The organism is Glutamicibacter sp. AOP12-B1-11 (assembly GCF_052379245.1).
In the GTDB taxonomy this organism is placed as follows: Bacteria; Actinomycetota; Actinomycetes; order Actinomycetales; family Micrococcaceae; genus Glutamicibacter.
On the sequence record NZ_JBQSYL010000021.1, the window covers coordinates 1 to 92,289 of the forward strand.

A 92,289-nucleotide genomic window follows, 5' to 3' on the forward strand; every position below is an offset into this window, starting at 1 on the left:
GTTTTCCAGGCTGCGCTCTTGCAACATTGCTCGCTTACATGCTCGATAATTATCATAATTGTTCCTCGGTCTTTCATCAGCGTAGATTTTTGGAGGCCGCCCATATGCACCATGCGCTTATCATAAAATCACCGCGGGTGCTGAAACGTGTGGCTTTTGCTCGGACGATCGCCTGGGATCAGGCGTCCATGGGTATGCAGGAAAAGCCCGGAGGTTAGAGAGTTTTTGCTGTATCCAGGTGAGCAGAAGGCTTATTCCTGTGTGGTGCAGAGTGCTCTCATGAAGGTAACGCACCCGGCACCGTGCTACTTCCTAGATCACTTTTCCAAATGATAGACATCAAATGCTCAGTTCAGGAGATTTCCTAACCAATAAAAATAAACTGGCGCAGCTGAAATTGTCGCATTGGGATGGAAAGTTACGCATAGAAGAACTCATGGTGGTCTGGACCAGTGAATAACGGCGGTCACCATACAGATGCTGATGCGAACGTTTTTATCCTTAGCCCCTCAGCGATTGTTCCAGGAAACTATGAGACTCAGTCGGATACACCGCTCCATAGCTAGTTGAATCTAAATGCGATCCGTTCTAGAAACGCAATGGGCGTCCCTTTGGTATCTCTGCTTCTTCCCACACATAGACTTGCCCACCATTGTGTTCATCCTCAAGACGGGTCACTTCTTGCAGCACGCAAGCCCTCAAGAAATCATTCAGGCTGGCGTAGCGGTGGATATGCCGAGTTGCCATGAACGTCTGGCGAATGCGATCGTGTTCATCGTCCGTGGGAGCCAAGGACATTTTGCGGCGCGACTTTGACTTAGGAGTGGGATCCTCGGACGATTTGGCCATGGTGAGTTGTGGTTCAGATTGGGAAAAGTGCTCCGGTTCTGGAGCAACTTGTTGCACAGGTGCCTGTTGCACTGGGGCAACTGGCTGTTGGATCTGTACCTCCGGTGCCTGCTGGACAGAATCCGGAGTCGCTGCCGATGCTTGCTGCTCATCTTCTGACGCAGACATTTCGGACACAACACTACGACCTGCAGCCTTGCTCAAACCACGGTTTTTTTTGAGTCGTCCAAGCGCTGAGCCGGCGTCTCCCCCGCGTCCAGGTGTTGGAGTGGAAGTCATGACGCCGTTCCTTCCCATACTGCAGTCGCTACTCGTCTCAGCGATTTCAGCAGCAATGATGCTGAGTTTCCGTAGGATGCAAGCGGCTTCGCGGCCGCTTGTGCCTTGGCAAAAATTTCACGGTCAGGTAATCCTGGATCAAGCACTAATTCGCCGTAGTCCTCTCGCATTTTACGCACCCAATGCTCTTGATCCACTCGGCCCTTGCGTAATTTGTTGACCACAATTCCGGCAACGTCTAGTTCGTCGTTTAGGTTTTCCTGCACCTCAGCGACAGTAGTGACAATTTCGGTAAGCCCCTCCACGGAGGAAACTCGGGCTTCACTGATGAATAGCGCATGGGTTGCTGCAGTCAAGGCATTTACAGTCAGCAAACCAAGAGAAGGAGGACAATCAATTAGTACGATGTCGAAATCGTCGACCGCTCCCTTAAGGGCATTACGTAGACGCCGCTCACGAGCCATCATGGAGTCACGTTCACGGGAAGCAAGGTTGCGCTCGGAAGCAATAAGGGAAAGGGTCGGGAATTTACCCTGCCAGGCCTCCCCTGCTGGAATGATCGCGTCAGCTGCAATGCCTGGAGTGATCTTATGGTTCTGCTCTTCGTCACCGTATAGAACATCGTTTAGGGTGAATTCCGGGTTGTACACGCCTAATGCTGAGGTCGTGTTCTTTTGAGGGTCCGCATCGATCACCAGGACCCGTTTGCCATGGTCGCGTGAAAACACCTCAGCAAGACCTGTGACGAGGGTGGTCTTGCCGACCCCGCCCTTTTGGTTGCAAACTGCGATGATTCGCGCTGGCATATTGCCTACTTTCGAGCCGTCGATGACGGGATGCCGGCTTAATGCGCTGCAAAAAGTATGCGAAGTAGGCCGGCAAACCATATTTCTTAAACACACGCTAGACGGGATGCGGGGCTGTTTGCCACGCGCCACGCCTAAGCGTTTCAGAAAAAGTTACAGATTCATGAAAGGTACCTTTTGTACCTAAAGCACTGATGGATACTTTGAGGTAAAGGTACCTTTAGAGCATATAGAACTTATAGAGCTAACTACTCTCTAAAAACAAGCGCCTTGTTCTGAACCTTTGACACTAAAGGTACCTTTTGTACCTCGGGAACCTTTGGAATTTTGCAGGTGCTGCAAATCAGAGGACTCGTCAAATAGTCCTCCGTTTCAAACAGTCTCAATTGTTTGTGTTACGTAGCAACATTTATCGAGCTTACGCATGGGTGTAAAGTCTTCTCTGTCTGGCTATCTTTGAACCTTTGGAACTAAAGGTACCTTTTGCAGCATTATTTCCGAGTATTCAGCAAACTTTTCAATAATGGTACCTTTAGATATTTAAGAACCTTTTACGTATAAGGTGCAGAAGGAGTCAACAGAACAGATGGTTCACGTTACGACTAACCAATAGAGTCTTTGGCCTCAACGGCGCGAAGGCTTTTTTCATTTCAAGGGCTTTGAAGAGCTTTCAATGAAAAGAGGCTGCGGTTTAGGTTGCGAGGTCTAACTGAATTTTCATCAAGCACGCGTTAAACGTTCATCCTGCCTAAATTGATCCGATGAGTGCCATCAGGGGCTCAGTGGGTATGAGTTCGCTATTGAGAAGCTCTACCAACTCCCTCCGCGAAGAGCATATGCTCTGTGGCGGCATCGCAGTCCTAGTGAAGAAGGTACCTTTCTGGTGGGGTCGCGTGAGATGGTCGATGGTTCTCCATCGACTGTTTGCAGCGTAGATGCAGACTGGTGGGACTAACTGCTTGAATGGCGGCCTTGGTGCGATACGTTCGAAATGATCATTAGGTACTAAAGGTACCTTTTGTACTATTACTGGTCATTGTGCTGATGTTCGTGGATAAGAATAGTCGCGAAACTGACATCTCGGAAGCGCGTCCTGCGGGTCTAGGAGGCGAAAGGGAACAAAAAGTACTTTTAGAGCTACCTTTCATTTAGTAGCAATCGCTTACGCCCGCAACGGATGTGAGCGATAAGAATACGGATTTTGGCAACCGTGAAGGGCCTTGGTAAGTGAAAATCAGGGAAGTGGCGCGAGTGATCGCATGGCATGGCAGCCTAGTGATAAAAGTGGAAAGTGAACTAAAGGTACCGTTTTGATTCCTTGTCGACAAACTCAAGAGGACGACATCCATTGGCAATTTTAGACAGTAGATTTGAGCATTAATGGAGCAAAAGGTAACAAAGGTACCATTACTGAAAATGTGAGGGGGAGAGCGGAGCGTTAATTAGCTGGCAGTTCGGAACGCCATATCACTCAGTGACCAATCATCAGGCGGACCGTTGAAGAGTTCGAAGGGGTAGTCCTCATCTGGTTCAAGAAGCTGGGGGAGTCGATTCATTCGCTCGGACAACCAGGCTCGCCATTGAGCGCGTTGTTCGCGGTACAACGTCACTTGATTGAGCACCAAGTCAAGAACACCCAAGGATTCAGCCAACGAGCTCAAATTGGTTGAGGTGACCAAGACCCAACCTTGTTTGGTGCGTTGGGCCAAGTTCCATGCAGCTAATACTTCAAGGGCTTCATGGACCGTGCTACGGCTCAACCCAGTCTTGCTCTTGATCTCGCTGACGCCAAGAGTGCCACCTAAATCTTCCAAAGCTTCATAGACAAATGCTGCGGTGACACCGAGCTCCCTGAACGCTGGACGCAACGAATGCAATTTACCCTTCTGCCACGTTTCGTTGCTCGCAGCTTCCATAAGCAGGGGAGGAATGACTAGTTCATACTGATCACCGGTCGTCCCTGTTGCCTCGCCGACCTGCCGGATGAGCGGTTCTTTTTCGTTGCGCAAAACTCGTAGATGAAACGCTACGGTTGTCGGTTCAACTCCTGAAGCGATCGACAACGAGCGGACACCGAATTCGACTACACGACTTCCAGTCATATGCGCTCCAGCTCCCAAGGCTCGAAGAACCAATCGGCGAGATAGACCAGAACGACTAGATTGATATCGCGATTCCACGAGACTCAGGGCAGAACGCCAAGTACGAATAAAGTGATGTTCAGAATTCGAGCCAGAAGAAACAGCCTGATCCTTAGCCCCCTGTGTTAAAAACTCGCTTGTGTTGGTTTTACGGACACGTTGCCCCTCAGACTTTTCTGCAGCGAATTTGGTGGCTTTGAGCCAATCTCGCCGCATTGAATTGGATCGTTGTGTGGGGGAGTAGCGGGCGTAGAACTGAGCGAGTCCTGGCCATGCGCCCTGCTTGATGCGTCGTTCAACATCAGTGAGTTTCAGACCTCTAGCTGCGCAGGCGACGAGGACAGCCATGCGTGCTTCCGAGGGGCTGTTGTACCTCGCAGTGTCGTAGATCCCTTGTGTGGCGATCAAAGCGATACGACGGGACAAGGCACCTAATTCGCTGCTGGGAGTATCGGCCGGCACAGCAACGGCTTCACGTCGTTCGTGGGCAGCTTGGATTTCAATACGTAACGAATCGCATAATGAGTTGACGGTGGAGAACTCGTTGCGCTCAGTAGCAACGTTATGAGCCATCTTCAGGCTCATTTCCAACTTCTGTGCGCCACCAGTTTTGTGCGTGGAGCCAGGCGTGCGAATACATCCGTGGCGTAGGTTCTGATGCGGTGTCGGGTCCAGCGAGGGGTATCGGTTGGCCAACGCTTCAACGAGGCCGCGTGCCTGATGAAATGGCATGCGCTCTGCAAGCGGAATGTAAACGTGCCGGCCGCCGTTGGGGGATTGGTCCTCTATCCATCGTGCCCCGTGGGCAAACAACCAGGACTGCACAGCAAGCACATCCGCTGCGACGCGGGCTTCTCCACCAGGTGCTGAGGAGTCGAAGTCCAGGCAGATCGTCGCACAAAGTCCGTCACGGCCATAAATGAGGACGGCAGCCGGTTGGGTAGGACGCGCCGATGTTAGATCTCGTTCAAATTTTTGTGGGTAATTTTTGCCAGCGTCTTTTGAAATGCGAACTCGAGGCTGGCCTGCAATAAGTGGCGTCAGTGAAGCCCAGGCAGCTTCATCTTCGGACGTTATTGTGCCGGCTCGACGAGCCAGGCTTGGGGTCAACGGTGGAACTGCACCATAGAGCTGCGGTACGATAGCGGTATCCTCTCAAAAGGATGGCAGGCAAAAGCCCTGTGTGTGAATGATGAATCATTTGCTCGTAAGGTCGGAGTCTGAGCGCTCTTCGAGTGTTCTGGTTCCTTGGGTTTTCTACCTCCTTTCCTCTTTTTGTGGATCTAACTAAATAAGTTCTTCGTCTTTTGCCGGCAAGCTTCCCGACGAGGAACACATACTTCAGGGGCCCGCTACATGCGGGCTCCTTATTTTAAGCCGTGAGGCTTAGACGGTCAGGACCTTTGCGTCCAGAACCATGCTTGGGATCATTTACAGCTGAGACAATCAAGTTCTCCACGAATTCACTAACGGATAGGTTGTCGCGTGCGGCAGCCTCCTTCAGCTGTTCTTGGTGAGCCACAGGTACACGAGTGCCTACAAAGAAGCGCTCGCCTTTGCTCCGTCGCCCGCCTCCGCGGTTTCCTGTTGCAGCCATGTTTACTTCCCTCGCTCTACTGTTCCGAACCCTTTGGGTCTGTAACTGTTTCCGACTACACACGAAACTACCACCATGTAAGTAAGGATTCTGTGAGGCTGTTTTCCTCGCGAGTCTGGATGTTTTGGGGCAAAGTGCGGTTTAGGTACCGTGAGCCTCAAAAGGTACCTTTTGTCTATTTGCCATTTAACCCAAAGCCTTCACCAAAAAACCCAATATTCATCCATATCCTGTCAAAATTCGGTCAGAACACCGGCTCTCTAAAGATGGTTAAGCCTCGAAAGGTACCTTTATGCCCCTTGGCACCGTTTGAATATCAGAAAACAGGAGCCCAAAAATAACTTGAATACTCTCAGTGTGTCGTGTCGTTTCGCCAATGAGTAGATGGTTTGGGGTGTTTTCGGCCCCCGGAAAAGAATCCAGACGATGAAGTAAGGGGAGCGTGCAATCTTTATTGGAGAATGCGCTAAGAATATCAAGCCCGTTTGGATTTAGCCGCAACAGCGCCCTATTTTCGTTTTGAAAACGAGCTAGATGGCTAGATCGGCGAAATGAGGCTATTGGTGGATGTCACTTTTTCACAAGCCACCCCTCGTATACATTGGCTTTTGTACGGGGCACGTCGGTGGGGTGCAGCTTGCAGGTAAACTGACGGCGGCTTGGATTGGCAGCGCCGAGGAGGCTCATCCTGAGAGCAAAATTCAACGCGGCAGGGACCATAAAATTAATGATTTTCATGTGGTGGTCTTTCACGAGTTCGAGCTCAGAGTAAAACTGGCTAAATGATATTCGAGTTCGCCTGGTGGTTCGCCTTAGGCACGAATGACTCTCCTAGTCGGGATCTGAGGAAGATCGGTACGGAAATTCACGCTAACGACATCCCAGTGTCATTCCTGGAGGGGATAGGGCTTGCGAAAAAGCGGAATGCCTGGCGCAAAGCTGTCGCAGTGTCGGGCAACGATAAGAGCCGCACATCATCTTTCGTCGGTGGCAGGAAGAGGTCACGGAGTTATTGTGCCGGTTTTCTTGCGTTGGCCGCGTTCAACGCCCCGGTAGATGGTTGATCGGCTGATGGAGAAGAGTTCTGCCATTTCGGTCATGGTGTATTCGCCGGCGTCGTGCAGTTCCAGGAGGTGAGCTTCCTGCTTCGCGGTGAGCTTGGGTTGCTTCCCTCGTAGCCGGCCGTTGGCCTGGGCGACTTTCATTCCTTCGCGGGTAAGCATGCTGATGAGGTCGGCTTCGAACTCGGCGGTCATCGCCAGTACGTTGAACAGTAGTTTGCCTATGGGGTCGGTGGGGTCGTGGACGGAGCCGCCAATGCTGAGTTTAATTTCGCGATTGGCGAGGTCGTCGGCAATTTCGTGCGCGTCCCGGACGGACCGGGCTAGGCGGTTAAGCTTGATGACGAAGGTGTCCCCAGCTCGGCATGCGGCGAGGGCTTCACACAGTCCAGCGCGATTCTTGTTCCTGCCGGTAAAACCATGATCAACATAGACGCGTTCCGGCTCAACGTCGAGGGATGTCAGAGCATCACGTTGGGCGGTGAGGTCTTGCTCATCCGTGGACGCGCGGGCGTAGCCGACCATGATCCTAGACATGAAGATCTGTGTGTCACATAAGGCCCGGGCGTCACCGGACAGTTCACCGTACTCCCTATACGGACACTTCATGGTCCACCATTTGCAAAGCAGCAGTTCAGCGGCCGGCGTGTCCGTCGGAGGACCGGCTTACGGGACACGGCGGCTGCGTCTATACGGGACATCCCTTTCGGACACCGAATCAGCAAGACGGACAAAAGAATAGCTGCTGGTGTTCCCATTGTGGCCGCTGTTCCGTTGCGAAGCCGTCGCGGCTGTTATTGACTAAGTATCTGAATGCTTCGTCAAAAAGCTGTCGTGATGAGATTGGACGATCCTGACCATGAATGAGCCAGTAATACTGTCAGGCGACTTTGCCCGGCGGATACAGCCAGTCCTAGAAGTCGAGAACCTAGTGCTCCGGCCATGGGGCCTCGCTGACGTTCCCGTAGTGTTACAGGCCTACCAAGACCCGGCCATAATTCACTGGCATGGAAAGACCATGACAGTCAACGACGCCAAAGAATGGGTGCTCCACTGGACCGACCGCTGGCAAAAAGAGTCTGGTGCGGGTTGGGCAATAGCTCACTAAGGGGAAGCAATAGGACAGATCAGTCTGCGACGCATCGATCTTGAGAGCGGTTCCGGCGAACTTTCATACTGGATCCTCCCTCAGGGACGCGGCACCAATGTGGCACCTAAGGCCCTATGCGAGTTGTCTGCATGGGCCTTCGGCAGTGCAGGCTTTCACAGACTTGAGCTCGCTCACTCCGTTAACAATCCTGCATCCTGCAAAGTCGCCCAAAAGAGCGGATACCCCGCGGAAGGGGTCAAACGCCAACAGGTACGCCATGCAGATGGATGGCACGACATGCACACACGCGCGCCTGGCATCAGATCCGGACCGACAGCCCGACTGCCCCAGGATGCTGACGCCGCCCGGTAGAGGTTCCTCTTACGGCGCTTCGGGTTAGGCTCGTGTACGAACACGAACCGAATACACGAGACACGGAGAAACATCATGTCTACCCATGAGGAAGCACTTCATTCAGATGTGTAGAGCCTCAACAAACTGTCAGTTGCGTCCTTCGTGTTGGCTGTGGCGGCTCTCGTAGGGCTTTGGTTCTTTGGACTTTCAGGGTTAGCAATCTTTGCCATGGGTGCTGGGCATGTTGCGTTGAACCAGATTAAGCACTCTGGTGAGAAGGGACGATGGCTGGTTATCGGCGCGTTTATATTGGGGTACGGGATTGGGTTATTTGCATTGGTCTCTGCGGTGACCGCAATTCCAGCGATGATCCAGTCATATGTAGCTTAACGGCACTGCCCATCCAAAGGTCAAGGGGCAGGATCGAAAAGACGACTCAATCGACCGGTTCGCATCGGGACCACTGAATTAAGTCTCGTATGTCCCATAGAAGGTCCCCCAGCGGAACATAACTACCTCGGACACTTCAACGCCGCTGCACTGGTTCGGTGAACCGCTCGCCGACCGGCTTGCGGGACACATTCACCGAGGTTGAATTAAACCGGGCTAGGTGCCTATCAAAGATAGGCTTGCCACATGGTCTACAACACTCATCAGCGCGAAGTTGCAGCCCCCGCTAGCGAAGTAGGGCCGCTCATCGACTCGCTTGCGAGTAAGAACGATCGACTGTGGCCCCGAAGCGGGTGGCCAGCAATGCGCCTGAACGGACCACTTGGCGTGGGCGCAGCGGGAGGACATGGGCCGGTGCGCTATTTCGTGACTGCATATGAGCCCGGCAGGCGGATCGAATTTCAGTTCATTAGTCCATCGGGCTTTAACGGGCACCACTCTTTCACTGCCACCAGCCTTACAGGCAATTCAACGCTGCTCCGGCACGAGCCTTCCATGTTGCCAAGTGGTACGGCAAAAAAGACAAGTCAGGAGCGGGCGGCTTTCCGATGAATCTGAAAGTTCTTTGAACTCTAGAGAGGGTAAATGCGGATTTGACGAGCGGATGACGAAACTCTCGTAATGCACGCGAGCGTCGGGACAACTTTTAGCTTGCCTCATGCGGAATTTTCTGCTTACATATCAACTATGGATATATCATTCTATGATACTTCGTATGCGAGATATGATCATGGCGCGTAGCTCGGGCTTTGAAAGCGGAGACCTCGCCGACGCCGCTCTGTACATTCTGCTCGCCCTGGTTCACCCACGTCATGGCTATGCAGTGATGCAGTTTCTCGAGCAGGAAAGCCGGGGAACGGTCGCGATCGGTCCCGCCTCGCTATATACGACACTCAAAAAGCTCGTCATGGCCGGGTTCATTGAGGAGCTCGACGGTGATGATTCACGGCGCGTCTATCACCTCAACACCAAGGGACGCGATGTCCTCGTACGTAATATCGAACGCCGTCGCCAGTTGCTGGCCATGGCAGAGCACATTATGGAGGAAGCATGAGCACCACGACCAGAATGGGCAACGGCCTGGCTTTCAGCCCCGACAAGGACCTTGCGATGTTTGCGGAAATGGCAGGTCAGGGAAAACACCTGAACGGTGTAGCAAAGCTGGGTCACGGATGGAGCTTCGTTGACGGAACCCCTGAAGAAGCCGTTTTTGACCTAGCCTACGAAGCCGACGCCACGCCGGACTACTTTGACATCTTCAAAGCAGCGGGATGGGCACCGGTCCTCTCGCTGGGAAACACGCACATTTTCAAGGCGGCACCGGGAACGGCACCGGTCCACACAAGCGCAGAGTCACGACGAGAGGAACTTACCCGAAACCGGAACCTCTACCTTCGTTACAGCGCAATTACCCTAGCGGCCTTTCTGATCCTAGGTCTGGTGATCCGCGCATCGTCGTGGAATGAATGGGCAGAATTCGTCTTACTAGTGGTATTCGTATTGCCTCTTGCCTATACCATCGTTCCCCTGATCGGCTACTGGCGTCATTTGAAAAAGTTGAATCACTTAAGCTGACTACCTGAGGCGGATTGATCATCTTCACCTGCTGGTGACTCTTTGACACTGCACAAAACGTCATTTAGATCCCCGATCAAAACCCAATAGCTGGATAACGGTCCCAGGTCTAACCGGTGTTGGGATTGCTCCCGAGTAATCGTATGAGCGAGGTTTTTCGCGGAGTCCCGAACGGTTTGTCCGGCTCGGGGTCCATTTCTGCGAATAGTTCGAAGAGCCGCCCACGCGCGTTCTCCTTCACCCACCGCAGCGCCTCAGCGACGTCGTGCACCTCAACTAGTACAAAAGCGTCTAAATTCTATCCGTATCCAGGACGGAGTTGTTCCCAGAAATTGACTCGATAGCAGGGTGAATCCTCTGACTCGTGTGGTTCGGCGTGGACTGTTTCTATGGTGTGCATGGCCCCAATATACAAGCCTGCGTTGGGGCATTCCGGTGAAGCTTTGACGTCTGCGCGGCATTCAACCGTCGGAGATGATAGGCAGAAACCAGTGTCCCTTGACAGTATTTTCCTAGACATTCCTTGGTCTTTGGCAACTTGGGATTGCTGGAGAAGCTTGTAATCCGGGGAGAACCGATGCCATCGCCTGCAGCGTAGTAAAGAACATGAGAAGGACCGCACCTATCAGGTGCGGTCCTTCTTTGGCGTAGATATCAGAACCAAGTCGCTACTTCGATGATATATTCATCTCCAATAGCCTCCCTAAGCCTATTTTGGAGAACGAGCGCTGCCGCTTGCTGTCGCTCGGCTTGATTTTCCGAGGGCCATCCTGATACCGGATCAAAATTTTCAAGAAACACCTGATTCCAATTGCGAAGTTCTTCCACCAGATGCTTGGGAATCATCGGGAGTTCGCCGCCTTCAACAAAGGTGCTAGAGCCTGGGAGTGAGATCGGAGTGATCTCAGAAAATTGAGGCGTTATAACTAGTCTTTGCTTCATTTCATCGATCGGCCGGGAAACCAACCGGCCAGTAACATAGCCGGCGACTGCCGGTAAGCCGAACAAGACGGCAGACCGCACCCACAGCGGATGGATGAATACTGGTTTGATCAGCACCAGTAAACAACCGCCGGTCATGAGCAGCACAACGAGCACAGCCCCACCACGTGACAAGGCAAACTCCTTGCGATTCCCCGAACCAGCTGCGTGAAATCCCGCGGAGCTGAATCCGAGAATGAAAGTTGTAAGCACTGCCCCAACCGCGGCCATAAAAACGAGGGGATTCATGAGCTGTTAGTTTCCTACCCGGAGACTATCTCGTCCGTGACCTGCGCGCGAGCCGCAAAGAAAATGCTCCCAGAAGTATGACCAAGACGCTACCTCCCGCAAGGATCAGACTATTGAACCCGGTCTTGGCCAGTTCATCCTGGACGTGTTGTTCTGCCGGCTGTTTCTTCGCCACTGGTTCTGGTTCGTGCTTTGTGCGCTGGGCAACGGCCTTGACCACTGTTGCCGCTGGATTGCTGTCCGACTTGGTCGGTACTTCCTGCCCCGGTGTGGTGTTCAAAGATTCTGCATCGGTAGTCGGCGTGGCTTTTGGTTCTTCGCTCGGTGTGCCTAGATAACGGTTCATGAAGTCTTCAAACCATTCGGAAGCATCGGCATAGTATTCACGAAATGACTCAATGATTAGTTTCAACTCTTCAGGCGATTCAGCTGTGTCGAATGCAAAGGAAAGCGAGAGCTCAAGCAAGTGGCGGCCCTCGTCAGTGACAAAGTAAGCGTTCCACTGCTCCTCGTCCCACTCTTCGCTGCCTTCGGGTGAAAGGCGTTCAATCTCCTCGTAGAACTTCCGCTCCTCATCGGAGAGTTCAAAACCTTCATCCTCATCGATGTAATCCCAGTAATCCTGCTGGTACTCGTTGTACAGACGGTCAAACTCCTTGCCTTCCTCAGTTTTGTAAAAGGCTTCCCACTGGGATTCATCCCAATACTCACTGCCTTCGGGAATGAGGCTTTCGATTTTTTCCCACAGTTCGCGCTCCTTATCAGACACGTCGTCTTCCCACTGAGGGTAAGTAGCTTCTAACTCTTCGAGCAAGCGATTGTATTCAATACCTTCATCTGACTGCCAGAATTCTTCCCATTGCGCATCGCTCCAGTCGTCAGCGTCTTCAGGAGCGTTGTTCTCAAGCTTCTCGATAATAACTTGCTGCTCTTTGGTCAGCCCCCCGTCGATGTATCCGAAGGATTTGAGCTTGTTTTGTCGCGGAGTTTCCAGAAGTTGGGGAGCTTCGGGTACTGAAGTTTCAACCGGCGCTTGGGCAGGGGGTTCTGTCTGTGTGCTGCCGGTAGCATCTTGAGAAGAGTCTGAGGTTGGGTCCGGCGAGGTTTGCTCTGGTGCAGGCTCTGCTGAAGGAGCTGTGGTTGGCTCAACCGTCTCTAGTGTCTCGCCCGGTAGAACGGTTTCAGTCTGGGACTGCGATTCACTGGGATTTTCAGCCGGTCGCTGCTGATTGCTATTCGCCTCTTCGATGCGTGGAGCAGGCTGGTTGCTCTCTGCCGTTTCATCTAGCAGTGGGGTGTGAGAGGGGTCCGCGGATTGCGTGGGCGCGCTTGTCTGGAACGTGTGTTGCGGCTCGTGTGTATCTGGCTGAGGTGCTGCGCTTTGCACGGCGATGAGAGTCGGCGCTGTGTTCTTGGTTTCTACGGCTTGTGCCGGGGCGGCAGCAATGAGCAGTCCGGAAGCAAGGGTTGCGGAGATGAGTACTCCAGTGACGCGAGGAGGCATGTGGTTCCTGGTTCTATGCAGAAAATATCGGTGCGTCGGATGGAATTCGTAACCGTCACGACGGGTCAGAGGAGGTCTCCAAGGCCTGCCACGCATTCGGTGAATGCATGTAAAACATCAATTTAGCGTACTTATTGAGGACTGCAAAGCCCCTCATCGCCGGGCACGATGAGCGGCTGATGACCGGTGACCGACCGTTGCCGGCCATTGGCGGATAGCGGACCAGATGTCTACCGAATGTCTCGCTCTGAAAATGCCCTGTACGTCAGGATCGAGTGAGACTAGATAGTTCGAAACTCCTGAAGCTGAAATAGAACGACGCTCGTTGCCTACAAAATCCTCCAGCAAACTGGCTGCATAATATCCGGGATGGTCCCATGCTCTTGGGTCGGTTAACGCCCGGATTCGTAAGGCGGTGCAGGCTGAACTGCTCCCCAGATGTTGGTTGCTGGTTTCTCAGTCCAACTTCTGGGGAGTAGTTCATTTTTGAGTGGGGGCCTTTCAGGACAGGTGGCGGTTCAACCATCCCCATAGCGGAACACTTATATGATGACCATCCCCATGATCAGCATCGGCCAACTATTGAGCCCTGCCTATAGCGTATGTCGATAGTGAGTCGAAGAGAATAAATTTCGAAAATTAATCTTATATGACGGAGGCAAGTATTTTCCTTACATGGCCCTCGGCGTAGGAGCCTGTCAGTTTGTTTGTGTAAGTCCCTAGTCACATACGTTATTTAGGGCTTCTTAGCATTTACGTCAAATAAGGCTCAATACGCTCCGGGTAAGCCATCGTCAACTGCTGCAATGCTTGCTTCCAGCCACCGGTCCCAGCGCCTTCAAGCAGATGCGACCCGGTGCCCGACCTTGGGGGCACGGCCATTCTTCGCTCCACACCCTCTGCCACATACGGATCACCGCCGGATACCGTTCTTCCCACTCCTTCTTGAGGTCCGCAAAGCGGTCCTCCGCTTCAGGGAGCGTCGCAGCGTGGTAGACCAGCTTCAGTCCGGTAGAGATTGCTGGCCAGTCAGCTTTGGACGCGTACTTGAACGAATGACGCATCAGATGCACCACGCAGGTCTGCACTACCGTTTCAGGCCACACAGCCGCCACGGAATCAGGCAGACCCTGCAGTCCGTCGCAGACCACCATGAGCACGTCTTCGGTGCCACGATTCTTGATTTCGGCAAGCACTTGCAGCCAGTACTTCGCTCCTTCCCCGCCGTCTGTAGCCCACAACCCCAAGATGTCTCGGTTGCCTTCGGTGGCCACTGCCAGCGCGACGTAGATCGGACGGTTGGCAACCTGGCTGTCACGGATTTGGACGTGGATCGCATCAATGAACACCACCGGGTAGATGAACTGCTCCCCAAATGTTGGACTGAGAAATCAGTAACCACATCTGGGGAGCTTTTCAATGCGCGCAAGAAGCACATTATCCGAGCAACAACGAGAACGACTAGTCGACCTCTTCGAGCAAGGCTTAGGTTATAAAGCAGCCTCAACTGAACTACGAGTGAAGCCAGAACCTGTTCGCCGTCTTTATCGAAGCTGGCAGCTTCATGGCAGGCTATGTCTTATGGAAAAACGCACGAAAGCCGTCTATTCATTTGAGATCAAGAAGGAAATCGTTGACCGGCATGCGACCGGCGAAACGAGGATGGATCTTGCGAAAGAGTTTAATCTCAGCTCACAAAAGTTGGTTGGGAAATGGGCTAAGCAACATCGTGAGGGTGGCGATGAAGCGCTGATGCTCAAAACTCAGGGCAGGCCCAAAGGCTCCGAAAAACCAGTGGTCTTGAGTGAAGAAGACAAATTACGTCGCGAACTCAAGCGTGTTCAAGCGGAAAACGCATACCTAAAAAAATTGCGGGACTTGAGGAACCAGGGGCACGCCTGAAAACGCTGGCGATCGCAACCCTCAAGTCGGACCACGATCTAGCTGACCTGCTCCAAGTAGCAGGGCTGGCCAGATCAACGTATTTCTACCATGCGCAACGACTTACCGAACCTGACAGGCACCAGAAGCTCAAAGAAGAAATCCAAGCAATCTTCACCGAAAGCAAACATCGGTTCGGTTACCGCCGCGTGCGAGTCGAGCTGGTGAAGATGGGTTGGAAGGTGTCGAAGAAACTGGTCTGGAAGCTGATGGATCAGCTGAACCTGAAATCCAAGGTGCGGATACGACGCAAGTACTCCTCCTACAAAGGGAAAACCAGTCATATCGCGGAGAATCTACTCAAACGTCAGTTCCAAACCAGGGTGGCGAACACCAAGTGGGTCAGTGACGTGACTGAGTTCCGGGTAGCTGGCAGAAAACTGTATCTGTCACCGATCATGGATTTGTTTGATCACTGCATCATCAGCCATACGATCTCGACTTCGCCGACAACAGCATTTACCAGTGCCAGCCTGGCCGAGGCCTTCGAATCGCAGAGACCGGCATCTGGATTGCTGGTGCACACGGACCAAGGATTTCAATATCAGCATTCGTCGTGGCGTCAATTGCTCACGAAGCACGGTGCGGTGCAATCCATGTCTCGCAAGGGTAATGTTTCGATAACTCGGTGATGGAAAATTTCTTTGGTCACCTGAAATCGGAGATGTATCACGGTGAGCACTTTGCCACCGTTGCCGATCTGACCAGGGAAATCAATGAGTATATTGACTGGTATAACCACGTCCGGTGCCAAGAACGACTGCAGGGCATGGCACCGATTGAATATCGGTGCCATGCCCTGGCAGCTTGACCCGTCTAGACTTTAATTACCTTGTCCAACTTTCGGGGACCAGTTCAAGACAGGGTCCAGAGGGCGGCTTTGCCATTCGCTCGTTGCCTTCAAAACCTTGTCGGCAATGGTAGAAATGGTTCTCTTGGGCGGTCCAGCCCGGATCCTCTTTTAGGTCCCAAACTTTGCGCCATAGCTCTACAGTTTCTTGGCCCAGGAATTCAAACGCTCGTGGACCGGTGGTATGAGCGTCACCCAGATGTGGATCTAGTTCATTGATCGCCAGGGTAGGATGCGTTGCTTCATGTGGCTGTAAAGGGGCGGCCAAGCATCATCGAGACGGTGCCCTCCCTGAGAGGGCGGCGACCACCGATCATTTCGACGGTCTAAATATCGCGGGCCTTCTCCTCGTCAATCTCATTCAGACTGGCCACCAGTGGCCCGAAGTCGAAGTGATTCGAAGGCACCGTCGCAGGAGAGAGCGTCGTGGCCTGCCCACCTAGCGCACGGATATGAAGTTCGTCGTCGGGCCTCGCGTCGGCCAGGATCATTGGCACCACACCACGCGCGGATAGCACCGCCAGCAGCCGGTATCGCACGGTGGCGCCCCCGGTAGGCTTCCGGGCAGAAAAGTGCTGCTAATCTAGGCCGCGCATTGCCTGATGCGCGACTTGTGCTCGGGCTGGAACCTGTCATTTGCGGGTGGCTGACGTATCTGCTGCGAGTCGCCGAGAGGCCGGAAAATTCTAGAAGTCACGACCTGCGTGCGGTAATTAGGAGATATTAATCTAGTGATATTCAAGTTCACCGTAAGCTATTGCTTTCAACGCCACATCCATGATTGTCAGTAACTTCTTATAAACATGTATGGATGCACTTAATAAGTGCTGAATATCGGGTTGTTCTGAATGGAATCCTCTGTGCCTTCTGGTGGGTGAGAGTTTTTGATCGACGCGTTTTTAGGTTACGTCTCCATTGCTTAATTAGGTTAGCCTCATATAAGGTTATGAATCGTGGTCGCTCAGACCACAACGTAATACTTACGCGAAAGGTGACGCAGTGGGACTTCCCTCGATTCCGGGATATCGACTACCGGACGGACAGTTGCCGGAACCACGAGTGACTTGGAAGGCGGACGCACAACGTGCGGTCTTGCTAATTCATGACATGCAACGCTACTTTGTCGAGGCTTTCGACCATGAGGATCCACAGTCGCAAATCCGAGTGGCAATGAAGAATATTCTTGCTCTTCGTGATGCTGCTGATGACGCTGGGGTGCCAGTGGTATATACGGCTCAGCCGCCGAACCAAACGCCAGCAGATCGCGCACTCCTCACCGACTTTTGGGGTACAGGACTAACCGACGACGGTCGCGAAGAGATTGTCCAGGAGCTAGCACCACGAGCTGGCGATTTGGTTCTCAGCAAATGGCGTTACAGTGCATTCGCCAGGACCGACCTCCAGGAATGGATGCGACAAGCCGGGCGAGATCAATTGCTCATCACCGGTGTCTACGCGCATATCGGTTGCCTGACAACCGCCCTAGACGCATTCATGCGTGATATTCAGCCGTTTTTTGTTGCTGATGCACAAGCGGATTTTTCCTTGGAAGAACACCAAATGGCTATCAACTATGGCTACGGACGTTGCGCCTCTGTGGTCAACTCAGTATCAGTTCTCAAGCAGATTCAAGCCACATTGGTTGCGGCTCGATGAGCGACTTGGTCGCTAGACCGCTGATTGTAGTCACTGGAGCGGCCGGCGGTATAGGAAGTGCGGTGGCCACAAAGCTGAGGGATTCAGGCTACTCTGTGCTTGCCACTGACCGCACCGGTGACGATGTATTGAGCGCCGATATTAGTTCAACCGGAGGGATTAGAGAACTCGAAGCCGCCATCGAGAACCGGATTGAACGTGGACAGATTCTGGAAGGCCTGGTCAATGTGGCCGGCGTACTTCACTCGGGGAAACTTTTCGACCTTCAGTTGGAGCAGTGGGAGCACATGCAGTCGGTAAACACGACATCTGTGCTCCGAATTACACAGCTAGTAGCACGCCTCATGATCAACCAGCGAGACAGGGACCCCGGAAACAGCCGCAGTATCGTGACCGTCAGCTCCAACGCAGGACGTACTCCGCGCTACGCAATGGCTGGATATTGCGCCTCCAAGGCGGCCGCAACGATGCTGACTCGTTGTTTTTCGTTGGAACTTGCTGCCCACGGTATCCGCGCCAACGTTGTAAGCCCAGGCTCCACACGGACCGCCATGCTGATAGGAATGAACGGTGAAGCCGAAATGGACCGGGCATCGGTAGCAGGAAATCCGGCTCAATTCAGGAACGGCATCCCGCTCGGCCGGATTGCCGTTCCAGAAGATATCGCCGATACGGTGGCCTTCCTCTTATCGGGGAATGCCAAGCACTTGACCGGAATTGAACTGACAGTCGATGGTGGAGCAACTCTTTCCTAGACCCGCTGCAGTTTCACGAATCAATTTCTCTACCCTCCAAGGACTCAAGAGCATGAACGCCCAGCTTCTGGAAAACCATCATGAAGAAACCGCGGTTGAAGATCCGTCAGCCCCTACGCCCCGAACCGACGAAGCAACATTTAGGTTCGCCTCCTACGGACGAGCCTTGATTGGTCATGGCATCAAGGCGACCCTGGATGCCGAGAGGGCAAGACGTCTGGGCCTCGGTCCGGCCGCGCGCCAATTGCTTGCCGAGCAACCTCCGGGAAGTATCCTGGCTGGCGTTGTGCCGTTCGACCGCGCCGCCGACCCTTTTCTGTTTGTCCCGCAGCAGGTGGAAGACTTGCCGATGCGTGGATTAACGCATGGTGGGCAGGAAACGTCGACGGTCGCCGAAGTCGTTGGTGAGTACAACCCGCAATTCATTTGTGCAGCCGGTGCTGCCATTGACCGGATTAAAACAGGCACCTTGGAGAAAGTCGTCCTTGCTCGGTCGTTGGAAGTTTTCGCCGACAAAGAGTGGAACCCCGAATCGGTCTGGCAACGGCTGTACCAGCAGAATCCCGCCGGGCACAGTTTCACGATCGGCTTGCCTCAGGAAGAGGCAAGCATCGTCGGCAACAGCCCGGAGCTCATCGCGGGCGTGCTCCGCGGCCAGTTGACCAGCCATCCGCTGGCTGGATCAGCTCCGCGGCTCACAGACCGAACCGAGGACCAGAAGGCGGCGGCAGTTCTTGCTGGATCTGCGAAAAATCTAGCGGAACATGAGTTTGTTGTTCGGCATATTTCCACGGCGTTGCGCAGCGTCGCCAAGGACTTGATCGTGCCTTCCGGCCCAGATCTGCTGCCCACCGGTCAAATGTGGCATCTTGGAACCCTGATTCGGGCCTCTCTGTACAAAGGGCTCGGTTCCCTGGACGCCGCACTGGCCATCCACCCGACTCCTGCCATCTGCGGATCCCCTACCGCGGCCGCCCAGGCACTGATTTCAGAGTTGGAACCAGACGCCCGGGGATTCTATGGCGGACTGGTGGGATGGATGAACCGAGACGGTGAAGGCGAATGGGCGCTGCTGCTGCGCAGCGCTGTGCTCAACGGCAATCGGGCGACGTTGCATGCGGGAGCGGGAATCGTCGCAGATTCGGACCCATTCGATGAACACAGCGAGACAGCCGCGAAATTTCGAACCATGCTTTGCGCCTTGGGCGTTGACCGGGCAGGAAGCAGCTTATGAAACAACCATTGGTCGCCGATGATCCGATGCTGCACGGTGTCATTCCCTACCCTGCCGAGTTCGCCGAGCGGTATCTTGCCGATGGTTTCTGGGGCAGGCGGACGCTGGATCGAGTCCTGCGCGAAACTGCCATGCGCCGGGGAGCCCACCCTGCGGTGATCGACGAGGAACGAGTGATCAGCTACGCCGAACTGATCAGCCGCATTGATGTTTCGCAAGCCACGCTCTCTGCCCGCGGAATCAACGCTGGCGATCGAGTCATCATTCACGTGCCTAACGTGCTTGAATTCTTTGACGCCGTGTATGCGGTCATCTCGCTGGGGGCCATCCCGGTCTTCGCCGTGCATTCGCACCGCGCGAGCGAGTTGGAGCATCTGGCCCGATCTTCGGAAGCGGAGATGCTGATCACCAGCAGTCGAATCCCTGGCGTGGATCCGCAGGAATTCTGCGCAGAGCTTGCCAACCGACTGCCCTTGCTGTCTGTCGTATATGCCGAGGACTTGTACGAGCAAGGCCTGGATCTGCTGGCAGCGGGCCGGGAAGTCTCACGCGCCGGTTGTCCCCGCCCCGCTCATGCCGCGGCTTTTCTGCAACTGTCAGGTGGCACCACGGGCCGACCGAAACTGATTCCGAAAACACACCGTGATTACGCCTATTCCTTCGAGCGATCAGCGCAGATCTGCAACCTGGATGATGGCACTGTCTATCTATCCGGGATTCCGCTGGCGCATAATTTCGCGGCTAGTTCGCCAGGGTACATGGGGGTTTTCGCCACCGGTGGGACAGTGGTCTGCGCCTTGGACGGCAGCGCCGAGAGGATTTTCAGCCTCATCGCCGAGCATCGGGTCACCGTAGTGGCCGCAGTGCCACCGCTGGCCTTGGCCTGGCTCAACTCCTCCCAGAAGCATCGCTATGACCTGTCTAGCTGGCAGCTGCTGCAGGTGGGCGGCGCCAAGCTGTCCCGCGGTGTGGCCGAACGAATAACCCCGGAACTAGGCTGCGCACTGCAGCAGGTCTTCGGGATGGCGGAGGGTCTGGTCTGCTATACCCGGTTGGACGACGATCCGGAGACCGTCGTTTCCACCCAGGGCAAGCCGATGTGCGTGGCCGACGAAGTGCTGGTGCTTGACTCAGCGGGAACACCGGTACCGGACGGCACCCCCGGCAACCTCTGGGTCCGCGGTCCGTACACCTTCCGCGGCTATTACAACAACCCGCAGGCCAACGCGGAGTGCTTCACCCCGGATGGCTTCTACGGCTCCGGGGACATCGTCGTGAGAGATGCCCGTGGATATTTGACTGTGGTGGGACGGACTAAGGACGTTATCAACCGCGGAGGCGAGAAGATCAGCCCAGAGCAGATCGAGGCCGTGCTGCTGCGGAACCCCGCAGTTCACGATGTGTCAGTCGTCGGAGTGCCGGACGAGGCACTGGGCGAACGAACGCATGCCTACGTGGTACCGCGTGACCGTACGACCCCCACTCGTGCCAAGATATTGCGGGCATGGATGCGCACTGAACATCTCGCAGAACACCACATACCAGACGTCATCACCATAGTCGGCGAACTACCCAAGACCCACATTGGCAAGATCAGCCGCAATACCCTGCGCCCCGGCGCCACCTCACCGCAAGGAGAAGCATGAGCCGCCCCGAAATAACCACCGACCAGACATACGACGTTGTAGGCCTGGGATTCGGGCCGAGCAACATGGCCCTGGCCACCGCCATCCACGAGCACAATCGCGCTGCCGGGCGCGGGCTGCGTTTAAAGGCCCTGTTCCTCGACCGCGCCAGCGAGCCCGGCTGGCACAAGAACCTGCTGTTCGAGGATGCCAGCATGCAGGTGGCATTCGCCAAGGACTTGTCCAGCTTCCGCAATCCCACCAGCGAGTTGACCTTCATGAATTTCCTGCACACCCAGGGCCGGATGGAAGATTTTTTCAACCGCGGTTCCATGGCGCCGCTGCGCATCGAGTTCGTGGCGTATCTGCGATGGGCTGCCGAACAGTTGTCGGAATACGTGCGCTACTCGTCCGAAGTGGTCCGTGTGGTGCCGCGCACCAGCGGAGGGCGTATCACCGGCTATGAAGTGGATGTCGCCGACGAGTCAGGGGTGCGCACGGTGGCCGCCCGGCACGTAGTGCTCGCCGGAGGACTGCAGCCAGTCTTTCCCGCTGGCGTGCGCTCCGGGGCGCGCGTCTGGCACAGTGCCGAATTCCTGGAACGCGTCGCCGTGCTGGACACCGCGGCCGTTCGTTGCGTAGCGGTGATCGGTGGCGGGCAGAGTGCAGCCGAGGTCATCGAGCAGATGTACCACCGCTGTCCGCAAGCACAGATCCATTCGGTGATCTCCCGCTTCGGGCTGATCCCCTCCGATGCGTCGGCCTACGCCAACCGGATTTTCGACCCGATGACCGTGGACGAGCTGTACGCCGCGGATCCCCAGGTCCGCCAGGAGCTCACCGAAGCGCACCGGAACACCAACAATTCCGTGGTCAACCCCAACACTATTGCCGCACTCTACGACTTGGAGTACCGCGACAAGTGGCTGGGTGCCGAACGGCTGAATTGGCACCGAGCAGCAAGAGTGAACTCGGTACGCGAAGATTACGGAACCCCGGCAGTGCAGCTGGGCTTGGCCGAGGGGCTGGGCGACGGCAGCGGAACGCTCGAGGTTGATGTGGCGATCTTCGCCACCGGATACCGTGCCTTGGACCCGACCACGCTGCTGGGCAGCCATGCAGGAATGCTGGTGCGGGACGAACTCGGGCGACCCACGACCCGCCGCGACTACAGCGCACATACCGTTCTGCCTGATGACTCAAAGCTCTTCCTGGTGGGGCAGACCGAGCACCAGCACGGAATCTCTGCGACGCTGCTGTCCAATGTGGCAGTGCGTGCAGGGGAAATCCTCGAGTCCATCCTTGCCGCAGGCCCTGCGGCTACCCAACCGACCGCACACCGAAAGGCCCACGCATGAGCACCGCCGAACTCACCGAAGCGCGAATCCGGGCTGACCTTGGAGCCTGCGCGGGGCTGTCCGCGGACGAGGTCGAACCCGGCGATGCCCTAGCAGACCTGGGCATCGACTCGATCCGCCTAATGAACCTGGTGGAGCTCTGGCGTGCCGCCGGCGCAAATGTCGACTTCCCGCGACTGGCCGCCAGCGAACACGTCGAAGCCTTGGTCGCGGCCGTGCTGGACGCAGCCCCGGTTCGTTGACGCCCACCTCCCAGCCGAAGCTCCTCGAAGGACCGATTATGACTCTCGCCCCCGACACCGTGCGCACCGTGCCGTTGACCGACGCCCAAGCCGGTATGGTTCACGCAGAACTCGCAGCCCCCGGCTCCGCGGACTTTTCCGTCGGCGACGCCCTGGTCTTCCGTGGCCGTATCTCCGCCGCCGCCCTGGCCGATGCGGTGCAACGCACCCTGGCGGAGGTGCCGTGGCTCGGATCCCGCTTCGCCCCGGAGCACATGGCGCTAGTGCCCGGTGACGGCCCAGCCGTCCCCTCCGGGCCCCGGCTGCTGCCTCCGGGTGTGCTGCGCGGGGAGCTCACCGGCGACTCTGACCGGCAGCTGGCCGAACAGCTGCGCGCCGATTATCTACCGCACATCACCCTGGAGTCGCGGCTACTGCACGAACAACTGCTGCTGACTAGCCTGGATACGGACTTGCAGCCGGTAGCGGTGTGGGTGCTGGTCGCCCACCACGTGCTCTTCGACGGCTACGGCATCACGCTGCTCGCCCGCCGCGTGACCGAACATTACACGGCATTGGCCGCCGGGAGCCCAGTCCCGGAAACACCCTTCACGCAACCGGGCCAGGTGCTTGCCGCGGAAGTCCGTTACCACGGATCTGCCGCGGAGGAAAGTGACCGCGGCTACTGGCACGCCCGACTGGAAGGGGACGGGCAGGACTATCGCCCCACGCGGCTGGCCGGCTTGCTCGGCGCCGCCGGGCAGCGCCCCGACGCGTCCGCCGCCGCACGGCTGCGCCTGACTGGACGCCCGCTTTCCCTGGGCCGTTTCTCCGGTACGGTCCCGACTGCCTCCGAAACTACCCGGGCGACCTGGGCGGATGCCGCGATCGCCGCGCACGCCCTGTTGGCGGCCCGTCTGACCGGCGCCAGCCGCACGATCATCGGGCTACCGGCCATGAACCGCACCGGGGCTGCGGCCCTATGCGCCATTCCGACCATCAACGTGCTGCCGTTGGTGCTGGACCTGCATCCCTCTGGGACTGTGGGAGAGCTGCTAGAGTCCGTGGCCGCCGCCCGGGCCGAGCTGTCCCGGCACGGCCGGTACCGCTCAGAGCAGCTCATGCGCGATCTGCGCCTGGTCGGTTCCGGCACCACGCTGACCGGCACCGAGATCAACATCAAGGCCTTCGACGTGCCGCTGAGCGTGCCCGGCGGCTCCGTGTCGCTGTACGCCCTGTGCGAGGGGCCGGTGGACGACATCTGCCTGAATCTGCTGCCGGACCGCGAAACCGGCAAAATCGTGGCGGTGTTGACCGCGCCGGCAGGGACCTTGGCCACGGCGGACGCTGCGGTGCTGCTGGAAACCTACGGGCTGCTGCTGGAGCAGCTCGCCGCGGCGGACCCGGCAACCCGGCACGCCACGTTGGCCCTGGCGCCGGACGCCGCGTTGGCCACGCTTGCCGGACCGGCCGCGGCCGAAACCGCCCCGGCGGTGCTCGAGGAACTGTTCGCGGCGAGTGCAGCCGCCGCTCCGGAAGCCGCCGCGATCACCTGCGAGGGTGTCACGCTCAGCTACCGGGCACTGGCCGCCCGGGCCGACGCGATCGCCGCCGCCGTGCTGGCGCACGTGAACGGCGGCGCAACCGGGCGCTACGTGCTGATCGGCCTGGAGCGCGGACTGGACTACGTGGCCGCGATTCTCGGTATCGCCAAGGCCGGCGCGACCAGTGTCCCGCTGGATCCGCACGCTCCAGCGCAGCGCAACCAGCGCATCGCCGCACGGCTGGCCGGCCAAGATCCGCGCACCCCGCTCGTGCTGGCCACCGATGCGCAGGGGTGGGCCGGCTATCCGGTGCTGGATCCGTCCGTCTTGCCCGTGGCGACCGGAACGCTACCGGTAGCTGCCGTTCCCCGCTCTACGCCCAGCTACCTGCTGCATACTTCAGGCTCCACCGGGGAGCCCAAAGCCGTGGTGATTTCCCGCGAAGCCTTCTCGCACTGGGCCGGATACCACCGGCATGCCGGTTTCGTGGATGCGGCCGGGGAGAAGATCGCGCAGTCGCTGCCACTGCACTTCGACGGGGCCTGGTGCACCCTGCTCGGGGTGGCGCTGGGCCATCATGTACACCTGATCAGCCACGAAGTGGCCCGCGACCCCGAAGCGCTCGCCGTTCAGGTGCGCGAGCACGCCATGACCTGGATGGATATGACCCCGTCGTTGGCCGCACCGCTGCTTGACACGGGACTGTTCGACCCCGGAACCCCGGTACGCCGGCTCTCCATCGGCGGCGAAGGATGCAGCCAGGTGCTCTGGGAGAAGCTGCGGAACCTGAATGATCTCATCGTGGAAAATCTGTATGGCCCCACCGAATTCACCGTGGACGCGCTGGTCGCCAACGTGGCGCAGAGCCCCGATGTGGTGGTCGGCCGCCCTCTGGCAGGGCTGAAGGCAGCGGTGCTGGACTCCGCGCTGCGGCCGCTACCGGCCGGCCTGCCCGGGGAACTGTATTTGTCGGGGCCACAGGAAGCCCACGGATACCTAGGGCAGGGGGCACTGACCGCTTCCCGTTTCGTGGCAGATCCTGCCGGTGACGGCACTCGCATGTACCGCACCGGGGACCGTGCGGTTCTCGGCCACGACGGGTTGCTGCGTTTTCTGGGCCGCGATGACGGCCAGGTCAAGATCCGCGGCTACCGGATAGATGTGGGCGAGGTGGAAACGGCGCTGGCCGCGCTGCCCGGAATCGCCCACGCCGTGGTCCGGGCACGGGGAGCGCAGCTGCTGGCGTGGGTGGTTCCCTCGAATTCCGAGGCAACCATGCTGGCTGGTGACACCGAAAGGTGGCGTGCCGCGCTCTGTCTGGTCTTGCCGCCGCAGATGATTCCGCATGCGCTGACCCCCATCGATCGGCTGCCGCTGGGCAGCACGGGCAAGCTCGACGAGAGTCAGTTGCCAGATCCCCGACCGGCCAACGCCCCAGTCAGTGCCCCGGCGACCGGTCCGGAACAACGGGCCGTGGCCGCCTGCATGGCCGCGGAGCTGGGCATCCAGGTTCATGCGCTGGGTGTCGAATCGGATTTTTTCGCCGAAGGCGGGGACTCGATCACCGCGATCGCGGTGGTCTCCGCGTTGCGCCAGGCCGGCTACTCCTCCTCGGTGGGGGCAGTCTTCACTGAGCGCACCGTCGGCGGGATTGCGGCCAAAATCTCTGGGCTGGCCCCGGAGCCGGTCGCCGTGAACGAGCCGGCCGGCACGGCGGATCTGGTGCAGCTCGATGCCGCGGCCCGCAGCCGGCTTTCGGCCATGCTGAGCCAGCGCCGCCCGCGCCGCTAGGCGCGCAAGCTTCCCTACACATCTTCTGACCTCGTTGCCTTATAAACCGCAGCCCAAAGGACCCCATGATCGAACTGACCCGACAAGACGTCGAAAATTCCCACGGCCTGCCCGACACCGGGCCGGCGCCCGCCCCACGAGATGCCCAGCTGGTTTGGTGGCCTACCACCGCATTGCAGCGCGGCCTGGTGGCCCACACGCTGATGCTCCAGGACCATCCGCAGGCAACCGACCCCTACGTCGGTCAGAGCCGGGTCCAGCTGACAGGACCGTTGGACCCGGACGAGGCCCGCGCCGCCACGATGAGTCTGCTACGCCGGGTGGAAAACCTGCGTGCAGGCTTCCTGCTGGACGAGATTGGGGACCCGGTCTCCTTCGTAGAGCCGTGGGACGAGGAGCTGGCCGCCCGGGCATTCACCACCGGGCTGGAGGTCGAGGCCCTGGCAAGCGCGCAGATCGCGGCCGGGTTCGACCTGCAGGAGCCTCCGCTGCTGCGTTTCGCCCTGGTCTCGGAATCGTCCAAGTCCCATGAGTTGGTCATCACTGCGCATCATCTTGTCCTTGATGGCTGGTCCATGCCGCTGCTGCTGGGCCAGTGGCTGCGAGAGCTGGCCGCCGTACGCGGCGCCTCGGCCCCGGCCGACCTGCCCGCCGCCACTGGCAGTTACGCCGACCACCTGGGCTGGATCGCCTCCGCGGATCGAGAGGCCGCTGCCACATTTTTTGCCGAGAGCCTGGCCCATGCCGAAACCGGGCAGCGCCCGCATTTCCTGGGCGCGCAAGCGCTGGCCGGCACCAGCCAGGCGAGCGAAACCCGTGAGCTTCCCAGCTCCACCGTCGCCGCACTGAACGCCGCCGCCCGGACCCATGGATTCACGCCCGCTACCGCGCTGCGGACCGCCTGGGCCCTGGCCGCGGACTTCGCGGCCGGTACCACCGGCAACATCTTCGCCCTGCCCGTGGCCCTGCGCGATCCCTCCCGCCCGGACGCAGACACCGTCTGCGGCATGCTCACCGAGACCGTGCTCGCCGCCGGCGACTACCAGCCTGGGCAGACCCTGCTGGGCGCCGCGGTGCGCCAGCAGCAGTGGTGGAACCGCAGCCTGGAGCACCAGCACCTTGGCGTGCCGGGCATTGAGCGCGCCCTGTCCGGAACCGGCGAGTTGGCGTGGTCGCTGCTCAGTTTCGAAGCCATTGGCGCTCGGGGTCACTTCGCGCTGAATGAGCTGGAGGCCACGCTGAAGGCCACCGGCGATTCCAGCCACTATCCGGTCAACGTGCACGTGCGTGCAGGGGACAGCTGGCACCTCGAACTGGAATACGATGGGCGAGTCCCCGCGCACGTGGCAGCCACTTTGGCAGAGGCCCTGGTCCGCGGGCTCACCGCACTGGCCTTGGACGCCGAGTCCCGCATCGCCGACGTCGAGCTCATGGACCCGGCCGAGGTCACCGGCTTTGAGACCTCCGCCCGCGACTACGCCGGGCCTCAGCCACTGTTGCCCGAGCTCTTTGCCCGCCAGGTCGCCGCCGCACCGCAAGGCACCGCCTTGGTCGTCGGCGGCATGAGCTACACCTACGCGGAGCTCGATGCGTTGGCAAGGGACACCGCGGATCGTCTGGCCGGACTGCTGGCAGTCGCCACCGGCCACCGGACCTTGGCCGTGCGGTTGCCGCGCGGGATCGATATCGTGGTGGCTCACCTGGCGGCGCTGCGCAGCGCCGTGACCCTGATGGTGCTGGACAACGGATGGCCCGCCGCCCGCGTCGAGCGCGCGCTAGACCTCGCCATCCCGGCGTTGATCTGGGATGGCGAGGGTCTGCGCGCCACCGGGATGGGATCGTGCTCGGCCCCGGCGCCGTTCGCCGCGCAGGCAGCGGCTACCGCCGCCATCGTGTTCACCTCCGGATCCACCGGCGAGCCCAAGGGCGTGGCCGTGCCTCACCGCGCATTGGCCCACCTAGCCGCCCGCCAGCAGCGCGAGCTCTACCCGACGGATCGCACCCTGCAGGTGGCGCACACCTCCGCCTTCCACTTTGACGCACACTGGGATGCCTTCCTGGCGTTGTTCACCGGGCATACCCTGCATCTGCTGACCGAGGACGAGTACCTGGACCCGTTCGCGTTGGCCGACTACGTCGACGCGCACCGCATCGCCTACCTGGACTTCACCCCGACCCTGTGGAATGCGGTAATCTCCAGCGCAGCGATGACCAGACTGCCGGAAATCTGCGTGGCCGGCGGCGAGAGCTTCCCCGCCGCGCTGTGGCGGCGCATGGGACAGCTGGCCCGCGAGTCCGGTTCCGCCGTCTACAACCTGTACGGCCCCACCGAAGCCACCGTGGATGCACTTGCCGCCGCCGTGACTGACGCGCAGCAACCGGTGGTCGGCCGACCTGTAGGCGCCACCGGGGCGCTGGTCCTGGATTCCCTGCTGCGCCGGGTCGCCCCGGGCACCGTGGGCGAACTCTATCTGGCCGGTCCGCAGCTGGCCGACGGCTACCTTTCGCGCAGTGCGCTGACCGCCGCTCGTTTCACCGCCCACCCTTTCGCCCCGGGGGAGCGCCTGTACCGCACCGGCGATGCCGCGGTCCGGCGTCCGGACGGGCAGCTGGCGCTGCTCGGCCGCACCGACGCACAGATCTCCTTGCACGGCGTGCGCATCGAGCCCGGAGAAATCGAGTCCTTCCTGACCGGCCAGCACTCCGTACGCCGTGCCGTGGTGCTGAAGGTCGAGGACCCGCGGCTGGGAGAACGTCTCGCGGCCTGGGTGGTCCCGGCTGACCCGGCCGCCGTGGGCGATCCGCGGCTGGCCGCCGACTTGCGCACCGCCTGCGCCCTCAAGCTGCCGCGTGTGATGGTGCCCGCCGCGGTGGTGCTGCTGAAGTCGCTGCCGGTGACCGGTAGCGGCAAACTGGATACCCGTGCCCTGCCTGCCCCGGACTTCGGCGGTGCCTCCGCGGCTGCGCCGGCGGAATCCGGCGTAGCCGCGGAGGCGCCGGGCGCCGAACTGGCCGCGGTGACCGCGGTGGTCACTCGCGTGCTGGGCCTGTCCTGCGCACCGGATCCGGGGGAGCGATTCATGGCACTGGGAGGGGACTCGATCGCCGCGATCCAAGTCATTGCCGGGCTGCACCGTGAGGGCTACGGCTACTCCGTGGCGAAGTTGCTGGCCGCCGGGACGCTGGCGGGCATCGCCCGCGAACTTGAAGCGCGGCAGCCTGAGGCCGCGCCCGATAGCACCGACGCCACCGGCCGGCTGGCCGCCCTGGGCGCCGAACGCGCCGCAGTGCTGGCCGCCCGGGCGGCCAGCTTGGGCGCCAACGTGGTAGACGTGTGGGAACTGACCCCCACCCAGCTGGGCATGGTATTGCACCACGAGCGCGAAACCGACGGAACGTATCAGACCACCACGCGCTGGCGCATAGCCGCCGCGGACGAAGCCTCGTTGCCCGGTGCCGCGCAGATCGCCCACGCACTGGATGCGCTGGCCGCACGTCACCCCCAGCTGCGCGGCGTGATCTTCCAGCACGACCTGCCCGCCCCGCGCCTGGCTATCCTGGACCGGATGCGCTGGAAGCTGCAGGCCGCAGATTTGCGGTCCGAGCCCGATGTGTCCGCCGCGGTGGGCCGGGTCGAGGCAGCCCTGCGCGCAGAGCCGATGGACCTGGCTACCGGACCACTGGCCAGCGGAAAGCTGCTGCGCACCGCGGACAGCGCCTGGGAACTTGTCCTCTGCCTGCACCATCTGCTGGTGGATGGATGGTCCACCGCGCTGCTCACCGGCGAACTGAACACCCTGCTGGCTGGCGGCGGGTTGTCCGAACCGCGCCCGATGACCGGGTACCTTCAGTGGCTGGCCCAGTTGGAAACCAGCTCCCGGGAGCTGGAGGATGCCTGGCGTAGCGAGTTCGCCGGCTTCGGCGCACCCACTGCGCTGGCCGCGCTGACCCGCGCTGGCGAAGGCACCGTGAGCGCCACCGCCTACCTTCAGGCGCAGCCCACCGCGGAGCTTTCTGCCGCGCTTCGTGCTTCGGGGCATACCCTGGCCGACGCCGCCCAGGCCGCCTGGGCCACCGTTTTGGCCACGGTAATCGGCACAGCTGACGTAGCGCTGGGAGCCACCCGTTCCGGCCGCGATGCGGAAGTTCCGGGCATCGATGAGATGATCGGCATGTTCATCACCACCGCCCCGGTGCGTCTGCAGCCACGTCCAGGAGCCCCCTGCACGGAGCTGCTGGATGAGGCCCGCCGACAAAACACCGCGTTGGCTCGTGCAGCCCACCTGGGTATGGGCCGGATCAAGTCGGTGCTCGGAGCCGAACCCTTCGACACCTTGCTGGTTGTGGAAAACTACCCGCAACGCGGGGAAACGGGCGTTTCCGGTCTTGAGGTCACTGCGCTCGGAGGCGAGGACGGCACCAACTACCCGGTGTGCCTGACGCTGACCCCGGGGGAAGAGGTAGCTCTGGAAGTCGAGCTGGCCGGCGGAGATCTGCTAGCCGCGGCAGCGCTGGCCCAGGCCGTGCGCACCGCGCTGGCCGCACTGTCCGACGGCATCCAGCTACAACCCGAGCAGCTGGGTCTGGAGATGCTCTCCGCGCGGCTGGTTGAAGCTGCAAGAACCGAATCCGATTTTGCCGGGCCTGCCTCGGTTGACGCCGAAAATTCTTCGGTTGTCGTGTCCACCGTTGCGCAGGCTACGCGCATCGCGCTGGCTGCCCAGGCCGTTGCAGAGGTACTCCGGCTGGACTCGGTGGACCCGTCTCGGGACATCTTCGCGCTGGGGGCGGACTCCATGGCCGTCATCGCGCTGGTCGGCGCGCTGCGCGCCCGCGGACTGGTCCTTTCGCTGGGAGAGATCTATCGCAATCCGACTGCTGCCGCGCTGGCCGCGGCCGCCGCCGAGGCTTCTCCGACCCGGGTGGCCGAGCTGGCCGCCGACGGGGCATTGGAGGACACCCCGGCCTTGGCGTGGTACCGCGAACTGCTGGCAGGCACCGGGGCGGACGGCAGTGGCTTCCAGCAGCTGCGTGTGCTCAACGTGCCCGCTGGCGTCCAGGCGACCAGTCTGCAACGGGCGCTGACCATCTTGGCCGAACGCCACCCGGCCCTGCGCCTGCGGGTAGACGGTTCCGGAGCCGCGGTGCTGCCCGACGCGGCACTGCCACTGACCACGCTGGCCGCCGACTCCGGTGAGCGGCAGTTCTCCGAGGTTTTGCGCACCGCCTGCCGGGAACTGGATGAGCGGTCGGGCCGCGTGGCGGCAGCCGTGTATCGCCCGGCTGAGTCCGGCTACGGCGTGCTTGCGCTGGCCGTGCATCACGTTGCCGTGGACATCTACTCCTGGCGCCTGCTGACCGAGGATCTGCGCCGACTGGTCCAGGGCTCCCGGAACCTACCGGCCGCCTCCGCCAACCTCCGCGCCTGGGCTGCCGCCTCGCATGAGGCAGCACAGACCCTGGCCGCTGACCAAACGCTGACCAAGCGCTGGCTGTCCGTGCTGGATGCAGGGGAACTGGCACAGATGCGGTACTCGGATTCCCTGCAGCTGGGAACAGTGGCCGACACGCAGGAGGTTGTGCACACCTTGGATGCAGAGACCACGCGCAGACTGCTTGCGCTGGGCGAGGGCTGCGGCATGGACACCGTGCTACACGCCGCGGTAGTAGGCACGCTGGAAGCCGGTACCAGCGTGCTGTTGGAGGCCGAAGGCCATGGACGCCCGGCGGGCGTCCAATTCAGCGACGCCCGCGACACGGTGGAAGTCGGCAGCACCGTGGGGTGGTTCACCGCCACCTGGCCGCTGCGCCTGTCCGCCGCGGCAACCGGCGGCACCCAGAGGTTGGCACCCGAAGCCTGGGTGCGTGCGGCACGCGCCGCATCTGCCACACTGCCAACAGATACAGCCAGCTACGGGATGCTGCGCCACCTTGCCGGTCCTGCCGGCGACCAACTGGCCGCCGCGGCGGACGCTGCCAGCGCCCAGCTTCTGGTCAATTACCTGGGGCGTGAGGCCGTGTCCGAAGGCCCGTGGCAGCCGGCGGCGGACGCCGCCGCACTGGAAAGCGAGCTGGGACTGCATCGGGCGCTGCCCGCCACCCACCCGGTGGAACTGAACGGCTACGTCACCGAGGCCGTGGACGGCCCGCACCTGGTGCTGCGCTGGCAGCTGGCCGCAGCCAACGCCGCCGGTCGCGGTCTTCCGGATGCCGCACGATCCGCGCTGGTCGCCTTGTCCGGGATAGACCCGCTGGCCATTGGCACCACCGGCGCCCTGCACGACATCGTGGGGATGGCAGCCGCGGAAACCTCGCGGCTGCTAGTTGAACGCCCCGCAGCCCAGGGCGTCTGGCCGCTGACCGGGGTGCAGCAGGCCATGGCCGTGCACGCAGCCTCCGCCCCGAACGACACCTACCTGTCGCTGACCGCTCTGGAGCTGTTCGGTCCGGTGGACCCGACGACGCTGCGGAGCGCAGCGGCCGCGCTGGCCGCGGTACACCCGCAGTTGCGATCCACCGTGTACTGGCCGGAAGACGGCGCACCGGTGTTCGTCCCGCTGGCCGGGCTCACCCCGCAGGTGGCCGTGCGCCGCAGCCACGGGCTGGACCTGAAGTCCCGGCAACAGGTCGCACAGGCGGTCCGCGCCGAGCACCTGGTCCGCGGCTTCGACGTGGAAACCGGTCCGCTGCTGCGGCTGGAACTGGTCGATTTTGGAGAGCACCCGGAAACCGGTGAGCCGCACAGCCAGCTGATCCTGGCCAACCACCATTTGCTGCTCGATGGCTGGTCCATCCCGCCGCTGGTGGATGAGTTGTTCGAAAACTACGCGCGAGCCGCTGGGGGCGCCCCGGCCCCGAAGCCGGTAGCCCCTGCCGGTAGTGGCTATGACGCTTTCGCCCGTTCACTGGTCTCGCGCGACGACCAGGCCCGGGTCGCGCAATGGGGCCGGGTGTTGACGGGGGACCGTCCGGGCCACGTATTACGCCACCGCGATCCGGAGAATACCGCGCTGCCTACGATGATCGGTGTTGAGCTCGGCGCCCACGTGCACAAGGCTCTGGCCAATCGCGCCCGCAAGGCCTCGGCCACGGTGGCTGACGCGGCGAATGCCGCTTGGGCGCTGGTGCTCGGCGCACTGTTGGACACGGACGTTCCGGTTTATGGCACGGTCAGCTCCGGCCGCGCCATCGACGTGCCGGGCATGTCCGAGCTGCCGGGCATGTTCATCGACACCCTGCCGGTGGCCATGAACTTGGAACAAAAGGATTCCAAGGCGTTGTTGAGAGCCGCCCACGCAGCTGGCCAGCGGATCGTTGAATCGGCCGGAGTGCCGCTGTCGAAGATCACCGGCGCCCTGGGCCTCGGCACCCTGTTCGACACCTTGCTGGTCGTGGAGAACTATCCGCAAGCCGAGGGCAACACCCCGGACGGTGCCCCGCGCCTGGGCGAGATCCACTCTGAGGACGCCACCGAATACCCGCTATCGGTCAGTGTCTCGGTGGGCGACCTCATGGAAGTCGAAATGGAATTCGGCACTGAAATACCCGAATCCGTCGCCCGTCAGGTGCTCTCCGCCTTGGTCGTGGCCTTGGAGTGCCTGGCCCTGGGCACCGCGTTGCCGGTGCTGCGCCGCCTGCTGTCCACTCGGCTGGCTGCGGCGCGCGAGGCCCTGACCTCGGCGGGTGCCCGGCATGCCGCAGCGCACGGCGCGGACGCAGCAGCCATGAACGCGGTGACCGCCGCCTACGGGCAGGTGCTGCGCCTGCCCGTAGGCGGCACTGACAGCGACTTCTTTGCCGCCGGAGGCGACTCCATGGCCGCCATGTCCCTGCTGACCGCCCTGCGCAAGGCTGGCTACAAGGCAACGATCTCCCAGGTCTTCGCCAACCCGATCGCCGCCAATCTGGCCGCCGTGGTGCAACGTATCGCACCTGCCGCCACGGCCGTCGCTAATACTGCCGGGGATCCAGGGAAAGCTCCCGCGGCTTCTGCGCCGGCGGCGGACGCCGTCAAACCCATGATCACGCTTGACGGGGCCTCGATGGCCTCGCTGACCAATTTGTTGAAGGGAAACTAGTGACCACGCCAACTACCGAGGCCCGGAACACCAATATCCAGGACGCCGAACAGGCCGAACCGGAGATCATCGATGTGCTGCCGCTGGCCCCGTTGCAGAACGGGCTGCTCTTCCACGCGCTGGCCGACCCGGAGGCCCTGGACGTATACACCATGCAGTCCACCTACCGCTTCGCCGGGCCGGTGGACGTGCCCGCACTGCGCCAAGCCTGCGCCACCTTGCTCGAGCGTCATCCGATTCTGCGCGCCGGCTTCGCTCATGAACAGTTCGACACTCCCGTGCAGTTCATCCCCGCTTTCCTTCCACTGCCCTGGCGCCAGTTGGACCTATCGGCAGACCCGCAAGCCGTTCGCGGGCTCGAACGACTGCAGGTCGATGAGCGCCAAACGAAGTTTGAGATGAGCCGTCCACCGCTGATCCGCTTCGCCTATGCCGATCTGGGAGTCGAGGGGGGCGCCTTGGTGGTCACCAACCATCACATCTTGATCGACGGCTGGTCCGACGCACTGCTGGTCACCGAGCTGCTGCGGCACTACCGTGCCGGAGGCCGGGACGATACCCTGGGCGAGCCGACCCCGTTCCGCAGCTACCTCCAGTGGCTGGCCGAACAGGATGCCGAGGCCGCCCGGGGCGTGTGGCGCAACCTGCTGGCTGGTCTTAACGACGGCACCCTGGTCGCTCCGGAAGCGTCAGCACGTTCCGCAGTGCTGCCCGAGGTCGTTGAGATGGACCTGCCCGACGGGCTGACCGAGGCGCTGATCGCGCTGGCCCGCACCGCTAAGGTGTCGATCAACACCGTTTATTCCCTGGGCTGGTCGCTGGCGCTGCGCCGGCTCACCGGCCAGGACACCGTAGTCTTCGGCTCCACGGTCTCCGGCCGGCCTCCGGAGCTGGCAGGGGTGGATGAGATGATTGGTTTGTTCCTGAATACCGTCCCGGTGGTCACTGAGCTGGATCCGCACACCCGGGTGGATGCGCTGCTGCGCCAGGTGCAGACCCGCCAGGGTGAGAGCCTGCAGGCCCAATTCGTCGGACTGTCCACGATCCAGCAGGATGCCGGCATCGGCACCCTATTCGATACCCTCTACGTCATGCGCAATACCCCGGAGGACGACGCGGCGCTGGACAGGCTCAGCACAGACACCGGGCTGGTGGAGATCGAGGGCGGGGACGCCACTCACTACCCGCTGACCTTCATCGTGCATCCTGCCGACATCTATCGGTTGATTCTGGCTTATCAGGGAGAGCAGTTCTCGGCCGCGGCCGCGGGCTGCCTGATGGAATCGGTCATCGCCACCCTGGCCGCGCTGGCTGACCATGCGCAGTCCCCGTTGGGTACCGTGCTGGCCGCGGTCGAGGGCGAGCCGCAGTCCTCTGGGCTGGCCGGTACCGCACGGCAGCTGGGCGAGGATTCACTGGTCGCATTGCTGGAACGCACCGCTGCTGCCCACCCGCAGCGTCCTGCGCTGATCGATGGGGCGCACACCCTCACGTACGCCGAGCTGTGGGCCGAGGTCTGCTCGATCGCCGGCTGGCTGCGTGCCCAGGGCCTGGGCCCGGGCTCCACGGTGGGATTAGGCCTGCCGCGCGGGAACCGGTTCGTGGCCGCCATCTTCGCAGTGATGGCTGTCGGAGCGGCCTACATTCCCCTGGATGAGGCCTACCCGGATGCCCGTGCCGCGAAGATGTTCGCCACCGCACGTGCCGATGCGGTACTGCTGGAGCCGGGCTCATGGAGGGACACGGAGAAGCTCGCCGCCTGCGGAACCCGGGTCATGGTGCTAGATGATGCCGTGGTCGCCGGCCATGCAGGAGCTGCTCAGCTTTATCCGGACTACTCGCACGCGGACAGCGCCTACCTGATGTTCACGTCAGGCTCCACCGGCGAGCCCAAGGGTGTGTCCGTACCGCACCGGGGCTTGGTCAACATGCTGGCCAACCACCGACGCGAGATCTTCGACCCGGCTATCGCTCGGGTGCCGGACCGCCCGCTGGTTGTCGCGCATACCGTGTCCTTTGCCTTCGACATGTCTTGGGAAGAGCTGTTCTGGCTCATCGAAGGGCACACCGTGCACGTGCTGAATGAGGCGCTGCGCCGCGATGCAGCGCAGATGGTTAGCTACCTACGTGAGCATTGCGTGGACGTCATTAATGTGACTCCTTCAGTTGCCTCGGCGCTGCTGGCCGAGGGGCTGCTCCAAGCCGGGAAGCACCATCCGGCATTGGTGTTATTGGGCGGAGAAGCGGTGGGAGCCGAGGTCTGGGATGCACTGCGCGCGGACCCCGTGTCCGAGGGCTACAATCTCTATGGCCCCACCGAATACACCATCAACGCCCTGGGCGCCGGCACCGATAGCAGTGCTGTGCCGGTGGTCGGCGGGCCCATCGAAAACACCGAAGCTTACGTGCTGGACAGCGCGCTGTGTCCGGTCGCTGAGGGCGCGCCCGGCGAACTGTACTTGGCTGGAGACGGGCTGGCATATGGCTACGTGGGACGCGCTGCACTGACCGCCTCCCGCTTCGTAGCCAACCCCTATGGCACCCCGGGCACGCTGATGTACCGCACCGGGGATGTTGTCTCGCGCGATTCTTCCAGGGCGCTGCACTTCCACGGCCGCTCCGATGCCCAGATCAAGATCCGCGGCTACCGCATCGAGCCGGGGGAAGTACAGGCGGTGATCGCCGCGGATCCGCGCGTCGGCTCCTGCGCAGTGCTGGCTCGACAGATGACGCAGGGCCACATGGCGTTGATCGGATATCTGGTACCCGCCGCCGGTGCGGACACCGAGGAGGACCGCGCCGGGCTGGTGGACGCAGTGCGGGCCAGGGCCCGCCGCGAGCTGCCGGACTACATGGTCCCGAGCCACCTGGTGCTGCTCGGCAAGCTGCCGCTAACCCCGAACACGAAGCTGGATGTGGCCGCGCTGCCGCTTCCTGCCCCGATCGCGGGCAGGGCGCCGTCTGGCGGCGCGCAGACCGCGGTAGCCGAGGTGTTCTGCGCCGTACTCGGCGTGGACTCGGTGCACGGGGAGGATGACTTCTACTTGCTGGGCGGGGATTCGCTCAAGGCCATGCGTGCCGTTTCGCTACTGCGCTCGCGCTTCGAGACGACGCTGACGGTGGGCACTCTGGCAGCGGCGCCCACCGTGGAACTGCTGGCCTCCAAACTGTCCGCCGGCACCGATTCCTCCTTCGACCTGGTACTGCCGCTTGCTGGCGGCAGCGGGGCCGGCGCCCCGCTGTACTGCTTCCACCCGGCCGGTGGCCTGGGCTGGAGCTACGCCGGGTTGGCCGGGCATCTGGGCCGTGGACGCGAAATCATTGCGTTGCAGTCTCCGAGGTTCACTGGGCCGGCCCCGCAGGACATGGCTGCGTTGCGCGATTCCATGGTGCAGGCGATCCGCAATCGCCATCCGCACGGCCCGTACCACCTGCTGGGCTGGTCTTTCGGAGCACACCTGGCGCATATGGTGGCCGGTGCGCTGGAGAAGGACGGGGAACAGGTGCTCACGCTCTCGCTGCTTGATGCGGACCCGGTCACCGTGAACCCCGTCCAAGGACCGGCCCCGGAGGACGCCGCCGAGCTGGAGCAGGAAGCACTGAACTTTCTGCTGGCCGGGGCGCTGCGCGAGCTACCCCAGTGGCTCAGGAGCCCGTACCAGCGCGCGGATGTGCTGGAGTTTCTGGCAGAGGCCGAGGGAGTCTGGAGCCACTTCGCCAGCGACAAGCTGGAGGCAATCATGGACTCCTATGGCTATAGCGTCGGAGTGCTGCCCGGTGCCCGTTACGACCGGGTCCGAGCGGACACCCGACTGTATACCGCGACGATGAGCCGCCATGGGGTGGTCGCCAGCGATCCGGCACGTACCGCAGCCGGCTGGTCCGAGTACAGTGCCGGGCCCTTCGCCCAGCAGCTGATCGAGGCTGGGCACCATGAGATGACCAGCCCGGCAGCACTGAGCATCGTCGGGCCGCAGCTACGCGAAGACCTGGCCCGCACCGAAGCCGGGCACACCGGCAGCTGACCCGTCAACAGACCTACCTGACTTTCCATATAGCACAAGGAGCAAAACCATGAATCCCTTCGACCGAACCGACGGCAGTTTCCTCGTCCTGGTCAACCAGTTGAATCAGCACAGCCTCTGGCCCGACTTCGCGCAGGTCCCGGCCGGCTGGACACAGGTATTCGGCCCGTCCGAGCTGGACGCGGCCAATAACTACGTCCAGGAACACTGGACTGATATCACACCGCGGGAATCCGCCCAGTGATCCGGTGGCTGCGCCGCCATTCAATCGACCTGGGTCCGCTGCGCAGCAGCAGAGCGTTCACCCTGATTTTTTGGGGGCGTCTGGTATCCATCGCGGGGATCGGCGTGCTGAGCACTGCGATTCCGTTACAGGTTTATGCCCTGACCGGTTCGTCCGTCCACGTCGCCCTGGTCGCAACCGTCATGGGCCTGGCCGGCTTCGCGGGGGCACTGTCCGGCGGCCTGATGGCGGACCGGTTGGACCGTCGCAAGATCATCCTGGCGGCCCGCGGTTCAGCCATAGCCGGCTTCGCGCTCCTGGCAGTTAATGCCTTTGCCGCTGAGCCGATGCTGGCCGCATTCCACGTGGCCGCGGCCGTGGATGGGCTGGCTGGAGGCATCAGCGCCACCGCACTGTCCGCCACGGTGCCACGCACGGTGGAACCGATCCAGCTCCCGGCCGCGAGTGCGCTCATGGCGATCAGCATGGATTTGGGCATGGTGCTCACCCCCGCCCTGGGCGGCCTGCTATACGCAGTGATCGGCCCGGGCTGGCTGTATCTCTGGGTCATCGCCGCGAGTCTGGCCAGCATGGCCCTGCTCTGGGGACTGCCTGAACTGCAGCCGGGCATCGACGAACAGGCAGCGGCTGATCCGCAGATCCGGCAGGCCGGAACACTCGGTGCCATTCGTCGCACCTGCGCGCAGGCATGGGCCGATACCCGTGAGGGCATGGCATATGTAGCGCGCGACCGGGTGGTTGGCCCGATCATGCTGCTGGGGTTCATCCAGCTGCTGTGCGCCTCGCCGTACGTGCTGATTCCGGAGTTCGCCGAGCGCCAGCTGGGGCTGGGACCTGAAGCCGCCGGCTTGCTGTATTCAGCACCGGCAGCCGGAGCCTTGCTCGCCTCGCTGAGCAGCGGCTGGACCGGACGGGTGCGGCCCGCAGGCCGAGTGCTGCTGGTGGTACTGTGCGCTTCCAGCCTGGGCGTGCTGGCCCTGGGCCTGACCAGTTCGCTGCCATTGGCCCTGGCAGCCATGGCCTTGACTGGCGTGGGGGATGTGCTGGCCGAGATATTCCGTTATGCGATTATCGTCGGGCGCACCCCGGACCGGTTGCTCGGCCGGGTCAGCGCCGTATGGAGCGCCCAAGGTACCGTGGGTGATACCTTGGGCGGGCCCTTACTCTCGTTGCTGGCCAAGGTGTTAGGACCAGGCGGAGCGATCGCTGCAGGCGGCGCGCTAGCCGCCGGCCTCAGCGCCGTGGTGGTATTGAGTGCTCGCGAATTGCGCGCACTCCGGATCGAGTCCGAAACGCCGGAAGAGATCATTGTCCCGGAAGCTGATCCCAGCTTCCGGGGCGCTGACGGCCCATAGGCCTGCTCCGGCGTCGTCCCTGACGTTCATGAACCGAGCAGTTGCCAGGTTTCTAACCGCTCGACCGGCAGGGGCGCGGTGCAGGCCAGTGAAGCCACATGCCCGTGGCCGACGTCCACTGGCTGCAGGTACACCGGGCCGGATTCCACGCCGGGCGTGTGTACCTGGGACCACCGAGCGGGCGGGCCCAGCGGGCCGGTGGAAACCTGGAAACTGGCCGGGTCAACAGCCAGCCCCACCCCCGCCGCCTTGAGCAGGGCCTCCTTAGCTGAGAACAAGGTCAAGCGCAGAGCGTCGGGGCGCACCGCGGCACCCGCTGCGGTGCGCTCGCCGGGAGAAAGTACCGCATCATCGAACCCGGGGAATACTCCCGGAGGGTGCAGCCCCGGCCCACGTTCCACATCGACGCCCAGCAGGACATCGGCAGGCGCCACGGCCGCCATAGCCAGCTCCCTGGTACGGGACAGCGATACGGCGCGCTGCGGGTGGCGCGGTTGGCCGTGGTCTGCGACGCCGCACTTCGGGCAGTGGCGGGTAAGTTGCAGTAAACGTGAAGCGCGGGGATCGACGTGCAGTTTCCGGGCCAGCAGCAGACGCAGCAACGCCCTGGACGCGAGCAGCGCCGCGGCATCGGCAGGGTCTTTGAAGGTGCCGGCCTTGGTCGCTTCGGGGCCTAGCAATTGCGCATAGCCCCCCAGCTCGGCGACCTTGACCCGGACCTCGTCGACCGTGGCGGTGAGATAGCTCAGATGTGCAGCGGGCTGCGGGGCGGGGCGGAGATGTTCTGCGGGTTCCACACCTCCAGCCTACGGCGGATTCTGCCGCATCGGGTACGGCTCACGCGACTGATTCTCTTTCCATGCCACTTCCAGCGCGCCGAATCCAACGCGCCAAATCGCGACCGCTTGGGCCGTGGGGCTTCGGTCGACAGGACCGGGTCAATAAAGATGAATAATTACGAACACACAGTAGAACGTTTTTGAGTAAGGTGAGCCTATGATAACGTTGGCCGAGGTGATCTGCTCAGTCACCGAAGTTTTCGCTAGACTCGACGACTCCGAAGGTACTCGCACATGAAATTCACTCCACGCGCCCGCTGGGCCGCTATGGCCTTGTCTCTGTCCTTGCTCGCCACTGGCTGTGCCGCCAGTTCCAATGCCAACGGCGAGAGCGGTACTTCCGCCACCGCGGCAGCGCAGAATGTTGACGGCACTGTCATCGTTGATACCGCGTTCGGAAAGGTCAGTATCCCGTCAGACCCGCAACAAGTGGTGGCGTTGGAAGGCGGTTCCGTGCCTGCCGTTGAGGCCGGCCTGACGCCGCTGGCCACCGCCGGCGACACCTTCGACGATTCCTTCGGCAACGCGGCAGATTTCGACGCCGTGGAAAAGCTTCCGTCTATTCTTACCCCGGATGGATGGGACTACGAGCATCTCGTTGAGTTGAAGCCCGACATGATGATCGGCTTCATCCGCGGCGGTGACGATGCTTCGGAGGAACTGAGCTCCGAGAAGAAAGCCGAATTCGAAAAGCTCAACGCCATCGCACCCACCGTGCTGATCCGCACCAACGGTTCTGCCGGTACCCGCGACGCCTCGGTGGCTATGGCCGAAATTCTGGGCAACGGCGAGCAGGCCCAAGTGCAAAAGAAGGCTTACGAGGACAAGATCGCCCAGATGAAGTCCGATTACGCCAAGCAGCTGTCGGAGAATGCTTTCGCGGCCGTGGACGCCTACGAGGAGGTCACTGTTTACTCCAAGATTTCCTGGATTGGCAAGGTCCTGGATGATCTGGGGGCGCCGGCCGTCGAGGCGGTCAAGAACGAAGAAGCCGAAAATGGCGTGTTTCTTTCCTTTGAGCAACTCTCCAAGATCGACGACGCCACGGTGATCTACTACCCGCAGTACACCGACGGTGCTTCCGACGCGCTTGACACCCTCGAAGGACAAGCTACCTGGACCTCGCTGTCAGCGCTCAAGGACAAGCACGCCTTCGGTCTGACCCATTTCTTCCCAGACAACTATGGCGCCGCCCTGCGTGTGGCCGAGCAGATCGAAGAATCACTCAAGAGCCTCTAGTCCCCAAGTCCAAAGGACCTATCCATGATTATCACGACCCATGATCCGGCTTCCGGCGAACTCATCGCACCGGACGAAGAAAATCCCAAGAACGCCACGTATACGCATCCGCTCGTGCCCCGGCTAGTGACCGTCGAATCGGTGGAGCCGCTGGGAGCACGCATGGTGCGCATCCGCGTAGTCGGCGAGGACCTGAAGTCGCTTCGCAGTGTCGCAGCCGAAGACCACGTCAAGGTATTCTTTGACCGCGATGAGCAAGGCCGTGCCGTGCTGCCCACGGTGGTGGGCGACCGGTGGATTGATGGACGCTCAATGACCAGCCGAGACTACACCATCCGGGATGCCGACCCGGCGGCTGGATGGATGGACCTGGATTTCGTACTGCATGAGCACGGAGTCGCCGGACGCTGGGCGGGCACCGCGCAACCCGGCGAGCAACTGGCCCTGCTCGGCCCGCGTGGCTCCTTCCGGGTGAAGGACGTCTTCGACTGGTATGTGCTGGCCGCGGACGAAACCGCCCTGCCGGCGTTGGCCCGATGGGTTTCAGGCCTGCGCGCCGAGGCGAAGGTTTTCGCCTTCATCGAGGTCAACGACGCGGCCGATGAGATCGTACTGGACAGCCGAGCACAATTGCAGGTCAGCTGGCTGCATCGCGGCTCGTCCCCGGCAGGAAGAACCGATTTGCTGGTGCAGGCCGTGAAAGCCCAGCAACTGCCCCAGGGGGAGGGCTTCATTTGGGTGGCCGGCGAGTCGATGTCCATTAAGCCGTTGCGTCGCTACCTGAAGAACGATCTGGGGCTGGACCGCGAGAACTGGGATGTCGACGGCTACTGGCGCCGGGGCCAGACAGACCACGACCACCATCACGACGAGGACTAGCATGAGCGCCGGTCTGCGCGACCTGGCGGTGGACCGGCCGGCCCGCAAAGGCTTGCCGGTCTTCGTCGCCTGCGCCGTGGCTTTGCTGCTTGCCGTCGCCGCTAGCCTGCTCTACGGTTCCCAGCCGGTACCGGCAGTCGATGTCCTGGCCTACCTGCGCGGTCAGCAGGGAAACCTCGTTGAAGCCAACGCCTCGGTTATGGCTCTGCGAGTGCCGCGCACCGTGCTCGGCCTGGTCTGCGGCATCTCACTGGGCGTGGCCGGAGCCTTGTGCCAGGCGCACACGCGTAACCCGCTGGCCGATCCGGGCCTGCTCGGCGTAAGCTCAGGAGCGGCCGCAGGGGTGGTTCTGGCCATCAGCGTGTTCCACCTTGTTTCGCCCGCGCAATACACCGTCTTCGGCCTGCTCGGGGGGCTAGTTGCCGGCTCGATGGTGCTCGGCCTGGCCGCGCGCATTCGGCTCGCCAACGCCGCCACCAGCCTGATTCTGGCCGGCAGCATCATCACCGGAGTGTTGAATGCCGTCTCCAGCGCCGTCGTGCTGTTGGATAAGGTCACCATGGACCGCTTCCGCTACTGGACCGTCGGTTCGTTGTCCGGACGCGACGCCTCCGTGCTCTGGGACGTGGGCCCGTGGCTGGCCCTTGGGCTGCTGCTCACCGTCCTGAATACTTCCTCGCTTGACGCGCTGGCGCTGGGCGACGATGTGGCTTCCAGCTTGGGGCGCAACGTCATCCGGGACCGGCTCGTAGGCCTGCTCGCCGTGGTAGTGCTTGCCTCAGCGGCGACCGCCTCGATGGGAGCCATTGCCTTTCTCGGTCTCGCGGCCCCGCACCTGGCCAAGCGGATTGCACCTGGCGGGCTACCTGGCGCGGTGTGGCTCTCCGGAGCCCTGGGCGGAGCTATCATGCTGCTGGCCGATACCGCAGGCCGGCTGGTGCTGCCCACCGGCGAGCTGAGCGTGGGCATCATGCTGGCTATTCTCGGCGCACCCCTGTTTATTCTGATCGCGCGCAGCCCGCGCATGAGGAGAGCCGTTGACAGTCTCTGAGTTCATCCGTCCGGCGGCTCCGGCGGTGCGCGCCACCGGTCTGCATTGGCGCTCCTTGCTGTGCTGGGGCGTGTTATCCGCCGCCGGGCTGCTGCTGCTGGTCAACGCACTGGGGCTGGGGTTAGACCTGCGCCTGTGGTGGCTCGTGATCAGTGGCCAAGCCGATTCGGGAACCATGTTCTTGGTGCGCGACCTGCGGGGTCCGCGTGCCCTAGCCGCGATCGTGGTGGGCGTTGGCTTCGGTATCTCCGGTGCGGTCACCCAGGCGGTACTGCGCAATGTGCTGGCCAGTCCCGATATTATTGGGGTGACCTCGGGCGCCAGCCTTGGTGCCGTCGCCTCCATCGTCGGCTCCAACGCCGTGCCCGCCATCCTCCTGCTGGGCCCATGGCGGCTGCCGCTGTCGGCGACACTGGGCGCCCTGCTGGCCGGGGCGGTCGTCCTGGCCGTTTCCTACCGCGGTGGCATCAGCTCCTTCCGGTTGGTGCTGGTGGGGCTGGGAGTGAACGCTGGACTGGGTGCCGGGGTCAGCTGGCTACTACTGCGTGCGGAGCTGCCGGACCTAAATAGCGCCATGGTCTGGCTTACCGGAAGCCTGTCGCTGGCCACCTGGGGCCTGCTCTCCCCGGTGGCGCTGGTGGTCCTCGTGGCAGGCGCCGCGCTAATCGGGCTGTGCGCTCGGTGGCTGGATGTTCTGGCACTGGGCGACGACGCGGCCGCGGCCCTGGGTTTGCCGGTGCGTGCCGCGAGCCTGCTGATGCTGGCCCTGTCGGTGCTACTTGCCGGCGCCACGGTGTCGGTCGCTGGTCCAGTGGGTTTCATCGCCTTCGTCGCCCCACAGCTGGCCCAGCGAATGTTCGGGACGACCCATCCCACGCCCGGAAGGGCGGCGCTGACCGGTGTGGTGCTGATGCTGCTGGCGGATTTGATCGGACAGAACCTGTTTCCGGTGCTGCTGCCGGTCGGTCTGGTCACCTCCATTGCCGGCGCGCCGTTCTTGGTGTGGATCCTGCTGGTGCTTTCGCGTAAGGGGGCGCGTTGACCCCTCATCAAAGCGCCACACGAAGCCCATGCCTCATTTACTTCTGCTCGCGAAAACTCTGGCGTTCCAACGAGCAAAGGGTTCTGCTGAAGTGATGAAATAAGGACTCTGAATGAACACTCGACATCAAATCATCAAATGCTTCGCCAAAGCCACGAAACGCGAAAAGGGAATTCTTCTGGACTATCTCCGCGCGCCCACCGGCTGATCCAGAGCCAACACCAGACACCGTCTGAGCGCAGAACACCAACGGATCACCGGCTAGATACCTACACCGTCCCGCGGCGCAGGGCCAGCGAGTATCAACTGGCGTCCTTCAGGATCCTGGAACGCATCTGGCCGCTCTGCGGGGATCCTTGCGGCAAATACCTCGCCGCAACAATCTCCGAGGACATCAAATGCCGTGAACGCTTCGATGAATTCGGAAAACTCTCCGTGCTACTCACCGACGAGGTGAAAGCGGAACTGCAGTGCATGTCAGCTGCCACGATGAATCGCCATCCGAAGCAGTTTCTCGATGCTAGATAGCCATTGTCTCTTTCCGCGACTAAGGCCGGCTCAATGCTCCGCTCGGAAATTAAAGTCCGCTGCTCAGGTACTCCAATGGAGCAAGAACCCGGATTCTTTGAAGTCGATACTGTCGCACTGCGAGCATAACCTCTAAGGCGAATATCTGTACTCCGTCACGCTCACCGACGTATTCGCTGGCTGGACGGTGATTATTGCGGTGAAGAACCGCGCCTACTGCAATGTGATGGCCGGCATCCAGAGCCTTGTAGCTGGTTTGCCGTGTCCGGTGACAGGGTTCGACTTCGATAACAGCGGCGGATTTATCAATGTGCCATTCATTGAATGAGCCGAAACGAACCACCTCGCGCTGACGCGGGCCAGACCGTATAAGCACAACGATAATGTGCATGTGGAGCAATGAAATAGTGGTTGGGTGCGCAAGCACGCTTTCAGGTTCCGGTATGAAACGCGGGAAGAAATGGCGTTACTCAATGAGCCTTGGGTGTTGGTTGACCAGCGGAAGAACCATTTGTTGCCCATGGTGAACGCCAGCGGGTATGGCACCGCGAGGTCAGGGCGCAGAAAGCGGACGCATAATGCTCCGCGTACCGCTTATCAACGGATTATCGAGCTGAAGGCTATGGATGAAAGGCATACGGCAGAGCTCGCAGCGCGCGAGTATTCTTTAAATCCGGCGCTCACCAGGCGGATCGCGGAGATTCAGGGGCAGCTAATTGCCCGCTCTAAGTTCCGTAGCAATGGAACTAGTAGTGAGTTTGGCGAGCAATTTAGTTGAGGCACGGGGTTAATTTTCGTAAGCATATTGACATGAGGCAAGGCGGGTCCCCATCATGAGCTGATTGGCGGCAAGGCCCCGTTGCGATGGAACCAATTGTGATGAATTCACTAGTCAGCGGAAAACTAGCGGCTTGCCTCAAGGTCAGGCGGCCTTATATTTCCAATCGCTCAGGCCATCTACACGGGCCAGCAGCGTAATATGGTCGACTGCTCATGCTGCTACTGGCATCTTCCAAGGCTTCAAATGCTTGATAGCTCGTAATCCTCAATCGGGCGCTTCATAAATGTTTGGCAGCGCTTCTGCACTCTTAGAGGTGCGAGCAGAGATAGACGCATTCTCTTGCGCCCCATAAAGGGGAACGCTGATCGAGTCGATCAGCGTTTGGATGTCCTGCACCTTTCCCTTCCAGTACCTTTCGACCTTTGGACGTGCAGCACTGGTTTCTGTTCCTGGGCCGTTGATCAACTCCACGTAATGGTCTCGACGACTGCACAAAGCGTTTTGCAGTTCCGTGGCCTGTTCGTCAGACAGGTGAATACTGAGTAGTGATCCGTTCACTTTTTCACGCTCCTAAGCTCTCGGGCCGGTGCTCAGCCCTAAAGCTGGGCACCGGCCCGTTCGACCCACTGCCGCTACCGAGTATGGTGGCCCTATGGGTGGGGATCTGTTCTTTTCTGGGAATCTGAAGGTCAGCACCTGAGTGCGATAGCCGAACTGCCGGTGGTACCAGCTAGGTATCATGTTCCTGCTACTCGACCGGTCTGAAGCCGAACCTAGTCCGCAACGCTTCGCCGTACTATGAACTGGTCGAGCCGATCACTGAGCTGTGCTAAGAAGTCCCTATCGTCCTCAGCGAGCAGTTCTTCCAGGTAAACGAGCAACGTTTCCATGGCACTGTTCCATCAGCTCTACCTGGTAATGGACTTCGTGGACTTTCCGCGCAGAATCTTGATCTTCCGCGGCTTGGCTGACTCGGCCAGACCAATGTCCAAACTCAGTACCCCGTCGGCGTAGTTCGCGCTGATGTTCTCCGTGTCCAGGTGCTCTCCAAGGATGAATTCCCGGCTGAAATGACCCCACACTCGTTCATTGCCCAAGACGTTGCGACGTCCTTCAGGCTTAGGACGTTGAGCTCTGATGGTCATGACGTTGCGTTCAATGGCCACGTCGATGGATTCCGGGTCAATTCCTGGGAGATCGATTTCCGCGTGGAATCCTTGTTCGTCGCGCCACGCATCCATGGGCATGGCATTGACGCGTTCGGGGCTGAGCTGGGTGTTGAAAGTCCGCTGGACCAGTCGGTCGAAATCGCGCAGGACATCATTTTGCATCATCATTGTTCTTCCTTTCCTCGGCAATGTTGCTGATGGTGCACTTGGAGCCAGATCCAAAATCTATCTCCAATGATGTAGATTTTATATCACATGAATATCAGATGGCGCAAGAAGAAAGATCAATTTTTTGGAAATTTCTAAAGCTCATGCCCTACCAGGTGAAGATAACTATTCGATCTCCTATGCGGCGGGTACGGTCGGGTTGAGTGTGCAGTCGTTGAGGCTCTATGAGTCACGGGGGTTGGTGGTTCCTCGGCGCACCAACGGAGGTACTCGAAAGTACTCGCGGGTGGATTTGGCGCGTATTGGAAGGATAGTTGAGCTGCTTGGTGAGGGGTTGAATTTGGCTGGAATAGAGAGAGTGCTGATCTTGGAAGAGGAGAACCGCCTTTTGCGCGCAAGGCTCTCGAAACGGTAGGGGCGTACCTGTCAGACGGGTTTGTCCCAGCGCAGGTATTCACGGCAATATTGCCTGTGCGCAAGTTGTATTTCGTGCTGACGCAATTGCGCACAGTTTATTCACGCTGCGTGCATACTATAGTCGCCTGGCGGCTCGTTCGCGCTTCGCGTGATCCACGCTTGGCGTGTTTTACCTTGCAGGAGAGCGTGGTTTGCGCCAGTATCGGGTCCAACAGCGAGCTCTCTACAGTCCCCGGGCTACCGCTACGCCAACCGCAATCCACGAGCGTTATGTGGCAGGACGCAGTGCGTCATAGCGAAGCGCGCCGCCCGCGAAGGCTGGACAAAACGGAATGCTTGCCACATCACGTGCGCACACCACAAGCTCTTCAATCAGGGCTAACTCGTACCCCTTCAGAAGAGCCGCACGTTCAAACGCAGGATGCTGCACTTCTGGACTGATGACTTGTTTATCCATTGAAACCCGGAGGGCTTAGCCCCTGATCTTGACCGAGCCACCAAACATATCTTTCACGGGCCAACCGTGCACCAAGGAAAAACCCGCCTAGCCGATGTCTCCATCTCTAAATATGAGTAGAGGGTACCCCCAGTGAATGGGGCACCCTCTGGATATAGCTTTTGAGAATCTAAGGCTGAGTTGCTCGAATCGCGTCAGTAATGGACGCACCAGGATGCTGACGGCGATATTCCTTCAGTTCCCGAGGATCAACCTTCTTCGTGATCTCCACGGAGGCATCATACTTCTCTCCGAAAAAGGCCCAGAGCATCACGCCACACGCCGCGAAAATCAAAGCAACAAAGATGTTGCTGAAGGCAAAATACGCCACCGCAGCAAGTGCAACGCACAGCAGGGTCAGAACAGGCCTAATATAATTCTTCATGGAACTCACTCTGAGTACACGCAGTTTTAATGGCAGCAATACCCAACAGCTCAGCTCCTAGAGCGGCTGCAGCTCCACCTAAAGCTTGAAGTTTCTCATAGGAGAAGCTAGCTCCCCTCTCGGTCAGGCTGTATGTGAGTCATCCAAGACCCACCACTGACAGAAGGAAACACCATGAGCACCATCGGCGTCACTCGCGAAGAAATCAGGGAATACGTCCACCAGTACAACCTCCAGCCCCACGGCACTCGCACCGTCTGGCTCACACAACAGCCCTTCTCCAAAGCCACGTTCTACCGATGGAACCGCCTTGTGTTCGAAGGCGACCTCGACCGCAACCTAGTTCCACGAGATCATGGAAGGATGAACACCACCCCGAGCCAACGTTCAGCCCTAGAATCAGCACGAGCCAAAGAACAAGCAGAACAGCAAGCTGAACTCGCTGCACTGCGTGAACGTGTCCGCCAGCTCGAAGGAACCAATGAGGCCCTGGGAAAAGCTATCGGGCTCTTGCACACGCTGAACGAGCAAGGGCCCGCCGCATCGAAGACGAACGAACAGAAGAATTCCTCGCCGCGGAAAACGAACTCGTCCGAACCTTAAAGAACCTGACGGGTTCGCAACGCCAGGCCTTGAAAATTTCCGGGATCTCCCGTTCAACCTGGCACTACCGAATCAGCCCACGACCGAAAACACCGAATCCTGTTCATCAAGCCGACCGCGCTTATTCAACTAGGATCAGCCCGGCTGATCGTGAACGCATCAAAGAGCGAATCCTTGCCGGCTGGGCTCGAGACAACTCTGTGGACCATTCCTTCGCCACGGCCTGGGATGAAGGCCTCATGCTCGGTTCCCGACGCGCGTGGTGGCGTATTGCCGCGCAGCTAGAAGAGCAGATGTTGCGGCCACAGGTACCAACCCGGAAACAAAACCGCAGGACGAGAGGGGAAAAACCTGTTTTGAAGGCCACCGGACCGGGACAGATCTGGAGCTGGGACATTACTGATCTGTATTCGCCATATAAGAACTGCGTGTTCAAGGCCTATTCGATCATGGATATTTTCTCCCGGCAGATCGTAGGTTACCGGGTGGAGGAGCGCGAAGCGGACCATATGGCCGTGGAGATGTTCGAGCAGGCCTTCAAGGACTATGATGTGCCGCAAGTGGTACACGCTGACTCGGGGCCTGCAATGAAGTCCAACGCGCTGAAAAACGCGTTAGAGGCCCGACATGTGCGGCTGAGCCATAACAGGCCCAATGTGTCTAATGACAATCCGTTCAGCGAATCGGGATTCCGTACGATGAAGTATCGCCCGGGATATCCAAAAGTCTTCGTCTCGGTTGAGGACGCTCGGGCTTACCTGAATGGGTATGTCCCTTGGTACAACTGTGAGACTTGTTCTAGCTGGTCTGGGACTGGCTGGCAGGATGGGTACCAGCCACTCCGTCTGATAGATGTGACTCATGGTACAACTGACCCGAAGGTGTCATCTTATGGACTTGTCCGTTTATCGAGTGTGGAGCGGCCGGTACCTGTCCGGCCCACCTCGGTAGCCTGATTAGAAGATTGTCCGCCCTTGCGGGGGCGTGACTCGTCACAGTTCTGTTCCGTAGTGATCCTACCCGGACTGGTACCGGCCGTTCACGGCTACCAACCAAGTCCAGCTCAGGAAAGTACAGTAACCGCATTGTCTATCGTCGCTTATAGCCACCCATTTGTCGTGGGTGTCGACACTCACGTACGCAACCACGTCTATGCCATTGTGAACGCCTCAAATGGAGCATTACTCGAAACCCGACAATTTCCCACCACAGGGTCAGGCATCAACAGGGCCATCAAATGGGTGGCTCGCCGCACCGAAGGCAATGCTGATAGGGGTGGCTTGTGAAAAAGTGGAATATCCGACGCTAAGGTCTTCTCGAGCGCCGTAGCGGCCTGTATTTGCCGGGTTTGATCTTGTTGGTGCGTGGCCAGGTGTAATCGCCGGTGAGGTTGATATGTTCCCACCCCAGGGGCGAGAGGAACCGCAGCAGCTCAGGGTCCGTGGCGTTACCCTCCTGATCCAAGGTGGTGATCGTTCGGTCGAGATAGACCGTGTTCCAGAGAACGATGGCCGCGGTGAGAAGATTCAGCCCCGAGGCCCGGTAGCGCTGCTGCTCAAAGGATCGATCGCGGATCTCTCCCAGACGGTTGAAGAACACCGCCCGGGCCAGGGTGTTCCTGGCCTCTCCCTTGTTCAACCCGGCCGTCACCTTGCGGCGCAGGTCGGGATCTTGGAGCCAGTCCAGCAGGAAGAGCGTTCGTTCCAATTTGCCCAGTTCCCGTAGCGCGGTGGCGAGCCCATTTTGGCGTGGATAGGCGCCGAGTTTGCGCATCATCAAGGATGCGGTCACGGTGCCGGTCTTGATGGATGTGGCCAGCCGGAGGATTTCATCCCAGTGCGCGGTGATGGTTTGCGTGTTGATGGTGCCGCCAATCAGCGGTGACAACGTCGACAACGTAGGATCGTTGGTGGGCGTGTAGAGACGGGTGTCGCCGATGTTTCGGATCCGGGGTGCGAACCGGTATCCAAGCAAGTGCATGAGGGCGAAAAGGTGGTCGGTGAACCCTGCGGTGTCGGTGTAGTGCTCCTGGATCGCCAGATCGGACTCGTGATACAGCAACCCATCCAAGACGTAGGTTGCGTCGCGGTCCCCGACATTGATGAGTTTGCTGTGGAAGGGCGAATATTTATCCGAGACGTGCGTGTAGATCATCCGCCCGGGCTCGGCCCCATATTTCGGGTTCACGTGCCCGGTGGATTCGGCATGGCTGCCGGCGCGGAAGCGTTGCCCGTCCGAGGACGAAGTGGTGCCATCGCCCCAGTGCGTACCGAAGGGGTGTGCGTGCTGGGCATTGACCAGCTCGGCCAGGGCAGCGCTGTAGGTTTCATCCCGGATATGGGAAGCCTGCTGGCGGTCCAATTGGGCGTAGGTGACGCCGGTGCATGACTCGGACATCTTGGTCAATCCCAGGTTGATTCCGTCGGCCAAGATTGCGGTGAGCAGCAGCTGCTTGTCCTTGGAGGGTTGGCCGGACTTGAGATTGGTGAAGTGGCGCGTGAACCCGGTCCAGCCGTCGACTTCCATCAACAGGTCGGTGATCCGGATTCGCGGGAACATGGCGCTGGCCTGATCGATCAAGGGCTGCGCGTGTTGTGGCACGATTGTCTCGAGCGGGGTGATCTTCACGCCGCTGGCGGTGATCAGCACCCCGGGCAGTTCATCCCGGGAGGCCAGGGTGTTGACTTGGTGTAGCCGTTCACTAAGCAGGGCGAGGCGATCCTGTAGGTAGTGTTCGCCACCGGTGGCCGTGGCCAGGGGCAGTTCCCCGGCACTCTTCATCAGCGTGTAGTCGGAGCCAGCCAGCAGGTAGTCATCGAAGTCGCGGAACTGCCGGGAACCGGTGACCCACATGTCTCCGGACCGCAGCGCATTCTTGAGCTCCGCAAGGGCGCAAAACTCGTAGAATCCACGGTCGGTGCCGTTCTCGGCGAAAACCAGAGGCTTCCACCGAGCCCGGATGAATGACGTGGGTGCATCTTCGGGGACCTTTCGGGCACCGGAGGTGTTCATGGTGCGGATGACTTTGATGGCAGCCAACAGGTCTTGCGCTGCGGGGGCTGCTTGGAGGTCAAGGACGGCAAGAAATGCCGGGGTGTAGCGGCGCAGAGTGGTGAAGTGGGCGCTGACGAGGGCGAGGTGGTCTTCGAGTGCGGGCCGGGTCAGTTCCTTGGCTTGGGCAATGCTATCGATCAAGGGTTCCCAGCCGATGGCTGTGTCGATCGCAGCGAAGGGGTCCTCGCCGTTATCCTTGGCTGCGATCAGGGTATCGCCGAGCTTGGAGTGCAGGCGCATCATGGCTGCGACGGTGGCACGGGAGGCCAGAGTGTTCTGGTTTTGTTTGTTCCGGGCGGTGCGAATGATCCGGCCAATAATTCGGTCGTGCAGATCGATGATTTCGTCGGTGACCGTTGCCATGCTTTCCACAGACATCGCGAACAGGGTCGCGTACCGGCGCCCAGGTTCGAACTTGGCCAGATCCGCCGCCGTCATCGAGGCACCCTCCCGGGCCAGCTTCAACAACCTGTTCCGATGCACCAGTTTGCCGGCGTCCCAGGGAAGGCAAAGCGCACGCCAGGCCGTGAGCCGGTCGATATGCTCATTCATCGCCCGTGCGTTGGGCCGCAGTGGTGCCTGGCGCAGCCAGCCGATTTCGGTCAGGGAACTATCGGTGCGGCGACGCAACAAACCATCCAGACGGCGCCGATGCTCGACGGAGAGGTGGCCGCCCAAGATGGCGTGGATTCGCCGATTCGCTTTGGTCAGGGCCTGCGCGCAGGCCCTTTCAAGGATCCCGACCCCGGGAGAGGCGATCTTCCTTGAGCGCAGGAAGTCCCGCGCGCCTTCGACCAAGACAATGCCCTTGTCTGTTTGCGCGGCAACCTCGCCCACGTGTTCCACGAGCTGGCGAAAATCCGCGATTCCGAACGCGGACATGCCCAGATACGCACGGATCTCTCTACCGTGTTCCTGCCGCGTTTCCCCACGTGTCCCATATTCGTCCCAGGCCTCGGCCGGGATAGCCAGGCGGGCCGCAAGCCAGTCGATCATTTCAGTGGGTACTTCGGTTTCGTCGGTCAGTGCGATACCCGGGTGCCGAAGCAGACAGAGCTGGATGGCAAAGCCCAACCGGTTGGCATCTGCGCGGCGTTGGCGAATCAACGACGTGTCCGCTTCGCTGAGTGTGTAGTGGGCAGCCAGGTCCTCGGTGCCGGTGGGGATTTCAAGGACTTGGCCGCGTTCGGCAGTCGTGAGCAGGGAACGCAGGGCCATGTCAGAAATCCTTGTTAGCTGGAAGGCCGCAATCTACGGACTTGTCCTGGTGCTGCTGCGGAGCACCATGCCCGCGAATCATGGTTTGGCCAGATGCCGGTAGATGGTGGGACGGCTGACGCCGAATTCCTGGGCGATGTGCTCGACGGTATGGGCACGTTTCCCGTCGGCATCCTTTTCCTCATACATTTCCCTTGCCAGCTTGACCTGGCGGGGACCGAGCTTTGGTTTCTGCCCACCGGTCCGTCCGCGTGCCCGGGCGGCGGCCAGCCCGTCGCGGGTTCGTTCGGACATCAGCGCGTGTTCGAACTCGGCGATCGAGCCGATGATCTGGAAAAACATCCGTCCGGCGGGTGAGGAGGTGTCGATTCCCTGATCCAGGACCACCAGGTCGACGCCGCGCTCCTGCAGCGTCTTGGACAGGTCTATGAGGTTTTCCAGCGACCGCCCGAGCCGGTCCAGCTTCGTGACAACGAGCTGATCGCCGGACCTGTTGGCCGAGAGTAGCGCTTTGTCGAGTTCGGGTCTGCGGGCGAGTTTCCCCGAGGCGGTGTCGAGGAACACCTGCTCGCAGCCGGCCGCGCGCAGGGCGTCGTGTTGGGCTTCGGGGTGCTGGTCGCGGGTTGAGACTCGTCCGTATCCGATTCGCATGCCCAAAATGTATCACCAACCCGGTTGAGCGTTACATTGGCGCGTACACGGCAAGCGTTACAAAATCGGCCCCGAGATTCCGCGGGCCACGAACTCGGAGGAGGAGTGTCTCGCTAACGATCGTTTCCAGACGCGTGGAAAATTAGTGCTGGATCGTCTGCCAATTCTTGAGCCATTCCCAGAGATTGAAAGTGGCAGTCGCACTCCCCTTGGGTTCAGGGATGGCAGCCCACTACCACTAATGATAATGAGTATCATTAGTGGTAGTCTGTGAAGCGTGAACACTTCTCCTCGAACTGCGCTGGACTCGCCGCGCCCCGCAGCTCCTTCCCCGCAACTCCCGTCGCACAGGCCCGCCGTCTGGCGGCGGCACGGCACCACGGCAATGCTGTCCGTCGGCATCGTGCTGGTTATCCTGTTCTCCGCGAGCACCGGGCCGCTGGCCACTAGCCTGCTGGAATCGGCGAAGATCATCGCCGGGCACCTGGTTCCGGGCATGGCATGGATGAGAGACGGCTCCATCACCGTCTCTCAGGACCAAGCCGTCTGGAACTTCCGCCTGCCGCGCACGCTGCTGGCAGGCGTTGCCGGGGCCTCCCTGGCCCTGGCAGGTGCGTTGTTACAGACCAACGTCCGCAACCCGCTGGCCGAGCCCTACATCCTGGGCGTCTCAGCAGGCGCCGGGGTCGGCGCGGTGCTGGCCATCGTGGCGGGATCCACCGCCGTGGCCGGGCTCAGCCTGAACGCCGCGGCCTTCCTGGGTGCCGCCGGCGCCACGGTGCTGGTGTACCTGCTGGCGAAGCAGGGCGGGGTGATCGCACCCTCCCGGTTGATCCTGGCCGGCGTGGCTCTCGGCTCACTGCTGGCTGCAATCACCAACTTCCTGACCATCACCACCGAGGCGCAGAACGTCTACAGCGTGCTGTTCTTCCTGCTCGGCAGCGTTTCCGCTGCCAGCTACGCCCAGCTGGTGTTGCCCGGAATCGCACTGGCATTGGTAGCGACCTACGCGATGACCCGCTCCCGGGCACTGAACGCCATGCTGGCCGGGGACGAGACGGCGATCGCGCTGGGCGTGAACATTACCTCCATGCGCCGGACGCTGCTGCTGTCCACAGCCCTGCTGACCGCCACCACTGTGGCGGTGTGCGGCGGGATCGGCTTCGTGGGGCTGGTGGTCCCGCATGCGGTGCGCATGATCGTAGGCTCGGACCACCGCCGGATGCTGCCGCTGGTGATCCTCGGCGGCGCATTCTTCCTGATGCTCACCGACCTGCTGGCCCGCACCGTGGCCCAACCTGCTGAGATCCCGCTGGGCATCCTCACAGCTGCAGTCGGAGCCCCTTTCTTCCTCTGGCTCATGCGCACCTCCGGCGCCGGCGCGGCGGGGGTGAACCAGTGAACGTCTCCTTTGAAAACGTCAGCGTCGAGATCGGCGGCCGGAGGATCGTGGACAACGTGTCTCTGGCGGTTCCATCCGGCACGGTGCTGGGCATCCTTGGCCCCAACGGCTGCGGCAAGTCGACGCTGCTGCGCACCCTGTACCGCGCCCAAAAGCCCTCCTCGGGTGTCGTACGCGTGGGCGGGGACGATGTCAGGAACCTGGACGGACGCGAGGTGGCTCGGCGGATCGCCGTCATGGCTCAGGAGTCCACCCAGGAATTCCCGATCACGGTCCGGGAGATGGCGATGCTGGGCCGGGTGCCGCACCAGCGCGGCTTCGGCGCCGACTCGGCCGCGGACGTCGAGCTCGTCGACACAGCCCTTCGCGAGGTAGGTGCCGCACACCTGGCCACCCGCTACTTCACCGGGCTCTCGGGAGGGGAAAAGCAGCGTGTGCTGCTGGCCCGGACCCTGGTGCAGCAGACCCCGCTGCTGGTGCTTGACGAACCCACCAACCACCTAGACATCGCCTTCCAGCTCGAACTCATGTCCTTGGCCACTTCCCGCGGACTCACGGTGCTCACCGCCCTGCATGACATGAACCTGGTTACCGAATTCTGCGACCACGTGGCCCTGCTGCGGGGAGGGGAATTGCAGGCCATTGGCCGCCCGGACGAGGTGCTGGATGAAAACGCCATCCGCACCGGATTCGGCGTGGACTCGGCCCGGATCGAGCACCCGATCACCGGCAGGCCGCTGATCGCCGTCGCCCGACTCACCCCGGGGGCACTAGAACAAGCCATCCACCACACCGAACCACTCAAGGAACACGCATGAACAACAAATCCCTGTTTCTCATTTCCGGCCTGATACTGGGCGGCACGCTGCTGGCCGGCTGCGGCCAGTCCGTCTCCGCCTCCGCTCCGGCACCAGCCGCGGACTCCGCGAAGACCATTGAAAACTGCGGCCGTACGCTGGACTTTGCCGGAGTGCCGCAGCGCGCGGTGGCGATGACCCCTGGCCAGTCCGAGATGCTGGTGCGCCTGGGGCAGGCGGAGAAGGTCGTGGCCGAGGCCCAGACCAAAGGCGGGGCACTGATGCCGGAACTCGCGAACCTCGGCATCGCCACGCAGCTGACCGAACAGGGGCCGCCCTCGAGGGAGGTGCTGCTGGGCGTTGCCCCGGACCTGGTCTATGCGCCCACCAGCTACGAGTTCACCGCCGAGCAGGGTTTCGCAAGCATCGACCAGCTCGAGGCGGCAGGCGCGCAGTCCTACATTGCCACGGCCGGCTGCGCGGAGCGCCGCGGCACCGCCGAGGTGGCAGACCTGCTCACCGACATCGAAAACCTGGGCAAGGTCTTCGAAGCACCGGATCAGGCAGCGGCCCTGGCTGCCGAGGCAAGGGACGTGCTGGATGACGTCGCGCAGCGGGTCGCCACAGTCGAGAAGCCGTCCGTGGCCGAGCTCTTCGTTGAGGGCAACACCGTTTCGGCCATCGGTGCGGGCATCGAGTACAACATGATTGAGATCGCCGGGGGCGAGAACGTATTCAGCCCCGATGACAAGGCATTCGCCCAGTTCTTCTCCTCGGTCATTTCCCCCGAGACACTGGTGGCCAAGAATCCGGAGGTCATCGTGTTCACCACTCTTGATCAGGCCCACGAGAAGGCAACCCGCGATTTCCTGCACACTAGGTTCCCGCAGCTGGACGCCGTAAAGAACGACCGCCTGGTGGCCATCGACTCCAGCGACGTCATGCCGGGCTCCTGGGGCAACATCCATGCGGTGCAGCAGATCGCCCAGGGACTGCACCCCGAGGCGTTCTAGATTCCGCAGCACCACCCAAAATGCCTTCGGGGCCAACCAAGTGGCTGGCCCCGAAGGCATTCGCGTCTCCCAATGCTCCGATGCTCCCGATGCCGGTGCTAGGTGGGCTGGGCCTGGGGCGCGCGGTGCAGGTCCGCCAGCTCGACACGGCGGTCGCAACGGGCCAGCGTCGATTCCCGGTGCGAAATCGTCACGACGGTCATGTCCCCGGCCAGCTGCTCCACAGCATCAAGCAAAAGTGCTTCGGTGGCGGCGTCCAGGGATGCGGTGGTCTCATCCAACACCAGCACGCTGGGGTCCAATAGCAACGCCCTGGCCAGCGCCATGCGGGCACGCTCTCCTCCCGAAACACCGGCCCCGGCCTCGCCGATGACCGTGTGGACGCCCTCTGGCCAGCGCCCGGCCTCCAGCCGGAGCCCGGCACGTCCCAGGGCATCCAGGGCCAATCCCTCGGTGGCCCCGGGGACTGCCAGCTGCATGTTTTCCAACAAGGTCCCGTGGAAGATCGTGGCGTCCTGCTCCACCAGGGTTACCAGCGAGCGGAAGTCGTGGAGGTCAATGGAAGCCACGTCCACGGCCGCACCGATGCGCGGAACCAGCCCGATGCTGCCGGCATCCGGGGACCACAAGCGCACCAGAAGACGCGCCAGGGTGGTCTTTCCGGATCCCGAGCGGCCCGAGATGCCCAAGTGCTCCCCGGGGGCCACCGAAAGCCAGGTGGGTTCCAGCACCGGGGTGCCGTCGCCGTAGGAGAAACACGCGCCGCGCACCTCGATGCCCAGCGGTCCCGACGGGGCGAAGGCAAGCGTCGGGGCTGCGTTCGGGCCCTCGGCAGGCATGGCGATTCCCTCCAGCACCCGCGCCGCGCTGGCACGGTGGGGCTGTAATTGGGTGAGCACCGCAACGGCCTCCATCAGCGGGGAGAGCAGCGTGAGCGTTCCAGCGACCAGGGCCGGGATCCACAACCTATCCAGTCCGGGCTGGTTCCAGGCCGCGAGGAAGACGGCGACCACGATGCCCAGCGAGCAGAGTTCGCGCACGCTGGCGGCGGCGGCTTCACGTGACTTGAGCCGCCGTTCGGCCCGGGCCACGGTCCGCGTTGCCGCCGCGAGCTGCCACTGGACCTGTGCCTGTAGCCCGAACCCGAGGATTTCCCGGGAACCGGCGAGCAGGTCAACTGCCAAGGCAGACTGATCGGATTTGGCCCGCTGCACTTCCTCGCCCAGCCGGACGTTGGCGCGCTGCCAGGGAAGGGTGAGCAGCACCAAGGCTGCAAGTCCCACCACCAGCCCGGCGGCCAGCGCCACGTCGATCCGCAGCAGCACCGCGGTTCCACCCAGCAACAGCACCACGGCCGAGGCCAACTGGGTCAGTGTGTGTGCGTAGAAGAACTCGAGCTTTTCCGTGTCCCCCATGGCGGTGGCTGCGAGCCGCCCGGTGTGCTGTCCGGCTTTGCGCGAAGGCACCCCGCGGGAAAACCCGTCAAAGAGCGCCATGCGCAACGCCGCGAGCACCCGGTATGCAATCGAGTGCGACAAATCCATCTCATGCCAGGTGAGCACCGCGCGCAGCAGCACCGCCACTGCGGCGGCGATCCACCATCGTGTGGACGCCAGCTGCCCCTCGACAAGGGCCAGTGTGACCGCATAGGACCCGGCCACCGCCAGGAAGACCAGGGCCAGGTTGTTCGCCAGGCCCACCACCCCTGTCCAGGCCAAGGCCAGGCGATGGGCGGACAGGTGCGGAAGGAGACCCCACAGGGGATCGTCCCGACGCCACGTCGTGTCGGTGTTCTGCGGGTTCATGGTCCCTCCGGGGATATGGTCGTGACGGTTTCGCTCAGGGTGCCCTCGCGCAGATGCAGTACGGTATCGGCGGCATCCAGGGCCTCGGTGCGGTGGGCGATCATCACCACGATGCGGTGTCGGGCCTCGGCGCGCAGTGAATCCATGAGCTTGCCGGCCAGCCCCGGGTTCAGCGCCGAGGTGGGTTCATCGAGCAGCAGTACCGGGCGGTCGGCCAGGATGGCGCGGGCGACGGCGAGGCGCTGGAGCTGGCCGCCGGAGAGCGAGTGTCCGGCCTCGGCCAAGACGGTGTCCAACCCAAGAGGCCAGGACTCGAGCTCGGTGCCCAGCCCTGCCGAGGCCAGTGCGTTGCGCATCGTCTCGTCGTACACCCCGGGCCGCACCGCGGCAAGGTTTGCCCGGATGGTGCCGGGGAACAGGTAGCTGTGCTGGGAAACCACGCTCACGTCATCCGGTTGCAGGGGCCGCCCGTCCAGCAGGCATTGGCCCTCGGCGGGCAGAAACCCGAGCATGATGTCGAAGAGCGTGCTTTTCCCTGCGCCCGAGGGACCGGCCAGGGCAGTGATCCCGCCGCGGCGAATGCTGGCGGTGGCCCCGTGCATCACCCAGGGAGATTCGGGTCCGTAGCGGAAGGACACGTTCTCTAGCGTCAGGGTGTGGCCGTGGCGCCGCCGATCACCGGCCGCGGCGCCGTTCGCCGCTGCGGCATCGGCCCGGGGCTCGGAGGGTGTTGCACCCTCGGCGCCGATCGCCGCATCGATGCTACCCAGGGCGGAGATGCCCAGGTATCCGGAGTGCCACTGGCGGGCCAGGTCGCGGACGGGCCTAAAGACCTCCGAGGCGAGCATGAGCGTGAAAAAGGTGAGGGCCGGGGAGGTGCCGAGCCCCGCGGGCAGCACCCCGAGGACATCCAGGGCGGTCAGTGCCGCGGCGGCCAGCAAGCCGGCCTGGATCCCGAGGTCGGCCAGTGCGGTGTCGGCCAGCGACACCCGCATGGTGGCTACGGTGGCGCGGTGCAGCGCCTCGGAACGTTCGTCCAGCCGGGCCCGGAAGCGCGGGAGTGCATCGAGGATCTTCAGCGTGCGCATGCCCTGCAGCGCCTCAAGGAAGTCGGCACTCAACGCCTCGTAGGAATCCCAGTGCATGGCGCCGCGCCGGGCCAGGAGCCGGCCCCACAGCCGCGGGGCACCCACTGCAACCACGACGGCGGCCAGCAGCGCCGCAGCGAGCATCGGGTTAAGTATTGCCACTGCGGCCAGCAGGATCGGGCACAGGATCTGCAGCTGCAGTGCATGCGGGATGTAGGCGGTGACGTATGGTTCCACGCCGTCGGCCCCCTCGCTCAGGGCCAGGCGGCGCGCCCCGCTGCGCTCGGTGTTGTCACGCAAGCGCTCCGGACGCAGTAGCGCCGCGGCCAGGGTGGCGCGCAATTCCAGGCGCACCGCGGTGCCCAGTCCGCTAGCCAGCCGGGTCTGGACTTGCTGCAGTGCAGCCCGCAGCAGCCCGCAGCCGAACACGGCCAGCAGGTCCCGAACCACCTGCGCCGCTGAGTGCCCCTGGCCGGGCAGCAGCCCGGCCAGCGCGCCGGCCAGGAACCATGCCTGCACCCAATAGCTGGCGGAGCCCAGGCACACGATGGCGGTGAGCGCGTTCAGTCTCCGGTTGTGGCCGCGGGTCAGGGCCTTCAGGCGCTTATTGACCAACATGGGTGTTTCCTTCCGATCTCTGTGCCCGGAAACCGAGCGCGTGCAGCGTGATGAACCCGTCCCGGGTCCCAGTCCAGCCGGCTACTGGCCGGAAAGTGTGTTCCCGGCCGGTAGCCAGGGAAGAATAGAGCAGGTGCGCGGCGGCACCGGCGGCCCACCACATGGCCGCTTCGTCGGGTGCCGCGCGGGTGCGAAGGAGCAGTATCCCGTCCAACGAGTGGACCCATTCCTGTCCCGCGCATTCAAGGTGCAACCCCCTTTTGGCAATGTCTTCCTGGCCAAGGACCACGACGTCGCACCCGGCAGGTGCCGGCAGCGGGAAGGCTCCCAACAGCCGTCGCCACACGCCCCAAGGTACCCGGCGCACCGGGTGCGCGAGATTGGAAATCGGCGAGTGAATCGGCAAGCTACGCCGACGCAACAGCTCAACCGTCCCGAGCACCGCCCCTGGCGTCAGGTCGTATGCGTGCTCGGGGTGGCGGAGCCCCGGTCCGGCTGCCCAGTGCTCCACCGAAGCAACGGTGCGTGGTTGCCGCTGCGGGCATGGCTGCGGCCGACCGGCAGGCCCCGCGGCAGCCATGCCCCACTGGGCCAGGCTCGGCAGTTCATCCCCGGCGCCAACAGCCAGGGCAGTCAAGGCCAGCTCCGGTGCGGTGTCCGGCCAGCGCCCTTGCCACGCGGCGTAGTCCGGCAGCCTGGCGACGGCAGCCAGGGTTGCTGGGTCGGCAGTGAGCCACCGGCTCTTCAGCCCGCGGGAGGCCGCATGGCGGGACACACCCAGAAGCGCATAGGCGGTGTCAGCCAGCAGCAGCGGTAAGGCACGGTGGTGGTATCTGGCCGCGGTGCGCTGCGGCAGCACGCTGAAAACGAGGATGGCGCCGGCCATGGCGGGCGCGGCAGCGGTGCGGCGGTGCGTGGTGGAATCCTCCGCGTTGTAGGCGTGGATTCCCGGCGGCACGTCGCAGCCGGTGCCGCAGAGCAGATGCACCTGTACCGGATAACACGCCCCGGCCGAAGGGATCGCTCGTTGCGGGATGGTCCCCGGTGCCCCGGTGGCGGGATTCGTGTGCACACCGCGGGCTCTCCAGAGCGTGTCGAGAACCTCGGCGATCGGCACCGAGGCGTCGGCAACCGCGTGGTTTGCGCCAGCGGGGGTACCCCAGGTGTTCTGGCGGGGTCCTGGGTGCGTCATGGATCCCGGCATGTGCTCGGACCAGGCGGCGGTGAATTCCCGGCCGTGGTGCGGATTGCTATCGGGTGTCATGGTTCCTACATGTGTGGTGGCGGGGCGAGGGTGAAATCCCCCGGGGCTACCGGCGGCACGTCCCGCCAGCCGCGGGACACGGCGGCTCCGGCGACACGGGGACTCCCCAGGTAGGCGAAGGCAGCAGGGGCGTTGGGCACCAGCCCGCCGACAACGACCCTCACCACGCTCAAGCCAGTCAGAGCAACGTCCTCGGTGGTCAGCTCTCGGGTATAGACCTGGTGCCCGGCGCGGGCCAAGCGCCGGTGGACCTCTTCCATGGGCACGCCGGCCACTGTCTCGATGTCCACCAGCCCGCCGGCCGGTGCAATGAAGCGCTCGGCCAGGTCGTGCATCTTCGGATCGAGCCAGACCTGCACGTGGGCCCCGAGGTCCCGGACGGCCTCGAACTGCTCGCCGGCGTCTTGCAGGTAGCGACGGTCCGCCCGGTGTTCCAGATAGAGGCCGCGGGCCATGAGCCCGGCCTCGACCGCCTGGAAAACCCAGCCGTCCGCGTCGGTGGTGCCCTGGGTGTAAATCCACGTGTGGAACGCCTCCAACACCGCCTTGCGGGCGGCCTCGGCTGGATCGTTCTTGCAGGAGAATCCTGCGGCATAGAGCCCGGTGTCCGGGTCGTAGACCAGTGCGGCCATGGCCGGAGCGAATTCGCTGGGCATTTCCACTACCCAGTATTGAAGTCGGCAGCCTTCCATGTCCTGGGCCAGTCCGGGGATCGAGTCGGTGCGGATGCCCCGGGTGGGGCCATCGAGATGCCACCACAATTCCAGGGCGTCGCGTTCCACGGTTTCCAGCAGGGCTCGGTCCCGCGCGTCGGCGAAGCCCTGCCCGGTGGCGATTCCGGCGTAGTTGAGGTGGTGGATCCTTGGCAGCGCGGCGAAGCGCCGTTGCCGCCAGTTCAGGTAGACCAGGCTGGCGGGCAGCCAGACCTCTTGCCCGTCGACGTGCCGGCGGCAGGAGGTCCAAAGTGTTTCGGTGTCGTCGTCCATGTTCTGGTACGGAAAGTCGGGGCGTCCCAGCTGCCAGGGGGCAAATCGGGGCAGCTCGTTCAGCGGGACGATACGGTGCCCGGCGGCACTTGCCTGCCGGGCGTTGCCGATGAAGTGCTCGGCGTCAGGGACGTCCGCCGGGATGAAGTTTCCGCAGTAGCGTTCCATGCCCTCGGCCACCGCCGCGATCCAGGCCTGGCGTTCATCGCCGAAGGTGGTGCCCAGTGACACGCGGTCGGCGGGCCAGTCGCCCAGCCAGCGGGCGTCGGAGACCTCGGCGGTCATGGAGGTGTAGGCGGGCGGCGCGTGCTCGGGGGTGAGCACCGAGCGGACCCGGCGGATGATTCCGGTCTGTTCATCCACCAGGGTGTGCAGCGGCAACAGGCCAAGGTGTTCGGCTGTGGTCATGAGGATGATTCACATTCTGTTCGTACGGATGGATTGGTCGTGGCGCGCAGCCGCGTTCGGTCGGACGGTTCCCAGGGATCGGTGTCGTCGTGGAACGGGTTGAATTCACGGGTGAACGGGCGAACATCGGGACGGTCAAGGAATTCCTGGACCCGGTCTATGAGTCCTCCGTGGCGGCGCAGCGAGGACGCGGCGGCAGGGTCCAGGTCGCCGGTGAGCCGGTGTCCCCATGGGCCGGTGAGGAATCCGGTGTTGCCGGAGTCCCACGCAGCGGCCAGTTCAAGGGCCTCGTGGGCAAAGAAGTCCCGGTGCCCGGAAACCACCAACAGAGCCGCTTGGCAGCTTCCATAGCGGGTGGCGAGGTCCAGTTTTGGCGCCTTCCACAGCCTGTCCCATTGGCCGGGGGCTTCCGCCCCGTAGATCTTCTCGGGCATCGCGTGGGCCAACCCGCGTTCCCTGGCCTCGTGGCACCGGCGTTCAAGGTCGGGACTGGCCAGCGGCGCCCGCGATTCGGCAGCGAAACCGTGCATGTGCCACCAGCCGATCCGGTCGCGCAGGCGCGGAGACCCGTCCGGGTTCCTGGCGGTCTCAAAGAGTCCAAGGGCAGGGACCAGGGCGACCACGGCGGCGGCGCGCAACTGGTTCCCGTCGATTTCGAGGCGGCGGGCAGTCTCCAATGCGCAATGGGCATCATAGGAGGCACCGGCCAAGAACAACGGCCCGTTCAGCAGTCCCTCGCGCTCCAGGAATCGCGCGGTTTCCGCACCGTCCTGGCCCTCGGTCGCGTAGGGCCGCCACGTTCCGGTGGAACCGTAACGGCCGCGTACATCCTGGACGAGCACGTCATGGCCTTGGGCCTGCCATGCGCCTGCCTGGGCCCGATATTGCCGCCGATCATACGGCGTGCGGATCAACACCGTTCCCCGGGCCGTGTCGTGGACGGAGCGATGGTGGTCGCCAGCCAGCACGGTGCCGTCACCCAGTGCGATGTTCAGTCTCTGGGGTGAGGTGCGGGATCTGGGATTCATCGCCGTCGACCGGGATTTTCTGCCGGTTCGGCAAATCCGAGGACCGGATGTTGGCTGCTGCACAGCGTCCGGGTGTCGAGCCGCCAGAGGTTGCGCCGCAGTGCGGCAAGCTCGTCCGTGTCGTATTGCCATGCGGCGACCATGGACCGGATCCGTGCGCCAAGGAATTGGGTGGCAAGTGCGGGTAGGCCTTCGAGGGTTCCATCAGCGGGCCGTGCGGTCCCAAGCCAAACGTCCAGTTCTTCAGCGGCAACCGAGGCAGCCAGCCGGCGGCGCAGCACCTGTGAACCACTTGGGTCACCCGGGGCTAGTGCGAGTGGATCCACAAAGAGGATCTCTCCCTCGCGGTAGCACCGCAGCACGGCGGTGCCGCTGTCCGGCAGCGCGTCCAGGAGGCTACGCTCCGCCGGGGTGGTTGCCACCTGGACAACCAGGCCATGCGCCGCCACCGGTGTTCCACCGTCGTCGATGTCCTGAATGTCGAGCCCAGTCAGAGCAGTGTGGACAGACTCCCACCCGATCGTAGGGCACAGCACGGCGAGGCGTTCTCTCCCGGGGTGCGGACGCATTCTCTGGACTGCGCGGGCTTCCAGCTGTTGGCCTATTTGGCCGCGAATGGGATCCAGCATGCGCGCCGGTGCCCCGGTGGGCGTCTGCACGCGTAGGAATGTGCCGTCGGAGGAACGCACCGTGGTGTGTCCACGGAGTTCGAAATCATCTATGGCCGGGCTACTCATGGGTCCTTTCAAAATGTTGGCTCGCGGGCGCGGCACTGCGGGGTGGATGCCAGACATCCACCCCGCAGTCGAGAATGGGCGACTAGTCGAACGGGTTCTCGACGAGCGCGTTCGAGTGGGTGGCCGACAGGTGGGCCAACTGCTCGGTCTCTTCTACTTCTGCAAGTACCACGGTGTTTTCCATGGGGTTTCCTTTCGTAGGTGTTGTCATTGCCGTTCTGGCAACAAGAAGACTGTATGCTTAATGAGAATCATTCTCAACTAATGCGTCATGGAGGTTCCATGAAACACGAAATGCTTGTCGTGGCGGACCAGCGGGCCCGAACGGTTGGCTTCATCGATCCCGCGACCCAAGAGATTACCGGCTGGATCCCCGGCGTGGTCCTGGCCGAACACGCCGGGATCCTGCCACTGGGCAACGGACGGTGCGCCTGGATTGACAATGCGGGCGGATCGCTCATCGTCATGGATCCCTTCGCCGCCACGGACACGGATCCCGCGGCGGCGATTGAACACCGAATTTCCGTAGCCATCCCGGGAGAGCACCTGGCCTGCGACCCCGCGGGCCGGTTCATTGCCGTCAGCACTGGCCTTGGGCAATCCTGGGAGCCGTGGAGTGACCTGCTCAGCGTCGTGGACCTGCGGGCAGCAGCGGGCCCATACTCCCGCCGGATCCGCACCCGCTCCGGCGAACCCGGCGTTGTGGTGGCAGCAACCCCTGACGGACCGCGCGCGGTCCTGCGACACCGCGAACCCGGAGCCATCGAATCCATCTCCATCGATGCCATCCTCACCGACGGCGTACATTGCCCGCAGCTGCGCGGCGGGATCCACGAAGCGGTCGGCACCGAAGGCCACGGAGACGCCTATGATCCGGCAACGGGCACCCTGTTCGTGGCCACCGAGCGCGGCCTTGAGTGCTTCGACGTGCGTGGGCGGGTCCCCGTTCCACTGCCGATGCGTCCCTGGGAAGCGGCGGGCCGCGCCTACTTCCTGCGCCATTGCCCCCGGCGGCGCTTACTGGTTGCCGTGCTGCGCGAAGGCGGGGAGCACCCGAGCCGGTGGGATACCTGGGGCAATACGCTGTGGGTCCATAACATCGACGCCAATACCTCGCGCAGCGCACCACTGGGCGACGGGATGATCTTCCGCTTTGCCCTGACCGGCACCGCCATTGCCGTGGCCCGGATCCACCCGGATGGGGACGACCTGCGCGTCTATGACGCCGAAACCCTGCAGGAGCGCGGCCGATGGAGCCTGCCGCCGATGGACCAGGCGCCGCGTCGCGGTGCCGAACCATGGGACAACGCCGATCGCCGGGCAATCGCGGCTTCGGGCAGCGACGAATGGGTCGCGGTGACCCGGGGCGGGCACGGCGAGGTGCATCTGGTGGACACCGGGGTTCCCGGATCTGCGTTGGTCACCATGGAGGTTCCGACGCCGCTGAACGACGGCGGCCACCTGGCTTGGCTCAAACGCGCAACCACCGGTCCCGGCGACACGGTGGGACGATGATCCGGACCATGGCCGCGAAGAAGGGAAACGGCGTGGCTCCGGCCTCGTTGGACCTGAAGGAAAAGCCCCCGCTCCACGAGTACTTCCGGACCCAATTGCTGCATTGGGATTCCACACCACGCCAAGGCATGCCACAGGTCGCCGGCAGCAACGCCGTCTACACCTGGCGCAGCCCCGAGGAGGAATTCCCCGCGCTGTACCGCGTATCCGATGACTGGCTACGCCGGAGTCTGGCCCCGGGCAACCCGCCCGAACCCCCACCGGCCGGCTCCGCGCTTCCGGTGCCCGCGAACCGGGTGGTGCGCGGATTCGCCCTCGATCCCTCCGGCATGCAGGTCGCCGCCCTGCTCGGTCCGGCGGACGGCGAACTGGCCGAGATTTGGTTGCTCGCGGCGGGCACGGCGCCCGTGCCTCTGCCCGGCCCCCAATCCTGGCATGCCGCCCCGGTGTGGGCCCCGGATGGAACGTCGCTCTGGGTACTTTCCGGGAAACCCCCGGAACAAGCCATCTGGCGCTGCGCAATTGGCGCAAACGGTCCCACCGGGCCACCGGAGCCGTTTCCGTTCCCCGAGGAACTCGGAACCCCGGGCGCCGGGGAAAGGATGAGCCTGCGAATCACAGACGGATCGTTGCAGTTCACGGTGCGCATCCCCGGTCACAGATCGCGGCGCTGGATACACCGGGACGGTGGCTGGATCGGAATTACGGGTCCAGACCCGCTTCCGGTGGACGTCCCGGGGCACAAGGTTTTGGCCAGATTAAGTGGCCCGCACGGAATCGTGTTGGCCACCGAGGGGCCCGCCGGCACCGAGGTGACACGGGACGGGACAACGCTGTGGAAGCTGGAGGCAGCCGAGCAACTCACCGCACTGTCTCTCAGCACGCATCCGGACGGCGGCGCGCTGTGGGTCCAGAGCGCTTCCCCGGAACGTCCCTCGGGCGTCGTTTGCCTGGAGCTCCAGGCGGTGGCCGATGCCGCCACTCAGCAACCGCCGGGCAGGGACTCCGCCGCTTTCACGCACCATCGGCTGCTGGTCCCCGCCCGCGACGGAGTGGAGATCCCCGTGATCGTCTCGGCACGGACCTGCGACATTTCCAAGGAGCGCCCCGCATCTCCGCGGCCGCTGCTGCTTTCTTGCTACGGGGGCTTCGGGGTTGTGCACCGCACCGAGCCAGAACCCAGCGTGGCCGCGTGGATTGCCGCCGGCGGCATCCATGTGGCAGCTCAGGTACGCGGGGGCGGGGAACTGGGCCCGCAATGGCACGAGGTCGGACGAGGGGCCAACAAGTTGCGTGCCATCCACGACCTGATCGATGTGGCCCGCCACCTGGTGGTTCAGGGCTGGACGACGGTAGAGGGCCTCGCCGCCGTGGGTGCCTCCCATGGCGGCTTGGTGGTCAGTGCCTCCGCGTTGATGGAGCCCGGCGCCTTCGGCCGGGTGATTGTGGTGGCACCTTTGCTGGATACCGTCGATCTGCAGCGGCACGGGTTGGGATCCCAATGGCTCCACGAATTCGGGGCCGATGGGGGAACCACCGGGCAGCAACGCGCCACCTATTCCCCTCTCCATCTCCTGGCCGCACTGGATTCGACCGACGGGCTTCCACCCATACTGTGCTGCGTGCTCGGCAATGACGAACGGGTCGACAACACTGCAGCGGAGGAATTCGTCGCCGGGATCCGGTGCCGCGGCGGCGGTGCCTGGCTGCACAGGGAGCATGGCGGCGGTCATGCACAACGGGCCTCTGGCAGCCTGCTGGATTTCTCTGCCACCGTACTCTCGTTCGCGGCTGACCATCGGCACTGGCCGATTCGGGGTTAGTCAACGAAACCTAGCAGGCAATCCCGGCGACACGTCTATCTCCACGCCGCCGTCGAAAGTTTGGAGGTGATGCGCATCTTGACCGCCGTTCTGGCCCACGCAAATGGTCGCGCTCGAGGAATGCCATACCCCTCACGAATTTGGATCGCAACCCCATGGCCCTGATCTGTTTTCGGTCCCTCTCGCCTCTGGGATGGGAACTTATCACCCTCACCGGCGATTACACCTGGCCACGCACCAACAGGATCAAGCCCGGCAAATACAGGCGGCAGCGACGCGCATCTAAAGCTTAGCGTCGGATATTTCACTTTTTCACAAGCCACCCCCATGAGGGAGCGGCGGCGGCTGATCATCTCCTGGATCGCAATATCGCGGGCCTTGTCATCGTCAATCTCGTTCAGGCTGGCCACCAGCGGCCCGAGATCCAAGGGATTCAAATGCCCTTGGCCAGGGGAGAACGTAATGACTTGCCCACCGAGCGCGCGGATATGAGGCACATAATCGGGCCTAGAGTCGGCCAGGATCATAGGCACCACGCCCCAGGCTGAGAGCACCGCGAGCAGCCGGTGCACCAGAGACGTTTTGCCCAAACCTGGCTGGGCGAGAATGAACGCGGAAGGGTTGGAAATGATGCCGTTGAGGAACCATGAGACTGGATCGCCGGTCACCAAAGTGTTGCGCAGCAGGTGACGGCCCAAAGGTGCCCCGATGGTGGGAAGCCCAGCCCCGTTGATGAACGGCCAGAACCCGCACACCTGCACCGCTGAACCTTGGACCTCCACCGGGTTTTCGATGTAGTTCACCGCCCCACCACCGCGCCGGTTCCACCCGGCATCCCCTGGCAGATAACGGGACTGGGCACCTTCGGCCAGCAGGCGGGCGAGCAAGCCTGGCTCCTTGACCGGCTTGGGTGCGGCCTTCTTCGCCGCGCGTTCCAAACGGGCCACATCGCGCTTGGTCAACGTCAGACTATGAGGCTGCGTGAGGTCAGCAGGGGCAGGAGGCTGGGGGCGTTTGTTCGAGAGCTTCAAAGGAGTCATTAGAACCACGTCTTAATCTCGTCGGGGATCATCATGTGATCAGGCACCACCATGCCCAAAGGCAACCCAGCCTGGAAGGTCACTGCCTGGTTCGCCAACGCTTCGCGAACCCGCAGCTTGGCGTGGGACACCAAGCCGGGAACGGTGCGATCAAACTTCTTCAACTCAGCTTCATCTTTCACGCTGATGGTGATGATCAAACCGAACCGTGTCAACCCGGAACCCAACGCTTCTTCCTGGGCTGTTTTCTGCGCTGCCGCCAAACGCTGGCGGGCACGCACGGACACGCGCTGCTGCGAGCCGGAGAACATCGCATCCTTCTGCTCGTTCTCCACCACCGTGGAGGTCTGATCCGCAGGAATTGGGCGGTACAGCAGGGTCACGCGCTTGCGTAGCGCGCCCTCGCTCGGTGCGGTGAGTCGTGCTAACGAGTTGGACATGAATGCGCCGCGCGGCCCTTCATACATCGTCCACGACTTCGACACCGCACGGTCGTGCCGGTAGTGATCGAACGCGTCCACCGCGAACGAAGGGCCAGCATCCTCCCACGCCAAGCCGGTGCCACCAGCGGCTTGCGCTTCCTCCACTGCTACAGCGGTGGTCGGGTCGTAAGCAACACGGGTGAAGTCGATGATTTCCTGGGCCGTGTTCGGGCGTACCGCTCCGGCCCCGGTGTTCGCCAGCCCGGAAATGATGCCGGGGAGCTTGTTGCCGATTTCCTCGGCCATTTCTTCCATGCCTCGATCCCCGGCCTTGCCATCAAGGCGGCGGCCGTCGAAGGTGAGGGTAATGCGGGCCACGACCTCAGGAGCGGCGGAGTGATCAGTCTGCGCGATACGTTCAACGACACGCTGGGCGAATTCGGGAGCGTCCTCGCGGTGGTTATCAGCCAGCAGCTTTTGCAGACGCAGGCCCGAGTCCTGGGACGATTCGATGGTGACGGAGGCACCGCGGATTCCCTCATCCAGTCCGCGTTGGGTCAGCCAGTTCGCCCAGTGCGCTACCTGGTTATCCAGGTCGGCCTGGTCAATGAGGTTATCCCCGTTGGGGAAGCATTCGAGCACCACGGAGTAATTGTGGTGGCCACGGGAGGAGAGGCGGATCAGCCCGAAAGGGTTACCGTAGGAGTCCATGGATTCAGTCAGCTGGGACTTGGCCATCAGACCGGGCAAGCGTACCTGCCCATCGGGGGTGAACCCGGTGGGGCCGGAAAGATAAACGTGCTTTTTGGATGCGACCTTCTGCCGCTGCGCTAGACGAAGCATGAGTCTCCCATAGATTGAACGGCCTTGTTTCTTGGTGACCAGAAGCAGCACGGCCCCGAGGATGGTGGCCAGGGCGATGATGACGGCGGCCATGATCCAGCCGCGCGCTGCGGTGACGATGACGATGAGGACGATGGGCACCAGCATGAGGCTTTGGCCCATGGACAGGCCCAGCAAGCCTGAGCGGCGCGGCACGGTCAGGTTGCCGAAGGTGTTCGGTTCGATTCGCGTATCTGTGATGGCCATGTTTATTCGCCGTCCTCGTCTACGAGCTTGCTGGGGTTCGCGCCGTTGGCGATGCCTTTAACGTCGCTCATTTTCTGCATGGCTTCCGTGGCCTTGTTGGGTGCTTTGGCGCCGGATGGGCCACCGGCAGGTGGGGTGCTGTTCTGGGCTGAGCCTGGGGAAGTAATGCCGTTACCCGAACTACCGGAGCCAGAAGAATCAGTGGAAGTTGATGCACCGGCACCAGTTGGAGTGGAACTCGAACTACTTGATGCCGGAGCCGCAGCTGCGCCATCCGATCCACCGGCAGCGGAATGAGCGCCGCCGCCCGAAACAGCAGGAGAACTACCAGAGCTTGCGCCGGAAGTGGAGCTGCCAGAACCACTGGCAGAAGATCCACCACCAGCACTAGAACCGGAGCCTGCCTCAGCAGAGGCAGCACCCGACGCGGAAGAACCCCCATCGGTGCCGCTAATGGTTTCCGAAGCAGAAGAACCACCACCGCCAGATGACCCACTCACGGATGCGCCAGCACTGCCGCCAGTCGATCCTCCACCACCGGCTGTAGTGCCGCCGCCGGCTGTCCCGGCTGCGATCGAACCTCCACTGGCAGCAGCAGCGGCACCACTGCCACCACCAACGGCACCTGCACCGCCACCCATCGCCGCACCTGCACCACCGGCAGCAGCAGCCGCGCCACCTGTACCCGCGAGAACTGCGGCACCGGCCGCGAGCGTGACACCCGCGCCCAGCGCTGCGCCGCCGGAGAACGCGCCAGCGCCAACACCGGCAGCAGGAACGATGAACTTGATCAAGGCGGGCAACGCCAGCGCCGCCAGCAACAAGATCAGCAACGCAATCAGGGTCGAGTGCATCGCCTCAGGAACCGTGGCTTCTTCACCCTCGGGGGCACTGCCTTCTACCAGCATGCGGAACCCCAAAGAATAGATGCCCGCTGCGACCGGCTTATAGAGCAGCAACGCGATCAGCCACCCGTTGGCTTTGCGCCATGCTTGCCGGCCCTGCTCTGATCCACTGGCCGCAGCCAGCACCACGATGAAGGCGGAGAGGATCAGGAACATCACGTCACGGAAATACATGAACAACAGGTTGATGACTGCGCCGAGCAACAAGAGAATGAACAGCAGGAACGCAGTACCGGGACTAGCTATAAGCGCAGTGCCAGCGGTTAGCATTTGCGTCAGATCCACATCCCCGCCAGTAGAACGCTCAACGATCCACTTGGAAAATTCATCCGAAGCGGTGAGCAACAAGCCAATACCTGTTGCATAGGCGGTGGCCGCGAGAATCAGATTCACAATCGGGGTACCCAAACCGATCAGGCTGTTTTTCACGTCCTGGGACATGACGAGCTTTATCAGGCCGATCAGAAAACCCAGGATCGCAAACCCTGCAACGTACCAAGACATGTCATCGCGCAAACTAGCCACGGCAGCGTTGTCTACGTCGGGGCTGGGGGTATCCATCCAGAAGGTGGAAACCTGGGCAACGAAGGCCACGGCACCGTCATAGAGCGACTGGACGAAGTCCGTAATTGCACTATCGGCAAGGTTTTTGAGGCCTTCACCAATGTTGCAGTTCACCTGCCACCATTCACAACTAGCCTGGTTCGCCACAATAATCGCCTACTTGAACTCTGTGTAAGAACTTGGATCGTTGACTTCGCTCCATGCCGGAGGGCCGGAAGTTAGATCCAATCGCCAGTCATGGTCTTTGTCGCTCCAAGCCAGGTTCACGCTCATAGCCGCATACTGCTCGCCTGCCTTGGAAAGATATTCAACAATGGCACTGTCATCACTGCTATTCATGACTCGGTATCCGAGCATCGGCGGGAAGCTCTCATTGCTCGTACTAGAACCTTGTTCTTCGAAAAGCCGTTGACGATTCATCGATTCAACGGCAGCATCAATCTCTGCACCGGCCGAGAAATCAATTACCAGGGTGAACCCTGCCAGCACCGCACCAGTAGGTGTGTGGCTGAAGCAGCGCCAGAAATCCCCGTCCATCTTCGCTGGCCCATGATCGGCATTCACCGGCAGCAGCATCCCGGCAGGGTGCCGCTTCCATTCAGTGTCCGGGGCATCGTTCGGGAACGAAGCGTCGGTACTTAGCGCAGGGCAATCCCCAGAAGCCGGTTTGGAAGCCGAAGCCGACGGAGTATCCGAGGGGGAGGACGGGGAAGCAGTCTGGACCGGTACCGACGGTGCAGGAGCGCTCGGAGCTGTTTCTGGTTCAGAGTTGACGCGGGGGAAGATGACTAGCCCCGCGATCACGATGACCACGATGAAGGCGAGGATACCGCCCCAGAGTTTCCAGTTTCTGCCTAATGGATCAGTTTCAGCCATGAGGATCTTCTCTTTCTCTTAGACGGTTCACCGGTGCTTAGACGAAGACGTTGATGATCGTTCCCGCGCTAATGGCCAGGATGCAGACGATCAGCGAGATGACCAGTCCCTTGAACCCGTTGATTTCCCGTCCGGTGAAGGACGCGAACGCCAGGAAACCTGCTGAGGCGAGGAATCCGGCCACGCCGAGCAGGATCACAGCCCAGGCGATCCAGTTCAGGATCGTGGTGAAACCATCGGTTCCTGGTGGCTGTTCCGGGGTTGGGTTGGGGATGCTGGCGGCGAGGTCGATACCGAAAGCCAGGGTTTGCAGCAACATTTTTATGCCTCTCTATTTGGTGGGAGTGTTCAGGAGTTTGATGATTCGCTTGATCCGTCCGGGCAACCGGGCCGGATCGGGTGGAGCATCCAGCCAGGGATCCATCCATGGGATATGGGTGCCTCGGGGAACCATGCGCAACAGACGCTTGGTGGCTTTTTTGCGGGCATCACTGGTGCGTGGCCCTGCTTCGATCAGCACCAGGGCTGAAAGCTGGGAGCCGGTCAGCTGACCATTGGCCCAGGAGCGGACGAACCTATCCGCAGTGGCCAATCCAGAATGATCGGTACGAGCCACCGCAATCACTGGGATAGGCCAGGCGCTGCCCGTCCAGGCGTTCTGCGAGATGGGCCAAGCTTGGCCAACCTCAGATGCGCCATCGCCCAGAAGCGATGCAAGAGTGGATGCGCCTGCACCGCCGTGAAGGCCCATGACGGCAATACCTTCAAAAGCCCCAACATCACTAACAGCCCATGTTTCGCTTGGAGCTTCAAGCATCGGTGATAGTCCAGGTTTCACTGGGCCGGTAACTAGCAAGTCATTACCCATAAGCTCATCTCGAATGTCGAAAGAGTCTTTTTGCGTCACCTGCTTCTCAGAAGGGGCAAAAGGATTCGACACGGCAGACATAGTGCGCTCTCCTTAGTAGAGTGATCAACGGAAAAGAGTTGATCTAACATTTAGTATAAACTCGCATTGAAATCACTGTCAATAGTTTTGCCATACTTAGATTGGGGAAGTTCAAAGTTAACGCTTTGAATGGTTAATATGGGCAATATGGTTGACATGGATTTCATATTCATACACATTTGGAGTGTGACCATGAACGATCCAGAAGCAGTGGAGGATCTCATCGCGGATTTGCCGGAGTGGGCAACGACCGAGGAGATCGCTGACGTGATGCGCGTCAAGGCGCAGACCGTTCTGAAATGGAACCGTGAATACGGTCTCAAATCAGTGTCCATTGGGTCTCGCGTGCGCCGGTACAGGAAGAAAGACGTGCGGGACTTCTTACTGAGAAGCGACGAAACAGCCGACTAACCCAAGGAAGCTACGGGTAGTGAGTTAGATGACGATCATTGATCCACAGAAAGTCCCGGCATTCCCGGTCTACACGCTAAAGATCAGCGAAGGCCGGGAGTCCTTGACTCTGGACGGTGCACAAATTCCTGTGCTTGATGGAGAAGATTTCATCGAGGCAGGGAAAAACGCGATCGTCGCCAAGCTCACCAGCCACAATCTGGGTATGGTGCGGGCACGAGCCATCGACGAATCCAGCGGGCAAGCGTGGGACATGATCATCGCTGCTACCGGGGAAGTCCTAGACCTCACCGAGCAACAAGAAGCCGAACAAGCAGCCAAGGCCCGCAAACAGCGCCGCAACAAACGGCTGATGATCGCCGGAGTGAGCACCCTAGCGGTGCTTACTCTCGGCGGTCTCGGCACCGCCGTGGTCATCGCCAACCAGCCCGCCGCCACCGTCCCCGCCTACACCCCGCAAGGGGTCGGCGCCACGCTGCCAGCCGCGCCGCCGCCACAACACTCGGCCACCGCCGCGTGGAGCCACCCCACCCTCGCTGATGCTACGGTCAACATGATCAGCCCTGACCGGCTGCTCACCGCGGATCCAGAAGGCACCGTCACCGGCCGCCACCCGTCTACCGGCCAACCTGTCTGGCGCGGGGACAAAGCCCCGGAAGACCTGGCCAGCATCCACCAGGGCACCTGGGCAGGCAAGCCCGTCTATGCCGTTGCCGAACGCAACGAACTGCGCCTATGGCCGGTAGAGATGCCCTACGACACCCCGAGCGTGGCACCGACCAGCATCGGGCTGGAACCAGGGCAAACAGCGCGCACCGACACCCACACCCCCTACATCGAACTTGGGGACTGGTATATCCGTGTGCCTGATGCGGCTGGCACGCTGCATGATGTGATGATCCCACCCGGATCGACCGTGCTGGACGTGGCCGCCGATGGAACCATCACCACAATCAGCTCCAACACCATCTACACCCTGGATAACAGCGGGAAGATCCTGGAAGAGAAGAACTTCACCGCGCCAGAAAGTGCCACGAAATACCCGGTACGAGTGTGGCTGCTCGATGACACCCATGCCCTGCTGGCGTGGGATGACACCGAACGCGTCATGGGAGTGCTGAACACCAGCACCGGTTCAATGCTGTTCTCCGGCACGCCACGGGCAATCCCTACCGCCACCGAACCCCTTCTGGTGGACAGGGAAGCGAAAACCGCAGCTATCGGAAGCGTGGGAATCAGCTACGGCGACCAGGCAGCACTCATTGACCTTCCTGCGGCTGATCTGTCAGCGATCCACGGCAACCTGATCTACGCGAACAGCAGCAATGGGCCAGTCGCCCTGGATCTGGGCAACCCCGAAGCCGAGCCGCAGTCGTGGGCGAACTACCGTGCCGAAGATCCAGCCCCGGCACTGGTCACCGATGACGCGGTGTATGTGGTGGCAACCCAGCTGGAGAACACCACCGTCTATCGATCCAACAAGACCAACGACAGCGCGCACCAGTAGGGAGGCCTGGTCATGGAAGAACAGGGCGGCGGAGCCAAAATCGTTCTGGCAGTCCTCGGTGTCCTTCTCCTTCTGGTGATCACCCCGATCATTCTGTTCATGGGTGGAGACGGCAGCGAAGAACCTGATCCCTATGCCCCGTGTGTCATTGAAGGAACTCCCATCGGCAAGGGCAACGACGGAGAATCGACGGTGAAAATTCCCGAACAGTACCGGGAAGCTGTGGAGAAGTCCGCCGATACTGCTGGGCTGCCCGTAGGGATCATCGCCGCGCAAATCCAGCAGGAATCCGGCTGGAACCCCAAGGCAGTTTCTCCGGTGGGAGCACGAGGCATTGCCCAGTTCATGCCCGGTACCTGGGAGGAATGGGGCAACGGTAAAGACCCGTTCGATCCGTTCGCTGGCCTCGGTGCCCAAGGCCGCTACATGAAACATCTCGCCGGACAAATCGCGGATCTGGCAAGCAACGAGAAGGAAAAGATCCAATTCACCCTGGCCGCCTACAACGCCGGAGCGGGCAACGTCCAGAAATACGGGGGTATCCCGCCCTTCGAGGAAACCCGCCACTACGTGGAAGTCATCATGGGCAACGCCCAGATGGACTATTCCTCAACCTGCGAAGCGCCTGGTGGCTTCGACTTTGGCGACCTGACAGCGGATGAATGGGCACACCCCATGCCTAATTCACGCATGACCTCGCCGTTCGGGCCGCGCGCGTGCCCGCTGGCCAGCTGCGCTGGCATGCCGTTCCTGTTGAAGCACGAAGGCATCGACCTGGCCGGATCAGACCCCTATTTCTACGCTCCTACGGACATGAAGATCACTTATGCCAGCATCGGGAATATCGACAAGCTTTACGGCTCCTATGGCAACTACATTTTTGCTCAGATGACCGAAGCCCCTTACCTGGTCTTTGAGTTCCATGAAGCACAAGACAACTCCCTGCTGGTGAAGACCGGAGACGTGGTGAAGAAGGGAACCCCGCTGGGCAAGCCAGGAGCTACCGGCAATTCCAGCGGCATCCACGTTCACTTCCAGATCAACAACCCGAAAACCAGTGTGTTTGACAGGCCAGCGATCAACAACGGCAAAACCTATGACCCGGTACCGATCCTTAGACAGCAAAAGGTGAACATCCAATGAAACACCCCAAAATCCTCGCCCTGGCCCTGACCATAGGACTCGCAACAGGGATAGCCGGATGCACCCCCGCCGGCACCGAGAACGAACCAAGCAGCATTCCGAGCGTTGTCCCGACCACGGCCAGCCCCACCACGCCAGCGCCCAGCACCAGCCATGAGCACGGGGATGCCGTGGATGATCCAGCCAAAATCGAATTGGCGAAGCAAGCGGCCACGATCATGACCACCTGGGACCCGAACAAGGACTTCAACCGCACCGCCGCGGAAATGCGCGCCAGAAAGCTCATGACCAGCGAACGGGCCAAAGAAGTCATTGCCCCGGAGCGGCCCGCGACCGGCGTTGAATGGCTGACCGCCGCAGAGAAGAAAGCGACCAGCAAGCCCACGGTGAAACTCATGACCGAGCACCATGAACAGGACACGGTTGCGATCACTGCCACCTGGCAATGGGTCACCAAGGACGGGGAATCCTGGGCAGGGGAAGGGAAGCAGACGTTTTACTTCACCTTCACCGACACCGAACCGTACAAGATCCGCGACTACGTTTCATCTATCCAATAAAAGCCCTTACGGCGCAGCCGATTTCCTCTTGAAGAAAGCGAGCACACCATGAGCACCACCGAAGAACTCATTAAGGCGACCGTCAACGCAGACGGCAGCGCAACCGTGATCATTGAGGGAAAAACCCACGAATTCACGGCAGATAATGAAGCCGCTGCACGAGAACAAACCGTTGAGCTGGTCAGTTCACACGCAAAGAAAGAGGGCAGCGTCGTACGCGCCGTCATGCACGATTCCCAAGGCTCTTGGCCTGTGAAAGTCCACCCGAATGGCACCGTGGAGCCTGACACGACGAACCCACCGCAGCGCCGAGAGAAACCAGCTCGCCGCCGCGCTGATAGCCCGGTAACCCATGTGGCCACCACCGAACCAGCAGTCATTGACCAAGCGGCCGCACAAGACACTGAGGAAACACCAGAACAGCCAGTGTCCGAGGCACCGGCCTTAACGGAACCTACCGTCGAAGGGGAAGAACCAGCAATGGAAACCGTGCAAGCAAAAGCACCCCAAGGACAAACCACGCCGCCCCCAGCGACGGCAGCTAAAGCTCCCCAGGATAACCCCTTCGCCAAGAAGTCTCCTACCCAGGACAGCGCGCCAACAACGCGCCGCGAAGCGCGGCAAAGCTTCCTAACCCAGGAACAAGTCGAAGAACCAGCCACCAAAGGCTGGCGCGGCACCATGACCCGCATGGGCATCCGCATGGCCCCGAGCGAGGACGAACGTGCCGAACGTGCAGATGTGCAGGCCGTGAGCCAGCACTGGCCAGGCCCACGCACCATCGCCATTGTCAACGGCAAAGGAGGGGCAGGGAAAACCCCCACCACCGTCCTGCTCAGTGCGATCTTCGCCCGTTACGGCGGGGCCGGGGTGCTGGCCTGGGATAACAACCAGACCCGAGGCACCCTGGGCTGGCGCACCGAACAAGGCCCGCACGAAGCGACCTTGTTGGAGCTGCTGCCCGAATCGGAAAAACTCTTAGGCACCGGGGCACAATCGGCAGACCTCGCCCATTTTGTGCACCACCAGACGCGTGACCGGTTCGACGTGCTGCGCTCCAAGCCCATGGAGCTGGCCAGCGCCCAACGCGTAGACGCAGCCGATGTGGACGCGATCCACCGGGTAGCCTCGAAGTATTACCGGCTGATCTTTATTGACTCGGGCAATGACGAGTCAGATCCGATGTGGCGGCGCATGATCGACCACACCGATCAGCTCGTCGTGGCCACCACGACCCGGGATGACCACGCCGAAGCCGGTGCGCTGCTGTTGGAAGCGCTCGCGCAGCAGAACGACAAGGCCCACGCCCTAGCACAGAACGCCGTCGCCGTCGTGACCCAAGCTGATTCCAAGGCCACCACCGCCGACGTGAAACGCGTAGCCGACGGCTACAGAACCCTGGCCCGCGACGTAGCAACGATCCCATTTGACCCAGCAATGGTGGACGGGATCCTGCGCTACGACGCGCTACGCCCGAACACGCAGCGCGCATGGCTGGCAGCCGGAGCGGCAGTCGCAAGGGGGCTATGAAAATGAGATGTGCGTTGAGTTACTCCTGCGTTTGCGACAGGGCCGGGCTTCAAACTTCTCTTGAGCTAGCTCTTTGGAGAAACTTGCGGTCGTTTGCGAGGCAGTGTCACTGAACAAAAAATTCAGGGCATTCACTGAAGTGAGCCATATTTAGATGATGTAGATCAAATAAAATCACACGAAGTGATTATTCATGTACGATACTCACCATCATTACTTCCCATTTCCGTACCCTGACCACGCCGTCACGACCTTGAACAATGGAAGTTTGGCGAAGCGTTCGGCAGGTTTGATGATCTTTGAGATGAGGACAAATGGCCGCGCCCTCTACACGATTTTGTGGCTCGAAGCGCTTGTGGTTCGGCGCACTCAGTCTCGTGGTTCTTGCTGCTCTGTTCACGACCTTCGTCGCGTTTCTTCCTAAAGACCCTGCGCCCCCTAAAGTTGCCCTTCTAGACGGGGGAGTAGATGCCTCCCAGGAGGGAATAAAAGATCTTCCTTTAGAGAAGGTGAGGGTTGCTGCGCTGGAAGACGGGTTTACTGCCCATGGGACGCAAATGGCGGCACTTTTGAACTCGTCCACGACCACAGGTAACCCGGCCAGCATGAGCCTCATTGATATCAAAGTCCTAGACGAGCATGGGAGAGGCGACGTTGAAGACTTGGCCTGGGGGATCGAGCAGGCCATAACTCTGGGCGCAGATATGATCGTTTGCAGCCTGGCAGTAGAAATTGATTCCCCCCGTTTAGCAACGGCCGTCTCACGAGCTGTTGAACAGGACGTTGTTGTGGTTGCAGCTGCCGGCAATGGCATTGGGTCATTTCAAACATATCCTGCCGGTTACCCTGGGGTTCTCTCTATCGGAGCACTGGATGAGCATGGCGATCGACGTCGGTTCACTAACTCTCGTGCAGTGGCGATACTTGCTCCTGGCGAGAATATCCCGGTGAACGTTGGTGCGGAGAAACAGTACCTTGATGGTACTTCCCCTGCCACCGCAATAGCCGCCCAACAGATTCTTGCTGCGTGGCATGACATTGACTTTTCAGATTTAGCGGCAATAGACGCTAATACACGTATCGAAGATGCGATACGCCAAGTAACCCAATAGACACGAAAGGGTGTCAACGACAGTGCGAAAATCTATCGTTCGAGGTTTGCGAGGCTTAGCCAGTGCAACCGCTGTGATGGTGGCTCTAGCCGCCGTTAATATTGCTCCGGCTAACGCCGAGGTTTTCACTTCAGAGCACCAACGGGGTGCTAACGAGACTAGCACCAATGCACTAAATAGCCTGTATGAGGTTCAAACCTCACAGGCCGCGGTGTCAGCACAATCTGAACAATTCAACGAGCTCGAAGCTGAACTAGACTTGGATTTGCGGGCTACGAATGATGCCTTGGATATTGACGTCTCGGGTGAAGGCCTCGAATCAAACATTGTGGTCGAGCATGATGAAAACGCTCCCATCGATGAGTTAGTGCAAAGTATCTCCGTTGACGGTGTGGTTGACGGAGAGGTAGTTACCGCAGAGCTCAATGTTTTGGAATTTACCTATTTTGGTGATGAGGATTTCCATGCAGTAGTTGAGGACGTCGCCACGGGGGAAACGATCGTCGTTTCCTCTACGGACGTTGCCCAGCAGGCATTTCCGGTAGCTTGGGTCTTGGCGCAATTGGCGCGCATCGGAATTCAGGCGTTGATTAAGTGGGTCGGCAAGACCCAGGTCAAGAAAGCCGTGAAGTCTTACCTGCTGAACAATATTGGGGCTAATAAGTGGGCGCACATTATGGCACCTAAGCATAAGTGGGGCAGCGTAGGGGCCAAATCACGCGAGCAAGTCGCGGATCTTATGGGTCGGGCCATGGCCGAAGGTAAACATTCAGCGTACAAGAGTGGCGCCATGCAAGCTGTTTACAACTACAAAGGCAAGACCATCGTGGTGACGTATTCTAAAAACGGAGGGCAGGTAAGTAATGGATGGGTTCGATAAGCTCAAAGGCCTTTTGGCCGGACAGCCTGCAGAGGTAACCGCCGCAGTGGAGCTGGCCTCGAAGCAGTCAGTTTCGGGAGTCGTGGATGTTCTTCGCAACGTAGCGGGAGAACACCCCGAGGCTGTTGATGAGTTCATCACTGCTTGGATTTCAACACTGGAAGGTGCCGAAAGGCTGGCAGCTACCCTGGCGGTGTCTTCGCTGTATGTCTTGGATCTGGTGCATCTTGAGCATGCCGAAGATCGGATGCTGAAATCAGTCTTGGATGCTTCGATCCAGACACTGCAAGAACTTCAACGGGAGCTTGCGGACTACTCTGAGGTTGCTAATAGCCCCGATGCTAGTTTCGACACTGGATTTGCAGAAACACTGCAGCGTATTGCCACGGGTCCGCTCGAGCAAGCAGCCATCCAGCTTCAAACACAAACAGAGCTACTGAACAGTTCTATGAATAACGCGTAGCCGCCAGCGGCCCTCCAGCTATAGCTGGAGGGCCGCTGCGCTCGTATAGGGAAACAAGGCGCCTGCGCTGCACCTGTCACTGAAGCGTTCACAGGGCCTACAAGGAACAGGGGTCGATAGAGTCCATTCCATGTCAATGGACACGAAGTGCCGAGCACGGTAGTCGTGTGACACGCCGAAGCCGGCGCTGCTGCTGGAAGCGCTCGCGCAGCAGAACGACAAGGCCCACGCCCTAGCACAGAACGCCGTCGCCGTCGTGACCCAAGCTGATTCCAAGGCCACCACCGCCGACGTGCAGCGCGTTGCAGACGGCTACAAGACCTTGGCCCGCGATGTGGCAACGGTTCCGTTTGACCCAGCGATGGTGGACGGCATTCTTCGTTACGACGCGCTACGACCAGCTACGCAGCGGGCATGGCTGGCGGCCGGTGCAGCAGTGACCAGAGGAATCTAATTTCAGAACACGAAAATTCCTTCCTCTGAACATTCCTCGATATGTTGTGGTGACTGCCATATCTAAGTTTTTCGATAGCAGGTGAACTTTTGATTGCCGGTGTGGGCACTAGCAAAGTGGTACCATATCTAGTACCACTAGGAGGCGAAATGGCAATCACTACCAGCGAAGCGCGACGCGACTTGTTTGGTCTCATTGAACGAGTGAACCTTGACCACACCGAAGTAGAGATCATGTCCAAGCGTGGCTCTGCGGTGCTTATGTCGAAAGACGAGTACGATTCACTCGTTGAAACCAGCCATCTGCTACGCTCGCCCAAGAATGCGGTGCGTCTACTCGCAGCCCTTGAAGCGGCGCGTAATGACCAGACTGTGGAACACGGACTTATCGAAGCGTGAGTGACAGACTTCTAACCTGGACTGCCGGTGGATGGGAAGACTACGTCTACTGGCAGACCCAGGACCGCAAAACACTCAAACGCATCAACCTGCTGATCGAGGATGTGCTCCGCGACGATCCTTTTGAAGGCATAGGAAAGCCTGAACCACTGAAACACGCATTGGCCGGAGCTTGGTCACGACGCATCGATGACGTCAACCGACTGGTGTATATTGCTGACGACCGAGCTATAACGATTCTGCAGGCAAAATACCACTACTGACATGACCTTTTGTGCATTTTAGTCTGCTTTGGGACCTACTCCCCTAAGCTGATTTCTCGCGCCGATAACCTCCGTTATGTCAAGTAAAGGCTTTTGTATTGTCGGATCATGCGAACTCGCGGTCCCCCCGATAATTCGCTGCCAAACCAAGCTCCTTCCGCACATGATGACATTTTGGGTAATGAACCGCTGTCGATCCATGGACCGTTTTGCTTTGAATCTAGCTTTCTATCGTCATCGACTTCGAAATTCTGGAGTCTAGACATTACGGGCTTGTACCCCGTCGTGCTCCTCGCAAAGCAATGTTAGGAAGACAACGTTCATGGTCGTTGTCCGGACACTCGGCAGAGCGAACTTAAGGAATGTCAATATTGTGCGTATTTGACACAGTCGACATCAGTGCTGTGTCAAAATTCGGCACTTAGGCAGGTTTAGGACTGTTTAATACTTTTATAAGTTATTTTTAATCCACGACGTTGAAAGGCTCCGCATGTTGCGCCTGCAATCAATTACCCTGCGTCCATTTCGCAGCGCAGACACCGAATTCTTTGCCAGTATGGCCTCGGATGAACGTGTAACGCGTTTTATTGGGCATGGAAGGCCATGGGACCGGCAAACTATCAACGCCTGCGTTCAGGAATCCCTTCACCCTGAACCACTCCATACGGTGGGAGCCTCTCGCTGGTTCCTAGCAACTGAAGCAAACACAGAGGTGGGTCTCGTGTTTTGCACCCGACAGGAAACGTGCGTGGAGGTCGGTTACTGGGTATCCCCAGATCAATGGGGGCGGGGAGTTGGCGGAGCCATGCTCGATAGGACCCTAATCTCAATTCCCAAGATCTACGGAATCACGAAATTCAGTGCCCGGGTAGCTCCGGATAACACTGTCTCAGCCCGACTGCTCACCAGTCGAGGATTCAGACTGGAAAAACGTGATGACAAGCTTGAGTACTACATACTGGACTAGCCCTCTGTGGGTAACCGAACGCAGTCTAGATTCTTGCTTGAACTAGTTGCGGGTGAAATGTATTCGCTTTCGGAGTCGCTCCGTAGGATTCTGGCACGTGGCTATTGGACCATTCTTCACGTGGTGCGGTAGGGCTAACGTGGCACATGCTTTCTCAGACCGATTACTTTCTATACTGCAAATATGATCTCCCCTCCTAACTCGACCATCGGACTTGGTACCTGGTCCCGTGAACCAGATACAGCTCTGGCGCGAGCAACGGCTCTGCCTAGCAGTGCGACCTCTTCGTTTGTCATTTTGAGCGAAACCTACACCATTGAGGTCTCCACGGAGTGGGAGCCACATTCGCACCTGGCTCATGAGCTCTTGTGGACCCAGGATGGGACACTCACCGCTCGAATTGAGGGGCAGATTTTTACGGTCTCCGAGGGGCATGGTCTATGGATTCCGGCCGGAGCGCTGCATGGCGGACGCCTGACCGCACATGTAAAACTTTTCAGTGCCTTCTTTTCCCCTGAACGAACCATCACCCCATTCAACGCCCCGACGGTGATCGACATGGAACCGTTGCTTAAATCGCTGCTGATTCATTTATCCAGTCGGGAACTGAGTCAAGAAGCCCGAGCGCGTGCGGAGGCTGTGGTTTTCGACGTGCTTAAACCGTCCGCTCATCAGCTAGCGTTGCGCCTGCCCGATGACCCACGTATCAATGGCATCGCCAACCGGATATTGGCTAACCCGGCGGATAATCGATCTCTTGAGCGATGGGCGGTGGATGCTGGAATCAGCGCACGCACTATCACGCGAGTCTTCCGTGAAGCGACCGGTTTATCCTTTGCCCAGTGGCGTCAAGCGGTGAAAATTCAGCGCGCCTTGGAGTTGCTAACCAATGGCGAAGTGGTCCAAGACGTCGCCGACCTGTTGGGTTACGCGCAATCAAGTACTTTTATCGATGCTTTTCGACGCACCATGGGCTCCACCCCTGGCGCATTCATCATGACAAATACGAATAGTTGACCGAAAAACCTGATCTACTGTCAGAAGTTATTGATTGCTGACACCGGCTAGTTAACTTAGAATTACCTAAGTGAAAATACCTACTAAAGTCGGATGTATTCAATCCTCCCATTGCGCATGCTAGATGTAGCGACCGGAGCAGCTTCCGCTGCAGCCGGAAGTATGCACGCCCACGAGGTAGTGCTGTGCTACGGCAAAAATACTGTAGTCGACAGGGCCTCCATCCGGTTATCCCCGGGTGAAGTCACCGCGCTCATTGGACCCAATGGCAGTGGAAAATCCACACTACTACGTTCCATGGCAAGGCTGCATGAGCGTGCCGAGGGGGTCATCACGCTCACCGGTTCCCATGGCGAGGCCCGTGAAATTAGCACGCTGAACGGACGAGCATTCGCCCACGAAGTCACGCTATTCGCCCAGTCCCACGCCACCCCGGAAGGGTTAGCCGTGGCAGATATCGTAGCCTTTGGTCGCCACCCGCATCGGCGCGGATTCGCCGGGCTATCCGAGACGGATCATGCGGCGATTGCCTGGGCCATGAAACTGACCGGCACTACCTCGATGTCCCGCAAGGCTGCTGGGGAATTGTCCGGGGGAGAACTGCAGCGTGTCTGGCTGGCTGTGTGCTTGGCGCAGCAAACCAACGTGGTGCTTCTCGACGAGCCGACTAATCACCTGGACCTGAGATATCAGGTCGAGACCCTGGACTTGGTCCATGACCTAGCCCGTGAAAATAGGCTGGCCATCGGCATCGTCCTGCATGACCTGAACCAAGCCGCCGCCCTGGCCGATCGGCTGGTGCTGATGAAACACGGCCGGGTGCACGCCGCTGGAACCCCCGCTGAGGTCCTCACCGCGGAGAACCTCTCTGAGGTCTATGAGATCACCGTGCAGGTCCGCTCGGACGAGCGTACCCAAATGCTGCGTATCGAACCGGTCAGCCGCCACCGGCAGAATTGACCACCTCTTCTTTTCACAAAAACATTCAATTACAAGGGAAAACCTATGTCTACACTCGCGCGTAACGCAGTCACTTCGGTGGCCGCCCTAGCTCTGCTGCTCTCAGCCACCGCCTGCGGTACCACCGACACCACCGGTTCTGGCACCGAACAGAGCCCCGCCGCCGCATCCGCAACCTGCGCCGATGACACCACCGTCACTAGCACAGGCCCGGTATCGATGACCGATGACCTGGGTCGCACACTGGAATTGGATAAACCAGCCGAGCGCGTGGTGGTGCTCGAATGGCAGGAAATTGAAGATGCCCTGACCTTGTGCGTCACCCCGGTGGGCGTCGCTTCCCCCGATGGATATAGCACCTACGTCACTGCAGAGGAGCTGCCTGAGGGGGTTGCCTCGGTGGGTGAACGCGGCGAGCCAGATCTGGATTCGATCTACGCGTTGGACCCCGACTTGATCATTGTGGACGCCTTTAGTGAAGACGGCCCTGTGCTGTCGCAACTTGATAAGGGAGACGTTCCCGTATTGGCAGTCAAGGGCAACGATTCCACGGATCCCATCGGCAACATGAAAAAAGTCTTCGCACAGGTAGCCGAAGCCACCGGCCGCAGCGAGCGTGCTACCGCAGTGCTCAACGAATTCGATGCCCACTTGGCGCAGAAGAAACAGGAGGTCTCCGATGTGAAGCTAGAAACCACCGACTTCCTATTCTTCGACGGTTGGGTTGACGGCTCTAACCTGACTATCCGTCCATACACCGATGGCGCGCTGTTCACGGAGCTGGGTAAAGAACTGGGTCTGACCCCAGCTTGGAATGAGGACATCAATGAGTCCTTCGGATCCGGGGGCGTGAACAAAGAATACGGTCTGGCCCAGACCGACGTGGAAGGCCTCGTAGGGGTCGGCGACGTCAATCTGTTCTACTCTAACGACGCAGGTACCGGGTGGACCACCGAGCTGGAATCTAGCGAGATCTGGAACAACTTGACCGCAGTGAAGGAAGGCCGGACTTTCCAGTTCCCAAATATTTGGGGAGCCGGCGGACCGAAGTCCACCAGTCAAGCCGTGGATGCCTTCACCGACGCACTGACCTCCGCCTCGGAAGCCCAGTAGCGTACAGCTGAAATGAAAATCGCTGAAAAATCCACAGAGCGACAGGTCGTGACCAGTGGTGTCAGCACCCCAGTGACCGGCGCGGGTTATTCCCCCGTGCCGGTCACTGGTACTCGTCTCGCCGCTGGCCTAGGTCTATTAGCCGCCTTAGCGGCAGCGGTACTGGTGGTGGGTGCCTGGCACCTTACCCAGGGGACCTCTGGTATAGGTCTGGGCGAACTGTTGCGCGCCCTGATCGGAGACGACACCCGTATCGGAGGAGTGGGAGTCGCCGAGATCTTCACCGGCTCCCGGCTACCGCGCCTCTGTGCGGGAGCTGCCGTCGGTCTGGCTTTAGGGGTAGCAGGATCTCTGCTCCAATCGGTCACCCGCAACCCGTTGGCCTCACCAGACACGTTGGCTGTCACCTCCGGCGCTTACTTCGCGCTGAGTGTGGCTGCCGCCTTGGGACTAAGCCTGTCCACTTTGGCCTCCAGTACCCTCGCATTCGCCGGCGGACTGCTCGCCGCCGGGATCGTGCTGGCCATCTCCGGGCGCAGCGCAGGCACCGCCACCCCCCGGTTGATCCTCGCTGGCTCAGCCATCGCGATGGCTTTAGAAGCAGGCAGCGGAATTATTTTGCTACTCTTCAAGGAAAACACGACTGGCCTGTATGCCTGGGGTTCAGGGTCGCTAGCCCAATTAAATCTGAATGCTTTCCTGCGCAGTCTCCCGGTGATCTTGCTGGTACTAGTCATCTGCCTCTTGCTCTCCCGCCGATTGGACGTACTCTCCTTGGGCGATGAAAACGCAGCGGTGCTCGGGATCCCGGTGCGTTCAACGCGCACCCTTGCCATCCTGTGTGCCGTGGTTCTCACCGGAGTCGCCGTTTCGCTAGCCGGTCCCATTGCCTTTGTAGGGCTCGGTGCCCCGGTGCTCGCACGGCTGCTATCGCGTCGACTGACGGTGTTGCGCCGCCAACTCTTCCTCCTCCCGGCTACGGGACTGATCGGTGCACTGCTGATCTTACTGGCCGATGTTTCCCTTCGAGCCTTGCTCGGTGCCCAAGGCGCGGCCTCCATTCCTACCGGAGTTCCCACCGCGGTACTTGGCGGGGTGCTGATCATCATCCTGGCTATGCGACTGCCAGAAGCATCCAGCTCGCGGAATCCGTTACAGGTGGCAAGCAAATTGCGTAGCCACCGACGGCTCATCCTCACCATGTCGCTGGGTCTCATCTTGTTGCTTGGTGCCGTGATTCTAGGCCTATTGGCCGGGAGCATGTTCCTCAAACTGGGAGATCTGGCTTTGTGGTTCCAAGATGATGCACCTAAGCTCATCACCCGAGCCTTCGCCGAACGTGCACCACGGACCACCGCGGCGCTGGGTGCCGGAGCCGCCTTAGGTCTGGCTGGCTGCCTGGTTCAGGGCACCGTGCGCAATCCATTGGCCGAACCTGGCATCCTGGGCATCACCGCGGGTGCAGGGCTGGGTGCAGCCATAGTGGTCACCGCCTTTGGCGGTTCCCGCTCGCTACTGGTGATTTTTGCGGTCATTGCCGGTCTGACGACCTTCGCTGCCATCACCGCACTAGCTTGGCGTCGAGGCTTCTCCCCTGAACGTTTTGTGTTAATCGGCATCGGGGCAGGCTACACACTCTCTGCGGTCACCACATACCTGTTGCTGAGCATCAATTCGTGGGAAACCCCGCGCATCTACACCTGGCTCTCTGGCTCTACCTATGGCCGTCAGTTCGCAGACGTGTTACCTGTCCTGGTGGTGCTGACATTAGCCCTTCCGGTCGTGCTGCTCATGGGTCGCAAGCTCGACCTACTGGCCATCGACGAAGACCTGCCCCGCGTTCTGGGCATCAGGACCGCCCGCACCCGATTAGCCTCATTGTCCATTGCAGCCTTGCTTGCAGCGCTCAGCGTCGTGGCTGTGGGCGTGGTTGGCTTCGTCGGACTCATCGCCCCTCATCTGGCCCGGTCGATGGTGGGATCCCGCCACCACCGAGTGATCCCGGTGTCCATGGTTTTCGGAGCACTACTCGTTTGTCTGGCCGATACCCTGGGCCGTACCGTGATCGCGCCGGCACAGATTCCCGCCGGCCTGATCGTTTCCTTACTCGGTGCCCCGTACTTCATTTGGCTGCTGTACCGGTCACGCGGCTAGTCTGTAATCGAGGGTCTCAGCCGGCTTCCCACCCACCGAACCAAAGGCTCCCATGGCACAATGCTCTACCCCGTACACGAAAATCCAGAACTTCGACCCGGAACACCACCCGGCGCAACTGCGACATCTGGGTCCCACGTCAGGTCCGTGGGAACGTGGCATTGCAGCTGCCAACGCCCAACTGCTCACCATACAGTCAGCAGGTGCCACAGTATTCGGTGCAGCAATGCTCAGCGCCCGTTCGGCGACTGCATATGTGAAGATCTCTGGCATTCTTGCCCGCGACGCACAAACATATAAAAAACTCGTCCACGCGGTACTGGACTACGCCAGGGAAAAAGATCTAGCCTGTGTGAAATGGGAAAGCTGGACGGACGAACCGTGGCTAGACGAGTTGGCCGAACACACCGGTTTTCGGCCATTGCCAACTCCACGCTGCACCACGGATGGTTCGGCCCCGAGTCCACCATTCGGCTATGTGCACTGGTTGCATCCAGCCCGTTATCTGCGTACCGCTCATTACCAGCAAAGTGAGAACTTCACCTGCGCGGCGGTTGCCGCGCTGGCTGCGCATGGGGAAACCAGCGGCATTGAAACGATGGATAGACTGCGTACCGCCGAGTTGCTACTGTGGCGTCAAGCGACCAACTTTATGGCTTGTGAACCCTTGGGACTCGGGCTGGCCATCGCTGAGCGCTGGCCAGCAAGCTCAGTCCAAGTGTCTTTGGATACCGATAAGCCAGTAATCGTCGACTACTATCCCGAGGTTGAACGCAGTTGGCGGGGCATCTTGCAGGCTGAATCACGCCGCCGTGCCGAAGCGACCGGACTGCCGGTGACTTCTACGCGGATGGAAATCTCACAGATTCACGAAGCTGTAAACCAGGGTGACCAGGTGTTGCTACTGGTGTCGTTGCAACAGATGCTCGGCTACGATGTTCCGCACTGGATCTTGTGCCATGGGACGGCTGGTTCCGCGGAACATCCCGTTATCCTCATCGAGGACTCTTGGGTTGATGTTAGTAGTGCAGAGAGCTGGGTGGATGCCACCTGCCTTCCCATAACTTTCCAGGAACTAGACGCCATGTCTTGTCTCGAGGAAGATGGCTATCGAGCTGCGCTCATTCTGACTGAGTGAACTCTCTAATTTCCGAGCAAGCTCGCCAACGACTAAAGAATTTATCCCACGTCCAGAGATGTCTTGCAATTCAAGAGTTGCAAGACGCCTTGTTGGATGCCACTCCCCTGAGTGTGACTGTTGACATTATTTGGCGGCTAAAGTGCCATTCTAAATGGCGGTTCGTTGGGTTCCGCTAGAAGAACGGTGGCCGAGACGGCCGGTGTTCAAATGCTTAAACGATGGAACGCTTCGCTTCATGTCGCTTGTCACTGCACCTCTGTTTCAAGGGCGCGCAAGACTAGAATTACACGCTAGCGGAGCTACCCTCGCAGGTGGTCTCGGTAATTGTAAAAGCAATGCCGAGCGCCTTTGTGGACGCGAAGAACAGCTCTAGGCTTCAATTCGACGGAGTACGGGGTCTGCGATAAGGCGTGACGGTGCGCACAGAGTTTGACCAAGTTGCTGAAAGGCCTGATCTCTGTCCGTGAAGTAGCCGTAGTCGGCGCGGACAAAGCGTGAAAGGTCATATGGATCGCTACTACTCCGGCCGTCCCAATTGACCGCGCAGCGCCCTACGGCCTCGAAAAGCGTTTCGGAGCCTTGATTCACGAAAGGGGACCCTCCTCGACAGCCAATTGGTCCGAACAACTCGGACACGGGGTGCCAGCCATCGATATTGAACTCGGGCCAGGCTAGCAAGATGCGATTTGGAAGGACAAAGCCGAGGCGGGGAAAACGTGCATACCAAAAAGATCGATCGATGAGCAAAATACGCACCCGAGTGGATACACTGAGGGAACGCGCAACGCTTTCTAATAGCGCCAATCGTTGACTGCAAGAACCATATCCGCGGATTAATGTGCGCGAAGCAGGCGTGTTCTCCTCTAAGGCGTAAACAGCCCGTATTTCATTGCTGATAATCGAGTGCGCCGCCTTGAGCACCTCAATATATTCGTGCGATGGCGCTAGTTCACGTGAACGGGCAACCAGCCCTGCCACAACAGGTGCTTCATAGTCCAGAATCGACGTCGGAGCGACTGAGCCCGGTTGTTCGTGGCCCCAGCCAGATCGGGCTGAGGTGCGCTTGTACCAAGGTGTAATGAGCGATGAAAACGCCATTTAGGTCTTCACCTGGCTCACGCGACCATCTTTGTGTCTGCGCACTTCACGCAATACGATCTGCTCCGGACAAACGGTAGAGAGAAAGTCTCCGACAGAGTGCGCCAAGCGTTCCTCACCGAGGGTGTACAAGATCCGGTTGGCATCACGCCGTTCGGTGACGAGTCCTGCATGGCGTAAGACAGCTAAGTGGCGGGATATGGTCGGCCCGGTGGCTTGGAAGCGTGAAGCAATCTCTCCGGCAGCTAGCTCGCCATCCTTGAGGTCTTGCAGAATTTGCCGTCGCGTGGGATGAGCTAATGCAGTGAATACGTCGGACATTGCGTCTATCATATTTAGCAATATAGCACATATGCTAAATATGAAATTTCGGTTCAACTTCTTCTACCGGTAAAGACCCGTAGAGGACTTTGCCGTAGGACTGCTCAGCGAAAACCCTCGACAGCATTTCTAAAAAATAAGTTCCCTAGTGGGAGCTTGATTATTTCTGAACCGCGTCCTTTACTCCGATGTGCGTCTTTTAGAGATGAGAATCGTAACCCTTAAACGTTATTGCTCATTAGTAGCAAAGACCGTGGCCCAAACTTTGACTTTCTCGCGGAGCTCGAGGCGCACTTCTTGGTTATCTAGCTCTTTACGCAGGATGGAAAGGCTAG

General features: G+C 60.9%; 78 protein-coding genes and 3 pseudogenes. 51 read left to right on the top strand and 30 right to left on the bottom strand.

Going from position 1 to position 92,289, the window contains the following annotated elements; translation table 11 throughout:
• Positions 1-218, top strand: a 218-nt coding sequence (locus tag ACT3UQ_RS13090; protein ID WP_444637274.1) for a hypothetical protein, incomplete at its 5' end; no start/stop codon positions are given.
• Positions 219-588: 370 nt separating this feature from the next.
• Here ACT3UQ_RS13090 and ACT3UQ_RS13095 read toward each other — a convergent pair.
• The 3 genes from ACT3UQ_RS13095 to ACT3UQ_RS13105 all read right to left on the bottom strand — a co-directional run bounded on the left by ACT3UQ_RS13095 (position 589) and on the right by ACT3UQ_RS13105 (position 4,660).
• Positions 589-1,128 (bottom strand): ParB family protein, encoded by a 540-nt coding sequence (locus ACT3UQ_RS13095; RefSeq protein ID WP_444637275.1) that lies wholly within the window; start codon positions 1,126-1,128, stop codon positions 589-591.
• Positions 1,125-1,934 carry a ParA family protein gene (locus ACT3UQ_RS13100; RefSeq protein WP_188687393.1) on the bottom strand — a complete coding sequence of 270 codons (810 nt, stop codon included), beginning with the start codon at positions 1,932-1,934 and terminating at the stop codon, positions 1,125-1,127. The genes ACT3UQ_RS13095 and ACT3UQ_RS13100 overlap by 4 nt, the downstream gene beginning before the upstream one ends.
• A gap of 1,442 nt (positions 1,935-3,376) precedes the next feature.
• Positions 3,377-4,660 carry a helix-turn-helix domain-containing protein gene (locus ACT3UQ_RS13105; RefSeq protein WP_444637276.1) on the bottom strand — a complete coding sequence of 428 codons (1,284 nt, stop codon included), beginning with the start codon at positions 4,658-4,660 and terminating at the stop codon, positions 3,377-3,379.
• A gap of 1,579 nt (positions 4,661-6,239) precedes the next feature.
• Between ACT3UQ_RS13105 and ACT3UQ_RS13110 the strand changes: the two genes are divergently transcribed.
• On the top strand, positions 6,240-6,458 hold the full coding sequence (locus ACT3UQ_RS13110; protein WP_444637278.1) for a hypothetical protein: 219 nt from the start codon (positions 6,240-6,242) through the stop codon (positions 6,456-6,458).
• Between the two features lie 215 nt (positions 6,459-6,673).
• On the opposite strand, the gene ACT3UQ_RS13115 is transcribed toward ACT3UQ_RS13110, so the two are convergent.
• Entirely contained in the window at positions 6,674-7,270 is a 597-nt protein-coding gene (locus ACT3UQ_RS13115) for a recombinase family protein (protein ID WP_444637280.1), read from the bottom strand.
• A gap of 322 nt (positions 7,271-7,592) precedes the next feature.
• Here ACT3UQ_RS13115 and ACT3UQ_RS13120 point away from each other — a divergent pair.
• The 3 genes and pseudogenes from ACT3UQ_RS13120 (at position 7,593) to ACT3UQ_RS13130 (ending at position 10,202) form a co-directional block, all read left to right on the top strand.
• Positions 7,593-8,195: pseudogene (locus tag ACT3UQ_RS13120) on the top strand (GNAT family N-acetyltransferase).
• Positions 8,196-9,342: 1,147 nt separating this feature from the next.
• Complete coding sequence (locus tag ACT3UQ_RS13125) at positions 9,343-9,681, top strand: PadR family transcriptional regulator (protein ID WP_444637281.1); 339 nt, start codon at positions 9,343-9,345, stop codon at positions 9,679-9,681.
• Entirely contained in the window at positions 9,678-10,202 is a 525-nt protein-coding gene (locus ACT3UQ_RS13130) for a DUF2812 domain-containing protein (RefSeq protein WP_444637282.1), read from the top strand. Before ACT3UQ_RS13125 ends, ACT3UQ_RS13130 begins: the two co-directional genes overlap by 4 nt.
• A 654-nt stretch (positions 10,203-10,856) precedes the next feature.
• Here the strand turns inward: ACT3UQ_RS13130 and ACT3UQ_RS13135 are convergent.
• From ACT3UQ_RS13135 to ACT3UQ_RS13145, 3 genes and pseudogenes are all read right to left on the bottom strand, one after another.
• The gene (locus ACT3UQ_RS13135) at positions 10,857-11,432 is read right to left on the bottom strand and encodes a hypothetical protein (RefSeq protein ID WP_096287931.1); all 576 of its coding nucleotides are present in this window, start codon (positions 11,430-11,432) and stop codon (positions 10,857-10,859) included.
• Between the two features lie 25 nt (positions 11,433-11,457).
• The gene (locus ACT3UQ_RS13140) at positions 11,458-12,936 is read right to left on the bottom strand and encodes a hypothetical protein (protein WP_096287933.1); all 1,479 of its coding nucleotides are present in this window, start codon (positions 12,934-12,936) and stop codon (positions 11,458-11,460) included.
• A gap of 875 nt (positions 12,937-13,811) precedes the next feature.
• Positions 13,812-14,297 (bottom strand): annotated as a pseudogene (locus ACT3UQ_RS13145) (IS256 family transposase); the annotation flags it as partial.
• Positions 14,298-14,517: 220 nt separating this feature from the next.
• On the opposite strand from ACT3UQ_RS13145, the gene ACT3UQ_RS13150 reads away from it, so the two are divergent.
• From ACT3UQ_RS13150 to ACT3UQ_RS13160, 3 genes are read left to right on the top strand one after another with little or no spacing between them, the layout of a single operon-like run.
• Positions 14,518-14,838 carry a transposase gene (locus ACT3UQ_RS13150; RefSeq protein WP_444637284.1) on the top strand — a complete coding sequence of 107 codons (321 nt, stop codon included), beginning with the start codon at positions 14,518-14,520 and terminating at the stop codon, positions 14,836-14,838.
• A gap of 11 nt (positions 14,839-14,849) precedes the next feature.
• Positions 14,850-15,509, top strand: coding sequence for an IS3 family transposase (locus tag ACT3UQ_RS13155; RefSeq protein WP_444629441.1), 660 nt, complete (start codon positions 14,850-14,852; stop codon positions 15,507-15,509).
• Positions 15,509-15,688: an integrase core domain-containing protein gene (locus ACT3UQ_RS13160; protein WP_217990409.1), complete on the top strand. Its 180-nt coding sequence runs from the start codon at positions 15,509-15,511 to the stop codon at positions 15,686-15,688. The genes ACT3UQ_RS13155 and ACT3UQ_RS13160 overlap by 1 nt, the downstream gene beginning before the upstream one ends.
• Positions 15,689-16,053: 365 nt before the next feature.
• Here ACT3UQ_RS13160 and ACT3UQ_RS13165 read toward each other — a convergent pair whose 3' ends face one another.
• Positions 16,054-16,266, bottom strand: coding sequence for a hypothetical protein (locus ACT3UQ_RS13165; RefSeq protein ID WP_096287935.1), 213 nt, complete (start codon positions 16,264-16,266; stop codon positions 16,054-16,056).
• 568 nt (positions 16,267-16,834) lie between these two features.
• On the opposite strand from ACT3UQ_RS13165, the gene ACT3UQ_RS13170 reads away from it, so the two are divergent.
• The 11 genes from ACT3UQ_RS13170 (at position 16,835) to entS (ending at position 39,613) form a co-directional block, all read left to right on the top strand.
• Positions 16,835-17,383, top strand: a complete 549-nt coding sequence (locus tag ACT3UQ_RS13170; RefSeq protein WP_444629440.1) for an isochorismatase family protein — start codon at positions 16,835-16,837, stop codon at positions 17,381-17,383.
• Positions 17,380-18,138: an SDR family oxidoreductase gene (locus ACT3UQ_RS13175; protein ID WP_096287939.1), complete on the top strand. Its 759-nt coding sequence runs from the start codon at positions 17,380-17,382 to the stop codon at positions 18,136-18,138. The genes ACT3UQ_RS13170 and ACT3UQ_RS13175 overlap by 4 nt, the downstream gene beginning before the upstream one ends.
• A 52-nt stretch (positions 18,139-18,190) precedes the next feature.
• On the top strand, positions 18,191-19,372 hold the full coding sequence (locus ACT3UQ_RS13180; RefSeq protein WP_444637285.1) for an isochorismate synthase: 1,182 nt from the start codon (positions 18,191-18,193) through the stop codon (positions 19,370-19,372).
• The gene (locus tag ACT3UQ_RS13185; RefSeq protein WP_096254743.1) at positions 19,369-21,018 is read left to right on the top strand and encodes a (2,3-dihydroxybenzoyl)adenylate synthase; all 1,650 of its coding nucleotides are present in this window, start codon (positions 19,369-19,371) and stop codon (positions 21,016-21,018) included. Before ACT3UQ_RS13180 ends, ACT3UQ_RS13185 begins: the two co-directional genes overlap by 4 nt.
• Entirely contained in the window at positions 21,015-22,355 is a 1,341-nt protein-coding gene (locus ACT3UQ_RS13190; RefSeq protein ID WP_096287943.1) for a lysine N(6)-hydroxylase/L-ornithine N(5)-oxygenase family protein, read from the top strand. The genes ACT3UQ_RS13185 and ACT3UQ_RS13190 overlap by 4 nt, the downstream gene beginning before the upstream one ends.
• Positions 22,352-22,597 (top strand): phosphopantetheine-binding protein, encoded by a 246-nt coding sequence (locus ACT3UQ_RS13195; protein WP_096287945.1) that lies wholly within the window; start codon positions 22,352-22,354, stop codon positions 22,595-22,597. The genes ACT3UQ_RS13190 and ACT3UQ_RS13195 overlap by 4 nt, the downstream gene beginning before the upstream one ends.
• A gap of 38 nt (positions 22,598-22,635) precedes the next feature.
• A complete protein-coding gene (locus ACT3UQ_RS13200) occupies positions 22,636-25,911 on the top strand; it encodes an AMP-binding protein (protein WP_096287947.1) in 3,276 nt (1,091 codons plus the stop codon).
• 65 nt (positions 25,912-25,976) lie between these two features.
• Positions 25,977-33,989 carry a condensation domain-containing protein gene (locus ACT3UQ_RS13205; protein WP_444617070.1) on the top strand — a complete coding sequence of 2,671 codons (8,013 nt, stop codon included), beginning with the start codon at positions 25,977-25,979 and terminating at the stop codon, positions 33,987-33,989.
• Positions 33,989-38,014 carry an amino acid adenylation domain-containing protein gene (locus ACT3UQ_RS13210; RefSeq protein WP_443438994.1) on the top strand — a complete coding sequence of 1,342 codons (4,026 nt, stop codon included), beginning with the start codon at positions 33,989-33,991 and terminating at the stop codon, positions 38,012-38,014. The genes ACT3UQ_RS13205 and ACT3UQ_RS13210 overlap by 1 nt, the downstream gene beginning before the upstream one ends.
• A 49-nt stretch (positions 38,015-38,063) precedes the next feature.
• On the top strand, positions 38,064-38,258 hold the full coding sequence (locus ACT3UQ_RS13215; RefSeq protein WP_096254737.1) for an MbtH family protein: 195 nt from the start codon (positions 38,064-38,066) through the stop codon (positions 38,256-38,258).
• A complete protein-coding gene (entS, locus tag ACT3UQ_RS13220; RefSeq protein ID WP_176484248.1) occupies positions 38,255-39,613 on the top strand; it encodes an enterobactin transporter EntS in 1,359 nt (452 codons plus the stop codon). The genes ACT3UQ_RS13215 and entS overlap by 4 nt, the downstream gene beginning before the upstream one ends.
• Before the next feature lie 26 nt (positions 39,614-39,639).
• Here entS and ACT3UQ_RS13225 read toward each other — a convergent pair whose 3' ends face one another.
• A complete protein-coding gene (locus ACT3UQ_RS13225) occupies positions 39,640-40,410 on the bottom strand; it encodes a 4'-phosphopantetheinyl transferase family protein (RefSeq protein WP_096287955.1) in 771 nt (256 codons plus the stop codon).
• Between the two features lie 276 nt (positions 40,411-40,686).
• Here ACT3UQ_RS13225 and ACT3UQ_RS13230 point away from each other — a divergent pair, with 276 nt between their 5' ends.
• The 6 genes from ACT3UQ_RS13230 to ACT3UQ_RS13255 all read left to right on the top strand — a co-directional run bounded on the left by ACT3UQ_RS13230 (position 40,687) and on the right by ACT3UQ_RS13255 (position 45,969).
• Positions 40,687-41,691, top strand: a complete 1,005-nt coding sequence (locus tag ACT3UQ_RS13230; RefSeq protein WP_096287957.1) for an ABC transporter substrate-binding protein — start codon at positions 40,687-40,689, stop codon at positions 41,689-41,691.
• Between the two features lie 24 nt (positions 41,692-41,715).
• Positions 41,716-42,570, top strand: a complete 855-nt coding sequence (locus ACT3UQ_RS13235; RefSeq protein WP_096287959.1) for a siderophore-interacting protein — start codon at positions 41,716-41,718, stop codon at positions 42,568-42,570.
• 1 nt (position 42,571) lies between these two features.
• A complete protein-coding gene (locus ACT3UQ_RS13240; RefSeq protein WP_096254732.1) occupies positions 42,572-43,621 on the top strand; it encodes a FecCD family ABC transporter permease in 1,050 nt (349 codons plus the stop codon).
• Positions 43,608-44,663: a FecCD family ABC transporter permease gene (locus ACT3UQ_RS13245; protein WP_443438988.1), complete on the top strand. Its 1,056-nt coding sequence runs from the start codon at positions 43,608-43,610 to the stop codon at positions 44,661-44,663. Before ACT3UQ_RS13240 ends, ACT3UQ_RS13245 begins: the two co-directional genes overlap by 14 nt.
• Positions 44,664-44,801: 138 nt before the next feature.
• The gene (locus ACT3UQ_RS13250) at positions 44,802-45,191 is read left to right on the top strand and encodes a hypothetical protein (RefSeq protein ID WP_255248502.1); all 390 of its coding nucleotides are present in this window, start codon (positions 44,802-44,804) and stop codon (positions 45,189-45,191) included.
• Positions 45,192-45,606: 415 nt separating this feature from the next.
• On the top strand, positions 45,607-45,969 hold the full coding sequence (locus ACT3UQ_RS13255) for an integrase catalytic region (protein ID WP_255248503.1): 363 nt from the start codon (positions 45,607-45,609) through the stop codon (positions 45,967-45,969).
• Between the two features lie 267 nt (positions 45,970-46,236).
• Here ACT3UQ_RS13255 and ACT3UQ_RS13260 read toward each other — a convergent pair whose 3' ends face one another.
• Positions 46,237-46,530, bottom strand: coding sequence for a hypothetical protein (locus ACT3UQ_RS13260; RefSeq protein WP_096287963.1), 294 nt, complete (start codon positions 46,528-46,530; stop codon positions 46,237-46,239).
• Positions 46,531-46,880: 350 nt separating this feature from the next.
• Positions 46,881-47,309 carry an Hsp20/alpha crystallin family protein gene (locus ACT3UQ_RS13265; RefSeq protein ID WP_096254729.1) on the bottom strand — a complete coding sequence of 143 codons (429 nt, stop codon included), beginning with the start codon at positions 47,307-47,309 and terminating at the stop codon, positions 46,881-46,883.
• 124 nt (positions 47,310-47,433) lie between these two features.
• Here ACT3UQ_RS13265 and ACT3UQ_RS13270 point away from each other — a divergent pair, with 124 nt between their 5' ends.
• Positions 47,434-47,724, top strand: coding sequence for a MerR family transcriptional regulator (locus ACT3UQ_RS13270; RefSeq protein WP_255248504.1), 291 nt, complete (start codon positions 47,434-47,436; stop codon positions 47,722-47,724).
• A 270-nt stretch (positions 47,725-47,994) separates the two neighbouring features.
• Here the strand turns inward: ACT3UQ_RS13270 and ACT3UQ_RS13275 are convergent, their stop codons facing one another.
• Entirely contained in the window at positions 47,995-48,183 is a 189-nt protein-coding gene (locus tag ACT3UQ_RS13275; protein ID WP_141393581.1) for a hypothetical protein, read from the bottom strand.
• Positions 48,184-48,352: 169 nt separating this feature from the next.
• Positions 48,353-48,607 carry a hypothetical protein gene (locus ACT3UQ_RS13280; RefSeq protein WP_096254727.1) on the bottom strand — a complete coding sequence of 85 codons (255 nt, stop codon included), beginning with the start codon at positions 48,605-48,607 and terminating at the stop codon, positions 48,353-48,355.
• Between the two features lie 174 nt (positions 48,608-48,781).
• Between ACT3UQ_RS13280 and ACT3UQ_RS13285 the strand changes: the two genes are divergently transcribed.
• The 3 genes and pseudogenes from ACT3UQ_RS13285 to ACT3UQ_RS13295 form a co-directional block, all read left to right on the top strand.
• Positions 48,782-49,210 (top strand): hypothetical protein, encoded by a 429-nt coding sequence (locus ACT3UQ_RS13285; protein WP_443438985.1) that lies wholly within the window; start codon positions 48,782-48,784, stop codon positions 49,208-49,210.
• Positions 49,211-49,239: 29 nt separating this feature from the next.
• The gene (locus ACT3UQ_RS13290; RefSeq protein ID WP_141393582.1) at positions 49,240-50,166 is read left to right on the top strand and encodes a DDE-type integrase/transposase/recombinase; all 927 of its coding nucleotides are present in this window, start codon (positions 49,240-49,242) and stop codon (positions 50,164-50,166) included.
• A gap of 69 nt (positions 50,167-50,235) precedes the next feature.
• Positions 50,236-50,466: pseudogene (locus ACT3UQ_RS13295) on the top strand (hypothetical protein); the annotation flags it as partial.
• A 49-nt stretch (positions 50,467-50,515) separates the two neighbouring features.
• Here ACT3UQ_RS13295 and ACT3UQ_RS13300 read toward each other — a convergent pair.
• Together ACT3UQ_RS13300 and ACT3UQ_RS13305 are read right to left on the bottom strand one after the other, a co-directional pair.
• Entirely contained in the window at positions 50,516-53,482 is a 2,967-nt protein-coding gene (locus ACT3UQ_RS13300) for a Tn3 family transposase (protein WP_346060390.1), read from the bottom strand.
• Positions 53,483-53,560: 78 nt separating this feature from the next.
• Positions 53,561-54,133 (bottom strand): recombinase family protein, encoded by a 573-nt coding sequence (locus tag ACT3UQ_RS13305; RefSeq protein ID WP_096287908.1) that lies wholly within the window; start codon positions 54,131-54,133, stop codon positions 53,561-53,563.
• A gap of 277 nt (positions 54,134-54,410) precedes the next feature.
• Here ACT3UQ_RS13305 and ACT3UQ_RS13310 point away from each other — a divergent pair, with 277 nt between their 5' ends.
• Genes ACT3UQ_RS13310 through ACT3UQ_RS13320 form a run of 3 tightly spaced genes read left to right on the top strand, consistent with a single transcriptional unit; the run spans position 54,411 to position 57,345 of the window.
• Complete coding sequence (locus ACT3UQ_RS13310; RefSeq protein ID WP_255248500.1) at positions 54,411-55,535, top strand: FecCD family ABC transporter permease; 1,125 nt, start codon at positions 54,411-54,413, stop codon at positions 55,533-55,535.
• The gene (locus ACT3UQ_RS13315) at positions 55,532-56,353 is read left to right on the top strand and encodes an ABC transporter ATP-binding protein (RefSeq protein ID WP_096287913.1); all 822 of its coding nucleotides are present in this window, start codon (positions 55,532-55,534) and stop codon (positions 56,351-56,353) included. Before ACT3UQ_RS13310 ends, ACT3UQ_RS13315 begins: the two co-directional genes overlap by 4 nt.
• Positions 56,350-57,345: an ABC transporter substrate-binding protein gene (locus ACT3UQ_RS13320; RefSeq protein ID WP_096287915.1), complete on the top strand. Its 996-nt coding sequence runs from the start codon at positions 56,350-56,352 to the stop codon at positions 57,343-57,345. Before ACT3UQ_RS13315 ends, ACT3UQ_RS13320 begins: the two co-directional genes overlap by 4 nt.
• A 98-nt stretch (positions 57,346-57,443) precedes the next feature.
• Here ACT3UQ_RS13320 and ACT3UQ_RS13325 read toward each other — a convergent pair whose 3' ends face one another.
• From ACT3UQ_RS13325 to amiA, 7 genes are all read right to left on the bottom strand, one after another.
• On the bottom strand, positions 57,444-59,150 hold the full coding sequence (locus tag ACT3UQ_RS13325) for an ABC transporter ATP-binding protein (protein ID WP_096287917.1): 1,707 nt from the start codon (positions 59,148-59,150) through the stop codon (positions 57,444-57,446).
• Positions 59,147-60,856 carry an ABC transporter ATP-binding protein/permease gene (locus ACT3UQ_RS13330; RefSeq protein ID WP_096287919.1) on the bottom strand — a complete coding sequence of 570 codons (1,710 nt, stop codon included), beginning with the start codon at positions 60,854-60,856 and terminating at the stop codon, positions 59,147-59,149. Before ACT3UQ_RS13330 ends, ACT3UQ_RS13325 begins: the two co-directional genes overlap by 4 nt.
• Positions 60,843-62,120 carry a hypothetical protein gene (locus ACT3UQ_RS13335; protein WP_096287921.1) on the bottom strand — a complete coding sequence of 426 codons (1,278 nt, stop codon included), beginning with the start codon at positions 62,118-62,120 and terminating at the stop codon, positions 60,843-60,845. The genes ACT3UQ_RS13330 and ACT3UQ_RS13335 overlap by 14 nt, the downstream gene beginning before the upstream one ends.
• Before the next feature lie 5 nt (positions 62,121-62,125).
• Positions 62,126-63,514: a YcaO-like family protein gene (locus tag ACT3UQ_RS13340; protein ID WP_444637286.1), complete on the bottom strand. Its 1,389-nt coding sequence runs from the start codon at positions 63,512-63,514 to the stop codon at positions 62,126-62,128.
• On the bottom strand, positions 63,511-64,542 hold the full coding sequence (locus ACT3UQ_RS13345; protein ID WP_444637287.1) for a CocE/NonD family hydrolase: 1,032 nt from the start codon (positions 64,540-64,542) through the stop codon (positions 63,511-63,513). The genes ACT3UQ_RS13340 and ACT3UQ_RS13345 overlap by 4 nt, the downstream gene beginning before the upstream one ends.
• Positions 64,539-65,279: a hypothetical protein gene (locus ACT3UQ_RS13350; RefSeq protein WP_176484244.1), complete on the bottom strand. Its 741-nt coding sequence runs from the start codon at positions 65,277-65,279 to the stop codon at positions 64,539-64,541. Before ACT3UQ_RS13350 ends, ACT3UQ_RS13345 begins: the two co-directional genes overlap by 4 nt.
• 82 nt (positions 65,280-65,361) lie before the next feature.
• Positions 65,362-65,463 (bottom strand): streptamidine family RiPP, encoded by a 102-nt coding sequence (gene amiA / locus ACT3UQ_RS13355; protein ID WP_243400284.1) that lies wholly within the window; start codon positions 65,461-65,463, stop codon positions 65,362-65,364.
• Positions 65,464-65,561: 98 nt separating this feature from the next.
• Between amiA and ACT3UQ_RS13360 the strand changes: the two genes are divergently transcribed.
• The gene (locus tag ACT3UQ_RS13360) at positions 65,562-66,794 is read left to right on the top strand and encodes a hypothetical protein (protein WP_176484245.1); all 1,233 of its coding nucleotides are present in this window, start codon (positions 65,562-65,564) and stop codon (positions 66,792-66,794) included.
• A gap of 8 nt (positions 66,795-66,802) precedes the next feature.
• A complete protein-coding gene (locus ACT3UQ_RS13365) occupies positions 66,803-68,617 on the top strand; it encodes a prolyl oligopeptidase family serine peptidase (RefSeq protein WP_444637288.1) in 1,815 nt (604 codons plus the stop codon).
• Between the two features lie 35 nt (positions 68,618-68,652).
• Here the strand turns inward: ACT3UQ_RS13365 and ACT3UQ_RS13370 are convergent, their stop codons facing one another.
• From ACT3UQ_RS13370 to ACT3UQ_RS13395, 6 genes are all read right to left on the bottom strand, one after another.
• Complete coding sequence (locus ACT3UQ_RS13370; RefSeq protein WP_444637296.1) at positions 68,653-69,579, bottom strand: hypothetical protein; 927 nt, start codon at positions 69,577-69,579, stop codon at positions 68,653-68,655.
• Between the two features lie 77 nt (positions 69,580-69,656).
• Positions 69,657-71,168, bottom strand: coding sequence for an SCO6880 family protein (locus tag ACT3UQ_RS13375; RefSeq protein ID WP_444637289.1), 1,512 nt, complete (start codon positions 71,166-71,168; stop codon positions 69,657-69,659).
• Positions 71,169-71,170: 2 nt separating this feature from the next.
• Positions 71,171-72,751 (bottom strand): hypothetical protein, encoded by a 1,581-nt coding sequence (locus ACT3UQ_RS13380; RefSeq protein WP_444637291.1) that lies wholly within the window; start codon positions 72,749-72,751, stop codon positions 71,171-71,173.
• A gap of 42 nt (positions 72,752-72,793) precedes the next feature.
• On the bottom strand, positions 72,794-73,513 hold the full coding sequence (locus ACT3UQ_RS13385) for a hypothetical protein (protein WP_102598931.1): 720 nt from the start codon (positions 73,511-73,513) through the stop codon (positions 72,794-72,796).
• Positions 73,514-73,550: 37 nt separating this feature from the next.
• Entirely contained in the window at positions 73,551-73,832 is a 282-nt protein-coding gene (locus ACT3UQ_RS13390; protein WP_013350314.1) for a hypothetical protein, read from the bottom strand.
• Between the two features lie 12 nt (positions 73,833-73,844).
• The gene (locus tag ACT3UQ_RS13395) at positions 73,845-74,462 is read right to left on the bottom strand and encodes a DUF6668 family protein (protein WP_441583923.1); all 618 of its coding nucleotides are present in this window, start codon (positions 74,460-74,462) and stop codon (positions 73,845-73,847) included.
• Positions 74,463-74,654: 192 nt separating this feature from the next.
• Here ACT3UQ_RS13395 and ACT3UQ_RS13400 point away from each other — a divergent pair, with 192 nt between their 5' ends.
• From ACT3UQ_RS13400 to ACT3UQ_RS13480, 17 genes are all read left to right on the top strand, one after another.
• Positions 74,655-74,873, top strand: a complete 219-nt coding sequence (locus tag ACT3UQ_RS13400; RefSeq protein ID WP_013350316.1) for a helix-turn-helix domain-containing protein — start codon at positions 74,655-74,657, stop codon at positions 74,871-74,873.
• 28 nt (positions 74,874-74,901) lie between these two features.
• Positions 74,902-76,380 carry a hypothetical protein gene (locus ACT3UQ_RS13405; RefSeq protein WP_444637293.1) on the top strand — a complete coding sequence of 493 codons (1,479 nt, stop codon included), beginning with the start codon at positions 74,902-74,904 and terminating at the stop codon, positions 76,378-76,380.
• Between the two features lie 12 nt (positions 76,381-76,392).
• On the top strand, positions 76,393-77,523 hold the full coding sequence (locus ACT3UQ_RS13410) for a transglycosylase SLT domain-containing protein (protein WP_444637294.1): 1,131 nt from the start codon (positions 76,393-76,395) through the stop codon (positions 77,521-77,523).
• On the top strand, positions 77,520-78,083 hold the full coding sequence (locus ACT3UQ_RS13415) for a hypothetical protein (RefSeq protein WP_102598935.1): 564 nt from the start codon (positions 77,520-77,522) through the stop codon (positions 78,081-78,083). Before ACT3UQ_RS13410 ends, ACT3UQ_RS13415 begins: the two co-directional genes overlap by 4 nt.
• 48 nt (positions 78,084-78,131) lie before the next feature.
• Complete coding sequence (locus ACT3UQ_RS13420; protein ID WP_102598936.1) at positions 78,132-79,613, top strand: MinD/ParA family ATP-binding protein; 1,482 nt, start codon at positions 78,132-78,134, stop codon at positions 79,611-79,613.
• Between the two features lie 314 nt (positions 79,614-79,927).
• Complete coding sequence (locus ACT3UQ_RS13425) at positions 79,928-80,725, top strand: S8 family serine peptidase (protein WP_102598937.1); 798 nt, start codon at positions 79,928-79,930, stop codon at positions 80,723-80,725.
• A gap of 22 nt (positions 80,726-80,747) precedes the next feature.
• A complete protein-coding gene (locus tag ACT3UQ_RS13430; protein ID WP_146041022.1) occupies positions 80,748-81,605 on the top strand; it encodes a polymorphic toxin type 35 domain-containing protein in 858 nt (285 codons plus the stop codon).
• Positions 81,589-82,068: a hypothetical protein gene (locus tag ACT3UQ_RS13435; RefSeq protein ID WP_102598939.1), complete on the top strand. Its 480-nt coding sequence runs from the start codon at positions 81,589-81,591 to the stop codon at positions 82,066-82,068. The genes ACT3UQ_RS13430 and ACT3UQ_RS13435 overlap by 17 nt, the downstream gene beginning before the upstream one ends.
• Positions 82,069-82,324: 256 nt before the next feature.
• The gene (locus tag ACT3UQ_RS13440; protein WP_180993143.1) at positions 82,325-82,522 is read left to right on the top strand and encodes a hypothetical protein; all 198 of its coding nucleotides are present in this window, start codon (positions 82,325-82,327) and stop codon (positions 82,520-82,522) included.
• Between the two features lie 149 nt (positions 82,523-82,671).
• On the top strand, positions 82,672-82,920 hold the full coding sequence (locus ACT3UQ_RS13445; RefSeq protein ID WP_102598940.1) for a type II toxin-antitoxin system Phd/YefM family antitoxin: 249 nt from the start codon (positions 82,672-82,674) through the stop codon (positions 82,918-82,920).
• Positions 82,917-83,183, top strand: a complete 267-nt coding sequence (locus tag ACT3UQ_RS13450) for a Txe/YoeB family addiction module toxin (protein ID WP_102598941.1) — start codon at positions 82,917-82,919, stop codon at positions 83,181-83,183. The genes ACT3UQ_RS13445 and ACT3UQ_RS13450 overlap by 4 nt, the downstream gene beginning before the upstream one ends.
• A gap of 490 nt (positions 83,184-83,673) precedes the next feature.
• The gene (locus ACT3UQ_RS13455) at positions 83,674-84,150 is read left to right on the top strand and encodes a GNAT family N-acetyltransferase (RefSeq protein WP_102598942.1); all 477 of its coding nucleotides are present in this window, start codon (positions 83,674-83,676) and stop codon (positions 84,148-84,150) included.
• A gap of 183 nt (positions 84,151-84,333) precedes the next feature.
• Complete coding sequence (locus tag ACT3UQ_RS13460; protein ID WP_102598943.1) at positions 84,334-85,167, top strand: helix-turn-helix transcriptional regulator; 834 nt, start codon at positions 84,334-84,336, stop codon at positions 85,165-85,167.
• A gap of 162 nt (positions 85,168-85,329) precedes the next feature.
• On the top strand, positions 85,330-86,127 hold the full coding sequence (locus ACT3UQ_RS13465) for an ABC transporter ATP-binding protein (protein ID WP_257998004.1): 798 nt from the start codon (positions 85,330-85,332) through the stop codon (positions 86,125-86,127).
• A 45-nt stretch (positions 86,128-86,172) separates the two neighbouring features.
• Complete coding sequence (locus tag ACT3UQ_RS13470) at positions 86,173-87,240, top strand: ABC transporter substrate-binding protein (protein ID WP_443455621.1); 1,068 nt, start codon at positions 86,173-86,175, stop codon at positions 87,238-87,240.
• A gap of 12 nt (positions 87,241-87,252) precedes the next feature.
• Positions 87,253-89,394 carry an iron ABC transporter permease gene (locus ACT3UQ_RS13475; RefSeq protein WP_443455622.1) on the top strand — a complete coding sequence of 714 codons (2,142 nt, stop codon included), beginning with the start codon at positions 87,253-87,255 and terminating at the stop codon, positions 89,392-89,394.
• 52 nt (positions 89,395-89,446) lie between these two features.
• Positions 89,447-90,532 carry a peptidase C39 family protein gene (locus tag ACT3UQ_RS13480; RefSeq protein WP_102598947.1) on the top strand — a complete coding sequence of 362 codons (1,086 nt, stop codon included), beginning with the start codon at positions 89,447-89,449 and terminating at the stop codon, positions 90,530-90,532.
• A gap of 372 nt (positions 90,533-90,904) precedes the next feature.
• Here ACT3UQ_RS13480 and ACT3UQ_RS13485 read toward each other — a convergent pair whose 3' ends face one another.
• Together ACT3UQ_RS13485 and ACT3UQ_RS13490 are read right to left on the bottom strand one after the other, a co-directional pair.
• On the bottom strand, positions 90,905-91,633 hold the full coding sequence (locus tag ACT3UQ_RS13485; protein ID WP_180993145.1) for a transglutaminase domain-containing protein: 729 nt from the start codon (positions 91,631-91,633) through the stop codon (positions 90,905-90,907).
• Positions 91,634-91,954 carry a metalloregulator ArsR/SmtB family transcription factor gene (locus tag ACT3UQ_RS13490; protein WP_226910805.1) on the bottom strand — a complete coding sequence of 107 codons (321 nt, stop codon included), beginning with the start codon at positions 91,952-91,954 and terminating at the stop codon, positions 91,634-91,636. It lies immediately after the preceding gene.
• Positions 91,955-92,289: the final 335 nt, after the last annotated feature.

Excerpts from the sequence above, each read along its gene's own strand:
- ACT3UQ_RS13095 (WP_444637275.1), bottom strand. The coding sequence starts at position 1,128 with ATGACTTCCACTCCAACACCTGGACGCGGGGGAGACGCCGGCTCAGCG.
- ACT3UQ_RS13100 (WP_188687393.1), bottom strand. The coding sequence starts at position 1,934 with ATGCCAGCGCGAATCATCGCAGTTTGCAACCAAAAGGGCGGGGTCGGC.
- ACT3UQ_RS13105 (WP_444637276.1), bottom strand. The coding sequence starts at position 4,660 with ATGAGCCTGAAGATGGCTCATAACGTTGCTACTGAGCGCAACGAGTTC.
- ACT3UQ_RS13110 (WP_444637278.1), top strand. The coding sequence starts at position 6,240 with ATGTCACTTTTTCACAAGCCACCCCTCGTATACATTGGCTTTTGTACG.
- ACT3UQ_RS13115 (WP_444637280.1), bottom strand. The coding sequence starts at position 7,270 with ATGTCTAGGATCATGGTCGGCTACGCCCGCGCGTCCACGGATGAGCAA.
- ACT3UQ_RS13125 (WP_444637281.1), top strand. The coding sequence starts at position 9,343 with ATGCGAGATATGATCATGGCGCGTAGCTCGGGCTTTGAAAGCGGAGAC.
- ACT3UQ_RS13130 (WP_444637282.1), top strand. The coding sequence starts at position 9,678 with ATGAGCACCACGACCAGAATGGGCAACGGCCTGGCTTTCAGCCCCGAC.
- ACT3UQ_RS13135 (WP_096287931.1), bottom strand. The coding sequence starts at position 11,432 with ATGAATCCCCTCGTTTTTATGGCCGCGGTTGGGGCAGTGCTTACAACT.
- ACT3UQ_RS13140 (WP_096287933.1), bottom strand. The coding sequence starts at position 12,936 with ATGCCTCCTCGCGTCACTGGAGTACTCATCTCCGCAACCCTTGCTTCC.
- ACT3UQ_RS13150 (WP_444637284.1), top strand. The coding sequence starts at position 14,518 with ATGGAAAAACGCACGAAAGCCGTCTATTCATTTGAGATCAAGAAGGAA.
- ACT3UQ_RS13160 (WP_217990409.1), top strand. The coding sequence starts at position 15,509 with ATGGAAAATTTCTTTGGTCACCTGAAATCGGAGATGTATCACGGTGAG.
- ACT3UQ_RS13170 (WP_444629440.1), top strand. The coding sequence starts at position 16,835 with ATGCAACGCTACTTTGTCGAGGCTTTCGACCATGAGGATCCACAGTCG.
- ACT3UQ_RS13175 (WP_096287939.1), top strand. The coding sequence starts at position 17,380 with ATGAGCGACTTGGTCGCTAGACCGCTGATTGTAGTCACTGGAGCGGCC.
- ACT3UQ_RS13180 (WP_444637285.1), top strand. The coding sequence starts at position 18,191 with ATGAACGCCCAGCTTCTGGAAAACCATCATGAAGAAACCGCGGTTGAA.
- ACT3UQ_RS13185 (WP_096254743.1), top strand. The coding sequence starts at position 19,369 with ATGAAACAACCATTGGTCGCCGATGATCCGATGCTGCACGGTGTCATT.
- ACT3UQ_RS13190 (WP_096287943.1), top strand. The coding sequence starts at position 21,015 with ATGAGCCGCCCCGAAATAACCACCGACCAGACATACGACGTTGTAGGC.
- ACT3UQ_RS13195 (WP_096287945.1), top strand. The coding sequence starts at position 22,352 with ATGAGCACCGCCGAACTCACCGAAGCGCGAATCCGGGCTGACCTTGGA.
- ACT3UQ_RS13200 (WP_096287947.1), top strand. The coding sequence starts at position 22,636 with ATGACTCTCGCCCCCGACACCGTGCGCACCGTGCCGTTGACCGACGCC.
- ACT3UQ_RS13205 (WP_444617070.1), top strand. The coding sequence starts at position 25,977 with ATGATCGAACTGACCCGACAAGACGTCGAAAATTCCCACGGCCTGCCC.
- ACT3UQ_RS13215 (WP_096254737.1), top strand. The coding sequence starts at position 38,064 with ATGAATCCCTTCGACCGAACCGACGGCAGTTTCCTCGTCCTGGTCAAC.
- ACT3UQ_RS13230 (WP_096287957.1), top strand. The coding sequence starts at position 40,687 with ATGAAATTCACTCCACGCGCCCGCTGGGCCGCTATGGCCTTGTCTCTG.
- ACT3UQ_RS13235 (WP_096287959.1), top strand. The coding sequence starts at position 41,716 with ATGATTATCACGACCCATGATCCGGCTTCCGGCGAACTCATCGCACCG.
- ACT3UQ_RS13240 (WP_096254732.1), top strand. The coding sequence starts at position 42,572 with ATGAGCGCCGGTCTGCGCGACCTGGCGGTGGACCGGCCGGCCCGCAAA.
- ACT3UQ_RS13250 (WP_255248502.1), top strand. The coding sequence starts at position 44,802 with ATGCTTCGCCAAAGCCACGAAACGCGAAAAGGGAATTCTTCTGGACTA.
- ACT3UQ_RS13265 (WP_096254729.1), bottom strand. The coding sequence starts at position 47,309 with ATGATGATGCAAAATGATGTCCTGCGCGATTTCGACCGACTGGTCCAG.
- ACT3UQ_RS13275 (WP_141393581.1), bottom strand. The coding sequence starts at position 48,183 with ATGGATAAACAAGTCATCAGTCCAGAAGTGCAGCATCCTGCGTTTGAA.
- ACT3UQ_RS13280 (WP_096254727.1), bottom strand. The coding sequence starts at position 48,607 with ATGAAGAATTATATTAGGCCTGTTCTGACCCTGCTGTGCGTTGCACTT.
- ACT3UQ_RS13285 (WP_443438985.1), top strand. The coding sequence starts at position 48,782 with ATGAGCACCATCGGCGTCACTCGCGAAGAAATCAGGGAATACGTCCAC.
- ACT3UQ_RS13300 (WP_346060390.1), bottom strand. The coding sequence starts at position 53,482 with ATGGCCCTGCGTTCCCTGCTCACGACTGCCGAACGCGGCCAAGTCCTT.
- ACT3UQ_RS13305 (WP_096287908.1), bottom strand. The coding sequence starts at position 54,133 with ATGCGAATCGGATACGGACGAGTCTCAACCCGCGACCAGCACCCCGAA.
- ACT3UQ_RS13320 (WP_096287915.1), top strand. The coding sequence starts at position 56,350 with ATGAACAACAAATCCCTGTTTCTCATTTCCGGCCTGATACTGGGCGGC.
- ACT3UQ_RS13325 (WP_096287917.1), bottom strand. The coding sequence starts at position 59,150 with ATGAACCCGCAGAACACCGACACGACGTGGCGTCGGGACGATCCCCTG.
- ACT3UQ_RS13330 (WP_096287919.1), bottom strand. The coding sequence starts at position 60,856 with ATGTTGGTCAATAAGCGCCTGAAGGCCCTGACCCGCGGCCACAACCGG.
- ACT3UQ_RS13335 (WP_096287921.1), bottom strand. The coding sequence starts at position 62,120 with ATGACACCCGATAGCAATCCGCACCACGGCCGGGAATTCACCGCCGCC.
- ACT3UQ_RS13340 (WP_444637286.1), bottom strand. The coding sequence starts at position 63,514 with ATGACCACAGCCGAACACCTTGGCCTGTTGCCGCTGCACACCCTGGTG.
- ACT3UQ_RS13345 (WP_444637287.1), bottom strand. The coding sequence starts at position 64,542 with ATGAATCCCAGATCCCGCACCTCACCCCAGAGACTGAACATCGCACTG.
- ACT3UQ_RS13350 (WP_176484244.1), bottom strand. The coding sequence starts at position 65,279 with ATGAGTAGCCCGGCCATAGATGATTTCGAACTCCGTGGACACACCACG.
- amiA (WP_243400284.1), bottom strand. The coding sequence starts at position 65,463 with ATGGAAAACACCGTGGTACTTGCAGAAGTAGAAGAGACCGAGCAGTTG.
- ACT3UQ_RS13360 (WP_176484245.1), top strand. The coding sequence starts at position 65,562 with ATGAAACACGAAATGCTTGTCGTGGCGGACCAGCGGGCCCGAACGGTT.
- ACT3UQ_RS13365 (WP_444637288.1), top strand. The coding sequence starts at position 66,803 with ATGGCCGCGAAGAAGGGAAACGGCGTGGCTCCGGCCTCGTTGGACCTG.
- ACT3UQ_RS13375 (WP_444637289.1), bottom strand. The coding sequence starts at position 71,168 with ATGGCCATCACAGATACGCGAATCGAACCGAACACCTTCGGCAACCTG.
- ACT3UQ_RS13385 (WP_102598931.1), bottom strand. The coding sequence starts at position 73,513 with ATGGCTGAAACTGATCCATTAGGCAGAAACTGGAAACTCTGGGGCGGT.
- ACT3UQ_RS13390 (WP_013350314.1), bottom strand. The coding sequence starts at position 73,832 with ATGTTGCTGCAAACCCTGGCTTTCGGTATCGACCTCGCCGCCAGCATC.
- ACT3UQ_RS13395 (WP_441583923.1), bottom strand. The coding sequence starts at position 74,462 with ATGTCTGCCGTGTCGAATCCTTTTGCCCCTTCTGAGAAGCAGGTGACG.
- ACT3UQ_RS13400 (WP_013350316.1), top strand. The coding sequence starts at position 74,655 with ATGAACGATCCAGAAGCAGTGGAGGATCTCATCGCGGATTTGCCGGAG.
- ACT3UQ_RS13405 (WP_444637293.1), top strand. The coding sequence starts at position 74,902 with ATGACGATCATTGATCCACAGAAAGTCCCGGCATTCCCGGTCTACACG.
- ACT3UQ_RS13410 (WP_444637294.1), top strand. The coding sequence starts at position 76,393 with ATGGAAGAACAGGGCGGCGGAGCCAAAATCGTTCTGGCAGTCCTCGGT.
- ACT3UQ_RS13415 (WP_102598935.1), top strand. The coding sequence starts at position 77,520 with ATGAAACACCCCAAAATCCTCGCCCTGGCCCTGACCATAGGACTCGCA.
- ACT3UQ_RS13420 (WP_102598936.1), top strand. The coding sequence starts at position 78,132 with ATGAGCACCACCGAAGAACTCATTAAGGCGACCGTCAACGCAGACGGC.
- ACT3UQ_RS13425 (WP_102598937.1), top strand. The coding sequence starts at position 79,928 with ATGGCCGCGCCCTCTACACGATTTTGTGGCTCGAAGCGCTTGTGGTTC.
- ACT3UQ_RS13435 (WP_102598939.1), top strand. The coding sequence starts at position 81,589 with ATGGATGGGTTCGATAAGCTCAAAGGCCTTTTGGCCGGACAGCCTGCA.
- ACT3UQ_RS13445 (WP_102598940.1), top strand. The coding sequence starts at position 82,672 with ATGGCAATCACTACCAGCGAAGCGCGACGCGACTTGTTTGGTCTCATT.
- ACT3UQ_RS13455 (WP_102598942.1), top strand. The coding sequence starts at position 83,674 with ATGTTGCGCCTGCAATCAATTACCCTGCGTCCATTTCGCAGCGCAGAC.
- ACT3UQ_RS13460 (WP_102598943.1), top strand. The coding sequence starts at position 84,334 with ATGATCTCCCCTCCTAACTCGACCATCGGACTTGGTACCTGGTCCCGT.
- ACT3UQ_RS13465 (WP_257998004.1), top strand. The coding sequence starts at position 85,330 with ATGCACGCCCACGAGGTAGTGCTGTGCTACGGCAAAAATACTGTAGTC.
- ACT3UQ_RS13470 (WP_443455621.1), top strand. The coding sequence starts at position 86,173 with ATGTCTACACTCGCGCGTAACGCAGTCACTTCGGTGGCCGCCCTAGCT.
- ACT3UQ_RS13475 (WP_443455622.1), top strand. The coding sequence starts at position 87,253 with ATGAAAATCGCTGAAAAATCCACAGAGCGACAGGTCGTGACCAGTGGT.
- ACT3UQ_RS13480 (WP_102598947.1), top strand. The coding sequence starts at position 89,447 with ATGGCACAATGCTCTACCCCGTACACGAAAATCCAGAACTTCGACCCG.
- ACT3UQ_RS13485 (WP_180993145.1), bottom strand. The coding sequence starts at position 91,633 with ATGGCGTTTTCATCGCTCATTACACCTTGGTACAAGCGCACCTCAGCC.
- ACT3UQ_RS13490 (WP_226910805.1), bottom strand. The coding sequence starts at position 91,954 with ATGTCCGACGTATTCACTGCATTAGCTCATCCCACGCGACGGCAAATT.